103 protein-coding genes and 1 pseudogene (2 of these 104 running past the window's edge) are annotated in these 114,252 nt (G+C 74.7%); 31 read left to right on the top strand and 73 right to left on the bottom strand.

The features are described 5' to 3' along the window. From pyk to ACSDG8_RS26560, 3 genes are all read right to left on the bottom strand, one after another. Positions 1-408, bottom strand: the beginning of a protein-coding gene (gene pyk, locus ACSDG8_RS26570; protein ID WP_210897438.1) for a pyruvate kinase. The gene continues 1,041 nt to the left of window position 1, outside the view; only the first 408 of its 1,449 coding nucleotides appear in the window; the start codon lies at positions 406-408; its stop codon lies beyond the left edge, outside the window. Positions 409-577: 169 nt separating this feature from the next. Continuing rightward, the gene (locus ACSDG8_RS26565; RefSeq protein ID WP_210897436.1) at positions 578-2,005 is read right to left on the bottom strand and encodes an FAD-binding oxidoreductase; all 1,428 of its coding nucleotides are present in this window, start codon (positions 2,003-2,005) and stop codon (positions 578-580) included. Positions 2,006-2,125: 120 nt separating this feature from the next. Next, positions 2,126-2,491: a YciI family protein gene (locus ACSDG8_RS26560; protein ID WP_184686859.1), complete on the bottom strand. Its 366-nt coding sequence runs from the start codon at positions 2,489-2,491 to the stop codon at positions 2,126-2,128. 160 nt (positions 2,492-2,651) lie between these two features. On the opposite strand from ACSDG8_RS26560, the gene ACSDG8_RS26555 reads away from it, so the two are divergent. Both ACSDG8_RS26555 and ACSDG8_RS26550 read left to right on the top strand, forming a co-directional pair. Continuing rightward, complete coding sequence (locus ACSDG8_RS26555) at positions 2,652-3,518, top strand: aldo/keto reductase (RefSeq protein ID WP_210943224.1); 867 nt, start codon at positions 2,652-2,654, stop codon at positions 3,516-3,518. Positions 3,519-3,607: 89 nt separating this feature from the next. Further along, entirely contained in the window at positions 3,608-5,200 is a 1,593-nt protein-coding gene (locus ACSDG8_RS26550) for a GMC family oxidoreductase (protein WP_210943223.1), read from the top strand. A gap of 42 nt (positions 5,201-5,242) precedes the next feature. Here ACSDG8_RS26550 and ACSDG8_RS26545 read toward each other — a convergent pair whose 3' ends face one another. From ACSDG8_RS26545 to ACSDG8_RS26530, 4 genes are all read right to left on the bottom strand, one after another. Then, positions 5,243-6,046, bottom strand: a complete 804-nt coding sequence (locus ACSDG8_RS26545; RefSeq protein WP_210943222.1) for a lipase family alpha/beta hydrolase — start codon at positions 6,044-6,046, stop codon at positions 5,243-5,245. A gap of 171 nt (positions 6,047-6,217) precedes the next feature. Beyond that, entirely contained in the window at positions 6,218-6,481 is a 264-nt protein-coding gene (locus ACSDG8_RS26540) for a DUF6244 family protein (protein WP_013287536.1), read from the bottom strand. A gap of 152 nt (positions 6,482-6,633) precedes the next feature. Continuing rightward, positions 6,634-7,440 (bottom strand): hypothetical protein, encoded by an 807-nt coding sequence (locus ACSDG8_RS26535; RefSeq protein WP_439427307.1) that lies wholly within the window; start codon positions 7,438-7,440, stop codon positions 6,634-6,636. Positions 7,441-7,555: 115 nt separating this feature from the next. Further along, on the bottom strand, positions 7,556-10,075 hold the full coding sequence (locus ACSDG8_RS26530) for an FtsK/SpoIIIE domain-containing protein (protein WP_210897426.1): 2,520 nt from the start codon (positions 10,073-10,075) through the stop codon (positions 7,556-7,558). A 183-nt stretch (positions 10,076-10,258) separates the two neighbouring features. Between ACSDG8_RS26530 and ACSDG8_RS26525 the strand changes: the two genes are divergently transcribed. After that, positions 10,259-11,671, top strand: a complete 1,413-nt coding sequence (locus tag ACSDG8_RS26525) for an alkaline phosphatase PhoX (protein ID WP_439427306.1) — start codon at positions 10,259-10,261, stop codon at positions 11,669-11,671. A gap of 79 nt (positions 11,672-11,750) precedes the next feature. Here the strand turns inward: ACSDG8_RS26525 and ACSDG8_RS26520 are convergent, their stop codons facing one another. Further along, positions 11,751-12,323, bottom strand: a complete 573-nt coding sequence (locus ACSDG8_RS26520; RefSeq protein ID WP_247679199.1) for a TetR/AcrR family transcriptional regulator — start codon at positions 12,321-12,323, stop codon at positions 11,751-11,753. Positions 12,324-12,506: 183 nt separating this feature from the next. On the opposite strand from ACSDG8_RS26520, the gene ACSDG8_RS26515 reads away from it, so the two are divergent. Further along, positions 12,507-13,961: an MFS transporter gene (locus tag ACSDG8_RS26515; RefSeq protein WP_210897420.1), complete on the top strand. Its 1,455-nt coding sequence runs from the start codon at positions 12,507-12,509 to the stop codon at positions 13,959-13,961. Positions 13,962-14,027: 66 nt separating this feature from the next. Here the strand turns inward: ACSDG8_RS26515 and ACSDG8_RS26510 are convergent, their stop codons facing one another. Continuing rightward, positions 14,028-14,813, bottom strand: a complete 786-nt coding sequence (locus ACSDG8_RS26510) for an SGNH/GDSL hydrolase family protein (protein ID WP_210897418.1) — start codon at positions 14,811-14,813, stop codon at positions 14,028-14,030. 195 nt (positions 14,814-15,008) lie between these two features. On the opposite strand from ACSDG8_RS26510, the gene ACSDG8_RS26505 reads away from it, so the two are divergent. Next, positions 15,009-16,544, top strand: coding sequence for a M1 family metallopeptidase (locus ACSDG8_RS26505; protein ID WP_210897417.1), 1,536 nt, complete (start codon positions 15,009-15,011; stop codon positions 16,542-16,544). A gap of 78 nt (positions 16,545-16,622) precedes the next feature. Here the strand turns inward: ACSDG8_RS26505 and ACSDG8_RS26500 are convergent, their stop codons facing one another. After that, complete coding sequence (locus tag ACSDG8_RS26500) at positions 16,623-18,128, bottom strand: glutamate synthase subunit beta (protein ID WP_210897415.1); 1,506 nt, start codon at positions 18,126-18,128, stop codon at positions 16,623-16,625. Then, positions 18,121-22,788, bottom strand: a complete 4,668-nt coding sequence (gene gltB, locus ACSDG8_RS26495) for a glutamate synthase large subunit (protein WP_210897413.1) — start codon at positions 22,786-22,788, stop codon at positions 18,121-18,123. The genes ACSDG8_RS26500 and gltB overlap by 8 nt, the downstream gene beginning before the upstream one ends. A gap of 145 nt (positions 22,789-22,933) precedes the next feature. On the opposite strand from gltB, the gene ACSDG8_RS26490 reads away from it, so the two are divergent. Next, positions 22,934-23,776, top strand: a complete 843-nt coding sequence (locus ACSDG8_RS26490) for a GNAT family N-acetyltransferase (RefSeq protein WP_210897411.1) — start codon at positions 22,934-22,936, stop codon at positions 23,774-23,776. Between the two features lie 183 nt (positions 23,777-23,959). Here ACSDG8_RS26490 and ACSDG8_RS26485 read toward each other — a convergent pair whose 3' ends face one another. Together ACSDG8_RS26485 and lgt are read right to left on the bottom strand one after the other, a co-directional pair. After that, positions 23,960-25,147, bottom strand: a complete 1,188-nt coding sequence (locus ACSDG8_RS26485; protein ID WP_210897409.1) for an FAD-dependent oxidoreductase — start codon at positions 25,145-25,147, stop codon at positions 23,960-23,962. A gap of 11 nt (positions 25,148-25,158) precedes the next feature. After that, on the bottom strand, positions 25,159-26,409 hold the full coding sequence (gene lgt / locus ACSDG8_RS26480) for a prolipoprotein diacylglyceryl transferase (RefSeq protein ID WP_439427305.1): 1,251 nt from the start codon (positions 26,407-26,409) through the stop codon (positions 25,159-25,161). Between the two features lie 102 nt (positions 26,410-26,511). Between lgt and ACSDG8_RS26475 the strand changes: the two genes are divergently transcribed. Then, positions 26,512-27,045, top strand: coding sequence for an NUDIX hydrolase (locus ACSDG8_RS26475; RefSeq protein WP_439427304.1), 534 nt, complete (start codon positions 26,512-26,514; stop codon positions 27,043-27,045). Between the two features lie 283 nt (positions 27,046-27,328). Here the strand turns inward: ACSDG8_RS26475 and trpA are convergent, their stop codons facing one another. Genes trpA through trpC form a run of 3 tightly spaced genes read right to left on the bottom strand, consistent with a single transcriptional unit; the run spans position 27,329 to position 30,201 of the window. After that, positions 27,329-28,132 carry a tryptophan synthase subunit alpha gene (trpA, locus tag ACSDG8_RS26470; RefSeq protein WP_210897404.1) on the bottom strand — a complete coding sequence of 268 codons (804 nt, stop codon included), beginning with the start codon at positions 28,130-28,132 and terminating at the stop codon, positions 27,329-27,331. A gap of 4 nt (positions 28,133-28,136) precedes the next feature. Then, positions 28,137-29,363 carry a tryptophan synthase subunit beta gene (trpB, locus tag ACSDG8_RS26465; RefSeq protein WP_210943219.1) on the bottom strand — a complete coding sequence of 409 codons (1,227 nt, stop codon included), beginning with the start codon at positions 29,361-29,363 and terminating at the stop codon, positions 28,137-28,139. A gap of 34 nt (positions 29,364-29,397) precedes the next feature. Beyond that, entirely contained in the window at positions 29,398-30,201 is an 804-nt protein-coding gene (trpC, locus tag ACSDG8_RS26460) for an indole-3-glycerol phosphate synthase TrpC (protein WP_210897505.1), read from the bottom strand. Between the two features lie 442 nt (positions 30,202-30,643). On the opposite strand from trpC, the gene ACSDG8_RS26455 reads away from it, so the two are divergent. Next, positions 30,644-30,919: a hypothetical protein gene (locus ACSDG8_RS26455; protein WP_069089043.1), complete on the top strand. Its 276-nt coding sequence runs from the start codon at positions 30,644-30,646 to the stop codon at positions 30,917-30,919. Here the strand turns inward: ACSDG8_RS26455 and ACSDG8_RS26450 are convergent. From ACSDG8_RS26450 to ACSDG8_RS26430, 5 genes and pseudogenes are all read right to left on the bottom strand, one after another. Next, entirely contained in the window at positions 30,912-31,469 is a 558-nt protein-coding gene (locus tag ACSDG8_RS26450) for a Trp biosynthesis-associated membrane protein (protein WP_210897400.1), read from the bottom strand. The two genes, ACSDG8_RS26455 and ACSDG8_RS26450, sit on opposite strands and share 8 nt — an antisense overlap. Continuing rightward, positions 31,466-33,019, bottom strand: a complete 1,554-nt coding sequence (locus ACSDG8_RS26445) for an anthranilate synthase component I (RefSeq protein ID WP_210897398.1) — start codon at positions 33,017-33,019, stop codon at positions 31,466-31,468. The genes ACSDG8_RS26450 and ACSDG8_RS26445 overlap by 4 nt, the downstream gene beginning before the upstream one ends. Continuing rightward, positions 33,016-33,429, bottom strand: coding sequence for a phosphoribosyl-AMP cyclohydrolase (gene hisI / locus ACSDG8_RS26440; protein ID WP_307856288.1), 414 nt, complete (start codon positions 33,427-33,429; stop codon positions 33,016-33,018). Before hisI ends, ACSDG8_RS26445 begins: the two co-directional genes overlap by 4 nt. Positions 33,430-33,657: 228 nt before the next feature. Next, positions 33,658-34,260, bottom strand: a pseudogene (locus tag ACSDG8_RS26435) (phosphoribosyl-AMP cyclohydrolase); the annotation flags it as partial. A 151-nt stretch (positions 34,261-34,411) separates the two neighbouring features. Continuing rightward, positions 34,412-34,801 carry a MerR family transcriptional regulator gene (locus ACSDG8_RS26430; protein ID WP_210897394.1) on the bottom strand — a complete coding sequence of 130 codons (390 nt, stop codon included), beginning with the start codon at positions 34,799-34,801 and terminating at the stop codon, positions 34,412-34,414. Positions 34,802-34,911: 110 nt separating this feature from the next. Here ACSDG8_RS26430 and ACSDG8_RS26425 point away from each other — a divergent pair, with 110 nt between their 5' ends. From ACSDG8_RS26425 to ACSDG8_RS26415, 3 genes are read left to right on the top strand one after another with little or no spacing between them, the layout of a single operon-like run. Further along, the gene (locus tag ACSDG8_RS26425) at positions 34,912-35,634 is read left to right on the top strand and encodes an ABC transporter ATP-binding protein (RefSeq protein ID WP_210897392.1); all 723 of its coding nucleotides are present in this window, start codon (positions 34,912-34,914) and stop codon (positions 35,632-35,634) included. After that, on the top strand, positions 35,631-36,386 hold the full coding sequence (locus ACSDG8_RS26420) for an ABC transporter permease (RefSeq protein ID WP_210897390.1): 756 nt from the start codon (positions 35,631-35,633) through the stop codon (positions 36,384-36,386). The genes ACSDG8_RS26425 and ACSDG8_RS26420 overlap by 4 nt, the downstream gene beginning before the upstream one ends. Further along, positions 36,383-36,979: a TetR/AcrR family transcriptional regulator gene (locus ACSDG8_RS26415; protein WP_210897388.1), complete on the top strand. Its 597-nt coding sequence runs from the start codon at positions 36,383-36,385 to the stop codon at positions 36,977-36,979. Before ACSDG8_RS26420 ends, ACSDG8_RS26415 begins: the two co-directional genes overlap by 4 nt. 34 nt (positions 36,980-37,013) lie before the next feature. Here the strand turns inward: ACSDG8_RS26415 and ACSDG8_RS26410 are convergent, their stop codons facing one another. Continuing rightward, entirely contained in the window at positions 37,014-37,745 is a 732-nt protein-coding gene (locus ACSDG8_RS26410) for a DUF2470 domain-containing protein (RefSeq protein WP_210897386.1), read from the bottom strand. Between the two features lie 66 nt (positions 37,746-37,811). Here ACSDG8_RS26410 and rpsD point away from each other — a divergent pair, with 66 nt between their 5' ends. After that, positions 37,812-38,420, top strand: a complete 609-nt coding sequence (gene rpsD, locus ACSDG8_RS26405; RefSeq protein ID WP_210897384.1) for a 30S ribosomal protein S4 — start codon at positions 37,812-37,814, stop codon at positions 38,418-38,420. Between the two features lie 24 nt (positions 38,421-38,444). Here the strand turns inward: rpsD and ACSDG8_RS26400 are convergent, their stop codons facing one another. Both ACSDG8_RS26400 and ACSDG8_RS26395 read right to left on the bottom strand, forming a co-directional pair. Next, positions 38,445-40,226, bottom strand: coding sequence for an ABC transporter ATP-binding protein (locus ACSDG8_RS26400; RefSeq protein ID WP_210897382.1), 1,782 nt, complete (start codon positions 40,224-40,226; stop codon positions 38,445-38,447). After that, a complete protein-coding gene (locus tag ACSDG8_RS26395) occupies positions 40,223-42,073 on the bottom strand; it encodes an ABC transporter ATP-binding protein (protein WP_439427303.1) in 1,851 nt (616 codons plus the stop codon). Before ACSDG8_RS26395 ends, ACSDG8_RS26400 begins: the two co-directional genes overlap by 4 nt. Before the next feature lie 216 nt (positions 42,074-42,289). Between ACSDG8_RS26395 and ACSDG8_RS26390 the strand changes: the two genes are divergently transcribed. From ACSDG8_RS26390 to ACSDG8_RS26380, 3 genes are all read left to right on the top strand, one after another. Beyond that, positions 42,290-42,919, top strand: coding sequence for a TIGR03085 family metal-binding protein (locus ACSDG8_RS26390; protein WP_210897378.1), 630 nt, complete (start codon positions 42,290-42,292; stop codon positions 42,917-42,919). A gap of 126 nt (positions 42,920-43,045) precedes the next feature. Beyond that, entirely contained in the window at positions 43,046-43,996 is a 951-nt protein-coding gene (locus ACSDG8_RS26385; protein WP_439427302.1) for a terpene synthase family protein, read from the top strand. 139 nt (positions 43,997-44,135) lie between these two features. Further along, on the top strand, positions 44,136-45,962 hold the full coding sequence (locus ACSDG8_RS26380; RefSeq protein WP_210897374.1) for an AMP-dependent synthetase/ligase: 1,827 nt from the start codon (positions 44,136-44,138) through the stop codon (positions 45,960-45,962). A 70-nt stretch (positions 45,963-46,032) separates the two neighbouring features. Here the strand turns inward: ACSDG8_RS26380 and ACSDG8_RS26375 are convergent, their stop codons facing one another. Together ACSDG8_RS26375 and ACSDG8_RS26370 are read right to left on the bottom strand one after the other, a co-directional pair. Beyond that, complete coding sequence (locus tag ACSDG8_RS26375) at positions 46,033-47,304, bottom strand: low temperature requirement protein A (protein WP_210897503.1); 1,272 nt, start codon at positions 47,302-47,304, stop codon at positions 46,033-46,035. A 114-nt stretch (positions 47,305-47,418) separates the two neighbouring features. Then, a complete protein-coding gene (locus ACSDG8_RS26370; RefSeq protein ID WP_210897372.1) occupies positions 47,419-48,870 on the bottom strand; it encodes a PLP-dependent aminotransferase family protein in 1,452 nt (483 codons plus the stop codon). A 59-nt stretch (positions 48,871-48,929) separates the two neighbouring features. Here ACSDG8_RS26370 and ACSDG8_RS26365 point away from each other — a divergent pair, with 59 nt between their 5' ends. Together ACSDG8_RS26365 and ACSDG8_RS26360 are read left to right on the top strand one after the other, a co-directional pair. Continuing rightward, on the top strand, positions 48,930-49,565 hold the full coding sequence (locus tag ACSDG8_RS26365; protein ID WP_210897370.1) for a YczE/YyaS/YitT family protein: 636 nt from the start codon (positions 48,930-48,932) through the stop codon (positions 49,563-49,565). 116 nt (positions 49,566-49,681) lie between these two features. After that, complete coding sequence (locus ACSDG8_RS26360) at positions 49,682-50,143, top strand: hypothetical protein (protein WP_116507423.1); 462 nt, start codon at positions 49,682-49,684, stop codon at positions 50,141-50,143. 15 nt (positions 50,144-50,158) lie between these two features. Here the strand turns inward: ACSDG8_RS26360 and hisF are convergent, their stop codons facing one another. The 12 genes from hisF to hisD all read right to left on the bottom strand — a co-directional run bounded on the left by hisF (position 50,159) and on the right by hisD (position 58,264). Beyond that, on the bottom strand, positions 50,159-50,926 hold the full coding sequence (gene hisF, locus ACSDG8_RS26355) for an imidazole glycerol phosphate synthase subunit HisF (RefSeq protein ID WP_210897368.1): 768 nt from the start codon (positions 50,924-50,926) through the stop codon (positions 50,159-50,161). Positions 50,927-51,011: 85 nt separating this feature from the next. Continuing rightward, positions 51,012-52,019, bottom strand: coding sequence for an NADP-dependent oxidoreductase (locus ACSDG8_RS26350; RefSeq protein ID WP_210897366.1), 1,008 nt, complete (start codon positions 52,017-52,019; stop codon positions 51,012-51,014). Beyond that, positions 52,016-52,441 (bottom strand): organic hydroperoxide resistance protein, encoded by a 426-nt coding sequence (locus tag ACSDG8_RS26345; protein WP_210897364.1) that lies wholly within the window; start codon positions 52,439-52,441, stop codon positions 52,016-52,018. The genes ACSDG8_RS26350 and ACSDG8_RS26345 overlap by 4 nt, the downstream gene beginning before the upstream one ends. A 1-nt stretch (position 52,442) precedes the next feature. Continuing rightward, entirely contained in the window at positions 52,443-52,889 is a 447-nt protein-coding gene (locus tag ACSDG8_RS26340) for a MarR family winged helix-turn-helix transcriptional regulator (protein ID WP_210897362.1), read from the bottom strand. 80 nt (positions 52,890-52,969) lie between these two features. Further along, the gene (locus tag ACSDG8_RS26335) at positions 52,970-53,386 is read right to left on the bottom strand and encodes a RidA family protein (RefSeq protein ID WP_210897360.1); all 417 of its coding nucleotides are present in this window, start codon (positions 53,384-53,386) and stop codon (positions 52,970-52,972) included. Beyond that, positions 53,383-54,111, bottom strand: a complete 729-nt coding sequence (gene priA, locus ACSDG8_RS26330; protein WP_210897358.1) for a bifunctional 1-(5-phosphoribosyl)-5-((5-phosphoribosylamino)methylideneamino)imidazole-4-carboxamide isomerase/phosphoribosylanthranilate isomerase PriA — start codon at positions 54,109-54,111, stop codon at positions 53,383-53,385. The genes ACSDG8_RS26335 and priA overlap by 4 nt, the downstream gene beginning before the upstream one ends. Positions 54,112-54,130: 19 nt before the next feature. Continuing rightward, a complete protein-coding gene (locus ACSDG8_RS26325; RefSeq protein WP_210897356.1) occupies positions 54,131-54,451 on the bottom strand; it encodes a hypothetical protein in 321 nt (106 codons plus the stop codon). A 19-nt stretch (positions 54,452-54,470) separates the two neighbouring features. Continuing rightward, complete coding sequence (hisH, locus tag ACSDG8_RS26320; RefSeq protein WP_210897354.1) at positions 54,471-55,094, bottom strand: imidazole glycerol phosphate synthase subunit HisH; 624 nt, start codon at positions 55,092-55,094, stop codon at positions 54,471-54,473. Next, a complete protein-coding gene (locus tag ACSDG8_RS26315) occupies positions 55,094-55,261 on the bottom strand; it encodes a hypothetical protein (protein ID WP_210897352.1) in 168 nt (55 codons plus the stop codon). Before ACSDG8_RS26315 ends, hisH begins: the two co-directional genes overlap by 1 nt. Then, on the bottom strand, positions 55,261-55,872 hold the full coding sequence (gene hisB / locus ACSDG8_RS26310; protein ID WP_030500263.1) for an imidazoleglycerol-phosphate dehydratase HisB: 612 nt from the start codon (positions 55,870-55,872) through the stop codon (positions 55,261-55,263). Before hisB ends, ACSDG8_RS26315 begins: the two co-directional genes overlap by 1 nt. After that, on the bottom strand, positions 55,869-56,942 hold the full coding sequence (locus ACSDG8_RS26305) for a histidinol-phosphate transaminase (RefSeq protein WP_210897350.1): 1,074 nt from the start codon (positions 56,940-56,942) through the stop codon (positions 55,869-55,871). The genes hisB and ACSDG8_RS26305 overlap by 4 nt, the downstream gene beginning before the upstream one ends. Next, entirely contained in the window at positions 56,939-58,264 is a 1,326-nt protein-coding gene (gene hisD / locus ACSDG8_RS26300; RefSeq protein ID WP_116507438.1) for a histidinol dehydrogenase, read from the bottom strand. The genes ACSDG8_RS26305 and hisD overlap by 4 nt, the downstream gene beginning before the upstream one ends. Positions 58,265-58,372: 108 nt before the next feature. On the opposite strand from hisD, the gene ACSDG8_RS26295 reads away from it, so the two are divergent. Then, the gene (locus ACSDG8_RS26295) at positions 58,373-59,077 is read left to right on the top strand and encodes an LON peptidase substrate-binding domain-containing protein (RefSeq protein WP_073830991.1); all 705 of its coding nucleotides are present in this window, start codon (positions 58,373-58,375) and stop codon (positions 59,075-59,077) included. Here the strand turns inward: ACSDG8_RS26295 and ACSDG8_RS26290 are convergent. The 25 genes from ACSDG8_RS26290 to mraZ all read right to left on the bottom strand — a co-directional run bounded on the left by ACSDG8_RS26290 (position 59,043) and on the right by mraZ (position 85,493). After that, complete coding sequence (locus ACSDG8_RS26290; RefSeq protein WP_210897348.1) at positions 59,043-59,876, bottom strand: DUF2567 domain-containing protein; 834 nt, start codon at positions 59,874-59,876, stop codon at positions 59,043-59,045. The genes ACSDG8_RS26295 and ACSDG8_RS26290 overlap by 35 nt on opposite strands. 49 nt (positions 59,877-59,925) lie before the next feature. Continuing rightward, positions 59,926-61,482 carry an ATPase gene (locus ACSDG8_RS26285; RefSeq protein ID WP_210897346.1) on the bottom strand — a complete coding sequence of 519 codons (1,557 nt, stop codon included), beginning with the start codon at positions 61,480-61,482 and terminating at the stop codon, positions 59,926-59,928. A 141-nt stretch (positions 61,483-61,623) separates the two neighbouring features. Continuing rightward, the gene (locus ACSDG8_RS26280; protein ID WP_210897344.1) at positions 61,624-62,478 is read right to left on the bottom strand and encodes a hypothetical protein; all 855 of its coding nucleotides are present in this window, start codon (positions 62,476-62,478) and stop codon (positions 61,624-61,626) included. A 2-nt stretch (positions 62,479-62,480) separates the two neighbouring features. After that, positions 62,481-63,425 (bottom strand): RluA family pseudouridine synthase, encoded by a 945-nt coding sequence (locus ACSDG8_RS26275; RefSeq protein WP_210897342.1) that lies wholly within the window; start codon positions 63,423-63,425, stop codon positions 62,481-62,483. Continuing rightward, positions 63,422-64,021 (bottom strand): signal peptidase II, encoded by a 600-nt coding sequence (lspA, locus tag ACSDG8_RS26270; protein WP_210897340.1) that lies wholly within the window; start codon positions 64,019-64,021, stop codon positions 63,422-63,424. The genes ACSDG8_RS26275 and lspA overlap by 4 nt, the downstream gene beginning before the upstream one ends. Positions 64,022-64,087: 66 nt before the next feature. Further along, the gene (locus ACSDG8_RS26265; protein ID WP_030500254.1) at positions 64,088-64,507 is read right to left on the bottom strand and encodes a TraR/DksA family transcriptional regulator; all 420 of its coding nucleotides are present in this window, start codon (positions 64,505-64,507) and stop codon (positions 64,088-64,090) included. A 223-nt stretch (positions 64,508-64,730) separates the two neighbouring features. Then, positions 64,731-66,236 (bottom strand): potassium/proton antiporter, encoded by a 1,506-nt coding sequence (locus ACSDG8_RS26260; protein WP_210897338.1) that lies wholly within the window; start codon positions 66,234-66,236, stop codon positions 64,731-64,733. 22 nt (positions 66,237-66,258) lie between these two features. Continuing rightward, on the bottom strand, positions 66,259-66,567 hold the full coding sequence (locus ACSDG8_RS26255) for a DUF167 domain-containing protein (RefSeq protein ID WP_210897336.1): 309 nt from the start codon (positions 66,565-66,567) through the stop codon (positions 66,259-66,261). A gap of 2 nt (positions 66,568-66,569) precedes the next feature. Next, positions 66,570-67,466, bottom strand: coding sequence for a hypothetical protein (locus tag ACSDG8_RS26250; RefSeq protein WP_439427301.1), 897 nt, complete (start codon positions 67,464-67,466; stop codon positions 66,570-66,572). A gap of 72 nt (positions 67,467-67,538) precedes the next feature. Next, positions 67,539-68,342 carry a DivIVA domain-containing protein gene (locus ACSDG8_RS26245; RefSeq protein WP_013287595.1) on the bottom strand — a complete coding sequence of 268 codons (804 nt, stop codon included), beginning with the start codon at positions 68,340-68,342 and terminating at the stop codon, positions 67,539-67,541. Between the two features lie 41 nt (positions 68,343-68,383). Next, positions 68,384-68,689 carry a YggT family protein gene (locus tag ACSDG8_RS26240; RefSeq protein WP_030500249.1) on the bottom strand — a complete coding sequence of 102 codons (306 nt, stop codon included), beginning with the start codon at positions 68,687-68,689 and terminating at the stop codon, positions 68,384-68,386. Between the two features lie 28 nt (positions 68,690-68,717). Beyond that, entirely contained in the window at positions 68,718-69,416 is a 699-nt protein-coding gene (locus ACSDG8_RS26235) for a cell division protein SepF (RefSeq protein WP_210897332.1), read from the bottom strand. Positions 69,417-69,609: 193 nt separating this feature from the next. Further along, positions 69,610-70,356, bottom strand: a complete 747-nt coding sequence (locus tag ACSDG8_RS26230; protein WP_210897329.1) for a YggS family pyridoxal phosphate-dependent enzyme — start codon at positions 70,354-70,356, stop codon at positions 69,610-69,612. Between the two features lie 9 nt (positions 70,357-70,365). Then, entirely contained in the window at positions 70,366-71,481 is a 1,116-nt protein-coding gene (ftsZ, locus tag ACSDG8_RS26225; RefSeq protein WP_210897327.1) for a cell division protein FtsZ, read from the bottom strand. A gap of 247 nt (positions 71,482-71,728) precedes the next feature. Beyond that, a complete protein-coding gene (locus tag ACSDG8_RS26220) occupies positions 71,729-72,547 on the bottom strand; it encodes a cell division protein FtsQ/DivIB (protein ID WP_210897325.1) in 819 nt (272 codons plus the stop codon). Beyond that, the gene (gene murC, locus ACSDG8_RS26215; protein ID WP_210943217.1) at positions 72,544-74,025 is read right to left on the bottom strand and encodes a UDP-N-acetylmuramate--L-alanine ligase; all 1,482 of its coding nucleotides are present in this window, start codon (positions 74,023-74,025) and stop codon (positions 72,544-72,546) included. Before murC ends, ACSDG8_RS26220 begins: the two co-directional genes overlap by 4 nt. Before the next feature lie 31 nt (positions 74,026-74,056). After that, the gene (murG, locus tag ACSDG8_RS26210) at positions 74,057-75,163 is read right to left on the bottom strand and encodes an undecaprenyldiphospho-muramoylpentapeptide beta-N-acetylglucosaminyltransferase (RefSeq protein WP_013475787.1); all 1,107 of its coding nucleotides are present in this window, start codon (positions 75,161-75,163) and stop codon (positions 74,057-74,059) included. Continuing rightward, positions 75,163-76,578 (bottom strand): FtsW/RodA/SpoVE family cell cycle protein, encoded by a 1,416-nt coding sequence (locus ACSDG8_RS26205; RefSeq protein ID WP_210897501.1) that lies wholly within the window; start codon positions 76,576-76,578, stop codon positions 75,163-75,165. Before ACSDG8_RS26205 ends, murG begins: the two co-directional genes overlap by 1 nt. Before the next feature lie 241 nt (positions 76,579-76,819). Beyond that, on the bottom strand, positions 76,820-77,944 hold the full coding sequence (gene mraY / locus ACSDG8_RS26200) for a phospho-N-acetylmuramoyl-pentapeptide-transferase (protein WP_210897321.1): 1,125 nt from the start codon (positions 77,942-77,944) through the stop codon (positions 76,820-76,822). Then, positions 77,941-79,350, bottom strand: coding sequence for a UDP-N-acetylmuramoyl-tripeptide--D-alanyl-D-alanine ligase (locus tag ACSDG8_RS26195; protein WP_210897319.1), 1,410 nt, complete (start codon positions 79,348-79,350; stop codon positions 77,941-77,943). Before ACSDG8_RS26195 ends, mraY begins: the two co-directional genes overlap by 4 nt. After that, positions 79,347-80,909 (bottom strand): UDP-N-acetylmuramoyl-L-alanyl-D-glutamate--2,6-diaminopimelate ligase, encoded by a 1,563-nt coding sequence (locus ACSDG8_RS26190; protein ID WP_210897317.1) that lies wholly within the window; start codon positions 80,907-80,909, stop codon positions 79,347-79,349. Before ACSDG8_RS26190 ends, ACSDG8_RS26195 begins: the two co-directional genes overlap by 4 nt. A gap of 52 nt (positions 80,910-80,961) precedes the next feature. Further along, complete coding sequence (locus ACSDG8_RS26185) at positions 80,962-83,166, bottom strand: peptidoglycan D,D-transpeptidase FtsI family protein (protein ID WP_210897315.1); 2,205 nt, start codon at positions 83,164-83,166, stop codon at positions 80,962-80,964. A gap of 3 nt (positions 83,167-83,169) precedes the next feature. After that, positions 83,170-83,751: a hypothetical protein gene (locus ACSDG8_RS26180; RefSeq protein ID WP_210897313.1), complete on the bottom strand. Its 582-nt coding sequence runs from the start codon at positions 83,749-83,751 to the stop codon at positions 83,170-83,172. Next, positions 83,748-84,857 (bottom strand): 16S rRNA (cytosine(1402)-N(4))-methyltransferase RsmH, encoded by a 1,110-nt coding sequence (gene rsmH, locus ACSDG8_RS26175; RefSeq protein WP_210897499.1) that lies wholly within the window; start codon positions 84,855-84,857, stop codon positions 83,748-83,750. Before rsmH ends, ACSDG8_RS26180 begins: the two co-directional genes overlap by 4 nt. Before the next feature lie 204 nt (positions 84,858-85,061). Beyond that, positions 85,062-85,493: a division/cell wall cluster transcriptional repressor MraZ gene (mraZ, locus tag ACSDG8_RS26170; protein ID WP_073831045.1), complete on the bottom strand. Its 432-nt coding sequence runs from the start codon at positions 85,491-85,493 to the stop codon at positions 85,062-85,064. 355 nt (positions 85,494-85,848) lie between these two features. Between mraZ and ACSDG8_RS26165 the strand changes: the two genes are divergently transcribed. From ACSDG8_RS26165 to ACSDG8_RS26150, 4 genes are read left to right on the top strand one after another with little or no spacing between them, the layout of a single operon-like run. Then, the gene (locus tag ACSDG8_RS26165) at positions 85,849-87,096 is read left to right on the top strand and encodes a MurT ligase domain-containing protein (RefSeq protein WP_210897497.1); all 1,248 of its coding nucleotides are present in this window, start codon (positions 85,849-85,851) and stop codon (positions 87,094-87,096) included. After that, entirely contained in the window at positions 87,086-87,808 is a 723-nt protein-coding gene (locus tag ACSDG8_RS26160; protein WP_210897311.1) for a type 1 glutamine amidotransferase, read from the top strand. Before ACSDG8_RS26165 ends, ACSDG8_RS26160 begins: the two co-directional genes overlap by 11 nt. A gap of 29 nt (positions 87,809-87,837) precedes the next feature. Then, positions 87,838-88,515, top strand: coding sequence for a TVP38/TMEM64 family protein (locus tag ACSDG8_RS26155; protein WP_374223575.1), 678 nt, complete (start codon positions 87,838-87,840; stop codon positions 88,513-88,515). A gap of 50 nt (positions 88,516-88,565) precedes the next feature. After that, positions 88,566-89,780, top strand: coding sequence for a TolB family protein (locus ACSDG8_RS26150; RefSeq protein ID WP_439427300.1), 1,215 nt, complete (start codon positions 88,566-88,568; stop codon positions 89,778-89,780). 25 nt (positions 89,781-89,805) lie between these two features. Here ACSDG8_RS26150 and leuS read toward each other — a convergent pair whose 3' ends face one another. Continuing rightward, positions 89,806-92,646: a leucine--tRNA ligase gene (gene leuS / locus ACSDG8_RS26145; protein WP_210897307.1), complete on the bottom strand. Its 2,841-nt coding sequence runs from the start codon at positions 92,644-92,646 to the stop codon at positions 89,806-89,808. Positions 92,647-93,043: 397 nt separating this feature from the next. Between leuS and ACSDG8_RS26140 the strand changes: the two genes are divergently transcribed. Genes ACSDG8_RS26140 through ACSDG8_RS26130 form a run of 3 tightly spaced genes read left to right on the top strand, consistent with a single transcriptional unit; the run spans position 93,044 to position 97,881 of the window. Further along, entirely contained in the window at positions 93,044-94,096 is a 1,053-nt protein-coding gene (locus ACSDG8_RS26140; protein ID WP_210897306.1) for an AAA family ATPase, read from the top strand. Position 94,097: 1 nt separating this feature from the next. Then, complete coding sequence (locus ACSDG8_RS26135; protein ID WP_210897304.1) at positions 94,098-95,396, top strand: DUF58 domain-containing protein; 1,299 nt, start codon at positions 94,098-94,100, stop codon at positions 95,394-95,396. A gap of 16 nt (positions 95,397-95,412) precedes the next feature. Next, entirely contained in the window at positions 95,413-97,881 is a 2,469-nt protein-coding gene (locus tag ACSDG8_RS26130) for a transglutaminase TgpA family protein (RefSeq protein ID WP_210943287.1), read from the top strand. 1,045 nt (positions 97,882-98,926) lie between these two features. Here the strand turns inward: ACSDG8_RS26130 and ACSDG8_RS26125 are convergent. From ACSDG8_RS26125 to ACSDG8_RS26085, 9 genes are all read right to left on the bottom strand, one after another. Further along, positions 98,927-99,325, bottom strand: coding sequence for a DUF3040 domain-containing protein (locus ACSDG8_RS26125; protein ID WP_030500228.1), 399 nt, complete (start codon positions 99,323-99,325; stop codon positions 98,927-98,929). 115 nt (positions 99,326-99,440) lie between these two features. Beyond that, entirely contained in the window at positions 99,441-100,700 is a 1,260-nt protein-coding gene (locus ACSDG8_RS26120; RefSeq protein ID WP_210942819.1) for a DNA polymerase IV, read from the bottom strand. 47 nt (positions 100,701-100,747) lie between these two features. Then, positions 100,748-101,935, bottom strand: a complete 1,188-nt coding sequence (locus ACSDG8_RS26115) for an alkaline phosphatase family protein (protein WP_210897297.1) — start codon at positions 101,933-101,935, stop codon at positions 100,748-100,750. Next, positions 101,932-102,663: a methyltransferase domain-containing protein gene (locus tag ACSDG8_RS26110; RefSeq protein ID WP_210897295.1), complete on the bottom strand. Its 732-nt coding sequence runs from the start codon at positions 102,661-102,663 to the stop codon at positions 101,932-101,934. Before ACSDG8_RS26110 ends, ACSDG8_RS26115 begins: the two co-directional genes overlap by 4 nt. 31 nt (positions 102,664-102,694) lie before the next feature. Beyond that, complete coding sequence (locus ACSDG8_RS26105) at positions 102,695-102,874, bottom strand: hypothetical protein (protein ID WP_030500224.1); 180 nt, start codon at positions 102,872-102,874, stop codon at positions 102,695-102,697. 96 nt (positions 102,875-102,970) lie between these two features. After that, positions 102,971-106,321 carry an error-prone DNA polymerase gene (locus tag ACSDG8_RS26100; RefSeq protein ID WP_210897293.1) on the bottom strand — a complete coding sequence of 1,117 codons (3,351 nt, stop codon included), beginning with the start codon at positions 106,319-106,321 and terminating at the stop codon, positions 102,971-102,973. 18 nt (positions 106,322-106,339) lie between these two features. After that, on the bottom strand, positions 106,340-108,007 hold the full coding sequence (locus ACSDG8_RS26095; RefSeq protein ID WP_210897291.1) for a DNA polymerase Y family protein: 1,668 nt from the start codon (positions 108,005-108,007) through the stop codon (positions 106,340-106,342). Continuing rightward, the gene (locus ACSDG8_RS26090) at positions 108,004-108,765 is read right to left on the bottom strand and encodes a hypothetical protein (RefSeq protein ID WP_210897289.1); all 762 of its coding nucleotides are present in this window, start codon (positions 108,763-108,765) and stop codon (positions 108,004-108,006) included. The genes ACSDG8_RS26095 and ACSDG8_RS26090 overlap by 4 nt, the downstream gene beginning before the upstream one ends. A 156-nt stretch (positions 108,766-108,921) precedes the next feature. Continuing rightward, positions 108,922-109,428: an SAV_6107 family HEPN domain-containing protein gene (locus ACSDG8_RS26085; protein WP_069089017.1), complete on the bottom strand. Its 507-nt coding sequence runs from the start codon at positions 109,426-109,428 to the stop codon at positions 108,922-108,924. A gap of 533 nt (positions 109,429-109,961) precedes the next feature. On the opposite strand from ACSDG8_RS26085, the gene ACSDG8_RS26080 reads away from it, so the two are divergent. The 6 genes in view from ACSDG8_RS26080 to ACSDG8_RS26055 are tightly spaced (at most 53 nt apart) and all read left to right on the top strand, a layout consistent with a single transcriptional unit that may run on beyond the window. Continuing rightward, positions 109,962-110,450, top strand: coding sequence for a YbaK/EbsC family protein (locus ACSDG8_RS26080; protein WP_043329446.1), 489 nt, complete (start codon positions 109,962-109,964; stop codon positions 110,448-110,450). Beyond that, complete coding sequence (locus ACSDG8_RS26075; RefSeq protein ID WP_210897288.1) at positions 110,447-111,175, top strand: monooxygenase; 729 nt, start codon at positions 110,447-110,449, stop codon at positions 111,173-111,175. The genes ACSDG8_RS26080 and ACSDG8_RS26075 overlap by 4 nt, the downstream gene beginning before the upstream one ends. Further along, on the top strand, positions 111,172-111,726 hold the full coding sequence (locus ACSDG8_RS26070) for a GNAT family N-acetyltransferase (RefSeq protein WP_135241303.1): 555 nt from the start codon (positions 111,172-111,174) through the stop codon (positions 111,724-111,726). The genes ACSDG8_RS26075 and ACSDG8_RS26070 overlap by 4 nt, the downstream gene beginning before the upstream one ends. A gap of 53 nt (positions 111,727-111,779) precedes the next feature. Next, positions 111,780-112,583, top strand: coding sequence for a carotenoid biosynthesis protein (locus tag ACSDG8_RS26065; protein ID WP_210897286.1), 804 nt, complete (start codon positions 111,780-111,782; stop codon positions 112,581-112,583). Continuing rightward, positions 112,580-113,707 carry a glycosyltransferase gene (locus ACSDG8_RS26060; RefSeq protein ID WP_210897284.1) on the top strand — a complete coding sequence of 376 codons (1,128 nt, stop codon included), beginning with the start codon at positions 112,580-112,582 and terminating at the stop codon, positions 113,705-113,707. Before ACSDG8_RS26065 ends, ACSDG8_RS26060 begins: the two co-directional genes overlap by 4 nt. Before the next feature lie 12 nt (positions 113,708-113,719). Beyond that, positions 113,720-114,252, top strand: the 5' end (the start) of a protein-coding gene (locus ACSDG8_RS26055; RefSeq protein ID WP_210897282.1) for a phytoene desaturase family protein. The gene runs 955 nt beyond the window's last position; 533 of the gene's 1,488 nt are visible here — the first part of the coding sequence; it begins with the start codon at positions 113,720-113,722; its stop codon lies off the right edge, out of view.

Below are 114,252 nucleotides of genomic sequence, written 5' to 3'. Positions count from 1 at the left end.
GCTGACCTCGACCGCGACGCGACCGTCGTCGATCAGCAGCCGGTCGCCCGGCTTCACCTCCTGCGGCAGCTTGCGGTAGGTGCAGGAGACCCGCTCCTTCGAGCCGAGGACGTCGTCACCGGTGATCACGACCGAGTCGCCGGTGCGCCACTCGTGCGGGCCGTCGGCGAACCGGCCCAGCCGGATCTTGGGCCCCTGGAGGTCGGCGAGCACCGCGACCGGCTTGCCGGACGCCTCGGCGGCCTCCCGGACCAGCCGGTAGACCGCTTCGTGGTCGGCGTGACTGCCGTGGCTGAAGTTGAGCCTCGCCACGTTCATGCCCGCCTCGACAAGCCCTCGGATACGCTCCGGGGACGAGGTGGCGGGGCCGAGAGTACAGACGATCTTCGCGCGGCGTGTCACGCCCATCAGGCTAGTCTCTCCTCCGGATCGGCCTCCCGGCCGACCCCTTGCGGACAGCGGAACAGTTGTCCAACGACGCGCGTCTACCGCGCGGGCGGGCGGTTGGCGTACCGCACCGGAACGTCGTGTGTGGCGGGCATCGGCGACCGCGCGGCGGAAATGGTACCCCTCGCTGTCACGTGCCGGCCGGGTGCTCCCGTGGATGCCGTCCGCCCTCGCCGCGGCGCGGCCCCGGCGGACCGGCCGGGGGCAGCGTGGGCACGGCCGAGAACGTCCCGCGCGGGTCGTAGCGGCGCTTGGCCCGGCGCAGCCGCTCCCAGTTCGATCCGTACGCCAGGCGCACCCGGTCGGTCTCCTCGGGCGCGAGCAGGTTCGGGTAGCCGCCGGGCAGCGCGTGCGGGGCCAGGGCGGCGCTCGTGTGCTCGGCCCACGCCCGGTGCGGCGCCGGGTCGCCGCCGGGCGGCCAGACCGCGATGATCTCGGCGAGCAGGTGGTCGGCGCGCAGCCCGAACGCGGTCCGCTGCACCGGGACCCGGCTCGCGGCGCCGTGGAAGTGGTGCAGCGCGATCGCCGAGAACGGCGACGAGACCACGCCGGCCGCCGCGGTCAGCGCCGCCACCACCGGCTCGTCGACGCGGGCCAGCCATCGGGTACGCAGCAGGTAGTGGTTGCCGTCGGCCATGCCGCCGTCGAACAGGCGCAGCACGTCCTCGTACGCCAGCGGGGCGACCTGGTCGACGATCGGGGTGCCGAGCGCGCGCAGCCGGTCCACCGCGGCCCGGCCCGCCGCCGCGTCGTCGCCGATGAAGACCGGGGCGAGGAACACCACCGGTTCCCCGGCCGGGCCGGGCAGGAACCCGGCCATCACGGTCAGCTCGTCCGGGGCGTCCCGCACGGCCTGCCCGTAGCCGCGCAGCACCGCCGTCGCCTGGGCCGCCGGGAACAGCAGCATCCCGGCGAACGCGGCGGCCAGCGGATGGGTACGCAGGCGCAGCGCGGTGACCACGCCGAAGTTGCCGCCCCCGCCGCGCAGCGCCCAGTACAGCTCGGGCTCGTGCTCCGCGTCGGCGGTGACCCGCCGGCCGTCGGCGAGCACGACCTCGGCGCCGAGCAGGTTGTCCAGCGCCAGCCCGTGCCGGCCGCAGAGCGGGCCGTACCCGCCGGCCATTGTCAGCCCGGCCAGCCCGACCGCGCGCACCACGCCGGTGACCACGACCCGGTCGTACGGCCGCAGCGCGGCGAGCGCGTCGGCTGCCGTCGCCCCGCCGCCCACCGTGACAGTCGACGCGCCGGGGCCGATGTCGACCTGGCGCATCCCGGTGAGGTCGACGACCAGGCCGCCGTCGCGCAGCGCCCGGCCGGCCCAGTCGTGGCCGCCGCCGCGCACGGACAGCGGCAGCCGGCAGCGCCCGGCGACGCGGACCGCGAGCGCGACCTCGTCGGCGTCCTGGCATCGGGCGACGAGCGCGGGCGTGCCGGCCGGGGCGCCGTTCCAGAGCCGGACGGCGGCCGGGAAGCCCGGGTCGGCGGGGGTGAGCAGGCGGGCGCCGAGCGCCTCGCGGAGCAGGCCGGTGGCGCGGGGCAGGTCCGGGGCGGAGGTCATGGCGACTCCTCGGCCGACCCGGGCCGGCGGCGCCGGACGCGCCGGGATCGGCTCACTGCGCCGGACGCTAGCACCGGCGCACCGGCCCCGCCGTCGCCCGCGCGACAGTGCTTCCGGCCGTCAGCTCTCCGTCTTGACCAGCGGGAACTCCAGCGAGCCGGCTGGGCAGAGGAAGGTCAGCACCTCGACCCGGTAGAGCCCGGCCTGCACCGCCGGGTCGGCCTCCATGACGCTGCGCACGTCGTCCACCGAGCCGGTGCGCGCGAGGCCGAAACCGATCGGCGGGTCCGGTTCCCGGGCCGGGCCGTCCACCGAGCCGTCGACGAGCACGATGCCGCGCCGTTGCAGCGCCCGCATGTGCTGCAGGTGCTCGGCCTGCAGCCGCTGCACGGTCTCGTCCGGCAGGGCCCGGCCGGAGGGCCCCGGGTAGAGCACGATGCACTCGTACGTGTCCAGCGCGAAGTCGAGCTGTGGCGTCGCGCCCATGCGCACCTCCTGACCGGCGTTGCGCTCAGCCTCGCACGACGGTCCGGTGCGCCGGGGCCGCTCGCCGCAACTGCCAGTGCTTCGCCGCCGCGATTCGGGGAATGTCCAGGGGTCGGGGCGCGCGCCGCCCGCGACCGCGTACGAGCACAGGAGGACCGCGATGGCCACCAGCACCCAGCCCGCCAAGGCGTCGGGCAGTTACCGGATCGGTGGTGACCTGCGGGTCGACCGCCTCGGCTACGGGGCGATGCAGCTCACCGGCCCCGGCGTGTGGGGCGACCCGAAGGACCCGGCCGAGGCGGTACGGGTGCTGCGCCGCGCGTACGAGCTGGGCGTCACGTTCATCGACACCGCCGACTCGTACGGGCCGTTCGTCAGTGAGCTGCTGATCCGCGAGGCGCTGCACCCGTACGCCGACGACCTGGTCATTGCGACCAAGGCCGGGCTGACCCGCTCCGGCCCGGACGACTGGCGGCCGGTGGGGCGCCCGGAGTACCTGCGCCAGCAGTGCGAGCTGAGCCTGCGCCACCTGGGCCTGGACTGCATCCCGCTCTACCAGCTGCACCGCATCGACGCGAAGGTCCCGCTGGCCGACCAGCTCGGCGAGCTGGCGCTGCTGCGGCAGGAGGGCAAGATCCGGCACATCGGGCTGTCGCAGGTCAGCGTCGAGGAGATCGAGGCGGCCCGGGAGATCGTGCCGATCGTGTCGGTGCAGAACCTCTACAACCTGGCCGACCGCAGCGCGGAGGACGTGCTGGAGCACTGCGAGCGTCACGACCTGGCGTTCATCCCCTGGTTCCCGATCGCCACCGGCGGCCTGGCCCGCCCCGGCGGCCCGCTGGACGCGATCTCGACCGGCCACGGCGCCAGCCCGGCGCAGCTCGCGCTGGCCTGGCTGCTGCGCCGGTCGCCGGTGATGCTGCCGATTCCGGGTACGTCGTCGGTGGCGCACCTGGAGGAGAACGTCGCGGCGGCCGAGGTGGAGCTGACCAACGACGAGTTCGAGGCGCTGGCCAAGGCGGCCTGAGTCGGCGGTCACACCCACCCGAGCGGCCCTTTCGCGGACAGTGATCGGACAACTACCGTCAGAAGGATTCTCACGAGTGGGGGTCCGCTGTGGAGGAGTTCGACTACGTCATCGTGGGGGCCGGCGCGGCGGGATGCGTGCTGGCCAACCGGCTCACCGAGGATCCGGGGACGCGGGTGCTGCTGCTGGAGGCGGGCGGCTGGGACCGCAGCCCGTACGTGCGGGTGCCGAAGGCGTTCTCCCGGCTGATGGACGACGAGCGCACCGCCTGGCACTACCCGGCCGGCACCGGGCCGGGCCGGCAGGAGATCTGGCAGCGCGGCCGGATGATCGGCGGCTCGACGTCGGTGAACGGCATGATCTGGAGTCGCGGCGCGGCCCACGACTGGGACGCCCTCGACCCGCTGGGCTGGGGCTGGTCGGCCATGCGGCAGGTGTTCACGCGGCTGGAGGACCACCCGCTGGGCGCCGCGCCGCACCGGGGCGCGGGCGGCCCGGTGCGGCTGTCGATCGCCACCGGCACCGATCCCCTCGCCGAGGAGATGGTGGCCACCGGCGTCGAGCTGGGCTGGCGCCGGGCCGACGACCTGGACGCCGACGACGACGAGCGGATCGGCTACCCCACCGCGACCATCCACGACGGACGGCGGGTCAGCGCCGCCGACGCATTCCTGCACCCGGTACGGCGCCGGCCCAACCTGGCCGTCGAGGTCGGCGCCGTCGTGCTGCGGGTGCTGGTCGAGGGCGGCCGGGCGGTCGGCGTACGGGTGGCACGCGACGGCCGGGAGGTCGAGCGCCGGGCGGCCGGGGAGGTGATCCTCGCGGCGGGCGCCCTCGCCACCCCGCACCTGTTGCAGGTCTCCGGCATCGGGCCGGCGGACACGCTGCGCGCCGCGGGCGTGCCGGTGCTGCTCGACCGGCCCCGGGTCGGCGCGGGGCTGCGCGAGCACCGGTCGATGGTGCTCCAGTACCGCCTCGCCGAACCCGGCGGCCACAACATGACCCTCGGCAGCCCGCTCGGGCAGGCCCGGGCGGCGCTGCGCTGGCTGCTCACCCGAGGCGGCCCGCTCGCCCTGCCGGTGCTGGACGTGGCGGCCCACGTCAAGTCCCGGCCCGACCTGGACCGCCCGGACGCGCACCTGCTGATGGCGCCGTTCTCCGCCGCGCCGCCGCGCCCCGGCAAGGCCCTCGAACTGGAACGGGAGCCGGGCCTGATGTGCCTGGGCACCGTCACCCGGCCGGACAGTGAGGGCCGCCTGGCGATCACCGACGCGGACCCGCGTACGCCGCCGGCGATCGTGGCGAACTACCTCACCACCGGGCACGACCGGCGGGTGGCGGCGGACCTGTTCCGCCGGATGCGGGAGTTCTTCGGCGCCGGGCCGATCGCGAAGCGGATCCGGGCCGAGACGGTGCCCGGCCCGGCGGTGCGGACCGACGCGGAGATCGTCGAGGCGGCGGTGGCGCGCGGCTACTGCGGTTACCACGCCGTCGGCACCTGCGCGATGGGCGACGGCGACGACCACGTGGTCGACACGCGGTTGCGGGTACGCGGCGTCGACAGGCTGCGGGTGGTCGACGCGTCGGTGCTGCCGGTGATGGTGGCCGGCTGGACCAGCGCCCCGGTGAGCGCGCTGGCCTGGCGGGCCGCGGACGTGATCCGCGGGCGGGACGCGAGCTGAAACGTGCCCGGGCCCGCGCGACGGCGGGCCCGGGCACCCGCGTCAGACCGCGAAGCAGTTCGGCTGGACCGGGGCGCCGGCGAGCACCTGGCGCACCACCGTGTACGTGGTGCCGTCCAGCACCAGCCCGAGGTGGCCGACGACCCGCAGCGGGCACCACGCCTGCACCAGGACGTTCGTGGCGCCGTCGGCGAGCAGCGCGTTGTCGACCGGCCGGACCAGCTCGTCCTGCCAGGTCCGCACTGTGGCCCAGCGCACCGGCCCGGGGGTGTCGTCGCCGGCGTTTAGGTCGGCCAGGAAGCTCGACCCGATCGTCATCTGCTGGCAGGCGATCACTCCGGCGCAGCTGCCCAGCCCGAGGAAGGCGACCAGGTTCGCGACGTAGGTGCCGTACTGCGGGCTGCCGAGGCTGACGTACTGGTCGACGGTGGCGGCGCCGCCGAGGTACTTGACGTACCAGCGGCTGACCAGGCCGCCCTCGGAGTGGCCGACCAGGTCGACCCGGGCCGCCCCGGTGGCGGCGCGGACCCGGTCCACGTAGGACGACAGCGCCCGGGCGGACTCGCGGATGTCGCCGAGGCCGAGGTTCGGCAGCTGGTAGATCGAGACCCGGTAGCCGTCGGCGCGCAGCCGGGCGGCGAGCGGCTCGTACGCGATGGAGATTCCACTCAGGCCGCCGACCACGATCACCGGGTCGACCGCAGCGGCGGCGGCGCGTTGCGCGGCGGTGGTGACGGTGGCCGTCTTCGACGGGGCGGCGGGTTCGGCGGCGGCCGCCTGGGCGGCGGCCGGGACGAGCAGGACGGTGGCGGCGGTGGTGGCGGCCAGGATCGTTCGGAGCAGCATGGGCTGCACCTCCGAGGGGGAGGCACCCGGGCGGGCCGGGAGGGGACGGGTGGGATCCGATCGATCGTGGACACGATGATGCGTGTCCGATTTCACACACGTCAATGAAAAGTTACGCAGCGGTAACCCTTGTCGCGCCCTCCGCGCAAACCGGCAAGCCGGGCCGGGCCGTCAGTTGCCCAGCGCCTGGACCTTCGCGATGGTCTCCTGGACGTGCTGCCGGGCCGGCTCCCCGCCCTGCGCGGCCTGCGCCAGCGCCTGCCGGTAGGAGTCGATGACGCCGATCAGCGGCCCGGCCGTGGCCCCCTCCAAAGCGCCCGCCACCAGCGCCCGCGCCTCCGCCGCGTCCTGCGCCGCGGCAGCCGTGCGTGCCTTGGCCTCGTCCAGCTTCTGCGCCGCCGCCGCCAGCCTTGCGATGATCTCCGCCGCGCTCACAGACCCTCCCCCAGCTCACCCACCCTCGGGAACCCTACCGCCCTCCCCCACCCCCACACCTCCGCGATCTTGCAGTTTCCGCCCCGGCAAAAGCCACATCGAGCCCACCCCGGGGGCCACAAGTCCATGATCGACGGCGCGACGCCGCGGGGTCAGCGGAGGAGGCGGAACAGGAGCAGGTAGACGCAGAACAGGGACGGGGAGACCAGGGCGCAGATCACGAAGCCCAGCGGCACGTAGCGCCCCGTCGTGGCCTCGGCGCCGGCCAGCGCCGGGCGGCCCCAGCGGGCCAGCACGACCTGACCGGCCACGAAGGACAGCAGCGGCACCCCGGCGCAGGACAGCGCCGCCACCAGGTCCAGCCCGGCCACCGGCACCGGCGACCCCACGAGCGCGACCAGCATCAGCAGCGAGCCGACGAGCGCGCAGCCGCCGTACACGGCGACCGCCCGGGCCGGCGCCGACCAGGTCGGCAGCAGCACCGGGGTGCGGGCCAGCGCGTCGGCCTGCTGCCCGAACCCGTCGGCCTCCCCGGCGAGCCGCTCCGCCGCCGCCAGCTCCGCCGCCGGGTCACCCGCCCGCGGCGCGGGCACACCCGGAGAGGGGTACGCCCCGACACCCGCCTGCCCCGGCGCGGCGGCTGCGCCGCCGGTCGCGCCGTCCCCCGGTCCGGCGCCCGTCCGCCCGCCCGCATCCGGCGCCTCCGGCGCACCCGGTCCGGCGGCCACCGCGACCGCCGCTGCCGGCGCCTCCGCGGGGACCGAGGTCATCGGCGTGCCGATCGCCTGCCCCAGCCGGTCCAGGTGCTGTCCCTGGGCGACGAGCCGCTGCCCCAGCTTGTCGACGGCGGCCTGCAGGCCACGGCGGCGCTCCGCCTCGGCCGCGATCTCCCGCTCCCCGCCCCGCTGCCGGGTGGACAGCTCCCGCAGCAGCGCCGCGTACTCGTCGAATCCACTCATGTGACGTCTTTCGTTCGCGACTGCGGGGCTCGCAAACCCGGCTCACTCCTCGCGCTCACGGGGCCGTCTTTCGTTCGCGACTGCGGGGCTCGCAAACCCGGCTCACTCCTCGCGCTCACGGGGTGACCTCACTCCCGGCCGCGAACGGCACGATCAGCGCGGTGCGGTGCTCGTGCCGGTCGACGAGCAGGGCGCGGCCCTCGCGCGGCACGTACGCGAGGTCGTGCACGCCGAGGTGCAGGCCCAGGTCGGCGGCGGGCACGTTGAGCGCGACCAGCCCGGTGACGTCGTCGCGCTGCCCGCTGCCGCCGAGGTCGTCGGCGAGCCGGCGCAGCCCGCGCCACCAGCCGAGCACGTGCACGCCGCGCGCGGGCCCCTGGCGCAGCACGGCGCGCAGGTCGTCGTACCCGGAGCGGAACGTCGCCGGGTCGGAGGCGGCGAGCGTCGTTGCGGCGGCGTCCATCCCGAACACCACCAAATAGGTGCGCCCGGGCGCCGGGGCGTCTCCGGTGGCGGCCTCGGCGAGCTGGGCGCGCAGCGCGTCGGCGTCCAGGCGGCGGACCGGGTGCCCGGCGGCGGCGAGCGTCATGGCCAGGTCGTCGGCGGCATCGGTGGTGCCCGGCGCCAGCGGCGCGAACAGGAACCGGGCGGTGCCGGGCGCGTGCTGCCGGGCCAGGGAGAGCGCGGCCGACCGGAGCACCTCCGCGCCGACCGCGGCGGTGCCGACCACTGCCAGGTGCCGGCCCGGGCTGGCGTCGAGCGCGAATCCGGCCGGGCTGCCGGCGACGTCGACCACGCGGCCGACGAGCGCGTACGGCGGGTCGGCGCCGGGCGCCAGCGCGGCCCAGGCGGGGTCGTCGGCGAGCCGGGGTGTCTCGTGCCCCCGGAACACCGACGGCGGGCGCGATCCGGCCGGGCGGGCCGCGTGCAGCTCGTGGCGCAGCGCCGCCAGGTCGGCCGAGGCGGCGTGCGCGTCCGGGAACCGCACCTCCACGTCCGCGCCGGGCGCCCCGGCGGCGGTGTTGACCACTGCCGTGCCGACGGTGAGCCCGCGCGCGGCGTCGTTGCGCGGGTCCAGCACGGCGTCGCCGCCGGGCAGCGCGATCCGCAGCGGGAACTGGCCGAAGATGGCCTCGGCCCGGCCGTAGAGCGCCTCGATGCCGCTGGTGCTCTGGCTGGCCAGCACCAGGTGCAGGCCGTACGAGCGGCCCTTGCGGGCCAGCTCCTCGATCAGGTCGACGGCCTGCCGGGCCAGCGCGTCGTTGCCGGCGAACAGCACGTGGAACTCGTCGATCACGGTGACGATCCGGGGCGGCCGGGCGTTGGGCGGCAGGTCGGCGAGCCGGCTGACCCCGTGCCGCTTGAGCAGGTCGGCGCGGCGGCCCAGCTCGGCGCGCAGCTCGCGCAGCACCGCCACGCCGTACTCGCGGTCGGACTCGATGCCCACCGCGTCGGCGTGCGGCAGCCAGGACGGGTCCCGGCCGGTGGGCACGAACTCGGTGAAGCTCACGCCCTCCTTGAAGTCGAGCAGCATCAGCCGCAACTCGGCCGGGGAGTAGCGGGCCGCCAGCCCGTAGAGCACGTCGAGCAGCAGCACCGTCTTGCCGGCGCCGGTACGCCCGCCGATCAGCCAGTGCGGGGTTGCGTCGTCGAACGCCACCGCGAGCGGGCGGCGTCCGGCCCGGCCGAGCACGGTACGCAGGCCGGAGGCGGCGGACCCGGCCCAGCGCTGCGCCGGCAGCAGGTCGGCGAACGTGACGCCGTCCTGGTCGGCGGCCTCGGCGTACCGGCGGGCCAGCGCGGTCACCGTGGCGTGCGACGGGTCGCCGTCGAGCACCACCGGCGCGGCCAGCCCGCTGCCGTCGGCGCTGAACGGACGGCCGGGCGGGTCACCGACGAGCGTGTACCGCTCGGTGATCCGCAGCTGGGTGGTGGCGCCGAGCGGCGGCGCGGCGCTCGGCCCGGCGGGCGGGTGACCGGCCAGCAGCACGCAGACCCCGGCGGCCGGGCCGGCGTGGGTGAGCGCTGCGAGCCGGGCCAGTTCCCGGGGCGGCGGCGCGGACGCGGCGACCACCACCAGCAGCTCCCGGTCCTCCGGCGCGGACCGCTGGGCGGTACGCGCGTGCCGCTCGGCCGCGTCGAGCAGCGCGGTCGTCTCCGCCTCGGTGGTCGCCGCCGCGGCGAGCACCCCGGCGTCGTGCAGCGGGCGCAGCGGCAGGAACGCCGCGCCGAACGCGGCCTGGTCGATGCCGGCGACCCGGATCGCGCCGGCCGGAGCGGCGGTCAGCAGCCGCACCACCACCGCCCGCAGCAGCTCGCCGACGCGCGGGTCCCGGGCGTCCTGATCGAGCGCCAGGTGCGCGCCCGCGCCCACCGGCACGAGCACCGGGAACGCGCCGTCGACAGTGGTCGCGGCGCCGAGGCGTACCGGAACGGGGTGGGTGGCGATCCGGGCGGTGCCGGGCACCGCGGCGGCCAGCTCACCGCCGAGGCGGGCCAGCCGCGCGACCAGTTCCGGGCTGCCGACCGGCGCCGGACCGGCGGCGCCGAGCAGTTGCCGGGCCGCCTCCCAGTGGCGCAGCGCCTGCCGGTGCCGATCGACCGCCTGCCGGTACGCCGCCGCGAGTCTGCCCACCGTCCGCCCTCCGACGTCATGCGATCGAGGGAACCCTAACCGACGCGCGCCACAGCGGCACGTGGCGCTCCGCACCGGGGATTCGTCCACTGTTCACCCGGCGGCGGACGGGCGCGCCGCCCGCCGTTCCCCCGGCCCGGCTTGCCTTCCTCCAGGCAACCGTGCGCACAGGAAGGCGACGACGTGACCACCTCACCTCTTCCCCGGCGGTCCCTGCTGCGCGGCGGCGTGGCCGGCGGGCTCGGCATCGTGGTGGCCGGCAGCCTGGAGGCGATCGCCGGTCCGGCCGCGGCCCGGCCCGCGTGCCGCCCCGCCGTCGGCTACGGCGATCTGGTGCCGGACCCGGCCGGTCTGCTGGCCCTGCCGCCGGGCTTCTCGTACACGGTCGTCGCGCAGGCGGGCGCGACGCTGCTGGAGTCCGGGCAGCCCACCCCGAGCGACGCCGACGGCACCGGCTGCTTCCGCGGCCCGCACGGCTCGGTGCTGGTGAACAACCACGAGATCGGCGGCGACGAGCCGTACCCGGTGCCGGCGCTGCCCGGCCCCACCTACGACCCGGGCGCCCGCGGTGGCACCACCACCATCGAGGTGGACCGGCACGGGCGGCGGCTGCGCGAGTACGTCAGCGTGGCCGGCACGCACAACAACTGCGCCGGTGGCATCACCCCGTGGGGTACGTGGTTGACCTGCGAGGAGACCGAGCAGCGGGCCGGTGGGCGGTATCTGAAGGACCACGGGTACGTCTTCGAGGTGGACCCGCACGACCGGTCCGCCAACACCGACCCGGTCCCGCTGACGTTCCTCGGGCGGTACTCGCACGAGGCGGTCGCGGTCGACCCGTACACCCACTCGATCTACCTGACCGAGGACGCGAGCGGGCCCAACGGCCTGTACTTCCGGTGGACGCCGCCGCCCGGCTTCCGGGCCGGCAAGGGCGCGCTGCGGGCGCTCGCCCAGCGACCCGACGGCGACACCGCCGGCAGCCTCGCCGCGATGCGCTGCCTGCGCGGCGACGACCACGTGGCCGACCTGTCCGAGGCCACCACGCCGGGCACCCGCTACCGGGTCCAGTGGGTCGAGGTGCCCGACCGCGACGCCCGCACCGTGTCCGTGCGCAAGCAGTTCACCGACGCGGAGGTGACCCGCAGCCGCAAGCTGGAGGGCGCCTGGTGGGGCGACGGCGGCGCGTACTTCGTGGCCAGCTACGCCCGCCACGACGACGGCAGCGCCAACGAGCACGACGGGCAGGTGTGGTTCTACGACCCGCGCCGGCAGACCGTCACGCTGAAGACCATCTTCGGGGTGAACACCGACCCGGAGGCCGACAACGGCAACTACGACGGGCCGGACAACATCACCGTCTCGCCGTACGGCGGGGTGATCCTGGCCGAGGACGGCGAGGGCGTGTCGCACCTTATCGGCGTCACCGAGCAGGGCAGGGCGTACCCGCTGGCGCGCAACGAGCGCAACGACAGCGAGTTCACCGGGCCGACGTTCAGCGCGGACGGGAAGACGCTGTTCGCCAACATCCAGTCGCCGGGGTACGTGTTCGCGATCACCGGCCCGTGGGGGCGGCCGGACAACGGGCACCGCTGAGAAAGGGCGCCGGGCCGGCGGTTCGCCAGGGGGCGGGAACCGCCGGCCCGGCCTCGTTCTGCCCAGGCGGACCGGCGCGTCAGGCGCGCGGGCGCAGGCCGTCCAGCGCGATGGCCAGGACGCGGTCGCGCTGCGCCGGGTCCGGGAACTGGTACGCGGCCAGCCCGCTGATCAGCCGGATCACATCGTCGAAGCCGGCGTCGGGCCGGGCCGCCCCGGCCTCCTGGGCGCGGCGCAGCAGCGGCTCGCCGGTCGCGTAGATCTCGGTGCGGCAGCTGCGGAACACCTCGGAGTCGTGCACCAGTTCCTCGGCCAGCGCCCGCTTGGTGGCCACGTAGGCGACGAACCGGTGCAGCCAGCCGACCAGGGCGTCCCACGGCGGATCGTCGGCCAGGTCGGCGGCGGAGGCGCTGAGCGCCCGCACCTCCTCGACGTAGACCGCCTCGAACAGGTCCCGCCGGTGGGGGAAGTTGCGGTAGAGCGTGCCGATGCCGACGCCGGCCCGGCGGGCGATCTCCTCCAGCGACGCGCCCGCGCCGTGCTCGCCGAAGACCTCGCGGGCGGCGGTGATCAGCGCGTCGTAGTTGCGGCGGGCGTCGGCCCGCTTGGGGCGGCGGGAGAAGACCTCACCGGGCACGGCGGCGTCGGTCATGACGCGCGTCACCCCTTCCGTCTTGCAACCGGAGGCAACCCTCCGCTAAGTTAATGGAGGCACGCCTCCGGTTACTGACCGGAGCCACCCCTCCGGATAGCGTACTCCGGACTTCGGCCGCCACCGCCGCAGGACCGCGCGAGCGGCCACCACTCTCGTACCGAGAACGGGGAGTCGTCCCACATGATCCACTCAACCCGGCGCGGTTCGCGCCGGATCACGTTCCTCGTGCTGGCCGCCGGCGCCGGATTCTTCGCGATGCTCCAGTCGCTGATCACGCCGGTGCTGCCCACGATCCAGCACGACCTGCACACCTCGCCCAGCACGGTGACCTGGGTGCTCACCGCGTACCTGCTCTCCGCGTCCGTCTTCACGCCGATCGTCGGTCGCATCGGCGACATGGTCGGCAAGGAGAAGACGCTCGTCTTCTCGCTCGCCGCGCTCGCGCTGGGCTGCCTGCTGGCGGCAGTGGCCCCGACCATCGGCGTGCTGATCGCCGCCCGCGTGGTGCAGGGCATCGGCGGCGCCGTCTTCCCGCTGTCGTTCGGCATCATCCGCGACGAGTTCCCGGCCGCCCGGGTCAGCTCGGCGGTGGCCTCGATCTCCGCGGTCGTGGCCGTCGGCGGCGGGCTGGGCGTGGTGCTGGCCGGGCCGATCGTGGCCACCCTGGGCTACCGGTGGCTGTTCTGGATCCCGCTGGTCGTGGTCGGGCTGACCGCGGTCGCCGCGCACCGGTTCGTGCCGCGCTCGCCGGTACGCACCCCGGGCCGGATCAACTGGCTCAGCGCCGTACTCCTGTCCGGCTGGCTGGTGGCGCTGCTGCTGCCGGTCAGCAAGGGCGCCGCGTGGGGTTGGAACTCCGTCCCGGTGATCGGGCTGCTGGCGCTGGCCGCGGTGCTCGCGGCCGCCTGGCTGGCGACCGAGGCCCGCGCCGCGAACCCGCTGATCGACCTGCGGATGATGCGCCTGCCGGCGGTCTGGACCACGAACCTCGTCGGGTTGCTCTACGGCGCCTCGATGTTCGCCGTCTACGCGTTCCTGCCGCAGTTCACGCAGATCCCGACGAGCGCCGGGTACGGCTTCGGCGCCAGCATCACCCAGGCCGGGCTGCTGATGCTGCCGATGCTCGTCGGCATGTTCGTGGCCGGCCTGCTGGCCGGGCGGCTGGAGTCCCGGTTCAGCGCCAAGGCGCAGCTGAGCACCGGCGCGGTGTTCAACGTGGCGGCCGCCGCCATGCTGACCGTCGCGCACGACACCCGCTGGCAGGTCGGACTCGCCGGTGGCCTGGTCGGCCTCGGCATCGGGCTGGCGTTCGCCTCGATGGCCAACCTGATCGTGGCGAACGTGCCGGCCGGGCAGACCGGCGCGGCGACCGGCATGAACGCCAACATCCGTACCATCGGCGGCGCGATCGGCGCGGCGCTCGCCAGCGCCGTGATCACCGCGAACCCGCAGCCGAGCGGGCTGCCCCGGGAAGCCGGATTCACGGCGGGCTTCCTGCTGCTCACCGGCATCTCGGTGGCCGCGGCGCTGGCCGCGCTCGCCGTACCCTCCGGCCGCCGCCGGTGGCCCCGGCGGCGCATCGGGCCGGCGGCGCCGGACCTGGCGCCGGCGCCGGAGCTGGTCCCGGCCCGCTGACCTGATGGGGTACGCAGACAGAAGCCCCGCCCGGCGCTTGTGCCGGGCGGGGCTTCGCCGTTGTTGTCAGCCGATCGCGGCGGTCAGCGCGGCCAGGTAGCCGTAGCGGTAGCCGCTGGCGTTCGGGTGGTACGCCTCGATGACGCCGCTGACGTCACGGATCCACGGATCGGCGGCGCACACGCCGTGCCCGGCGAAGAACGGCCGCGCGTCGACGAACGTGCCCCCGGCGGCGGCGGCCCGGCCGGAGATGACGCCGTTGAGCGTGTCGGCGGCCTGGTTGAGGATGGTGCGCTTGTAGCTGCTCATGGCGAGCAGTCCACAGGAGCCGGTCTCGAACAGCCGCGGGTAGCCGAGCACCACCAGCCGGGCGTTCGGTGCCCGGTTGCGGATCGCGGTGTACGTGGCGTCGAGCCGGCCCGGCAGCGTCGCGGTGGCGAACGCCTTCGACTCGTTCACAGCGCTCTCGCAGCTGGAGGTGCTGCCGAAGCGGCAACTGGTCATCACGTCGGCGAACCCGGCGTCGTTGCCGCCGATGGTGATGGTGACCAGCGTGGTGCTGCTGCTGAGCTGGCCGACCTGGTTGGCCAGCACGTCGGCGGTGACCGCGCCGCCGCAGGCCGGGAACTTGAAGCTGGTGACCGAGTGGGCGGCGGCCCAGAGCGGGGCGTACGACTTCTGGCTGCGCAGGCAGGTGGACAGGTCGTACGGGCCGGCGCCGACCCCGGAGGAGTAGGAGTCGCCGAGGGCGACGTAGTTGACTGTGGCCGCCCGGGCGGCGCCGGGCAGGAGCACGGCGCCGAGGACGGCCGCCAGGACGGCGGCGAGCGCGGTACGGACGCGACGGGACATGGCAGAGCCTCCACGGGGCAGGGTGGTGGAGCCCGTTGACCGCGCGCGTGGCCGAGGGATCGGTGCTGTTACTGGTCGGTAATGCTATCGAAACATTTGCCGAAATTGAATAGCCGAGATCGACCGGACGGGACAGATACGTTCACATGTGTCGATTAGCTTGGCGGTGACGACACCCGACGGAGGGAGTCCCCCGTGCGACGCACACTCACGGCGGCCATCGCCGCCCTGACCCTCACCGCGGCCGGCACCACAGTGACCGGCGCGCCCGGCCAGGCCGCCCCGGCCGGATGGGGGCGACCGCAACCCGCGGCGGCCACCCCGACGCCCGGCAGCCCCGGCCTCGGCGACAGCTACTTCCCCGACTACGGCAACGGTGGCTACGACGTCGGGCACTACGACATCCGGCTGCGCTACGAGCCGGCCACCGACCGGCTCAGCGGCACCACCACGATCCTGGCCACCGCCACCAAGGACCTGTCCCGGTTCAACCTGGACTTCCTCCTCGACGTCGAGTCCGTGCGCGTCAACGGCTGGGTCGCCGGCTTCGCCCGAGCCGGCGACCACGAGCTGGTGATCACCCCGGCCCGGCCGCTGACCAAGGGGCAGCAGCTCACCGTCGTGGTGAAGTACGCCGGCGTGCCGTCGCAGACCACGGTGCAGGGCTACACCGCGTGGACCCGTACCGCCGACGGGGCGCTCGCCGTCAACGAACCCGAGTCGGCCTGGTGGTGGTACCCGAGCAACGACCACCCGAAGGACAAGGCCACCTGGGACATCTCCGTGTCGGTGCCCACCGGCGTCGAGGTGATCAGCAACGGCGTGCAGCCACGCGACCCGCTCCCCGAGGCCGGCAACCGCACCCGGTGGAGCTGGCGCAGCGTCAAACCCGGCGCCACGTACCAGGCGTTCCTGGCCATCGGGCAGTACGAGATCGTCACCGACGTCGCGCCGAACGGGCAGCCGGTGGTGAACGCGTACAGCACCACGCTGGGCGAGCGCCTGCCCGCCGCGCGGGCCAGCATCGAACGCACCGCCGAGATCGTCGACTGGGAGAGCGGGCTGTTCGGCCCGTACCCGTTCGAGGCGCAGGGCGGCGTGGCCGGGCCCGTCGACGGCATCGGCTTCGCGCTGGAGACGCAGACCCGCCCGGTGTACGGCCCCGGCTTCTGGCGGCGCGGCGCCAACCCGTACGTCGTGGTGCACGAGAACGCCCACCAGTGGTTCGGCGACTCGGTGTCGGTGGCGGACTGGCGGCACATCTGGCTCAACGAGGGCTTCGCCTCGTACGCCGAGTGGCTCTGGTCCGAGGAGCAGGGCGAGGGCACCGCGCAGGAGTTGTTCGACTTCACCTACGACAGCTACCCGGCCGACTCCGAGTTCTGGCAGGTGCGCCCCGGCGACCCGGGCCCGAGCGGGATCTTCGACGACGCCGTCTACGACCGGGGCGCGATGGCGCTGCACCAGATCCGCCTCACCGTCGGCGACGCCGCGTTCTTCCGGATCCTGCGCACGTGGACCGCCAAGCGGCAGTACGGCAACGGCACCGTCGCGCAGTTCCAGGCGCTCGCCGAGCGGATCTCCGGACGGGACCTCGACGCGGTGTTCACCACCTGGCTGTTCACGCCCGGCCGACCCGACGTGGCCGCCGCCGCGCGGACGAGCGCCGCACCGGCGCAGCCGGCCTCGTGGACGAAGATCCGCGCCGCGCACGACCTCCTCGGCCGCTGACCGGGTGCCGCCGCGCGGCGGCGAGTGTTAAGAAGGGCCCCCTCCTCTACCTGAGGCGTTAAAAGGGGGCCCTTCCTTTCACCTGGCGGCGAGCGGCTGGCGGGCCGGGTCGACCGGGGCGGGCAGGTCGCCCACCCCACCCAGGTACGTGTGGATCGCCGCCGCGGCGGCACGCCCCTCGGCGATCGCCCAGACGATCAGCGACGCGCCCCGATGCATGTCACCGGCGACGAAGACGCCGTCGGCGGCCTGCCAGTCGGGGCCGGAGTCGATCGCGCCCCGGCGGTTGCGGGTCACCCCGAACTGCGCCAGCAGCGGCTGCTGCTCGGTGCCCTCGAAGCCGATGGCGAGCAGCACCAGGTCGGCCGGGATCTCCCGCTCCGAGCCGGGCAGCGCGGTGACGATGCGACGACCGTCCACCTTCTCCACGGTCACCTCGGCGATCCGGACCGCGCGGACCTGGCCGGTGCCGTCGTCCACGAACTCCTGCACGGCGACCGCGAAGACCCGGTCGCCGCCCTCCTCGTGCGCCGGGTAGTTGCGCAGCACCCACGGCCAGGTCGGCCACGGGTCGCGCTCCGCGTCCCGCTCCGACGGCGGCTGCGGGTAGAGGTCGAGCTGGTGTACGCCGGCCGCGCCCTGCCGGTGCGCCACGCCGAGGCAGTCCGCGGCGGTGTCGCCACCACCGATGATCACCACGTGCTTGCCGGCGGCGTCGATCGGCGTGCCGTCGGGCAGCGTGGCCAGGGCCGGCTTCCCCTCCCCGGCGGCGGCCACGACCCGGTTCGCGGCGACCAGGTGCGACATCGCCTGATGCACGCCGCGCAGCGCCCGGCCGGGCGTCTCCGGGGTGTCGCGGCCCTGCAACGCGCCGCAGGCCAGCAGCACCGCGTCGTGCTCGGCGCGCAACTGCTCGGCGGTCACGTCGACGCCGACCTCGACGCCGGTACGGAACCGCACGCCCTCGGCGGTGAGCTGGGCCAGCCGCTTGTCGATGTGCTGCTTTTCCAGCTTGAAGTCGGGGATGCCGTAGCGGAGCAGGCCGCCGATCGCGTCGTCGCGCTCGTACACGGTGACCGTGTGACCGGCGCGGGCGAGCTGCTGCGCGGCGGCAAGCCCGGCCGGGCCGGAGCCGACCACCGCCACCGACCGGCCGGTGGACACGGACGCGGGCCGGGGCCGCAGGCCGTCGCGGGCCACCGCGGCGTCGGCGATCTCCACCTCGACCTGCTTGATGGTGACCGGCTGCTGGCCGCCCAGGCCGAGCACGCAGGCCGCCTCGCACGGCGCCGGGCAGAGCCGGCCGGTGAACTCGGGGAAGTTGTTCGTGGCGTGCAGCGAATCCACCGCCGCGTCCCAGTTGCCGGTGCGGACCAGGTCGTTCCAGTCCGGGATGCGGTTGCCCAGCGGGCAGCCGTCGTGGCAGAACGGGATGCCGCAGTCCATGCACCGGGTGGCCTGCTCGCGGATCAGCTCCTCACCGGCCGGCGGGTAGACCTCCCGCCAGTCGGAGATGCGCACCGGCACCGGACGGCGGGCCGGCAGCCGCCGGTCGTAGCGCAGGAAACCGTTCGGGTCAGGCACGAGCCACCTCCTGGGCGACCGCCCGGGGCGCGGGCGGTACCGGCGCGGCCGGCGGCACGCTGAGCGCGCTCATCACCGCGTCGTCGACGTCTCGGCCGGCGGCTTCGGCGGCCCGCATGATCTCCATGACCCGGCGGTAGTCCCGGGGCACCACTGCGGTGAACTCCTCCACCGCCTGCGGCCAGCGCTTGAGCAGGTCCTCGGCGACCGCCGAGTCCGTCTCGGCGAAGTGCCGCTGGACCAGCTCGTGCAGCCGGTCACGCTCCTCGTCGCGCAGCGGCGACAGGTCGACCAGCTCAGCGTTCACCAGCCGCCGGTCGAGCCGGTGCACGAACGCGGTGCCGCCGGACATGCCGGCGGCGAAGTTGCGCCCGGTCGGCCCGAGCACCACGACAGTGCCGCCGGTCATGTACTCGCAGCCGTGGTCGCCGAGGCCCTCGACCACCGCGACCGCGCCGGAGTTGCGCACCGCGAACCGCTCCCCGACCCGGCCGCGCAGGTAGACCTCGCCACCGGTCGCGCCGTACAGGATGGTGTTGCCGGCGATGATCTGGTCCTCGGCCCGGCGGCCGGGCGCGGCGTCCACGCCGACGAACGGCGCGTCGGCGTCCGGCCGGACCACGATGCGCCCGCCGGACAGTCCCTTGCCGACGTAGTCGTTGGCGTCGCCGTACAGGCGCAGCGTGACCCCGCGCGGCAGGAACGCGCCGAACGACTGGCCGGCGGTGCCTCGCAGCAGGAACTCGACGGTGTCGTCGGGCAGCCCGGCGCCGCCGAAGCGGCGGGTCACCTCGCCGCCGAGCATCGCGCCGACGCTGCGGTGCTCGTTACGCACCTCGACCTCGACCCGGACCGGGGTCTTGTCGCGCAGCGCCGGCCCGGCCAGCTCGATGAGCCGGTTGTCCAGCGCCGCGTCGAGGCCGTGGTCCTGGGCGCGGACACCGCGCCGGGCCGCGCCCTCGGGCAGTTCGGGCAGGTGCAGCACGCGGCTCAGGTCGAGCCCGTGGCCCTTCCAGTGGTCGATCGCCCCGACCACGTCGAGCAGCTCGGTGTGGCCGATCGCCTCTTCGATGCTGCGGAAGCCCAGCTCGGCAAGGTAGCCGCGGACCTCCTCGGCGAGGAAGAGGAAGAAGTTCTCCACGAACTCGGGCCGGCCGGTGAAGCGCTCGCGCAGCACCGGGTTCTGGGTGGCGATGCCGACCGGACAGGTGTCCAGGTGGCACACGCGCATCATCACGCAGCCCTCGACGATGAGCGGCGCGGTGGCGAACCCGAACTCCTCGGCGCCGAGCAGCGCCGCGATCAGCACGTCCCGGCCGGTCTTGAGCTGGCCGTCGACCTGCACGGTGACCCGGTCGCGCAGCTTGTTGAGCAGCAGCGTCTGCTGCGCCTCGGCCAGACCCAGCTCCCACGGGGTGCCGGCGTGCTTGAGCGAGTTCAGCGGGGACGCGCCGGTGCCGCCGTCGTGCCCGGAGATCAGGATGACGTCGGCCTTGAGCTTGGCCACGCCGGCCGCGACCGTGCCCACGCCCACCTCGCTGACCAGCTTCACGTGCACCCGGGCGGCCGGGTTGACGCACTTCAGGTCGTGGACGAGCTGGGCCAGGTCCTCGATGGAGTAGATGTCGTGGTGCGGCGGCGGGGAGATCAGGCCGACACCGGGGGTGGCGTGCCGGGTCCGGGCGATCCACGGCCAGACCTTGTTGCCTGGCAGCTGCCCGCCCTCGCCGGGCTTCGCGCCCTGCGCCATCTTGATCTGGAGGTCGTCGGCGTTGACCAGGTATTCGCTTGTCACGCCGAAGCGGCCGCTGGCGATCTGCTTGACCGCGGAGCGGCGCGCCGGGTCGTGCAGCCGCTCGACGTCCTCGCCGCCCTCGCCGGTGTTGGACTTGCCGCCGAGCCGGTTCATCGCGATGGCGAGCGTCTCGTGCGCCTCCGCCGAAATCGACCCGTACGACATGGCGCCGGTGGCGAAACGCTTCACGATCTCGGAGGCCGGCTCGACCTCGTCCAGCGGCACCGCCGGGCGTACGCCGGTGCGCAGCGTGAACAGCCCGCGCAGCGAGCCCGCCTTCGCGGCCAGCTCGTCGACCTTGGCGGTGTACTGCCGGAACACGTCGTACTGGCGGCTGCGGGTGGCGTGCTGAAGCAGGAAGACGGTCTCCGGGTTGAACAGGTGCAGCTCGCCCTCGCGGCGCCACTGGTACTCGCCGCCGACCTCCAGCCGGTCGTCGGCCTGCGCGCCCGGCGCCGGCCAGCCCCGCGCGTGCCGGGCCGCCACCTCGGCGTGGATCTCGGCCAGCCCGATGCCGCCGATGGTGCTCGGCGTGCCCCGGAAGTACCTGTCGACCAGGCGGGTCTCCAGGCCGACCGCCTCGAAGACCTGCGCGCCGCAGTACGAGGACACGGTCGAGATGCCCATCTTGGACATGATCTTCAGGACGCCCTTGCCGAGCGCCTTGACGTAGTTGCGGACGGCCTTGACCCGGTCCACGCCGGCCAGCACGCCGGTGGAGATCATGTCTTCGACCGACTCGAAGGCCAGGTACGGGTTGACCGCCGCCGCGCCGTACCCGATCAGCACCGCCGCGTGGTGCACCTCGCGGCAGTCGCCGGACTCGACGACCAGCGCGACCTGGGTGCGGGTCTGCTCGCGGACCAGGTGCTGGTGCACCGCGGCGGTGAGCAGCAGCGACGGGATCGGGGCCAGGTCGGCGTTGGAGTCCCGGTCGGAGAGCACCAGGATGCGTACGCCGTCCTCGATCGCCTCGGAGACGTGCCGGCAGATCTCGGTCAGCCGGGCCTTGATGCCGGCGCCGCCGTCGCGCAGGCGGTAGAGCCCGGAGACCCGGACCGCCTTGAAGCCGGGCAGGTCGCCGTCCTCGTCGATGGAGAGGATCTTGGCCAGCTCGTCGTTGTCGATCACCGGGTACGGCAGCACGATCTGCCGGCAGCTCGCCGGGCCCGGGTCCAGCAGGTTGCCCTCCGGCCCGATGGTGGACGCCAGGCTGGTGACCAGCTCCTCCCGGATGGCGTCCAGCGGCGGGTTGGTGACCTGCGCGAAGAGCTGATGGAAGTAGTCGTAGAGCAGCCGCGGCCGGGTGGACAGCGGGGCGATGGGCGTGTCGGTGCCCATCGAGCCGATCGGCTCCGCGCCGCTGCGGGCCATCGGGCCGAGCAGGATCTTCAGCTCCTCCTCGGTGTAGCCGAACACCTGCTGGCGGCGGCGTACCGAGTCGTGGGTGTAGACGGTGTGCTCGCGGGCGGGCAGGTCGTCCAGCTCGATCAGGCCGGCGTGCAGCCACTCCTGGTACGGCTGCTCGGCGGCCAGCTCGGTCTTGATCTCGTCGTCGGAGACGATCCGGCCGTTGACGGTGTCGACCAGGAACATCCGGCCCGGCTGGAGCCGGCCCTTGGCGATGACCGTGGACGGGTCCAGGTCGAGCACGCCCGCCTCGCTGCCAAGCACCACCAGCCCGTCGGCGGTGTGCCACCAGCGGCCCGGGCGCAGCCCGTTGCGGTCGAGCACCGCGCCGACGACCTCGCCGTCGGTGAAGGCCACCGAGGCCGGGCCGTCCCACGGCTCCATCAGGCTGGCGTGGAAGCGGTAGAACGCGCGCTTGTCGGCGCGCATGTCCGGGTCGTTCTCCCACGCCTCGGGGATCATCATGAGCACCGCGTGCGGCAGGCTCCGCCCGGCCAGGTGCAGCAGCTCCAGCACCTCGTCGAAGTTCGCCGAGTCGGACGCCGCCGGGGTGCACACCGGGAAGACCCGGCGGATGTTGCCGGGCAGGTTCGGGCTGCGCAGCAGCGCCTCGCGGGCCTGCATCCAGTTGCGGTTGCCGCGGATCGTGTTGATCTCGCCGTTGTGCGCGATGAACCGGTACGGGTGCGCCAGCGGCCAGGACGGGAACGTGTTCGTGGAGAAGCGGGAGTGCACCAGCGCGATGGCGCTGACCACCCGCTCGTCGGTCAGCTCCGGGTAGAACTCCGGGAGCTGGTCCGGCGTGAGCATGCCCTTCCACACCATCGTGCGGCCGGACAGCGACGGGAAGTACGCCGGCACGCCCCGCTCGGCGGTCTCCCGCTCGACCTGCTTGCGCAGGCAGAACGCCACCCGGTCCAGGTCCAGCCCGGTCAGCGGGGAGCCGGCCGGGCCGGCGGGCGAGTCGGTCAGCCGGTGCGCGGCCAGGAAGAGCTGCCGGACCCGGGGCATCGCCGCGAGCGCCGTCTCCCCCAGGCCGGACGGGTCGGTCGGCACCTCGCGCCAGCCGAGCACGTCGGCGCCCTCGACCAGCGCGTACTTGTCGACCACCTGGCGGGCGCGGATCTCGGCCGCGTCGTCGTCGGGCAGGAACACCAGACCGGTGGCGTACTGGCCGGCCGGGGGCAGCGGGAAGTCGACGGTGGCGCGCAGGAACGCGTCCGGCACCTGGATCATGATGCCGGCGCCGTCCCCGGTGTTGTGCTCCGCGCCCCGGGCGCCCCGGTGGTCCAGCCGGCACAGCGCCCCGAGGCCGTTCGCGACGACCTGGTGCGAGCGCCGCCCGTGCAGGTCGGCCACGAAGGCCACGCCGCAGGCGTCGTGCTCGTACGCGGGGTCGTAGAGCCCGGTCGCCTGTGGGGCCGACTGCAGGCTGTGAGGGTACGGAAAGGCCACCGGGCCTCCTGTCGTCACTCAGGATGGATCATGATGGGGACGACGTCGGCCCTCTGCGGTTTATTGAGTCTACGTTAGGGCTTCCGGCGCAAGGCCAGTTCAGATTGATCACACTTCCAGATGCTGGGACGTGTAGTCTCGCGCGGTGGATCTCGCACGCGCTGACGTACTCGCCCGGTTGGAGCGGTTCTACGACGCGGTGCCCCGCGACGTGGCCCGCACGGAGGAGTACGGCGCTCTGGTGCTCTTCGTCCGGGAAGGCGCCGGATGGCCGTTCTACGCCCGGCCCCGGCTCGACGCCACCGAGCACCCCACGCTCGCCGACGTCACGGCGGTCCGCGCCCGCCAGCGGGAGCTGGGCCTGCCGGAGGCGTTCGAATGGGTGCACGAGCATCAGCCGGATCTGCTGGCGGTGGCCCGCTCGGCCGGGCTGGGCGTGCTGGAGGCGCCGCTGATGCTGCTGGAACCGGAGCGGCTGCCCGAACCGGGGACGTTCAGCGACGTACCGGTGCGGGTGCTGGACCCCGCCGTCCCCGGCTTCGCCGCGGACATCGCGCTGCGACGGGCCGTCGCCGCGGTCGGCTTCGCCAACGGCGGCACCGCGCGCGGCGAGGCCGGACCGGCCGAGCGGGACGCCGCCGTCGACGGGCTGGACGTCGCAGCGCTGGAGGAGGAGGCGGCCCGGGTCGCCGACGGCCGGCGCGTCTCCGTGCTCGCCGGGACGCCCGGGGAAGGGGCGCTCGCCAGCGGCATGGCCATGCGGGTGGGCGACGTCGCGGAAATCGCCGGGGTGGCCACGCTGCCGTCCGCGCGGCGGCGCGGCCTCGCCGCGGCGGTGACCGCCACCCTCGCGCGGGAACTGCGTGCCGCCGGCACCGACCTGATCTTCCTCAGCGCCGGCAGCGAGGACATCGCCCGGGTCTACCTGCGGGTCGGGTTCCGCCGGATCGGCACCGCCTGCATCGCCGAGCCCGCCGCCGTCATCTGAGCACCGGCCCGGCTACCGGGTCGGGCCGGTCGCCCGGGTACCGCGCCGGTTGAGCGCCCGGCCGCCGGGGACCGCGCCGGTCGAGGGCCCGGCCGCCAGGGACCGCGCCGGTCGAGAGCCCGGCCGCCGGGACCGTGCCGTCGAGGGACGGCCACGCGCGGACAGGCCGCATGCGCGGGACGGTCAGGCCGGCGGCTGCCAGGCGGCGGCCGCCGCGGCGGCCGTGTTGCGCATCCGGGGACTGATCGTGCCGAGGGCGGCGTCGCGGGCACGCAGCGCCAGCCGGCCCCGGGCCTGCAGGACCGCCGACATCCGCCGGGTCTGCCGGACCATCGTGGCCGCGCGGGGGCGGCGCAGCCGGTCGTACGCGGTCACCGCGTCCGGCAGCCGCGAATCCCGCAGCAGCCCGGCCAGCGTCGCCGCGTCCTCGAACGCCAGACAGGCGCCCTGACCGAGGTGCGGCGGCATGGCGTGCGCGGCGTCGCCGAGCAGCACCACCCCGCCCGGCCCGGCCGGGAAGCCGTACGCCTTCGGCAGCGGGCGAAGCTCGCGGATCTCCTGCTGCACCACGTCGTCCGGGTCGGTCGCCTCCAGCAGCGTGCCGATCGGCGCGGGCCAGCCGGCGAACCAGCGCTTGAGCAGGGCGAGCTGGACCTCCGGCGGTTCCGGGCGGGGCGCGCCCGCCGCGGTGGCCACCCAGTAGACGCCGCCCCGGCGCGACGCCCCGGCGTTGCCCCGCTCGCCGAGCGAGGCGGCCAGGAACCGGTAACCAGCGCCCAGCGTCTCCCCGTGCAGCGGCTGGTCGTCGGGCAGCTGCGGGGCCCGGTACCAGGGGATGACCGCCCGCCACGCGGCACACCCGGAGCTGACCACCGAGCTCTCCGGCGCCAGTTGCCTGCGGATCTCGCTCTCGGCGCCGTCGGCGGCCACCACCAGGTCCGCCTCGTAGGTGTGCCGGCCGTCGCCCACCGCCGGGCGCTCACCGGAGGCCGCGCGCACCGTCCGCACTGTCACGCCGGTACGCAGCTCGACCCGGTCGCCGAGGCCGGCGATGAGCGCGTCGTGCAGGTCCTCCCGGTGCACCACCACCGGCATCCGCTCCGCCGGGGTGGGCCGGGGCTGCACCAGCCAGTGCCCGTCCGGGCGGCGTACGCCGCCGTCGGGCAGCGGGGTGGCGATGGCGTCCAGCCCGTCGCCCAGCCCGAGGGCGCGCAGCGCGCGTACCCCGTTGGGCCAGAGCACCACGGCGGTCGCCTCCGGCCGGACCCGGTCGGCGCGTTCCAGCAGCGTGACCTGCCAGCCCGAGCGGGCCAGCACGCCGGCCACCGCCATCCCGCCGAGGCCGGCGCCGACCACCACCGCGCTGCGCATGACTCCCCCGCTCAGCTGTCCCGGTCGGTGGGGCGCGCGCCGGCGTCGGCCCGGCCCGCGTTCGTGCGCTCGGCGTCTGTCCGCTCCGGGCCGGCGTCGGCACCGTCGGCGTCCGCGCGGTCGGCGTCGGCCGTGGTGGCGTCGTCCGCGTCGGCCGTGGTGGCGTCCGCTCCGGCCGTGGCGGCGTCGGCCGCGTCGTCCGTGGTGGTGGCGTCGTCCGAGGATTCGGTCCGCTCGTCGTCGGCCGGGGGCAGCACGCCGGTCTTGCGGTACGTGTCGAACTGCTCCTCGCTCACCACCCGGTAGCCCTCCGGCACCGCCGGGCGAGCAGCGGCCTCCCGGGCGGAGAGGTCGACCTGGGACAGGTCCCCGGACGGGGTCGGCGCGGGGGCCGGCTCGCCCACCGGCACGAGGTACTCGCGAGGGCCCCGGACCCGGACGAAGTAGGCCAGCGCGCCGAGGAAGACGAGCACGGCGGTCCAGACGTTGAGCCGTACGCCGAGGATGAGGTTGGCCTCGTCGGTGCGCATCAGCTCGATCCAGAACCGGCCCACCGTGTAGCCCATCACGTAGAGCGCGAACGCCCGGCCGCGCCCGAGCCGCAGCTTGCGGTCGAGGTAGAGCACCAGCGCGGCGACGCCGACGTTCCAGAGCGCCTCGTAGAGGAACGCCGGGTGGTAGAGCCCGGGCTGGAGCACCGGGTTGCCGGCGTCGTCGCGCAACGCGTGGCCCGGGTTGTCCGGGTCCATCACGTGCACCTCGAGACCCCAGGGCAGCGTGGTCCGGCCGCCGTAGAGCTCGTTGTTGAACCAGTTGCCCAGCCGGCCGACGGCCTGCGCCAGCGGCAGCCCGGGCGCCAGCGCGTCGGCGATCACCGTGAACGGGATGCCGAGCTGCCGGGCGGCGAGCCACGCGCCGACCGCGCCACCGGCCACCGCGCCCCAGATGCCGAGCCCGCCCTCCCAGATGTAGAGCGCCTTGATCGGCTCACCGCCGGCGCCGAAGTATTTCTCCGGCGACGTGATCACGTGGTAGATCCGCGCGCCGATGATGCCCGCCGGCACCGCCCAGACGGCGATGTCGAGCACCGCGCCCGGAGCGACGCCGCGGCGGCGCAGCCGGTACTCGGTGACCACGCAGGCCACCACGATGCCGAGGATGATGCAGAGCGCGTACGCCCGGATCGGAACCGGACCGAGCTGCCAGACGGCGGTGCTGGGGCTGGGCATGGCCGCCAGTGGGGTCATCGGGGCGAGGGTCACGGGTCCACACGGTACCTGTGCGGACTGTGTGTGCGGCACCCCGGTCGGCCTGCCGCGCGGGTCGGATGACTTCTGGTTTGCACGGTCGTAGGCTCTTTGTCCATGAGCCCGCTCACATGGGCGGTCGCCGCGGTCGTCATCGACGGTTCGGGCCGGCTGCTGCTCTGCCGCCGCTCCGACGCCGCGCGTCGCTGGGCGCTGCCGGGCGGGCGGCTGCGCCACGACGAGAGCCCGGCGGACGCCGTCGTCCGGGCGGTCCGCGCGGAGACCGGCTGGGCGGTGGAACCGGTCGACCTGGTCGGCCTCTACCGGGTGATCGGCCCGCGGGCGCCCGCGCCACCGGCCGGGCGGTGCGGCGCGCGCCCCGATGTGCTGGTGCACGTGTTCCGCGCCGGGCCGGCCGGCGCCGAGCCGCTGGGCGAGCCGGCGGCCGGGTGCCTGCCGCGGTGGTGGCCGCCGCAGGAACTGCCCGACGTACTGACCCCGGCCACGCGCGCGGCGATCGCGGACGCGCTGGCCGGCCGCTCCGGCGTGCTGCGCCATACAAGTACGGGTGACGCGCTCACGCCGCCCGGCGACGGGCCGCCCGCCGCACCCGGTCAGCGCGCGTCCGAGCAGGCCGACAGCAAACGCTGACCACCCTCCCACTCGACGCGGGACACCTTCAAGATCTTGGTAGGTTTCGGCCCTTCCGGGGGCCGTTTCGTACCAGGATCCCGGGCGGCCGGGTTTGCGCTCGCGCGTGATCGACACCAGATCGGCGAGGTGGCGGGGTCCCGGCGTCTACGACCACGCCAGATCGGCGTTATGGAGTCGATCAAGGGCATGGCGCGGGCTGGACAGCGCACCTCGGCGAGCTGGCGGTCACCCACGCCGGACGAGGCCCTCACCGGGACCGGGCGGAGCGGACCCCCGGCCGTCAGCGGGCCGGGTTGCGGACGCCCTCGGCCAGTTCGGCGCTGAGCTTGCGCAGCGCGGTCAGGCCGGCGGCCTGGTCCGGGGCGTCCAGCACGCAGCGGACCAGCGCGCTGCCCACGATCACCGCGTCGGCGTACCCGGCGACGGTGGCGGCCTGCGCGCCGGTGCCCACGCCCAGCCCGACGCCGACCGGGATGTCGGTGACCTCGCGCAGCCGGGAGACCAGCACCGGGGCCGCCTCGGAGGTCTGCGCCCGGGCGCCGGTGACGCCCATGATCGCGGTGCCGTAGACGAAGCCGCGGCAGTGCTCGGCGGTCATCCGCAGCCGCGCGTCGGTCGAGGACGGGGAGACCAGGAACGTCCGGTCCAGGCCGTGCGCGTCCGAGGCGGCCAGCCACTCGGCGGCCTCGTCGGGGATCAGGTCCGGCGTGACCAGGCCGGTGCCACCGGCGGCGGCCATATCGCGGGCGAACGCGTCCACGCCGTACTGCTCGATCGGGTTCCAGTAGGTCATGGTGACGACGCTGGCCCCGGTCGCGGCGACCGCCTCGACGGCGCGCAGCGTGTCCGCGACGCGGACGCCACCGGCGAGCGCGATGTCGCTGGCCTTCTGGATGACCGGGCCGTCCATCACCGGGTCGGAGTACGGGATCTCCACCTCGATGACGTCCACGCCCGCCTCGACCATTGCCTTCATGGCGGCGATGCTGCCCTCGACGGTCGGGAAGCCCGCCGGCATGCAGCCGACCAGCACGGCCCGTCCGTCCGCGCGCGCCTTGTCGAAGGCGACCCCGATGCGGCTCACGCTGTCACTCCTTGTCGAGGATGCCGAAGTACGCGCCGGCGGTGTGCACGTCCTTGTCGCCCCGGCCGGACAGGTTGACCACGATCAACGGCTCCCGGCCCAGCTCCTCGGCGAGCCGGGGGGCGATCGCGCGGGCGCCGGCGAGCGCGTGCGCGCTCTCGATCGCCGGGATCACGCCCTCGGTGCGGCAGAGCAGCTCGAACGCGGCCATCGCGTCGGCGTCGTCGACCGGCAGGTACGTGGCCCGGCCGGTGTCGTGCAGCCAGGCGTGCTCCGGCCCGACGCCCGGGTAGTCCAGGCCGGCCGAGATCGAGTGCGACTCGATGGTCTGCCCGTCGGCGTCCTGCAGGACGTACGTGCGGGTGCCGTGCAGCACGCCCGACGAGCCGCCGGTGATGCTGGCGGCGTGCCGGCCGGAGTCGACGCCCTCGCCGCCGGCCTCGAAGCCGTAGAGGCGCACCCCGGCGTCCGGCACGAACGCGTGGAAGATGCCGAGCGCGTTGGAGCCGCCGCCGACGCAGGCCGCGACCGCGTCCGGCAGCGTGCCGGTCAGGTCCAGGCACTGCTGGCGGGCCTCCACGCCGATGCCGCGCACGAAGTCGCGGACCATCTCCGGGAACGGGTGCGGCCCGGCGGCGGTGCCGATCAGGTAGTGGGTGCTGTCGACGTTGGCGACCCAGTCCCGCATCGCCTCGTTCATCGCGTCCTTGAGCGTCCGCGAGCCGGCGGTCACCGGGACGACGGTGGCGCCGAGCATCCGCATCCGGGCCACGTTGAGCGCCTGCCGCTCGGTGTCCACCTGGCCCATGTAGACGACGCATTCCAGGTCGAACAGCGCGGCGGCGGTGGCGGTGGCCACGCCGTGCTGCCCGGCGCCGGTCTCCGCGATGACCCGCCGCTTGCCCATCCGCTTGGTGAGCAGCGCCTGGCCCAGCACGTTGCGGACCTTGTGCGCGCCGGTGTGGTTCAGGTCCTCCCGCTTGAGCAGGACCCGCGCGCCGACCTGCGCGGAGAAGCGCCGGGCCTCGTAGAGCATCGAGGGCGTGCCGGCGTAGTCACGCAGCAGCCCGTCGAACTCGGCGAGGAAGTCCTCGTCGCCCATCGCCTTGCGGTACGCCGCGTCCAGCTCGTCCAGCGCGGCGACGAGCGCCTCGGGGACGAACCGGCCGCCGAACCGGCCGAAGTGACCGGCGGCGTCGGGAACCTGACCGGCTGCGGGTACGGCGCTCATCGCGGGCGTCCTCTCGGATCGGGTGGCCGGCGGCTCAGCGCACCGGGCGGGGCGTGGCCGGGTGGTTGCCGGCGTTGACCAGCTCGGCGACCGCTTCGCGCGGGCTCTTCTGGGTGACCAGGCCCTCGCCCACGAGGACGGCGTCGGCGCCGGCCGAGGCGTACCGGATCAGGTCGTGCGGCCCGCGCACGCCGGACTCGGCGATCTTGACGACGCTGCTCGGCAGGCCGGGCGCGATCCGCTCGAACACCGAGCGGTCGACCTCCAGCGTACGCAGGTCACGGGCGTTGACGCCGATGACCTGGGCGCCGGCCTCCAGGGCGCGGTCCGCCTCCTCCTCGGTGTGCACCTCGACGAGCGCGGTCATGCCCAGCGACTCGATCCGCTCCAGCAGGCCGACCAGCACGTTCTGCTCCAGCGCGGCGACGATCAGCAGCACCAGGTCGGCGCCGTGCGCGCGGGCCTCGTGCACCTGGTAGCTGGAGACGACGAAGTCCTTGCGCAGGACCGGCACGTTCACCGCGGCCCGCACCGCCGCCAGGTCGTCGAGCGACCCGCCGAACCAGCGGCCCTCGGTGAGCACGCTGATCGCCCGCGCTCCCCCGGCCGCGTAGTCGCTGGCCAGGTCCGCCGGGTCGGCGATCTCGGCCAGCCGCCCCTTGGACGGCGACGAGCGCTTCACCTCGGCGATCACGGCCACGCCGGGGCGACGCAGGGCCGCGTACGCGTCCAGCGGTGGCGGCGCGGCCGCGGCCAGCTCACGGATCCGCTCCAGCGGAACCTGCTCCTGGCGCCGGGCCACGTCCTCACGTACGCCGGCCAGGATCTCGTCGAGCACCCCTGCGGACGGCGCCGCTCCGGCGTCGTCCCCCTCCGCGTGCGCATGCTCAGCAGTCACAGACGGACTCCCCTCTCCGGGCGTCATGGGCCGATGCTAGGGGGCGCCACCTGGCGACGAGTGCCCGGGGGTATGGCGCACCTCACGACATGGGCTGTGGCATGATGGCCGACTTCCGGTGAACGCCATGTCACGCAGCGCCACGCTGGCATCGACCGTCACCCATCCCCTATCTCACCACGATCGTTCCGGGCCCGCAGGACGGGTTCCGGCGACGTCTGTGACCAAGGTCAAGGACCTCCGGCCCTGCCCAGGTCGGGCCCGCTGCAGGACCGTTGACCTGTGCTTCATGAGGGCGAAACGTGAGCCCGGCAGCATCGTCCTCGGGCAGACTCGACACCGGCGGCTGCGACCGCCGACAACCATCTCGTGCGGGGTGACCATGAGCGCCAACGGGCCGAACCAGACCATCGGCTTGACCACCATCTCCCGGACCGTCGCATCCCTCGCCTTCGGCGTGGTGCACACGCTGGAGCGCGCGGTGGCCGGTGACGGCCGGACGCGCACCGCCCAGGGCAACGCCTGGGAGGCCGTCTGCGCGGACCGGGCCCGCGCCGCCCAGCGCCGCGAGCTGGAGCGGCTGGTGGCCGAGCTGACCGCCGCACGGGCCGCGGCCCGACGGCGGCGCGACGCGCGCGAGGCGCAGCCGGTCAGCTGACCGTCGGGTCCTCGCCCCGGTCCAGCGCGTCCCACGCGTCCCGGGTGCCCCGCTCGACCGCCGGCCGGCCGGGCTCGTCCGCCGGCGCGGCCCGTCGCTCGTACCGCGCGCCCATCGCCGGCCAGCCTTCGCCGCGCAGCGCGGTGAACGCGCCGCCTGCGGCGAGGGCCAGGCCACCGGCCAGCACCAGCGCGGGCCACTGCCGGCTCACCCCGGCCTCGGCGAGGCCGATCCCGCCGCCGACCGCCACGGCCAGGCCGACCGCGCCCAGCAGCAGGCCCAGCAGCCGGCGCAGGCGGCCCCGGGTGGCGAGCACCGCGCCGCCGCCGGCCAGCCCCACGTAGGTCAGCGCCAGCACCCAGGGCAGCAGGTCCGCGCCGGTGCGGTCGGCGCGGCCGGGCGGCAGCGAGCCGCGGGCGGTCACCTCCGCCGACCAGGTCCGGGTCACCGCCCAGCAGGCCAGGCCCGCGCCGGCCAGGCAGAGCAGCACCGCGTACGCGAGTTCGCGCCGGCCGCGGGCCGCCGGCGCGGTGGTGCCGGGCGCGCTCACCGGGCTGCCCGCAGCGTCTCGGCGGCGGCGATCGCGGCGAGGACGGCGGCGGCTTTGCTCCGCGTCTCCTGGTCCTCGGCGGCCGGATCTGAATCGGCCACGATTCCGGCGCCGGCCTGCACGTAGGCGCGGCCGTCGCGGATCAGCGCGGTACGGATCGCGATGGCCATGTCCAGGTCGCCGCCGAAGGCGAAGTAGCCGACGGTGCCGCCGTAGACGCCGCGCCGGACCGGCTCCAGCTCCTCGATGATCTCCATGGCGCGCACCTTCGGCGCGCCGCTGAGCGTGCCGGCCGGGAACGTCGCGGCGAGCGCGTCGAACGCGGTGCGGTCGGCGCGCAGCTCGCCGACGACTGTCGAGACGATGTGCATGACGTGGCTGTAGCGCTCGATGGTGGCGAACTCGGGCACCTCCACGGTGCCCGGCCGGCAGACCCGCCCCAGGTCGTTGCGGCCCAGGTCGACGAGCATGACGTGCTCGGCGCGCTCCTTGGGGTCGGCGAGCAGCTCGGCGGCGAGCCGGGCGTCGGCCTCCGGGGAGCCGCCACGCGGCCGGGTGCCGGCGATCGGGTGCAGCAGGGCCCGCCGCCGCCCGTCCGGGCCGGCGCTGACCTTGAGGTGCGCCTCCGGGGACGACCCGACGATGTCGAAGCCGTCGAAGCGCAGCAGGTACATGTACGGGCTGGGGTTGGTGGTGCGCAGCACCCGGTACACGTCGAGCGGGTCGGCGTCGGTGGGGCGCTCGAAGCGCTGGCTGAGCACGATCTGGAAGCACTCGCCGGCCCGGATCGCCTCCTTGGCCGCCGCCACCGCCTTCGGGTACCCGCCCTCCGGGGTGCGGCTGACCACCTCGCCGACGCCCGGCCGGTCGACGGTGGACACCATGGGCGGAATCGGTCGGGACAACGCGGTGGTCATGGCGTCCAGGCGACCCACGGCGTGGTGGTACGCGGCGTCGACCCGCTCCGCCCGCCCGGGCGTGTCGAGCGGGGGCAGCACCGCGTTGGCGACGAGGATCGCCGAGCCCTCGTAGTGGTCGAGCACCACCAGGTCGGTGGCGAGCATCATGCCCAGCTCGGGCACGTCCAGCTCGTCCTCGGTCAGCTCGGGCAGCCGCTCGAAGCGGCGGACCAGGTCGTAGGCGAGGAAGCCGACCAGCCCGCCGGTCAGCGGCGGCATGCCGCCGGCCGGGTCCCAGGCCGGGCCGGCGAGCGCGTCGACCGACTCGCGGAGCACGGTGACCGGGTCGCCGCTGGTCGGTACGCCCGCGGGCGGTGTGCCGGTCCAGTGCGCCTCGCCGTCGCGCTCGGTGAGCGTGGCGCTGCTGCGCACGCCGATGAACGAGTACCGCGACCAGGCCGTGCCGGCCGAGCCGACGCCCTGCTCGGCGGATTCCAGCAGGAACGTGCCGGGACCGCCGGCCAGCTTGCGGTAGACCCCGACCGGGGTCTCGGCGTCGGCGAGCAGCCGCCGCGTCACCGGCACGACCCGCCAGCGGGCGGCCAGGTCGGCGAACGTGGACCGGTCCGGGCTGACCCTGCCGTCGGTCACGGGGTCACCTCTGGGGAGCTGACCGGCAGGTCGGTGAAGAAGCAGGTGCGCTGCCCGGTGTGGCAGGCCGCGCCGACCTGCTCCACGCTGACCAGCAGCGCGTCGCCGTCGCAGTCCAGCGCCACCGAGCGCACGTACTGGTGGTTGCCGGAGGTGGCGCCCTTGACCCAGTACTCGCCGCGGCTGCGCGACCAGTAGGTGGCCCGGCCGGTGGTGAGCGTGCGGTGCAGCGCCTCGTCGTCCATCCAGGCGACCATCAGCACCTCGCCCGAGTCGTGGGCGCGGACCACGGCGGCGACCAGGCCGTCCGGGGTGCGGCGGAGCCGGGCCGCGATGGCCGGGTCGAGCCGGGACGGCCGGGCCGGGCCGGGAGTGGGGGCGCCGTTCAGCGGCGCGTCAGGGGCGGGCACGGTTGACCATTCTCCCGCACGCGGCCCGGGTACCGCCGACGTGTCCCGGGAGGCGGGCGTCATCGTCGCCAGCGCCCGGCCCAGCTGCCGCAGGTAACGGTCCACCCGGCCGTCGGTGAGCGCCTCGGCCAGGTCGGTGCCGGCGACCCGGGCGATCTCCGCCGCGTAAGGGCGCACCAGCGGGAGGATGCCGGTGACCAGCCGTCCGGCGGCGGCGCCGACCTCGGCCGGGTCGCCGTGGCGCAGCCCGAGGCAGAGCAGCATGTCGTCGCGGTAGCCGGGCGGGGCGACCGGCAGGTCCAGCGCGGCGGTCAGGGCGGCCCGGCGGGACACCACGCGCACCGACGGGTTGGCCGGCCGCAGCACCGAGGGGCAGAGCCGGGCCAGGTCGGCCGCGGCGAGCCGGACCCCGACCGGGTCGCCGGCCAGGCGGGCGGCGGCAACCTTGCCCAACGTGGCGATCAACTCCTCCAGGCGCGGCTCGTCGGCGGGCTGGCAGAGCACCGGCAGGTCGATCCGGCGGCGCCATTCCGGCACCGCCCAGAGCAGCCGGGCCGGCGCGGTCACCGGCAGCCCGAACGCCCAGTCGGCGGGCTGGCCGAGCCGGCGCACCCAGGACCGGACGTCGCGGGCGGCCACCGAGACGTGCACGAGGCGACCCCCGAAATCGGTCAGGTACGCCCGCCGGGCGGCGTAGTGACCGCCGCGCCGGGCAGCGGCACGGGCCGGCGCGCCGGTGGCGGTACGCCCTTCGTCGGCGACCACGAGCACGTCCACGTCCACGTCGCTGTGCTCGGTGGCGGCCCGCCGGGCGTGGCTGCCCCGCAGCATGATCCCGACGACCGGCCGGTCGGCGGTCTGCCGCAGGCGGGCGGCCCAGTCGTCGAGGAATCCGGTGTCGGGCAACTGCGCTGGACCCACGGCGTCATGGTGCCGAGATCCGATCTTCCGGTGCCGGACTCCCTGTCCGCCACCGAGGCGTTCAGCCGGACTCCTCCTCCGCCCGCCGGTACGCGTCGATCTTGTATTCGAGAACCTTCAGGTCCTCCTCCAGCTCGGCCATCCGGGTCAGCACCCGGGCGCGGTGCGCCTCGAACAGCGCCCGCCGCGCGCCGAGCGTGCTGTCGCCGTGCCGGGCCAGCTCGGCGTAGCGGCGCATGTCGCGCACCGGCATCCCGGTGCGCCGCAGCCGGGTGAGCAGGAACAGCCAGTTGACGTCGGACTCGGTGTAGCGCCGGCGGCCGGACGAGTCGCGTCCGACGCGGCCCACCAGGCCCTCCTGCTCGTACCAGCGCAGCGTGTAGGTGGTCAGGCCGACCCGTTCCGCCGCCTCACCCACGGTGAGGCTCATCTCCCGCGTGCTGATGTCCACGCCCTCCAGGCTTCCAGTTCGAGCGCACTCGAAGTCAAGTCCCTCATTGCCTTGCCGACGGAATTCATCTAGCGTTGATTTCAACGAGCGATGAATTGACGGAGGCGAGCATGGACGACGCAGTGTCGGTCCGCGACCTGGTGGTCGACCGGGGCGGACGGCGGGTGCTGCACGGCATCAGCTGCCAGGTGCCGCGGGGCACCGTGACCGGGCTGCTCGGGCCCAGTGGCAGCGGCAAGACCACGCTGATGCGCGCGGTGGTCGGGGTGCAGACGGTCGGTTCCGGCGCTGTCGACGTGCTCGGCCGCCCCGCCGGCTCGGCCGAGCTGCGCCGCCGGGTGGGCTACCTGACCCAGGCGCCGAGCGTCTACGCCGACCTGACGGTCCGGGAGAACGCCCGTTACTTCGCGACGCTCCAGGGCCGGGGCCGCGCCGAGGCCGACCGCGCGGTGGCCGACGTCGGCCTGGCGAACGCCGCCGGCCAGCTCGTCGGCACGCTCTCCGGCGGGCAGCGCAGCCGGGCCTCGCTCGCCTGCGCCCTGGTCGGCGAGCCGGAGCTGGTGGTGCTGGACGAACCCACAGTCGGCCAGGACCCGGTGCTGCGCGCCGACCTGTGGGCCCGGTTCCACGCCATGGCCGCGAACGGCACCACGCTGCTGGTCTCCAGCCACGTGATGGACGAGGCGGCCCGCTGCGACCGGCTGCTGCTGATCCGCGAGGGCCGGCTGGTCGCCGACGACACCCCGGCCGCGGTCCGCGCCGCCACCGGGACCGACGACCTGGAGGAGGCGTTCCTGCGCCTGATCCGCGACGCCGAGGGAGAGGCGCGATGAACGCACGGATCCTGGCCGCCACCACCGGGCGCATCCTGCGCCAGCTGCGGCACGACCGGCGGACCGTGGCGCTGCTGGTGGTGGTGCCGTCGGTGCTGCTCACGCTCGTCTACTTCATGTACGTCGACCAGCCCGCCCCGCCCGGCGCGCCCAGCACGTTCGACCGGGTGGCCCTGATCATGCTCGGCTTCTTCCCGTTCATCATCATGTTCCTCGTGACCAGCATCGCCATGCTCCGCGAGCGCACCACCGGCACGCTGGAACGCCTGCTCACCACGCCGCTGGGAAAGCTCGACCTGCTGTTCGGGTACGGCATCGCGTTCGGCCTGGCCGGGGTGCTCCAGTCCACAGTCGCCTCGGTCGTCGCGTACCGGGTGTTCGGGCTGGAGACCGCCGGCAGCGCGTGGCTGGTCGTGCTGATCGCCGGGGTGAACGCGGTGCTGGCGGTGGCGCTCGGGCTGTTCTGCTCGGCGTTCGCCCGCACCGAGTTCCAGGCGGTCCAGTTCATGCCGGTGGTGGTGGCCCCGCAACTGCTGCTCTGCGGCCTGTTCGTGCCGCGTGACCAGATGGCCGGCTGGCTCCAGGCGGTCAGCGACGCGCTGCCGCTGTCGTACGCGGTCGAGGCGCTGCAGGAGGTTGGCGCGCACGCCGAGCCGACCGCGACGATGTGGCGGGACGTGGCGATCGTGGCCGGGGCGGCGGTGGCGGCGCTGGTGCTGGCCGCCGCGACGCTGCGCCGGCGCAGCGGGTGAACGCGCGGCGCACCGGGCGGCGGCCCGGCGCTCCGGACACCCGGGAGACCATCCTCGCCGCGGCCCGGGAGGCGTTCGCCGAGCGGGGCTTCGACGCCGCGTCGATCCGGGCCATCGCCGCCGCGGCCGGTGTGGACCCGGCGCTCGTGCACCACTACTTCGGTGGCAAGGAGGAGCTGTTCCGGGCCGCGACGGCGTTCCCGGCCGACCCGGGACGCCTGCTGCCGGCGGTGCTCACCGGCGGTCCGGAGGGGGTCGGCGAGCGGATGGTCCGGGTGTTCCTGGAGGTCTGGGACTCCCCCACCGGCACGGCGGCGGTGGCGCTGCTGCGGTCGGCGGTCAGCAACGACTGGAGCGCGCGCCTGCTGCGCGAGTTCCTGGTCACGCAGGTGCTGCGCCGGGTGCTCGACCAGCTCGACGTCGACCCGGCGCAGCGCGCGCTGCGCGGCGGGCTGGTCGCCACCCAGCTCGCCGGGCTGGCCATGATGCGGTACGTGCTCCGCCTCGACGCGGTGGCCACCGCCGAGCCGGCGACGCTGGTGGCCGCCGTCGGTCCGACGGTCCAGCGGTACCTCACCGGCGACATCACCTGAGCCGCCCGCGCCCCGCGCGTCGACGGCGGTCCGCTCAGGCCGCCGCCCGGGGGCACAGCATCGGGTGCAGCAGGCGGGACAGCTCCGCCACGTCGGCCACGGGCCGCGCGAAGGCGATCCGGGCCCGCCGGGTCGCGCCGGGCCGCCCGTGCGCGACCAGCAGGCCGTACCTGTCGATCCGGACCACCCGCGGCGTCCGGTCGACGGGCAGGTCCAGCCGCCGCCGCAGGTAGTCGCCGACCTGTTCGGCGTGGTGGTCGGCCAGGTCGGCCAGCAGCGCGGCCTCGACCGGGTGCAGCGGGTCCGGCTCGGCCTCGGCGAACGCCTCCGGGTCGATGCGCCGCACCCGCCCGGCGCGCTCCCAGCGGGCCTCGGCCACCTCGAAGCGGTGCAGGTGGAACCGGCGGCCCACGTCGAGCAGGTCGCCGGTGGGTTCGGTGGCGGCGAAGTCGACAGCGGCCCGGCGCGCCTCGTCCCCGTCGAGGCGGGCCGCCCAGCCGGACACCCAGGCCCGGCCGAGCGAGGGTGCGCCGGCGGTCGGCGGCAGGTCCAGCACGTCGAGCACGGTGGCCACGTCGGTGTCGCCGGGCGGCGGCACGAGCGCCGCGGCCAGGTCGCTGACCACCGGTACGAGCAGCAGCACCCGCCCGTCCGGGTCGACGGCGTGCCGGACCTGATGCGGACCGGGATGCCGGGCCAGGTGGACGAGGGCGGGCAACCGGCCCGCGACCAGGGTACGCACGATCTCCGCCGGGCTGGGCCGCATGATCCGCCTCCTCAAAGGTAGGTTAGGCTTACCTAAGAAGCAGGCTAGACGATCGGAGACGTCGACGTGAACCACCCCCGGCCCAAGGCCCGGCTCTCCCGGGCCCTCGGCATCCCGCTCACCCGCAAATGCGTGCGGTACTTCGAGCGGCGCCCCTATCCCCCGGGCGTGCACGGCCGGTCCCGCCGCACCACCTCCGACTACCAGGTACGGCTGCTGGAGAAGCAGCGGCTGCGCCACCAGTACAACGTCAGCGAGGCCCAGCTACGCCGACTGTTCGACGAGGCCGCCCGGTCCGCCGGCAAGACCGGCGACACGCTCGTCGCACTCCTGGAACGACGCCTCGACGCGGTGGTCCTGCGAGCCGGGCTGGCCCGCAGCATCTACCAGGCCCGCCAGCTCGTCGGGCACGGCCACGTCACCGTCGACGGGCGCAAGGTCGACCGGCCGTCGTACCGGCTGCGGCCCGGCCAGGTGGTCGGCGTACGCGAGCGCAGCCGCGCGCTGCCACCGTTCCAGCTCGCCGCCGCGGGCGCGCACGCCGACGCGCAGCCCCGGCCGTACCTGTCGGTGCAGCAGGCCGAGCTGCGCGCCACGCTGCTGCGCGAACCGGCCCGGCACGAGGTGCCGGTGGTCTGCGACGAGCAGCTGGTGGTGGAGTTCTACTCCCGCTGAGACCTTCGAGCGGACCCGCCAGGATCAGCGGGTCTGCTCCAGCCAGGACGCGTACAGCAGCGCGTAGACCGAGTCGGTGTCGCGGACCAGCTCCTCGTGCGGGCCGCGCTGCACGATCCGGCCCCGGTCCACCACGATCACCTCGTCGGCCGCCTGCGCGGTGGACAGCCGGTGCGCGATGGCGAGCGTGGTCCGCCCCCGGGTCACCGCGTCGAGCGTCCGTTGCAGGCGTACCTCGGTGGCCGGGTCGACAGCGCTCGTCGCCTCGTCGAGCACCAGCAGGTCCGGGTCGGCGACGTACGCGCGGGCCAGCGCCACGAGCTGCCGCTCGCCGACGCTGAGCGCCTCCCCGCGCTCCCCCACCGGCGTGTCCAGCCCGGACGGCAGCCCGTCCAGCCAGTCGGCCAGGCCCAGCTCGCCGAAGGCGGCGGTGAGCTGCCCGTCGGTCAGGTCGGGACGGGCGAAGCGGACGTTCTCCCCGACCGTGGCGTCGAACAGGAAGCCGTCCTGCGGCACCATCACCACCCGGGCGCGCAGCGAGTCGAACCGCACCTGCCGCAGGTCGACGCCGGAGAGCAGCACCGCACCCTCGCTCGGGTCCATCAGCCGGGTGAGCAGCTTGGCGAACGTCGTCTTGCCGCTGCCGGTCTCGCCCACCACCGCCACCCGGCTCTTCGCCGGGATGTCGAGCGTGACGTCGTGCAGCACCGGCGGGCCGCCCGGATAGGCGAACGTCACACCGGCGAACCGGACGTCGAGCGGGCCGGCGGGCAGGTCCCGCCCCTGCTCGCCCGGATCGGCCACGTCCGGCTCGACGTCCAGCACGTCCAGCACCCGGCGCCAGCCGGCGATCGCGTTCTGCGCCTCGTTGAGCACCTCGGTGGCGATCTGCACCGGCTGGATGAAGAGCGTGACCAGGAACAGGAACGCGGTGAGCTGGCCGACCGACAGCGTGCCGTCGACGCCGAGGCTCACCCCGACCACGACCACGCCGGCCAGCGCCAGCCCGGCCGCCAGTTCCCCCACCGAGCTGCCCATGATGCTGATCCGGATCGCCCGCTGCTGGGCCACCCGCTGGCTGTCGATCGCCGTGTCCAGCCGCCGCGCGGTCCGCCCGGCGATCCCGTACGCCCGGATCACCGGCGCGCCCACCACGCTCTCGCCGATCGCGCCGAGCAGCGTGCCGGTGCGCTGCCGTACCAGCCCGTACGCCCCGGCGAGGCGGCGCTGCAACTGCCGGATCACCAGCACCGCAGGCGCGAACGCGACGAGCACCACGAGCGTCAACTGCCAGGAGTACGCGAGCATCACCGCCGTGGTCACCAGCAGCTGGCCCAGGTTGACGATGAGGATCACGCCGCCCCACTGGAGGAACTGGGTGATCTGGTCGACGTCGCTGGTGACCCGGGAGACCAGCGAGCCACGCCGCTCGGACTGCTGGTGCAGCATCGACAGGTCGTGCACGTGCCGGAACGCCCGGGTACGCACGCCGGCCAGCGCGGTCTCGCTCACCGTGAACAGCCGGCGCATCATCAGGTACCCGCAGGCGGTGGTGATCACCAGCACGCCTGCGGTGATCGCCACGGTCAGCGAGATGACGTTCAGGTCGAGCCCGCCGACGATGCCGTGGTCGATGCCGCGCTGCACCGCCACCGGCACCGCGACCCGGCCGATCATGTAGACCAGCGCCAGCGCCAGCGTGCCGGCGAGGCCGGTGCGCAGCTCCGGGGAGAGCGCCAGCCCGCGCCGCAACGTCTGCCAGGTGGTCTCGGTGCTCTCGGTGTTCTCCCCCGTGGTCGTACTCACCGGTCCACCTCGATCTCCAGGCCCGACGGCAACGGCGTGACCTCGTCGTACGTCTGCTTCTGCTCGCGTTCCTGCTCGGCCTGCTCGTACGCGGTGACCAGGTCGGCGTAGCCGGGCACGGTGGCCAGCAGCTCGGTGTGGGTGCCGCGGGCGATCACCCGGCCCTGCTCCACGTAGATCACCTCGTCGGCGAGCGCGATGGTGGCCCGGCGGTACGCGACCACCAGGATCGACGCCGGGGCGCCGCCGTCGGCGGGGGCGCGCAGCCCGGCCAGGATGGCCGCCTCGACGCGCGGGTCGACAGCGCTCGTGGCGTCGTCGAGCACCAGCAGCCGGGGGCGGCCGGCGAGCGCCCGGGCCAGCGTCAGCCGCTGGCGCTGCCCGCCGGACAGCGAGGTGCCCCGCTCGCCGACCATGGTGTCCAGCCCGTCCGGCAGCGCGGCCACGAAGCCGTCCGCCTCGGCCAGGCGCAGCGCCGCCCACACCTCGTCGTCGCCGATGCCGGCGCGGTCCAGCGCGATGTTGGCCCGGACCGTGTCGTCGAAGACGAACGGCACCTGCGCCACGAGCGCCACCGTGCCGGCGAGCGAGGCGGCGGTCACCTCCCGCACGTCCACGCCGTCCAGTGTCACCCGGCCGGCGCCCGGGTCGACCAGCCGCACCGCCAGCGAGGCGATCGTGGACTTGCCCGCACCGGTGGGCCCGACCAGGGCGACCGTCTTTCCGGCCGGCACGGTGAACGTCACCTCGCCGAGCACCTGGGCGCCGGGCAGGTGCGCCTCGGCCGGCTCGTACGCGAAATGCACGTCGTGGAAGGCGAGCGTGGCCGGCGTGCGGGTGGCCGGGTCGAGCGTCACGTCGCCGTACGGCATCTCGCCGGTCGCGTCGAGCACGCGGCGGACCCGGTCCCAGCCGGCGACGCTGCGCGGCAGTTCGGCCAGCACCCAGCCGATGGCGCGCACCGGGAAGGCCAGCACGGTGAACAGGAACGCGACGCTGACCAGCTCGGTCACTGTGATCGCGCCCTGCCGCAGCCGGATCGCGCCGACCACCAGCACGGCGAGCGTGCCGAGGCTGGGCAGCGTCTCCAGCATCGGGTCGAAGACGCCGCGCAGCCGGCCGACCGAGATCAGCGCATCCCGCAGGTCACCGGCGCGGGCCGCGAAGCGGGCGGTCTCCTGGGCCTCGCGGCCCATCGTCTTGACCACCAGCGCGCCGTCGAAGCTCTCGTGCGCGATGCCGCTGACCTCGGCGCGCAGCCGCTGCGCCCGGGCCTGCCGCGGCGCCATCCGGCGGGAGTAGACCACGTTGAGCGCGAACAGCGCGGGGAACACGGCGAGGCCGACCAGGGCCAGCGCCCAGTCGGTGAAGAACAGCGACGCCACCGCGCCGACCAGCATCACCAGCGTGCCGACCGCGAACGGCATGGGCGCGATCGGGTACCAGGCGGCCTCGACGTCGGAGTTGGCGTTCGACAGCAGCGTGCCGGTGGAGTTGCGGTGGTGCCAGGCCAGCGGCAGCTCCAGGTAGCGGCGGGTGACCCGGCGGCGGTAGGCGGCCTGGAGCCGGTACTGCATGTAGCCGGCGCCGAGCCGCCGGCCGAAGATGCCGACGACGCGCAGCACGCTGATGCCGAACAGCGCCGTCGCGGCCAGCGCCAGGGCTCCCCGGGCCACCTCGCCGCGCTCGACCGCCGGCACGACGACATTGCCGACCACCCCGCCGACCACGTACGCGCTGGCGATCACCAGGAGGCCGAAGAGCACGCTGCCGCTGACCGCCACCGCGAAGATCCGCGGCTGTTCCCGGATGGCCCGGCCGAGGACCCGTAGCCCTCTGCCGAGCACGTCCCGACTTGTCCCGCTCGCCACGCTCGCCCCCGCCGTAAGCCGCAATTTTCTCCCCCATCCTTACCGCTCATCGCCAGCTCCGCCGACCCGGCCGGCATATGTCCGCCGTCACGTTCCGCTCGACCTGGGCGGACAACGGCCACTGGCGCGCCCGGCCCGTCCTCACGCCGGGCGTGGCGCGCCGAATTGCCCGCGCGGGCCTACGATCGGGCCATGCCGCGGTACGCCCGAGCGGAGCGCGAGGCGCTCGCCGACCTGATGCTGGAACTGGGACCGGACGCGCCGACCGTCAACGAGGGGTGGACCACCCGCGACCTGGCCGCGCACCTGCTGGTGCGGGAACGCCGGCCGGACGCGGCGGGCGGCATCCTGCTGCCGCCGCTGCGCGGCTACGGCGAGTCGGTGCGCCGGCGGATCGCCGCCGGGCCGTACGCCGATCTGATCGCCCGGGTCCGCCGTCCCCCGGTGTGGAGCCCGGTGAGCAACCCGCTCACCGACGAGCTGGCGAACGGGATGGAGTTCTTCATCCACCACGAGGACGTCCGCCGGGCCCGGCCGGGCTGGCAGCCGCGTGACCTGCCGGCCGGGCAGCAGGCGGTGCTCTGGAAGCGGGTCGCCCTGCTGGCCCGGATGGCGCTGCGGCGCTTCCCGGCCGAGGTGCTGGTGCAGGCGCCGGGGCACGGCGAGCTGCGGGCCGGTGGCGGCGGCGAGCGGCTGCGGCTCGTCGGCGCGCCGGGGGAACTCGTGCTGTTCCTCACCGGACGGCAGCGGGTGGCCCGGGTCCAGGTGGACGGCCCGGCCGAACGCGCCGAGCGCCTGCGTAACGCCGAACTGGGCCTGTGAGCGACGTTTCCGCCCGTTCACAAGCGATCGTAGAATGTGGACACCCGGTCGTCGATAACGGTCACCGGCTGCCGTACGCTCCTGCGAACCGTCCCGACCCCGCGGGGCGGCGGACAGGGGACGACGATGCGGGACTTCGCGCTCTCGGCGCTGCACGAGCCGCCCTTTCCCTCCCGATGTCACCCGGCCACCGACGAGGTGGCCGCGCAGAGCGTCGCCTGGGTGCGCGGGTTCGGCCTGATCAAGGACCGGGCCGGCCTGCTCCGGCTGACCGGGGCCCACGCCTCCGAGCTGGCCGGACGGGCCTGCCCCGAGGCCTCCCCGGAGGGCCTGCGGCTGCTCACCGACCTGATCAACTGGCTGTTCGTGGTGGACGACGCCTGCGACGACGACGGGCTGGGCGCCGCGCCGACACTGCTCGCGCCCACCCTGGCGGCGCTGCTGGCGGTGCTCGACCGGCACGGTGACCCGGACGCGCCCGCGCCCGCCGACGCCGGCCCGATGGGCCTGGCGTTGCACGACCTGTGCCGGCGGGCCCGCGGCCGGGGCCGGCCGGCGCACCTGATGCGACTGGTGAGCCAGTTGCGGGAGTACCTGCTGGCGCTGCTCTGGGAGGCCGCGAACCGGGAGCGCCGGCGCGTGCCCGGGGTCGCCGAGTACGTGCAGATGCGCCGCCACACCGGAGGCGTACGCCCCAGCTTCACGGTGACCGACCTGGCCCGCCCGTCCCTGCCCCGGCCCGACCAGCGGGCCAACCCGGCGCTCACCGCGCTGGACGCGCTCGCGACCGACCTGGTTTGCTGGTGCAACGACATGTTCTCCTACGGCAAGGAGCGGGGCGTCGCCCCGGAGGCGCACAACCTGGTGACCACGATCGCGGGCGAGACCGGGAAGGACGAGTCGGCGGCGCTGAACGCGGCGGCGAGCTGCTTCAACACGGCCCTCGCCTCGTACGCGGAGCGGGACGCGGCGTTGAGCGCCGGGGCCGACGCGGGGATGCGGGCGTTCCTGGACACCCGCCGGGACTGGGTCCGGGCCACCTACGACTGGTCCCGCGCCGCCAGCCGGTACGCCTGATCCGGTTCCCAGCAGTCGGGACGGCAGCGACTCGGCCGATCAGGGCTAGCCGCTGGCCGGGTGCAGGCAATACCCTTCGGTAACCGCAGATCGACGTGACCCCCGTCACGTCCCTCCACCCCTGAAGGCGGCTACAGCGATGGCTCTCGATGTACCGTACCGTTCCGTACCCGACATGTTCCTCAAGCGCGTGGCGGATTCCCCCGACCGGCAGGCGTTCGCTCACCCCGCACCCGACGACTCGGGCCCGGTCTGGCTGACGTGGGAGCAGGTCGGGCAGCGCGCGAAGGCGATCGCCGCCGGGTTGCACGGGCTCGGTGTCGGCCTGGAGAACCCGGTGGCGATCCTGGCGAACACCCGGCTGGACTGGGTGCTGGCCGACTTCGGCATCATGTGCGCCGGCGGGGCCACGACCACCGTCTACCCGACCACCGAGCCCGACGACGCGGTCTACATCATCGCCGACTCCGGCTCGAAGGTGCTGTTCGCGGAGAACCCGGCCCAGGCGGCGAAGATCGCCGGGGCGGACCTGCCCGCGCTGACCCACGTGGTGCTCTTCGACGGCTCGCCCGATCCGGCCGCCGCCGTCCCGCAGCTCACCCTGGCCGAGCTGGAGGAGCGCGGCGCCGCCGCGCTGAGCGCCGAGCCCGACCTGATCGACATGCTCGTCGGCGGCATCGGCCCGGACCACCTGGCGACGCTCATCTACACCTCGGGCACCACCGGCCGCCCGAAGGGCGTGGAGCTGCTGCACGGCGGCTGGTGCTGGGAGGGCGTGGCGCAGGCCGAGCTCGGCCTGCTCCGGACCGACGACCTGCAGTACCTGTGGCTGCCGCTGTCGCACTCGTTCGGCAAGACGCTGCTCTGCGGCGCCACCCACGTCGGCCTGCCCACGTACGTCGACGGCCGGGTGGACAAGCTGGTCGACCTGCTCGGCGTGGTCCGGCCGACGCTGATGTGCGGCGCGCCCCGGGTCTTCGAGAAGGTCTACAACAAGGCGGTCACCACCGCGCAGGGCGCGGGCGGCGCGAAGGCCAAGATCTTCGCCTGGGGCGTCGCGGTGGGCAAGGAGAAGGTGGCGCTGGAGCAGGCCGGCAAGCCGGTGCCGGCCGGGCTGCGGATGAAGTACGCGCTGGCCGAGAAGCTGGTGTTCAGCAAGCTGCAGGCCCGGCTCGGCGGCCGGATGCGGGTGCTGGTCTCCGGCGCGGCGCCGCTGAGCAAGGAGATCGCGACCTTCTTCGCCGCCGCCAACCTGCCGATCTCCGAGGGCTACGGCCTGACCGAGACCAGCGCCGGCGCGTTCGTCAACCCGCCCGACGGGCTGAAGATCGGCAGCGTGGGCCGGGCCATGGGTGACCTGGAGTGCCGGATCGACAGCGACGGCGAGGTCCTGCTGCGCGGCAAGCCGGTCATGCGGGGTTACCACAACCTGCCGGAGGAGACCGCCGCCGCGTTCACCGAGGACGGCTTCTTCCGCACCGGTGACATCGGCACGCTCGACTCCGACGGCTACCTGCGCATCACCGACCGCAAGAAGGACCTGGTCAAGACGTCCGGCGGCAAGTACGTCGCGCCGTCGCACATCGAGGGCATGTTCAAGGCGGTCTGCCCGTACACCTCGCAGGCTGTGGTGATCGGGCAGGCGCGCAACTACTGCACCATGCTCATCACGCTGGACCCGGACGCGATCAAGGGCTGGGCCGCCGGCACCCCGCTGGAGGGCAGCGACTACACCACGATCGTCACCTCGCCGCAGGCGCGGGAGATGGTCGAGGGCTACGTTGCCGAGCTGAACGCCAAGCTCAACCGCTGGGAGACGATCAAGAAGGTGACGATCCTCCCCCGGGATCTCACCATCGAGGACGGCGAGGTCACGCCGTCGCTGAAGATCAAGCGCCGGAGCGTGGAGACGAACTTCGCCTCCGAGATCGACAAGATGTACGAGGGCACGCTCGCCGAGCTGTAGTCCGCGCCGTCAGGCGGTCGACCGGCCGTGCCCCACCGTCCCGGGGCACGGTCGGTCGCGTCCGCGCCGGTCAGAGGTGCTGCTCCCGCCAGCGGCTCTGCTCGGCCTCGGCGGCGATCTGCTCCTCCAGCGCGAGCTGGCGTACCCGGCGCCGGTCACCGTCCTCGGCCCGGGTCTCCCAGATCACGCCCGCGACGGTGAGCACCGCCAGCACGACGAGCGCGTTCAGCTCGTGCAGCCGGGCCACGGCCGGTACGGCGGCGACCAGCAGCAGCACCGTCACCAGCAGCGGCCGCCGCACCCGGCGCTCCGCCAGCCACCAGCACCCGGCGATGCTGAGCAGGTAGAGCCCGACCCCGCCGAACAGGATCCCGGCCCAGAAGGCGCCCAGCGGCGGGCCCCACGCGGGCGTCGCCGGTGAGGTCGCCTCGGCCAGCAGGTCCTTGAGGCCGAGGGCGAAGAGGATGATCCCGGCGACCATCGGCAGGTGCAGGAACGTGTAGACGGTACGGGCCAGCCGCAGCCGCACGGCCCGGTCCCGGGCCTGGTGCAGCGCCTGTTCCAGCGCGAAGGACAGCGTGTCGAAGTACGCCCACCACAGCGTCGCCACGATCACCACGCCGAGCAGCGCGGCGACCGCCACCGGGCCGGTGAGCGGCAGCCCGCGCTTCGGGCCGAGCCCGAGCGCGATGATCGACTCGCCGAGCGCGACGAGCACGATCAGCGCGTGCCGTTCCGCCCAGTGTCCGGCCGAGACCACCACCCACCACTGCTGGCCCAGGATCGCCCCGCTGAGGTACTCGACGAGCAGCGCCAGCGTCCAGAGCGCCAGTTGCAGCCCCACCGCGAACCGCTCCTGCGGCAGCCGGCCGGGGAGGATGCCGGCGACGACCAGCAGCGCCGTGGCCACCGTCGGGGCCAGGAAGCGGATCCGCAGTCCCCGGCGCCGGGCCGGGTCGGCGCGGTCGGCCCAGGCGAAGACGGTGAGCTGGGCGGTCCGGATCACGAAGTAGCACCCGGCGAAGACCAGCGGCCCGGGCAGCCAGCCGTCACGGTTGGCGAACGCGCTGGGCGTGCTGAGCACGAGCAGGAACGTCGCCGCCACGGTGACGATGCCGACCAGCGGCAGCACCCCCTGGTCGGCGCGGAACGCGTTGCCGAGGCGGGCGAACCCGGTCCACGACCACCAGAGCAACGCCAGCACCAGCAGGAACCGGTAGAGGTTGACCGGCGTGAGCACCGAGGCGGTGAGCGTGGTGACGCTCAGGAACGCGAAGACGAAGACCAGGTCGTAGAAGAGCTCCACCGGAGTGGTCCGGGAGCCCGGCGCGCTGCGCCGCATGGCCCACGACCACCGGACCCCGCCCCCGTTTCCCACTCGGGCAGTCTGCGGTCACCGTCCCGCCCGGGGCCGGGGTTCGGAGCTTTCACCACCGGATCGGGCGGGCGCGCCGGGTCAGGCGATGACGCCGGCCTCGCGCCACTGCGGGCGGCCGGCCCGGTCCAGGTCGTAGCGCACCGCCGCGAGCCGACCCACCGCCTCCACCAGCTCCTCGGCGGCCAGCGTGAACGGCAGGCGCAGGAAGCGCTCGAGCGTCCCGTCCAGACCGAACCGGGGTCCGGGCGCCAGCCGTACGCCGACCTCCTCGGCGGCCCGGGCCAGCGCGCTGGAGATCGGGCCGTCCAGCTCGGCCCAGAGCGTCACGCCGCCGCGCGGCACCGTGACCCGCCAGTCGGGCAGCTGCTCCGCGAGCGCCGCGACGAGGGCGTCCCGCTGGGCGGCGAGCTGGGCGCGGCGGGCGGCCACGATGGCCGGCGCCTCGGCGAGCAGGTGCACGGCGACGAGCTGGTCGAGCACCGGGCTGGCCATGTCCACCCCGACCCGGGCCGCGGCCAGCCGCTGCACCTGGGGCGCCGAGGCGCGGACCCAGCCGATCCGCAGCCCGCCCCAGTAGGGCTTGCTCATCCCGCCGATGCTGATCACCCGGGAGTGCCTGTCGAAGACCGCCACGGGCGGCGGCAGCGGGGTGTCGTCCAGCGGCAGGTCGACGAAGGACTCGTCGACGACGAGGTCGGTGCCGGCCGCGTGGGCCGCGCCGACCAGCCGTTCGCGCAGGTCAGCCGCCATCAGATGACCGGTCGGGTTGTGGAACTCCGGGATCACGTACGCGAGCTTCGGCCGGGTCTGCCGGATGCTGCCGAGCAGCAGCTCGGCGTCCCAGCCCTCGTCGGACAGGCCGTGCGTGGCGATCCGGGCCCGCCGGGCGGACAGCGCCGCCAGGGCGTTGGGGTAGGTGGGTGACTCGACGAGCACCGCGCCGCCGGGCGACAGGGCCAGCCGCAGCACCAGGTCCAGCGCGTGCTGGGTGCCGCTGGTGACCATGATCTGCTCCGGGCTGGTGGGCAGCCCGCGCTCGGTGTACCCGCGGGCGACCGCCTCGCGCAGCTCGATGATGCCGGTCGGGTGGTAGCCGGCGCCGCCGAGGTAGCGGGGCAGGTCCTCGGCGGCCGCGCGGGCGGCCGGGACGAGCTGCGGCGGCGCGGACAGCGCGGCCACGCCGAGGTCGATCATGTCGCGGTCGTCCAGCGGGGTCCACAGCCCGGTGCTGGCGACCCGGTGGCCGCCGGGCAGCATGGTCCAGCTCCCGGCGCCCCGGCGGCTGGCCAGGTGGCCACTCTCCCGCAGTTCCCGGTACGCGGCGGTGACGGTGGTCCGGCTGATCCGCAGCGCCTCGGCCAGTTCCCGCTCGGCCGGCAGGCGTACCCCCAGCGGCAGCCGGCCGTCGGCGAGCAGGCCCCGGACGGCGCCGGCGAGCGCGGCGTAGTCGGGGCTGCGCCGGCGGCCCGGCAAGGCGTGCCACTGGCCGAGGAGTCGCGCCAATTGGACGCCGCGCACCTGGCTGGTCATGGCCACACCTCCAGAATTGGCCCCCTTGCGGCCTGCAATTGGCCCCTAGGGTGGCATGCATGGCACCACTTGGCAATCTCGGGCACCGCTCGGCGCGACGACTCACCCAGCTCTACGCCGGGCTCGTCCTGTACGGCCTCAGCATGGCGCTGATGATCCGGTCGGAGCTGGGACTGGACCCGTGGGACGTGTTCCACCAGGGCCTCTCCCGGCAGACCGACCTCTCCTTCGGCACTGTCACCATCGCCGTCGGCGCTCTCGTCCTGCTGCTCTGGATCCCGCTGCGGCAGCGGCCCGGCCTCGGCACGGTCAGCAACGTCGTGGTGATCGGGCTGGTCGTCGACGCCACACTGGCCGTGCTGCCGCCCGGCGACGGCATGCCGGCGCGCGTCGCGATGCTGGTGGCCGGGATCGTCGCCAACGGCGCCGCCACCGGGCTCTACCTCGGCGCCGGGCTCGGCCCCGGGCCCCGCGACGGTCTGATGACCGGATTCGTCGCCCGCCATCCCCGCTTCTCGGTCCGGCTGGTCCGCACGAGCATCGAGATCACCGTGCTGGGCCTCGGCTGGCTGCTCGGCGGAACCGTCGGTCTCGGCACCGTGGCGTACGCGCTGACCATCGGCCCGCTCGCCCAGTTCTTCATCCCGGTCTTCGCGCTGCCCGCACGGCCGACGAGCGGCGCTTACGCTACGTGATCAGCGCCGGGCCGACCGCCACGGCGCGAGGCGGACCGCAACGCGCTGAGCTGCGGTGACACAGAACAGCGAAACCAGGTGTTTCCTCCGCCGTCGCGGCCGGGCATCATTCCTGCATGGGGGAGAACGGATGGCGTTGGAGCGACGCCTGGATCTTCGTCGCGCTTGTCATCGCCAGTGGCGCCGGCCGGCACCGGCGGTCCGCGTCGACACGCCGCCCCGAAGGCGTCCGGCTGGCCGACGTGCTCTCCACAGCCGACCACCTCAACCAGGCCATCCCCGAGCGGCACGAGGTGGAGGGCGCGGTCCGGCGGCTCGTCGGCGCGGGCCTGGTCAGCGTCTCCGACGGCTGGTTCCGGGTCACCCCGGACGGTGAGCAGCTGTGGCGCACCCGTCCCAGCGCCGGGCTCGGCACCACTGTGGACACCGTGCAGGGCGTGCTGACCCGCCGGCACCCGCCGGGCGAGTCCGAGTGGCAGCTCGACGAGGACGACCACGCCGCCGCCGTGCAGGAGTACGTGGTCCGCTCGATCCCGATGCCGCGCCGCTCCCCCGAGGGGCGCTCCGGCCGGCAGTGACGCCGGCCGCCTGCCTCAGCGCACCGGGTGCCCGGCCCCGCGCAGCGCGTCCTTGACCTGGCCGACGGTCAGCTCGCCGAAGTGGAAGACGCTCGCGGCGAGCACCGCGTCCGCCCCCGCGCCGACGGCCGGCGGGAAGTGCGCCACCTCGCCCGCGCCGCCGCTGGCGATCACCGGCACGTCGACCACCTCCCGGACCGCCTGGATCAGCGGCAGGTCGAACCCGGCCTTGGTGCCGTCGGCGTCCATCGAGTTGAGCAGGATCTCACCCGCGCCCAGCTCGGCGCCGCGCTCCGCCCACTCGACCGCGTCCAAGCCGGTGCCGCGCCGCCCGCCGTGCGTGGTCACCTCGAAGCCGCTCGGCGTCGCGCCGTCCGGGGCGCGGCGCACGTCCAGCGAGAGCACGAGCACCTGGCGGCCGAACCGGTCGGCGATCTCGGCGATCAGCTCCGGGCGGGCGATGGCGGCGGTGTTCACGCCCACCTTGTCCGCCCCGGCCCGCAGCAGCGTGTCGACGTCGGCGACCTGACGGACGCCGCCGCCCACCGTCAGCGGGATGAAGACCGACTCGGCGGTGCGCCGCACCACGTCGAGCATGGTGCCCCGGTCACTGGACGAGGCGGTGACGTCGAGGAAGGTCAGCTCGTCCGCGCCGGCCCGGTCGTACGCCGCCGCCAGCTCCACCGGGTCGCCCGCGTCGCGCAGGTCGAGGAAGTTGACCCCCTTGACCACGCGCCCGGCGTCCACGTCCAGACAAGGGATGACCCGTACCGCCACCGTCATGCCCCGAGCCTAGCCAACGCGCGGGCGGTGGTGACCGCCGGTGAGGCCGGTCACCACCGCCCGTGGTGGTGCGCGTTCGCGCCGGTCAGAGACGAACCAGCATCTTGCCGAGGTTCTCCCCGCGCAGCAGGCCGAGGAACGCCTCGGGGGCCTGCTCGATGCCGTCGATCACCGTCTCGTCGTACGACAGCCGGCCCTCGCGCAGCCAGCCGGCCACCTCCTGCACGAACTGCTCCCGCAGGTGACCGTGGTCGCTGACGAGGAAGCCGCGCAGCGTCAGGCGCTTGCCGATCACCAGCGCCAGGTTGCGCGGGGCGGCCGGCGGCTCGGTGGCGTTGTACTGCGCGATCATGCCGCAGATGGCGGCCCGGCCGTGCAGGTTCATCGCCCCGATCGCGGCCTCCAGGTGATCGCCGCCGACGTTGTCGAAGTACACGTCGACGCCGTCCGGGGCGGCCGCCCTGAGCTGCTTGGACACCGGGCCGTCGTGGTAGTCGAACGCGGCGTCGAAGCCGAGCGCGGTGAGCCGCTCGACCTTGGCCCGGGAACCGGCGCTGCCGATCACCCGGCCGGCGCCGCGCAGCTTCGCGATCTGGCCGACCATGCTGCCCACCGCGCCGGCCGCGCCGGAGACGAAGACCGTCTCCCCCGGCTTCATGGCGGCCACGTCCAGCAGCCCGGCGTACGCGGTCAGCCCGGTCATGCCGAGCACGCCCAGGTACGCGGTGACCGGCGCCAGATCGGGGTCGATCTTGCGCGCGCCCCGGGCGTCCACGAGCGCGTACTCGCGCCAGCCGAGCCCGTGCAGCACGACGTCGCCGGGCTTGACGCCCCCGGCCTCGCCGGCCACCACCTCACCGATCGCGCCCCCGTCGAGCGGGGCGTCGAGCGCGAACGGCGGCACGTACGACTTGACGTCGTTCATCCGCCCGCGCATGTACGGGTCGACGGACATGAACCGGTTGCGGACCACGACCTGCCCCGGGCCCGGCGTCGGCACCTCGGTGGTGACCAGCCGGAAGTTCTCCGGGGTCGGCCAGCCGTCCGGCCGGGACGCCAGATGGATCTCCCGGTTCACCCGCACCTCGCTCATCGGGCCTCGCGGACCGTGCGGGTGACCTCGATGTTGCCCCGGGTCGCGTTGGAGTAGGGGCAGACCTGGTGGGCCGCGTCAACCAGCTGCTCGGCGGCGGCGCGCTCGACAGCGGGCAGGTCCACCACGAGCGTCACGGCCAGGCCGAAGCCGCCGCTGCCGTTCGGGCCGATGCCCACCTCGGCCTCGACGACCGAGCCGGAGACGTCCGCCTTGGCCTTGCGGGCGACCACGCGCAGCGCGGAGTGGAAGCAGGCCGCGTAGCCGGCCGCGAAGAGCTGCTCCGGGTTGGCCGCGTCGCCGGCGCCGCCCATCTCCTTCGGCACGGCGAGGTCCAGCTCGACGGTGCCGTCGGAGGTGCGGACGTGACCGTCGCGGCCGTCGCCGGTGGCGCGGGCGGAGGCGGTGTAGAGCACCTGCATGTCACTGCTCCTTCTGTCGGTGGATCGTCTCGGTGACCCGGGTGAGGATGCCGTGGAGGAAGACCAGTTCGGCCTCGGTGAGCCCGGTGGCAATGGCCACCTGCCGCGGCACCTCGCACATCCGCTCCCGCAGGGCCCGGCCCTGGCCGGTGAGGCCCACCTCGACCCGGCGCTCGTCGGCGGCCGAGCGGGTACGCACCACCAGGCCGGCCGCCTCCAGCCGCTTGAGCAGCGGGGAGAGCGTGCCGGAGTCGAGCCGGAGCGCGGCGCCGAGCTCGGAGACCGTGGGGGCGTCGTCGTCGCGCTCCCAGAGCACCAGCAGCACCAGGTACTGCGGGTAGGTCAGACCGTGCTCGTCGAGGATGGGCCGGTAGACGTCGGTCATGGCGCGCGACGCCGCGTAGAGCGCGAAGCACACCTGCCGGCGCAGCACCAGATCATCGGTCACCGTGAAACCGTAACGCACAATTAAGTTGTGCACAACCGATCGGCGCATGGTCCGGAGCGCGCGACGCGCCCCGGACACCGTCAGCCGACGGGGAGATACGCCTCCAGCTCGACCTCGACCAGCAGGTCCGGGTCGATCAGCCCGGCCACCACCACCATCGTCGCCACCGGGCGCACCGGCCCGAACACGGCGTTGTGGGCCCGGCCCACCTCGTCGGCGTAGATCCGGTCCGTCACGTACATCCGGGTCCGCACCACGTCGCCCGGCCCCGCGCCGACCTCGGCCAGCGCGTCCAGGCCGATCCGGATCGCCTGCGCGGTCTGCGCCGCCGCGTCGCCCGCGTGCGCCACCCGGCCGTCCACAGTGGAGGTGCAGCCGGCCGTGATCGCCAGCGAGCCCGCCCGGACCACCCGGGAGTAGCCGTACAGCGCCTCCCACGGGCCGCCCGAGCCGAGCCGGGTCACCACCCCGGCGTCCACGGGCGGCTCGGCCGTCACGCGCCGGCCCGCAATGTGGCCAGCGCCTCGGCGACGGTGAACGCGCCCGCGTAGAGCGCCTTCCCGGCGATCACGCCCTCCACGCCCACCGGCTCCAGCGCGGCCAGCGCCCGCAGATCCTCCAGCGTGGACACGCCGCCGGAGGCGATCACCGGGGCGTCGGTACGCCCGCACACCTCGCGCAGCAGGTCCAGGTTCGGCCCGCGCATGGTGCCGTCCTTGGTGATGTCGGTGACCACGTACCGCGCCGCGCCCGCCGCGTCGAGCCGGGCCAGCACCTCGTAGAGGTCGCCGCCGTCGCGGGTCCAGCCGCGCGCCGACAGGGTACGGCCGCGCACGTCCAGCCCGATCGCCACCCGGTCGCCGTACTCGCCGCAGATCCGGTCGCACCACTGCGGGTCCTCCAGCGCGGCGGTGCCGATGTTGACCCGGGCCGCCCCGGTGCCCAGCGCCGCCCGCAGCGACTCGTCGTCCCGGATGCCGCCGGACAACTCCACCTTCACGTCCAGCTTGCCGACCACCTCGGCCAGCAGCGCGGCGTTGGAGCCCCGCCCGAACGCGGCGTCCAGATCCACCAGGTGGATCCACTCCGCGCCGTCGGACTGCCAGGCCAGCGCCGCGTCCAGCGGGTCGCCGTACGTGGTCTCGCTACCGGCGGCGCCCTGCACGAGCCGGACGGCCTGGCCGTCGGCGACGTCCACGGCGGGCAACAGGGTGAGGCTCAACGCTTCTCTCCTCGGGTCCTCAACGACGGTCCAGCGCGATCACCACGACCGCGGGCAGGACCAGCAACAACAACGCGACCAGCACCAGCCGCAGCGCCAGGTCGTCCACCAGGCTCCAGATGGCGACCACCGCCACGGCGGTGAGCACCAGGATCGTCGCCCGCTCACGCCGGGTGTGCCGGCGCAGCCGGCCGGTACGCCCCCGCCGCGGCGACGACGTCAGCCGGCGTACCAGAGAACGACGCCGCTCCCGGCGAGCCACCCGGCGGGCACGGACGGCGCGCTCCCGCTCCTGCTCGGCCTCGCGCTCCGCCCGGCGGCGGGCCCGCTCCTTGCTCACCCGGACGCCCGCGCGCCGGTCACAGCGTGCCGAGCCAGTTGCGCAGCAGCGCGGCCCCGGCGTCGGCCGACTTCTCCGGGTGGAACTGCGCGGCCGACAGCGCGCCCCGCTCCACCGCCGCCACGAAGTCCGTGCCGTGGTGCGCGGTGGTCACCGTGGCGCCCGCCTCGGCCAGCGCCGCCGGCTCGGTCACCCCGTAGGAGTGCACGAAGTAGAACCGGGTGTCGGCCGGCAGGCCGGCGAACAGCGTCGAGCCGGCCGGCGGGCGCACGGTGTTCCAGCCCATGTGCGGCAGCCGTCGCGCGGGCAGCCGGGTCACCCCGCCGGGCAGCAGCCCCAGCCCCTTGGTCACCACGCCGTGCTCCTCGCCGTGGCCGAAGAGGATCTGCATGCCGACGCAGATGCCCAGCACCGGCCGCCCGGCGGCGACCCGCTCGGCGATGACCGGCCCGGCGCCCAGCGCCTCGATCCCGGCCATGCAGGCGGCGAACGCGCCGACGCCCGGCACCACCAGGCCGTCGGCCGACGCGGCGGCGGCCAGGTCGTCGGTCACAGTCACCTCGGCGCCGGCCCGCGCCACCGCGCGCTCGGCCGAGCGCAGGTTGCCCGAGCCGTAGTCGAGCACCACCACCCGCCGCGCCATCAGCTCTCCCCCGGCAGCAGCCAGAGCAACCCGGCGGCGGTGGCCAGCACGGCCAGCAGGCCGGTGATCACCACGGCGGCGCGGGGCGCGCCCTGCTTGATCAGCGACCACGTGCCGCCGACCAGCAGCCCGGCCAGGATCAACACCAGAGTGGGCAGCACCTTCATCAGAGCGCGCCCTTCGTGGACGGCACCACACCCGCGTTACGCGGGTCAAGCGCGGTGGCCTCGCGCAGCGCGCGGGAGACGGCCTTGAACTGCGCCTCGACCACGTGGTGCGCGTCCGGGTGGCCGCCGGGACGGGCCGCGCGCAGCACGTCCACGTGCAGCGTGATCCGGGCCGACTGGCCGAACGACTCCCAGATGTGCCGGGTCATGCTCGTCGGGTAGACCGGCCCGATGTACGGGGCCAGCGCCGGCTCGTCGTGCACCACGTACGGGCGGCCGGACAGGTCGACGGCGGCCCGGACCAGCACCTCGTCCATCGGGACGGTGGCCGAGCCGTACCGCCGGATGCCGGCCTTGTCGCCGAGCGCCCGGTCGAACGCGGCGCCCAGCGCCAGCGCGGTGTCCTCCATCGTGTGGTGCGCGTCGATCTCCAGGTCGCCGACGGTGTGCACGGTCAGGTCGAAGCCGCCGTGCCGGGCGATCTGGTTGAGCATGTGGTCGTAGAAGCCGACGCCGGTCTCGATGTCGGCCTTGCCGGTGCCGTCGAGGTCGATCTCGACGAGCACCTTGGTCTCGTTGGTGACCCGCTCGATCCGGGCGATCCGGCTCATGAAACGTTCTCCATCGCGGTGAGGAAGGCGTCGGTCTCGGTCGGGGTGCCGGCGGTGACGCGCAGCCAGCCGGGCAGGCCGACGTCGCGCACCAGCACGCCGGCATCGAGCAGGGTACGCCAGGCCACCGCCTGGTCCCCGTCGACGGCGAACAGCACGAAGTTGGCGTCGCTGTCGGCCACCCGGTGGCCCCGCTCGCGCAGCTCGGCGACGATCCGGTCGCGCTGGCGCATGATCGCGGCCACGGTGCCGAGCAGGGCGTCCCGGTGCGCCAGCGCCGCGCGGGCGGCGGCCTGGGTGAGCGCGGACAGGTGATAGGGCAGCCGGACCAGCTGCACCGCGTCCACCACCGCCGGGTCGGCGGCCAGGTAGCCGAGCCGGCCGCCGGCGAAGCCGAACGCCTTGCTCATGGTGCGGGTCACCACCAGCCGCGGGTGACCGGGCAGCACCGCGAGCGCGCTGACCGTGCCGGGCCGGGCGAACTCGGCGTACGCCTCGTCCACGACCACCATGCCGGGCGCCTCGTCCAGCACGGCGGCGACCACCGCCGGGTCGAGCGCGGTGCCGGTCGGGTTGTTCGGCGAGCAGAGGAACACCACGTCGGGCCGGTGCTCACGGACCTGGGCCACCGCCTCGTCGGCGGTGAGCCCGAAGTCCGCGCCGCGGCGGGCGGGCACCCACCGGGTGCCGGTGCCGAGCGCCAGCAGCGGGTGCATCGAGTACGCCGGGGTGAAGCCGAGCGCAGTGCGCCCCGGACCGGCGAACGCCTGGAGCAGCTGCTGCTGGATCTCGTTGGAGCCGTTCGCCGCCCACACGTGGTCGGCGGTGAGCCCGTGCCCCAGGTAGGCGGCCAGGTCGGCGCGCAGCGCCACGGCGTCCCGGTCCGGGTAGCGGTTGAGGTCACGCAGCTCGGCGGCGACCGCCTTGCCGATCGCCTCGACCACCGGCTCCGGCACCGGGTAGGAGTTCTCGTTGGTGTTCAGCCGCACCGGCACGTCGAGCTGCGGCGCGCCGTACGGTGTGCGCCCGCGCAGGTCGTCGCGGATCGGCAGGTCGTCGAGCGTGGTCACGACGCGCCGCCGTCGGGGAACCGGACGCTGACCGCCTGGCCGTGCGCCGGCAGGTCCTCCACCGTCGCCAGCGTGACCACGTGCGGGGCCACGTCGCGCAGCGCGTCCTGCGTGTATTCGATCAGGTGGACGCCGCGCAGGAAGGACTGCACGGACAGCCCGGAGGAGTGCCGGGCGCAGCCGCCGGTGGGCAGCACGTGGTTGGAGCCGGCGCAGTAGTCGCCGAGCGACACCGGCGACCAGGCGCCCACGAACACCGCTCCGGCGTTGCGGACCCGCAGCGCCCACTCTCGCGCGTTCTCGGTCTGGATCTCCAGGTGCTCGGCCGCGTACGCGTCGACCACCCGCAGCCCCGCCTCCAGGTCGTCGACCAGGACCACGCCGCTCTGCTCGCCGCGCAGCGCGGTGCCGATCCGCTCGGCGTGCTTGGCCGCGGGCGCCTGCCGGGCCAGCTCGGCGTCGACCGCGTCGGCCAGCGCGGTGGACGGGGTGACCAGCACGCTGGCCGCGAGGGGGTCGTGCTCGGCCTGGCTGATCAGGTCGGCGGCGACGTGCGCCGGGTCGGCGGTGTCGTCGGCCAGGATCGCGATCTCGGTCGGGCCGGCTTCGGCGTCGATGCCGACCACGCCGCGCAGCAGCCGCTTCGCGGCGGTGACCCAGATGTTGCCCGGGCCGGTGATCATGTCGACCGGCTCGCAGCGCTCGTCCCCGGCCGGGTCGACGCCCGCGCCGTACGCGAGCATGGCGACCGCCTGGGCGCCGCCGACGGCGTACACCTCGTCCACGCCGAGCAGCGCGCACGCGGCGAGGACCCGCCGGTCGGGCAGGCCGTCGTTGTCCTTCTGCGGCGGGCTCACCACCACCAGCGAGCGCACCCCGGCCGCCTGGGCCGGCACCACGTTCATCACCACAGTCGACGGGTACATGGCCAGGCCGCCGGGGACGTAGAGCCCGACCCGGTCGACCGGCACCCACCGCTCGGTCACCGTGCCGCCGGGCACCACGGTCGTGGTGTGATCGGTGCGGCGCTGGTCGTCGTGCACCTTGCGGGCCCGGGTGATCGATTCCAGCAGCGCGGCGCGGACCTGCGGGTCCAGCTCGCCCTCGGCGGCGCGGATCGTCTCGACCGGCACCCGCAGCCGCTCCGGGGAGACACCGTCGAACCGTTCGCTGGCCTCCCGGATCGCCGGGTACCCATGCTCGCGGACCGCCTCGACGAGCGGGCGGATCCGCTCGACCGCCACGGAGACGTCGAGCTGGGCACGGGGCAGCAGGCGGCGCGGGTCACGTGCCCCGCCGCGCAGGTCGATCCGATTCAGCACGCCTGCGAGTCTAGGCCGCCGCCCCGGCGACCGGCCCGGGCCGCCCGCACGCCGGGACGGTGAGCCGGGACACGCGCGGGCGGGCGGGTTGGGGATACGCTCGATCGCGTGAGCGCACGGCTGCCGGTGTTCCCGCTCGGGACCGTCCTCTTCCCGGGGCTGGTCCTTCCGCTGCACATCTTCGAGGAGCGCTACCGGGCGCTTGTGCGCCACCTGGTGGCGCTGCCCGAGGGCGCGCCGCGCGAGTTCGGCGTGGTGGCGATCCGGGCTGGCTGGGAGGTGGCGCCGGCCGGGCCGCCGGGGCGTTTCGGGCTGACCGCCGGCGAGGTCACGCTGCACGAGGTGGGCTGCACCGCCGAGCTGCGGCAGGTCACCGAGCTGGCCGACGGCGGGTTCGACATCGTCACAGTGGGCCGGCGCCGGTTCCGCCTCGCCGAGGTCGACCACGCCGCCGAGCCCTACCTCACCGCGGAGGTGCGGTGGCTGCCCGAGCCGGGCGGCCCGGACGAGGTCGCCGACCTGCTGGCGGCCCGCGTGATCTCGGTGTTCCGGCAGTATCTCGGCCTGATCCGCCCGGACCAGCAGGAGATCTCCGAGCAGTTGCCGGAGGACCCGACGGTGCTGTCGCACCTGGTCGCCGCGACCGCCGCGCTGACCGTGGACGACCGGCAGCGGCTGCTCGCGATCGACGACACGGCCGCCCGCCTGCGGGCCGAGCTGCGCCTGCTCAACCGGGAGACGGCGTTGCTGCGGCAGGTCCGGGCGGTGCCGGTGCCGCTCAGCGAGCTGGCTGGTCTCCCGGCGCCGAACTGAACCCCGGCGGAGGCGGCGGCCACCCGCCGTCGAACTCCGGCTCCGGCCGCAGCGACGGCCACCGCGACCAGCCCGCGAGCAGCGTGTACGTCACGGCCGCGCCGAACGCGGCGAGCAGCAGGTTGCCGTGCGGCAGCGGGAGCGGGCCGAACCAGTCGACGCCACCGGCGCGCAGGTCGACGGGTTTGGTGAAGGCGGTGCCCGGCGGCGCGGTCTCCACCAGCCGCTGGAACGTGGACAGGCCGATCCGGCGGCCGACCTGCCAGGCCACCACCGCCGCGCCGAGACCGCCCAGGGTGACCGCTAGCAGGCCCGCCGGGCCGCGCCGGCGGCGCAGCACCACCCACAGGGCGATCGCGGCGAGCACGCCGAAGCCGAGGGTCAGGAGGCTGAACCAGCCGTCCGCGGCGATCGGCTGCTCCGGCTGCGTGGTGGCGTAGACCGCGCCGGCCGGTGTCTGCCGTACCGGGGTGGCGGGCGCCGCCCACACCCAGAGCAGCCCGAGCGGCGCGCCGAGCGCGGTGAGCAGCGCGGCAACGCCGAGGGTGGTCGCCACGACCCGGCCGGCGGACCGCCGGGCCGCGGGCGACGCTCCGGGCAGCTGCGCCACGACGCCCGGATGCCCGGCCAGCGGGTCGGCGCCGGGCGCGGTGACCGGGGTGCCGGCCGGCACCGGCAGTCCGCCGGGCCAGCCGGGCGGTCCGCCGGGCCAGGCGGGCGGCTGCTCGCGCTCGGGCCGCGCCTCGCCGCCGTCGGTACGCTCGCGCGTCCGCTCGGGATCAGGGGTGTCCGGAGTCACCCGTTGATCCTCTCAGGCCGGGGCACGGCGCGGGGCGGTGGTCGCCGCCTCAGCGCGCGAACGGTTCCACCATCACCGCGGCGGCCTTGAGCCACGCGTTGCGGGTCTCGGCCTGGAGCTGGTGGTACTCGATCGAGGAGCCGGTCTCCAGCGCCGGGTCGTAGGGCACCACCGCCACCGCCCGGGTACGGGTGGCGAAGTGCCGTTCCAGGTCGTCCTGCAGGGAGGTGCGGCCCGGCGTCGGGCAGGAGATCAGCGTGACCGCGTTGTCGGCCAGCTCGCCCATGCCCTCCTCGTGCAGCAGGTCGAGCATCCAGTCCGCGCTGAACGCCGCGTCCTCGCGCGGCACGGTGGTCACCACGAGCTGGTCGGCGGCCTGCATCACGGTGCGCCAGTTCGGGCTCTCCACGTTGTTGCCGGTGTCCACGCAGACCACCTCGTGGGTGCGGCGCAGCAGCTCCAGCACCCGCTTGACGGTGAACTGGTCGAGCCGCTGGGCGAAGCGCGGGCTCTCCTCGCCGGCCAGCACGTCGTACGAGCCGTCGGAGGCGTGCCGCAGGTAGTCGTCGAGGTGGGACAGGAGCGTGTTGCCCTCGAGGATCTCGATCTGCGCCAGGTCGTGGATCAGGTGGCGGATGGTGCGGGCGTGCCGGGCGCTGCCGGCCCGCAGGCCGAGCGTGCCGCGCAGCTCGTTGTCGTCCCAGGCGAGCACGCCGCGCCCGCGGACGCTGCCCACTGTCGCCGCGGCGAGCACGGTGGCGGTGGTCTTGTGCACCCCGCCCTTGGGGTTGGCGAACGCGAGCACCCGGGGTGTGCCCAGCTCGCGGCGCAGCACACTGGTGGCGCGTTCCAGCTCGGCGTCCGGCTCGGGGGCACGCCACTTCGCCTGGGCCGGCGTGGCCCGGCCCGTCCGGCCGGAGCGGCCCTCCAGCGGGCTGCGCGGCGCGGGCACCACCGGTTCCGGCGCGGGCGGTACGTCCGGCCGGTAGCGGCCCCGGTCGAGCAGGGCGTACCGGGACTCGGCGGGCGGCGGCGCGGGCCGGTAGCCACCGTCGAGAAGGGAGTACCGGGACTCGGCCGGCGCCTCGGCCCGGCCGTGCGGCTCCGGTCGTGCCGGTTCGGGGCGCCAGGACGGCTCCGGCCGTGGCTCGGCGGCGAAGGGCGGGTCCGGCGCGATCGACGGCTCGGCACGCCAGGACGGCTCGGCGGGATAGGACGGCTCGGCCGGATAGGGCTGCCCGGTGCGCCAGGACGGCTCCGGGTCGGTGCGGTACGCCGGCTCGGCCCGGTAGGCCGGTTCGCCCTCGTGGCGCGGGTCGGCGCGGAAGGCGGGGTCGACCCGGAACGTGGCCTCGGCCCGGTAGCCGGGCTCGGCGCCGTACGACCCGTCGGGAGCGCGGCCGACGGCGGCGGCGCGCCCGGTCCATCCGGTGCCGGCGCCGCGGCGCGGCAGCGGGTCGGGCGGCGGCGCGTGGTGCTCCTCGCCGTGCCGGTCGGCGTCGGCGTGCTCCGCGCCGCGACCGCCGAGGCGGGCCCGGTCGAGCAGCGCCCGCCACCGCGGTGCCGGCTCGCCCTGCCGACCCCAGCCGGTCTCGCTGCCGTCCAAGGATTCGCCCTCCCCCAGCCCATCGATCTCCGCCTGACAGGCTACGAACGAAACCCTATTCGGACCACTCCCCGCGCCGCACATCGCCCGGTGTCCCGCCGCACCGTGGGATCGACCGGGTTGGCCGCGCCCGCCGATGTCTCAGGAGGTGGGAGCGGGATTGGGTGACCCGGATCCGGGAATCGGCGCGGGGGCGGTCGGTGAAGGTTCGCTCACCGTCCGTGCGGCTTCCGACGAATCGCCCATTCCGCCACCCTCGTCGGGTCCGGTGTCCGCCGGCGGCCGGGCCACGTCACGCTGCTCGGGCAGCGGCGGGGTGAACACCGTCCGGTCCAGCCGGGCGACCTCCGGCGCCGGGTCCACCACCCGCACACCCGGGCGCCCGGCGAGCGCGCGCAGCGCGTCCGGCGCGGCACGGACCACCGCGGCGTACACGCAGGCGCATCCGGTCCGGTAGGCGGCCGCCTCCCGGGTCGCGACCACGGCCCCGCTCTCGTACACCCGGCGCAGCTCCGGATCGGCGGTGGCCGCCGGGGCGGCGGCGCGCGCCCGGTAGTCGGCGGCCTCCCGGTCCTTGCGCGCGGCGACGTCGGCCATCCCGGCGACCACGTCGTCGGGCAGCCGCAGCGCCGCGATCCGGACGATCTCGGTCTGCCGGCCGGGCAGCGGCACCCGCGCCACCACCGCCGACACCGGCGCGCCGTCCAGCGCGGCGGCCGCCCGCGCCGGGGTCAGGTAGTCGGCGAACGAGACGAGCGCGTAGGCGTCGGGCGCGTCGAGCCGGGCCAGTTCCTCCCCGGCGGCGCGCAGGTACGCCGGGACGCTCGCGCCGCCGGCCACCCCGACCCGGGTCACCTCGCCGACCGTGCGGTCGCTCACCGGACGGTCCCGCCGCTGCGCCACCGCGACCACCAGCACCACCAGCGCGCAGGCCAGCGCGAGCCAGGTCAGCGCGGCGAAGCGGGACCGGCGCGGCGGCGCGGCGTCGTCGCTCATGGTCAGTCGCGCAGGATCTCCAGCGCCCGGGTGAGATCCTCCGGGTACTCGCTGACGAACGTCACCTCGTCGCCGGTGCCCGGGTGCGCGAAGCTCAGCGAACGGGCGTGCAGCCACTGCCGGGCCAGCCCGAGCCGGGCCGACAGCGTCGGGTCCGCGCCGTAGGTCAGGTCGCCCACGCAGGGGTGCCGCATGCTGGAGAAGTGCACCCGGATCTGGTGCGTGCGCCCGGTCTCCAGCCGTACGTCGAGCAGGCTGGCGGAGGGGAACGCCTCGATCGTGTCGTAGTGGGTGATGCTCGGCTTGCCGCCGGAGACCACGGCCCAGCGGTAGTCGTGGTGCGGGTGCCTGTCGATCGGCGCGTCGATGGTGCCGCGCAGCGGGTCCGGGTGGCCCTGCACCACGGCGTGGTAGCGCTTCTCCACCTCGCGGTACTTGAACGCCCGCTTCAGCGCGGTGTACGCGCGCTCGCTCTTGGCCACCGCCATGATCCCGGTGGTGCCCACGTCGAGCCGGTGCACCACGCCCTGGCGCTCGGCCGCGCCGCTGGTGGAGATGCGGTGGCCGATGCCGGCCAGCCCGCCGATCACCGTCGGGCCGGACCAGCCGGGGCTCGGGTGCGCCGCCACCCCGACCGGCTTGTCGACCACCACGATGTCGTCGTCGGCGTAGACCACTGTCAGGCCGGGCACCGCCTGCGGCACCACCGTCGGCGGGGCGGGCGGCGCGGGCAGCGTGACCTCCAGCCACGAGCCGGCCTTGACCTTGTGCGAGTTGGGCCGGGCCACGCCGTCGACGAGCGCGTCGCCGGCGTCGATCAGACCGGCGGCGGTGGTGCGGGAGAGCCCGAACAGCCGGGCCACGGCCTGGTCCAGGCGCATGCCGTCGAGCCCGTCCGGGACGGGCAGGGAGCGGGTGTCGCCGCCGGCGGCGAATGCGGAGGTCATGCGCTCTCCCGCTGCTCGGTCGCGGCGGCGTCGCGCTTCTCGTCGCGCAGCCGGGAGCCGTCGCGCTGCCGGCCGGTCAGCTCCAGGAAGACCGCCAGCACCACGCCGCAGACCAGCGAGCTGTCGGCCAGGTTGAACACCGGCCAGACCTGGCCGTACGGGTCGCAGAGGCTGATCATGTCGACCACGTGGCCGACGAAGTGCCCGGGCGCGCGGAAGATCCGGTCGATCAGGTTGCCCAGAGCGCCGCCCAGCACCAGGCCGAGCGACACCGCCCACGGCAGCGAGCGCAGCCGCAGCGCCATCCAGGCGATCCACCCGATCACCACGAACGTGATGATCGGGAAGACCCAGGTGTGGTCGGAGCCGATGCTCCAGGCGGCGCCGCTGTTGCGGGTCAGGCTGAAGTAGACCGCGCCGCCGAGCACCGACACCGGCTCCCGGCCGGTCAGCTCGGCCAGCGCGAGCTGTTTGGTGCCCAGATCCGCCAGCAGCGAGAACAGGGACACGCCGAGCAGCAGGCCGACGGCCTTGCGGCGGGGCGCGCCGGCACCCGACTCGGTGGTGCCGGAACCGGCGGGCGGTGCTGCGGTCATCTGCTCCCCATCGACGCTTGCGACGGTGTGGTCACCGTCTGCCGTACGGCCGCCGGGGAGCGGTGATCAGCGCCGCTCCTCCAGCTGCTTGCAGGTCACGCAGAGGGTGGCCGACGGGAACGCGGCGAGCCGCTCCACCGGGATCGGGTTGCCGCACCGCTCGCACCAGCCGTAGCCACCCTCGTCGAGGCGCTCCAGCGCGCGCTCGACCTGCGTGATCCGCTCCTTGATGCTGTTGGCGAGAGAGATCTCCTGCTCCCGCTCGAACGTCTTGGTGCCGGTGTCGGCCTGGTCGTCCCCGGCCGAGTCGGTCAGCCGGTCGCGCTGCAGCTCGGTGATCTCGCTCAGCGTCTGATCGTACTCGGCGTTCAGCTCGTCCCGCCGCGCCGCCAGGGCGGCCCGGATCTTCTCGGTCTCCGCCGCGCTGCGGGTGGCCTTCGGCGCGGGCTTGCGGCCGGCGGTCCTGGTGTCGGCTGGCTTCGCCATGTCAGCTCCCTCAGCCGCGTGGCGCGGCGGTCAGCGGTACGTGGGCGGGGACGCCGTCGTCGGCGTCTCCGCGTACGGAAGGGTGCACGGCGAGCGGGCCCGCCGTGCACTCCGGAGGTTGGCAAGAATACGGAACGTACAGGCGTCCGACAACGTGCCGCACCGTCGTCCCACGTATCCGCCCCGGACTGCCATCAATCGGGGCAAAAGGAACCGTAGCAGATCAGCGGGCCGTCTCCTCGCCGTACTCCCCGAACCACCGCGCCAGCCGGCCCCGGCGGCTCACCGCCCGCAACCGCCGCTCGGTCTCGTCCCGTACCCCCGCGGTGGCCACGATCAGCAGGCTGTCGCCGACCTTGAGCCGGGTGTCCGGGCCGGGCACGAAACCGACGCCGTCGCGCAGCACCAGCGTGACCGCGGCGCCCACCGGCAGCCGCAGCTCGTCCACGTGCACCCCGGCCAGCCGGGACCCGCCGGGCACCTCCAGCTGGAGCAGGTCCGCGCGCATCCGCTCCAGCGGGGCGGTCTCCAGCATGATCTCGTTCGGCTCGGCCGGGGCGATCACGCCCAGCCGGCGGGCCGCCGACGCCAGCGTGCCGGCCTGGAGCAGCGTGAAGATCACCACCAGCACGAAGACCGCGTCGAAGAGGCGGTCCGCGCCCGGCACGTGCAACGACAGCGGGATGGTGGCCAGCACCACCGGCACCGCGCCGCGCAACCCGGCCCAGGACAGGAAGAGCTGCTCGCGCAGATTGACCCGGAACGCCAGCGCGGAGACCGCCACCGACAACGGCCGGGCGAGCAGCAGCAGGGCCAGCCCGGTGATCACGGCGGGCAGCACCGCGGTGTCCAGCCGGCTCGGCGAGACCAGCAGGCCGAGCAGCACGAACAGGCCGATCTGGGCCAGCCAGGCCAGCCCGTCGGCGAAGCCGAGGATGGCCTGCCGGTGCGGCAGGCGGGAGTTGCCGAGCAGCACGCCGGCCACGTACACGGCGAGGAAACCGGAGGCGTGAATCACCGAGCCGGCCGCGTACGCCAGCACGGTGAAGCCGACCACCGCGATCGGGTACAGGCCGGCCGACGGGAGCGCGGCCCGGCGCAGCGCGTACCGCCCGGTCAGCCCGGCGCCCACCCCGACCGCCGCGCCGACGCCCAGCTCGTAGCCGAGCAGCAGCGCCTCGTACCACCACGGGTGGGCCACCTCGGCCCCGGCGCGGGAGAGCAGCAGCACCACGAGCACGACGGGCGCGTCGTTCACCCCGGACTCGGCCTCCAGCGCGGCCACCAGCCGGGGCGGCAGGCGCAACCGGCGCAGCGTGGCGAACACGGCCGCGGCGTCGGTCGAGGAGAGCACTGCGCCGTAGAGCAGCGCCAGCCGCCAGTCCAGGTCGAGCAGCAGGTGCACCACCACGCCGACGACCACGATGCTGACCACCACGCCGACGGTGGACAGCGTGGCCGCGAGCCCGAGCACCGGCCGCAGCGTGCTCCACCGGGCGGTCAGTCCGCCCTCCGCGATGATCACGATGAGCGCGCAGAAGCCGAGCACCCGGGTCAGCTCGACGTCGTCGAAGCGGATACCCAGCCCGGCCTCGCCGAGCAGCACCCCGAGCGCCAGGTAGACCAGCAGGCTCGGCACGCCGAGCCGGGTGGAGAACCGCACCGCACCCACCGCGACCAGCAGCACGGCGGCGCCCACCAGCAACGCGACGTCGAGCCCGGGGGTCATCGCCGACCGGCCCGGGCGGATCTCACGGCGTGCTGCCGTCGCGCAGGCGCAGCAGCACCTCGGGCAGCCCGTCGTGCGCGCGTTCCACCTGGAAGAGCTTGTCCCGGCTGGCCGCGCCGGAGCGCAGCGACACGGTCGCCGGCCGGACGCCGAGCGCGTCGGCGAGCGCCCGCCGGGCCGCCTCGGTCGCGCGGCCGTCGACCGCCGGCGCGTGCACCGCGACGACGAGCGCGGGGCCGTACGGCCCGTCGTACCGGCCGCCGACCCGGGCCCGGGCCGCGCCGGGCTTGACCCGCACCGCGACGGTGAGCGTGTCGTCCGCGATCGTCATGGTCAGCGGGGCCGGGCCTCGGCCAGCAGGGTGGTGGCGGCGGCGCACTGCGCGCACGGGGTGAAACCCAGCCCGACCGCCTCGGCGACCGGGATCGGCTCGTCCTCCCGGCCCACCAGATGCGGGCAGCCGGGCAGGTGGAAGCGGGGGTGGCCGTCGACCACCAGGACCTCGCCGGGCAGCCGCACCAGCCGGGCCACCTGCCCCGGCGAGAGGAACTCGGCCGGCGGGTCACCGTCGAACGCCTCTCCCGGCGCGGGCGAGGTTGGCCGCGTGGTCTCCGCGGCGCGCTGGCCGGGGGGCGAGTAGGGCGCCGCGAACAGGGGCTCCGCGTCGGACGGCGGCTCCACGTCCGCCGACGCGGACGGCCCGTCGGCGGTCCCGGACGTGGGCGGGTACGGCTCGCTGTCGAAGCCCGTCGCGTACGGCCCGGCGGACGGCTCGCCGTCGAACGGCGGCGCGTACGGCCCGGCGGACGGCTCGCCGTCGAACGGCGGCGCGTACGGCCCGGCGGACGGGGGTGTGGACAGCTCGGCGTCGAACGGGTCGGCCGGTGGTGAGTACGCGGCCGGCGGCGGGGCGTCCGGCTCGGTCACCGGCGATCCGGGCGGTTGCCGCCACCCGGATCCGCCGGCGCCGACCGTGGACGTGTGGTGCGGGACCGGGCTCACCGGGTCGTCCGGAGACGGGACGGTGTGCGCGGTCCGGGTACGCGAACCGGTCGCCCGGCCGGCCGTGGCCCGCGTCGCGGCCGCCTGGCGGGCGAACGCGACGAAGACGACGGCGGACAGGACGCTGGCCGCGATCGAGACGATGAGCAGGAGGCTGGATCCGCCGGCGAGACCGGCGATCAGCAGCACGACCGCGACGAGGATGAGCAGGATGCTGGCGGCTACCACGGCTCACCCCCGGCCGCGTCGTGTCGGTCTGGGCGGTCGGTGGCCGTCACGGGGACGGCCACCGACGCGGGATCAGCGGCCGGACTCGAGCGAGCCCGCGCGGCCACCGCCGTAGGAGCCGGCGAGGCCGGCCGCGGCGAGACCGTTGCTGCCGGCGGCACGGGTGCCCTCGGCGCGGTTCATCTCGACCTCGAGGCCCTGGCCGCGACCGTCGAGGTCACGCAGCTGGCTCTCCAGGTACGCCTTGAGCCGGGTGCGGTACTCGCGCTCGAACTGCTTGAGCTCCTCGATGTGCTTCTGCAGCGCGGTGCGCTTGGCGTCCAGGCCGCCCATGGCCTCCTGGTGCCGCTGGCGGGCGTCCCGCTCCAGGGCGTCAGCCTTGGCGCGCGCCTCCCGGGTGACCTCCTCGGCCTTGGAACGGGCCTCGGAGAGCAGCTGGTCGGCCTCGCGACGGGCGTCGGAGACGTGGTCGTCGGCGGTGCGCTGGGCCATCATGAGCACCCGCAGCGCCTGCTGCTCGCCGTCCCCGGTCACCCCGGCCGGGCCGCCCTGCGTGCGTACCTGCTCCAGCTCGGCCTGCATCGCGCGGGCCGCCTGCTCGGCGGCCGCCTTGTCGCGCTGCACCCGGTCGAGCTGGGCCTTGACGTCGTTGAGCTCCGCCGCGAGGCGGGCGTCACCGCCGGGGCCGGCGGGAGCGCCACCCCGACCGCCGCGCTCCACCTGGGCGCGCAGCTCGTTGTTCTCCTCGATCAGACGGGCCAGCTCGCGCTCGACCTCGTCCAGGAAGGCGTCGACCTCCTCCTCGTCATACCCCCGCTTGCCGATCGGCGGCTTTTTGAAGGCGACGTTGTGAACGTCGGCCGGGGTCAGCGGCATCGAAACTCCTCGGGTCAGTTGCGGCCGCGAAAGCGCTCTGGTCAGGCAAACGCGAAGATCAGGCGCCTAAACACGAACTCCATCAGCACGAACAGGATAACCAGGAGCACAAGGGAGGCCAGGTCGATGCTCACGGTACCAATTCGCAGTGGCGGGATCACACGCCTCAACGCTCGCAGGGGCGGATCAGTGACGCTCCACACGACTTCCAGTCCCGCCGACGCTCCCCGGCCCGGTTGCCAGCGGCGACCATAGGCCAGCACCGCCCCCATAACAAATCGCGCCAAAAGGACAATTAGGAAGATGTACAGCAGCAGGTAGAGCACCTGGAACAGGATCGACAACACGGCAGGCGACGTCCCTCGGTCATGTGGATCAGCTCAGGCTGAAGAAGCCGCCCTCAGCGATCTTGGCCTTGTCCTCCGCGGTGACCTGGACGTTGGCCGGTGAGAGCAGGAACACCCGGTTGGTCACGCGCTCGATCGTACCGCGCAGGCCGAACGCGAGCCCGGCGGCGAAGTCGACAAGACGACGGGCGTCCGCCTCGTCCATCTCGGTGAGATTGATGATGACCGGTACGCCGTCGCGGAAATGCTCGCCGATGGTCCGTGCCTCGCGGTACGTGGTCGGGTGCAGCGTGGTGATCTGGTAGCGCTGCTCGTCCTCCGGAGCCACCGCCCGCTCGCGCGGCTGGGCCTGCGGCGCGAGCGCGAGATTGTCCCGCGTGTGGTAGGTCAGCGCGCCCGAGGTCTCGCCGGAGGAGGACCGGGTGATCGACCGGACGCTGGACCGCTCGGCCCGCTCCGGGCGCTCCACGTCGCCCCGGTCGGTGTCGACCGACCGGCTGGAGGCGCGCTCGGACAGCCGGCCCCGGTCGCTGAGGCGGGACCGCGTCGCCGGCGGCTCCTCGGCCTCGTCGTCGTCCTCGTCGGCGAACTCCTCGGCGTACCGGCTCGACCGGTAGCGCGACGAGTCCCGGTAGCCACCCTTGTCGTAGCCACCGTCCTCGTACGCCCGCTCGTCGTCCTCTTCGACCAGACCGAGCCAGACCCCCGCCTTGCGCAGTGCACCCATCCCCGCGCCCTTCCGTCCGCCGTGCGGCACGCGCCCCCGTGCCGTGTCGCTTGATCACGAGTGGACGATCATGCCCACCGGACCGGATCGGCAATCCCCTGACGTGCGGTTCGCGGTCCGCCCGTCACGGCCCCCGGCTACGGGAACGCCGTCCTGAACAACACTGATGTAATTTGCTTCCGTCGTGCTGAGGCTACCGCAGCGCAGGGCGCATTCCGAGCAACGCGCTGCCGACACGGACATGTGTCGCGCCGTGCCCGATCGCGCTTTCCAGATCCCCGCTCATCCCCGCCGACAGCACCGTGGCGCCCGGATGGTCGGCCCGCAGACGCGCCGCCACCTCCGCCAGCCGGGCGAACGCCCGGTCCGGTTCCCAGCCCAGCGGCGCCACCGCCATCAGGCCGGCCAGCCGCAGCGCGTCCGCGCCGGCCACCGCCGCGGCCACCGGGTCGAGCCCCCGCTGCGGATCGGCATCGCCCGGCAGCGCCCCGCCCCGGGCCGGATCGCCGTCGATGCTCACCTGCACCAGCACGTCCAGCGGCCGGTCCCGGACCGCGCCCCCGGCGGCGTCCAGCGCGGCGGCCAGCCGCACGCTGTCCACCGACTGGACCACGTCGGCGTACCGGACCACCGACCGGGCCTTGTTGCGCTGCAACTGGCCGATGAAGTGCCAGCGCGGCGACTCCCCGGCCCCGGCCACCGCCGCCGCCTTGCCGGCCGCCTCCTGGTCCCGGTTCTCCCCCACGTCGGTCACGCCCAGCCCGGCCAGCGCGACCACGTCCGACGCCGGGTACGTCTTGGTCACCGCGACCAGGGTGACCTCGTCCCGCTGCCGCCCGGCCGCCGCGCAGGCGTCGGCGATGCGGGCCCGGACCCGGGCCAGGCCGGCCGCGAGTTCGGCGCGGCGCTCGGGCCGCACCGCCGTTGCTGACTCCGTCATCGGCGCGACTCAGGACCCGTTCTTGAGGAAGTCGGGCACGTCGACGTCGTCGAAGAGCACCCGCCGCGACGGCTGCTGCGGGGCCGGCATGGTGGCCGGCGGGCTCACCGGCGCGTTCTGCTGCGCCGGCGGGTTCTGGTTGCTCTTGCGCGGCGGCTCGACCGCCTTGTACGCGGGCGTGCCGCCGTCGAAGCCCGCCGCGATCACGGTGACCCGCACCTCGTCGCCGAGCGCGTCGTCGATGACCGCGCCGAAGATGATGTTCGCGTCCGGGTGGGCCGCGTCGGTGACCAGCTGCGCCGCGTCGTTGATCTCGAACAGGCCGAGATCCGACCCGCCGGCGATGGAGAGCAGCACGCCGCGCGCGCCGTCCATGCTCTGCTCCAGCAGCGGGCTGGAGATGGCCGCCTCGGCCGCCTCGACGGCGCGGTTCTCGCCCCGGGCGCTGCCGATGCCCATGAGCGCGCTGCCGGCGCCGCTCATCACGCTCTTCACGTCGGCGAAGTCCAGGTTGATCAGACCCGGCGTGGTGATCAGATCGGTGATGCCCTGGACGCCGGAGAGGAGCACCTGGTCCGCGGTGCGGAACGCGTCCATCATGGAGATGTTGCGGTCGCCGAGCGCGAGCAGCCGGTCGTTCGGGATCACGATGAGCGTGTCGCACTGGTTGCGCAGCTCCTCGATGCCCACCTCGGCCTGGACCTGCCGGCGCTTGCCCTCGAACGAGAACGGCCGGGTGACCACGCCGATGGTGAGCGCGCCGAGCTTACGGGCGATGTTCGCCACGACCGGGGCGCCGCCGGTGCCGGTGCCGCCGCCCTCGCCGCAGGTCACGAACACCATGTCGGCGCCCTTGAGGACCTCTTCGATCTCGTCGCGGTGGTCCTCGGCGGCGTTCTTGCCGACGTCCGGGTTGGCGCCCGCGCCAAGTCCCCGGGTCAGCTCCCGGCCCACGTCGAGCTTGACGTCGGCGTCGCTCATCAGCAACGCCTGCGCGTCGGTGTTGATCGCGATGAACTCGACGCCCTTGAGCCCAACCTCGATCATCCGGTTGACGGCGTTGACGCCGCCGCCCCCGATGCCGACGACCTTGATGACCGCCAGGTAGTTGTGCGGAGGTGTCATCTCCGGTCCTTTCCCTTCGAGATTGGCATGGGCCGACCCCACACGGCTTGGCCGGATCAGCGGCCGGACACGTCCCTCGCGGCCTCCGACGGCTGAACCCTCACCCTCTACTAGAGGCTTAAGGTTATGTCAACCACTGATCTCTTCGGGGCAACGTATGCGCCGCCGCGCCAGGAGCCAAGGACCTGTTCCGGCGTGTCGCCGACCGAGCGATCGGGGACACAGCGCCCGGTCGCTGAGCCGCGGGTCACTCGAACGTGACCACGTCCGGCGCGCTGACGTCGATCCGGTCCGCCTTACGGCTCAGCAACGCGGTCGCCACGGTGGACTTGTCCGCCCCCCGGGAGGCGTCGCCCCAGAAGACCTGACGCTCGCCGCGCAGCTGCAACGTGATCCGGGCCAGCCCGGCCACGTCCACCGCGACCAGCTCCGCGCGCAGCTTCTCCCCCAGCGCGGCGAGCACCGCCAGGCCGGCCCGCGTACCCGGGTCGTCGGGGCCGGGCCGGGCCACCTTGACCAGCGGCAGCCTGTCCGGCGCCCGGTCCAGGCGCTGGAAGACCACACCCGAGCCGTCCACCACCACGAAGCCGTCGCCCTGCGGCACCGCCGCCACCGGCGTGCGCTCCTGCACCCGGATCACCAGCGTGCCCGGCCACTCCCGCTCCACAGTGGCGCTCTCCACCGGCGGCAGCGTGCCCACCCGGCGCGCGGTGGCGGCCAGGTCCACCCGGGCCAGCGGCTCGTCGTCCCGCACCGCCGCCGCGTCGCGGATCTGCACCGGGGTGACCAGCCGCGCGCCGACCACCCGCACCTCGCGCACGCCGAACAGGCCGGTGCCCAGCACCGTCCACGCCACCAGGCCCGCGACGGTCAGCACCGCGGCCGCCACCGCCCAGGGCAGCGCGGCGCGCATCCGCCGCTGCCGGGCCCGGGCCATGAACCGGCGGGTGGACGGCGGCACGGCGTCCGTATTGGCCCGCACGAGCTGCCAGCGCCGCGCCGGGCTGCGCCGGCCACCCCCGCCGTCCGGGCCGGGGGTACGGCCGCGGGCCGGGCCGGGACTCATCCGGCGGTGGCCGCCGCGCCGTCCGGGCCGACGCCGGCGCCGAGCTGCGTGGCGCCGCCGGAGCGGGCCAGCAGGGCGTCGAGCAACTGGTCGCCCATCAGCGAGATCGGCGGCGCGCCCATGGTCACCACCACGTCGCCGGCCCGGGCCCGGCGGGCCACCTCGGCCGGCACGTCGTCCCACGCCTCGACGAACACCTTGCGCTCGGCCGGCAGCGGCACGTCCTGGATCAGCGCGGCCGAGCCCTCACCGGGGCGGCGCTCCTCGCCGGGGCCGAACACCTCCAGCAGCACCACCTCGTCGGCGATGCCGAGCGCGGCGGCGATCTCCGCATGGTTGTCGCGGGTGCGGTAGAGCCGGTACGGCTGGAACACCACGATCAGGCGGCCGTCGCCGGCCACCTCACGCAGCGTCTGCAGGGCCAGCGTCATCGAGGTCGGGTGGTAGGCGTACTCGTCGTAGACCAGCACGCCGTCGGCCACGCCCTTGCGCTCGAAGCGCCGCCGCACGCCGGGGAACGCGCCGAGCGCGGCCTCCGCCGCCGGGACCGGCAGCTCCAGCAGGTACGCGGCGAGCACCGCGGCGGCGCTGTTGAGCGCCATGTGCCGCCCCGGTACGGGCAGCCGGAACTCGCCGAACGCCCGGCCCTCGATCTCGGCCTGGTAGCGCACGCCGTGCGCGGAGGAGACCACCTCGCTCATCCGCAGGTCCGCGTCGGCGGACTCGCCGTACGTCCAGACCCGGCGGCCCTCGGCGCGCAGCGTGTCGGCCAGCCGCCGCCCGCCCGGGTCGTCGGCGCAGGTGACCACGAAGCCGGCCGGGTCGGTGAGCCGCGCGAACTCGGCGAACGCCGCCTCCAGCGTGGCCAGGTCGCCGTAGGTGTTGAGGTGGTCCGCCTCGATGTTCGTGATGATCGACACGAACGGGCGGTAGATGAGGAAGGAGCGGTCGCTCTCGTCCGCCTCGACCACGAAGTGCTCGCCGGTGCCGTGGTGCGCGCCGGAGCCGACCTCGGAGATCTCACCGCCGATCACGAAGGACGGATCGGTGCCGGCCTGCTGGAGCACCATGGTGACCATCGAGGTGGTGGAGGTCTTGCCGTGGGTGCCCGCCACCGCCACCGTGCGGCGGCCGGTCATCGCCGCGGCGAGCGCCTCGGACCGGTGCAGCACCCGCAGGCCCCGCCGGCGCGCCTCCACCATCTCCAGGTGGTCCTGCGGGATCGCCGAGGAGTAGACGACGGTGTCCACCCCGTCGAGGTTGGACGCCTCGTGGGTGGAGTGGATGGTGCCACCGAGCGCCCGCAGGCCCGCCAGCGACGGCCACTCCCGCAGCTCGCTGCCGGAGACCGGCAGGCCACGGGTGAGGAACAGCCGGGCCAGCCCGGCCATCCCGACCCCACCCACGCCGATCAGGTGGATCCGGCCCAGGTCCTCCGCGGTCATGGTGCCGGCGGGGGTGAACTGCGCGGTGTTCATCAGACGTACCTTCCCGTCACGGCGCCCCGCATCAGCGGGCCACCGCCTCGTAGACGAAGTTCAGCAGCGCCACGTCGCCGTCCCGGCGGCCGTAACCGGCCGCGGCGGCGCCCATCGCGTACAGCCGCTGCGGGTCCCGGATCAGCGGGATCACCGTGCGCTCCAGCCACGCCGGGGTCATCTCGGCGTCGTCGACCAGCAGGCCGCCGCCCGCCTCCACCACCGGCAGCGCGTTGCGCTTCTGCTCCTGGTTGCTGTGCGGGTAGGGCACGTAGATGGTGGGCAGGCCGATCGCGGCCACCTCGGCGCAGGTCATCGCGCCGCCCCGGGCCAGCATCAGGTCGGCGGCGGCGTACCCCAGCTCCATCTCGGACAGGTAGGGCAGCGTGACGTACGGCACCGGCAGGTCGGTGGGCACCGAGACCGGCTCGTTGCGGGCGCCGATGACGTGCAGCACCTGCACGCCGTTGCGGGCCAGCTCCTTCGCCGCGCCGGAGACGGCCAGGTTGATCGAGCGGGCGCCCTGCGAGCCGCCGGCGACGAAGAGCACCGGCAGGTCGGGACGGAGTCCGAAGTGGGCGCGGGCGGCGTCACGCAGGGCCGCCCGGTCCAGCCCGGCGATGCCCCGGCGCAGCGGCACCCCGACCACCCGGGCGTCGCGCAGCGCCTCGGCCTGGGCCGGCTGGTGCGGGAAGCCCACCGCGACGTTCTTGGTGAACTTCATCCCGAGCCGGTTCGCCACGCCCGGCGGCACGTTCACCTCGTGGATGACGATCGGCAGCTCCCGCCGCCACGCGGCCAGGTAACCGGGCACCGAGACGTACCCGCCGAAGCCGACCACGGCGTCGGCCTGGACCTCGTCGATCACCTTGCCCGCGGCGCGGGCCGCCTTCCACATCCGGTCCGGGGTACGCACCAGGCTCATGTTCACCGACCGGGGCAGCTGGTACGCCGGGATCTGCCGCAGGTCGTAGCCGGCCGGCGGGATCAGCTCGTTCTCCAGCCCCTTGGGTGTGCCCAGACAGGTGATCCGGACGCTCGGGTCGTGTCGGCGCAGGCAGTCGGCGAAGGCGAGCAGCGGGTAGATGTGCCCGCCCGTACCCCCTCCGCAGAGCACCACCGAACGCAGCGGACCCATCAGCGTCTCCTCTCGCTCGCCGCGCCGGCGCGCGCCCGGTCGGACCGGGCGCCGCGGGGCGCGGCCTGGTCGTCCTGCCGCCGCTGCCGGGACCGGGGCACGGACCCTCGGTCGGCCGGAGGCGGCGCCGGTCGGCGGCGCCGGCCGGGAAGCGGCGGCAACGGGGCCCACACTAGTCGGACCCATCGGGCGGGCGGACGGGCATGCAGCGCTCGCGCCGCGTCCGGCTCGGCGCGGGCGAACGAGGCGAGCATGCCGATCGCGGCCAGCGTCACCACGAGGGCGCTGCCGCCGTCGGAGATGAACGGCAGCGGTACGCCGGTCAGCGGCAGCAGCCCGGTCACGCCACCGATGTTGATGACGGCCTGGCCGACCAGCCAGGCGGTCACGCCCGCGGCGGCGAGCCGGCGGAACGGGTCCTCGACCCGGCGGGCGATGCGCATGCCGGTGTACGCGAGCACGGCGAACAGCACCAGGATCACGGTGCAGCCGACCACGCCCAGTTCCTCGGCGACGATGGCGAAGATGAAGTCGTTGTGTGCCTCGGGCAGCCAGTTCCACTTCAGTGAGCTCTGGCCCAGGCCGACGCCGAACCAGCCGCCGTTGCCGATCGCGTAGCGGGCCTGCACGAGCTGGTAGCAGTTCGGCAGCTCCTGCTCGAAGCAGGTCCGCGGCGACGGCGGGTCGAGCCACATGGTGAGGCGGCCGAGCCGGTAGTTGTCGGCGCCCCGGGAGCCGGAGCCGGCGCCGAGCGAGGCCGCGGCCACCAGCAGGCCGATGCCGGCCAGACCGATCGCGGTGAGCGCGGCGAAGACCCGGGTCCGCACGCCGGCCGCCCAGAGCAGCCCGACCACGAGCGCGAGCAGGCACAGCATGCTGCCCAGGTCGTTGAAGCCGACCAGGACGAACAGCAGGCCGACCACCGGGAACAGCGGCGTGGCCAGTTCCTTCCACCAGCCCAGCGCCGCGCCCTTGCGGGCCAGCACGTGCGCCGCCCACAGCACCAGCGCGAACTTCGCCACCTCGACCGGTTGCAGCGAGATCGGGCCGAGGGACAGCGAGAGGAGTTCGGCCCGCAGCGGCCCGATCGACGTCACCCCGAACAGCGAGTTCAGCGCGACGAACAGGTTGAGCGTGAGCAGCAGCGCCACCGCCACGCCGAGCGCGGGGCGGCTCACCGCCCGGAAGGTGCGCGCGGGCAGCCGCTGGCAGGCCCAGAACGCGCCGATGCCGATCACCGCGAACACGGCCTGCTTGGTCAGCGACGCGGACGCGTCGCCGCCCTCGGCGAAGTCCTTCACGCTCGTGGCGGAGAAGACCATGGTGAGGCCGATCAGCAGCAGCAGGCCGGCGCTGGACAGCAGCAGGTAGTACGACGCAAGCGGCCGCGCCAGCAGGCCGCGCAGCGCGGCCAGGCCACCGGCCGGATCCCAGCGCGCCGCGGGCGGGTCGGCCGGAGGCGTGGCCGCCGGGGCACGGCGGGCCGGCGGGTCGGTGGTCACCTGGTTGTCTCGTCCCTCCCCCACAGGCCCATCATTGCCGCTCGGCCCGCCCGCCCGTGGCGCAACCGCCCGGTCGGCGTGTCGGATCTGAAGGAAGGGCCCCTTATTAACAGACGTCTGTTAATAAGGGGCCCTTCCTTACACCGCGGGGGCGTCAGCTCACCGCGGCGAGGAACTCGCTGTAGAACAGGCCCAGCGCGATGGCCACGCCGATGCCGGCGATGATCCAGAACCGGACCACGATGTTGACCTCGCTCCAGCCGGCCAGCTCGAAGTGGTGCTGCAACGGCGACATCCGGAACACGCGCTTGCCGGTGGTGCGGAACGAGATGATCTGGATGACCACGGACATGGTGACGATCACGAACAGGCCGCCCAGGATCGGCAGCAGCAGGATCGTGCGGGTGGACATCGCCATGCCGGCGATCAGCCCGCCGAGCCCGAGCGCGCCGGTGTCGCCCATGAAGATCCGCGCCGGGGAGGTGTTCCACCACAGGAAGCCCACGCACGCGCCGGCCGCCGCGCCGGCGATCAGCGCGATCTCCAGCGGGTCGCGCACCGTGTAGCAGTACGCCTCGGTGTAGTTCGGGTCGGCGCACCAGTGCCGGTACTGCCAGAACGCGATCAGCGCGTACGCCGCGAGCACCATCACCGAGGCGCCGGTGGCCAGGCCGTCCAGGCCGTCGGTGAGGTTGACGCCGTTGGTGGCCGCCATCACCACCATGATGATGACGATCACCGAGCCGATCTTGCCGATCTCCAGCGCCGGGATGTCCCGGATGAAGCTCAGCGTGGTGCTGGCCACCGTCTCGGTGTTCGTCGCGTTTCCGCCGGCGTCGGTCATGCTCGACGGGAAGTAGAGCGCGACCACGCCGAAGACCGCGCCGACCAGGATCTGCCCGGCCAGCTTGCCCCGCTTGTTGAGGCCGCCGCTGTGCCGCTTGCGCACCTTCAGGAAGTCGTCGATGAAGCCGACCGCGCCGGAGAACACCATCAGCCCCAGCAGCACCAGCGCCGTGATGGTCGGCTCGACCTGCGCGATCTGCGCGTCCGGCAGCGTGGTCAGGGCCAGGTGCCCGGCGACGTACGCGATGACTGTGGCCAGGATGAAGACCACGCCGCCCATCGTCGGCGTGCCCTTCTTGCCCTGGTGCATGGCCGGGCCCTCGGCCCGGATCGGCTGCCCGGCCTTGAGCCGGGTGAACACCTTGATCGCGATCGGGGTGCCGAACAGCGAGATCAGGAACGCGACGCCGATGGCGACGATGACCGCCCTCATGCGGCGCCGCCCTCCGTCGCACCCTCCCGGGCGTCCGCGCGCAGCGCGTCGGCCACCTCCCAGGTCCGGTACCGGGAGCCCTTCACCAGCACCACGTCTCCCGGACGCAGCTCGCTCCGCAGCACCTCGACGGCCGCCGCCTGATCGGTGAGCAGCACCGACTCTCCTCCCCAATTGCCTACCGCTGTCGCGCCCTCGTGGATCGGCGCCGCCGGCTCGCCCACCACGAGCAGCCGGTCCACTCCCAGTTCGGCCGCGAGCCGGCCGACCTGCTGATGCCCCTCCCGTTCGAAGTCGCCCAGCTCTGCCATGTAGCCGAGCACCGCGACCGTACGCCCCTCGCCGCGCATGCTGGCCAACGCCCGCAGCGCCACGCCGGTGGAGGCCGGGTTCGCGTTGTACGAGTCGTCGATCACGGTCACCCCGTCGGGACGCTCGAAGACGTCCATCCGCCGGGTGGAGACCAGGCCCAGCTCGTTCAGCGCCGCCGCCAGGTCGGGCAGCGCGAGGCCCAGCTCCCGGCCGACCGCCGCCGCGGCGAGCGAGTTGGAGACCTGGTGCCGGCCGGTCAGCCCGAGCCGCACCAGCGCGCTCCCCTCCGGGGTGACCAGGGTGTACGACGGCCGGCCCCGGCCGTCGAGCGTCACGTCCACGGCGCGCACGTCGGCGCGCTCCGACTCGCCGTAGCGCACCACCCGGGCCCGGGTACGCGCCGACATCGCGTCGACCCGCGGGTCGTCGGCGTTGAGCACCGCCAGCCCGTCGGAGGGCAGCGCCTCGACCAGTTCCCCCTTGGCGAGCGCGATGGTCTCCACCGAGCCGAACTCGCCCAGGTGCGCCACGCCGACGTTGAGCACCACCGAGATCCGGGGCGGCACGACCTCGCACAGGTAGCGGACGTGCCCCACCCCGCGGGCGCCCTTCTCCATCACCAGGTAACGGGTCTCCGGGGTGGCCTGCAGCGCCGTGTACGGGTGTCCCAGCTCGTTGTTGAACGAGCCGGGCGGGGCCACTGTCGGGCCGAGCCGCACCGCGAGCTGAGCGATCAGGTCCTTGGTGGTGGTCTTGCCGGACGAGCCGGTCAGCCCGATCACGGTGAGCCCGGGCAGCCGGTCGACCACGGCGCGGGCCAGCCGGCCCATCGCGTCGAGCGCGTCGCCGACGAGCACCATCGGCACGCCCGGCACCTCCCGGGTGCCGAGCACCGCCACCGCGCCCGAGGAGATCGCGCCGGCCGCGTAGTCGTGGCCGTCCACCCGCTCGCCCGGGAACGCCACGAAGAGCCCGCCCGGGGTGACCTTGCGGGAGTCGAACTCCACGGTCCCGGTGACCCGGGCGTCCGGGTCGGCGCCGGCCAGCCGGCCGTCGACGGCGTCGGCCACCTCGGCCAGCGTCAGCGGGATCACCGCTGACCCACCGGGTCGCCGAAGCGGGCGCGCAGCGCCGCCGCCAACTCCACCCGGTCGTCGAACGGCAGCACCTCGCCGCCGATCTCCTGGCCGCGTTCCTGGCCCTTGCCCAGCACCGCCACCACGTCACCCGGTTCGGCCACCCGGACCGCCTCCTCGATCGCCGCCCGCCGCCCGGGCACCTCGATGACGCGGGCCGGGGTCGCGGCGGCGTACGCGCCGGCCAGCACCTCGGCCCGGATCGCGGCCGGCTCCTCGGTCCGCGGGTTGTCGTCGGTCACCAGCACCACGTCGGCGCCGCGCGCGGCCACGCCGCCCATCACCGGCCGCTTGCCCCGGTCCCGGTCGCCGCCGGCGCCGAGCACGCAGATCAGCCGGCCGCCGGTCAGGTCGCGCAGCGCGGTCAGCACCGCCTCGATCGCGTTGGCCTTGTGCGCGTAGTCGACCACCCCGCGTACCGGGGCGTCGCCGCTGACCAGTTCCAGCCGGCCGGGCACGCCACCGCAGGCGGCCACGCCTCGCGCCGCGGTCTGCGCGTCTACCCCGACGGCGACCAGGAGCGCGACGGCCAGCAGCGCGTTCGCCACGTTGTGCCGGCCGGGCAGCGCCACGCCGGTGGGCAGCGTGAGCCCGTCCGGCCCGTGCAGCGTGAAGCGCTGCGCGTACCCCTCGCCGTCGACCCCGTCGGCCCACCAGGTCGCGGCCGGGTCGCCGGCCGCCGAGTAGGTGACGGTGCCCGGCTTGTGCAGCGGGCGCAGCGCCGGGTCGTCGTGGTTGAGCACCTCGACCCGGCAGCGGCCGTCGAACAGCTTCGCCTTGGCCGCGAAGTAGTCGGCCTCGTCGGCGTGGAAGTCCAGGTGGTCGGAGCCGAAGTTGGTGTAGCCGCCGACGTCGAACCGGACCCCGCCGACCCGGCCCATGGCGAGGGCGTGGCTGGACACCTCCATGACCACGGTGTCCACCCCGTGCTCGCGGGCCACCGCGAGCATGGCGTGCAGGTCGGTGGCCTCCGGGGTGGTCCGGACGCTGTCGATCACCAGGTCGCCGAGGCGGGTCTCCACGGTGCCGATCAGGCCGGTGACGCGCCCGGCGGCGCGCAGCCCGGACTCGACCAGGTAGCTGGTGGACGTCTTGCCGGCGGTGCCGGTCACGCCGATCACGGTCAGCCCGGCGGTCGGGTCGCCGTAGACCGTCGCGGCCACCTCGCCGAGCGCCTCGCGCGGGTCGTCGACGACGAGCACGGGCAGGTCCGTGCCGGCGGCCAGCGCCACGCCGGCCGGGTCGGTGAGCAGCGCCACCGCGCCCGCCTCGGCGGCGGCGGCGGCGAACTCCGCGCCGTGGCGCCGGGCGCCGGGCAGGGCCGCGTACAGGTCGCCGGGGCGGACCTCCTGGCTGGCGTGGGTCACGCCGGTGACAGCCACCTCGGCGGCCCCCTCCGGCGGGGTCACCGCCACGCGGGCGGCGAGGTCGCCGAGCCGTACGGGAAGCACGGTGGCGGGACGTGGATTGCCGGGCACGGCGTCAGACCCTACCCGGTCGTCCGGTTCCGACCGCACAGCCGCCCCGGTGGTTCGTCGCCACTCACCGATGATGTCCCGCCGTCCCCGCTCAGCGCGGAAAGACCTCGAACTTCGGGGACTTGTTGGTCAGCGACGGCGGCACCCGGTAGTGGCGGAGAGTGAAGCCCATCATCTCCCGGAACGCGGGCGCGGCCACCGCGCCACCACCGCCGCCGGGGCTCCAGACGAAGACCGCCACCACGTACCGGGGGTTCTCCGCCGGGGCCATGCCGATGAACGAGCCGACCTCGCCGGGCTGCTGCTTGCCGTTGTCGTAGCGCAGCCCGGTGCCGGTCTTTCCGGCCACCCGGTAGCCGGGCACGGCGGCGGCCAGCCCAGTGGCCTGCCCGTCCGGGCCGTCGACGGTGGTGACCGCCTCCATCATCCGGCGCAGCGCGGCCGCGTTGGCCGGGCTGAGCACGGACCGGGTGGTCGGCTTCGCGGCGGGGCTGCGATCGCCGTCCGCGCCGACGGTCTCCTTGACCAGGTGCGGCTGCACGTACGTGCCGTTGTTGGCGATCGCGGCGTACGCGGCAGCCATCTGCAGCGGCGTGGCGTCCACGCTGTGCCCGATCGGCACCGACCCGTACGCCGAGCCGCTCCACTGGTCGGGCGGGAGCAGCCGGCCGGGCGCCTCACCCGGCATGCCCTCACCTGTCGCCTGGCCCAGCCCGAACCGCTTCTGGTAGTCGAACAGCCGTTCCTTGCCCAGCCGCTCGCCGATCTCGATGGTGCCGACGTTCGACGAGAAGGCGAGCATGCCGGGGATGCTCAGGGTGCGTCCGCCGACCGGGTGGGTGTCGCGGAAGGTGACCCCGCCCCGTTCGATGGTGTTGGCGACCGGGAACGCGGTGTCCGGGGTGATCACGCCTTCCTGGAGCGCCGCGCCGAAGGTGATCGCCTTGTGGATCGAGCCCGGGTCGACCACGAACGTGGTGGCCGCGTCGTCCCGGTCCGACGGCGAGGTGACCTTGGTGGGGTTGGCCGCGTCGTACGTCGGCTGGCTGGCCTGGGCCAGCACCTCACCGCTGGGGATCTCGATGATCACCGCCGCGCCGACGCTGCCCTTCACCTTCTCCGTCTGCTTCGCCAGGATCCGCTGCGTCATGAACTGCAGGTCCCGGTCGACTGTGAGTTGCAGCGAGCTGCCCGGCTTCGGCTGGGTGGTCCGGCTGTAGCCGCCCGGGATGGGCGCGGCCAGGTCGCCCTGGCCCACCTCGTAGGTCCGTTTGCCGGCCTGTCCCCGCAGCACCTCGTCGTACCTGGCCTCCAGCCCTTCCAGGCCGTTCATGTCCTGGCTGACGAAGCCGAGCAGGTTGGCGGCCAGGTCGCCGCCGGGCACCTCGCGCCGCTCGTCGCGGTGCACGTTGATGCCGGCCAGGTCGAGCGCCATGATCTTCTTCGCGGTGCTGATCTCGACGCCCCGGGCCAGGTAGACGAACTGCAACGGGGTGTCGGTGCCGGGCAGGGTGCGCTCGCGCATCTTCTCGGCCAGATCCGAGACGGGCACGCCGAGCAGCGGGGACAGCTGGCGCGCGGTGGCGAACCGGTCCTTGACCCGGGTCGGGTCGGCGAACACGTACCGGGCCTCGACGCTGTGCGCCAGCGGCTCGCCGTTGCGGTCGAGGATCGCCCCGCGCGGGGCCGGCAGCTCGACCACGGCGAGCCGGTTGGGCAGGCCGCCGTCGGCGTACGCCGGGGTGTCGACGGCCTGGAGGTAGACCAGCCGCACGCCGATGCTGGCGAACAACGTCAGCGCCAGCAGCGTGCCGAGGCGCAGCCGCCGGCGCGGGTCGCCGAGTCGCGGCGGCCGGCGCGGCTTGCGGACCGGGCGGCGCGGCTGGGCGGCCGGTCGGCGCGGCTGGGACCGGCGGCGCGGCGGCGGCGGCGCGTCGTCCTCGTCGTCGAACGGCTCCCGCACCGGGCGGGACGAGACGGTCCGCACCACGCCCGCGCGGGTGGCCCGGCGGCCGGTCCGGCCGCCGTCACCCGCGGCCTCGCGTGTGCCGCCGCGCCCGGTCCGGCCGCCGTCGAGCACCTGCAACGCGGGCCGGAACGGGTCGCCGGACCGGGTGCTGCGGGGGGTACGCCGTTGCTCGGCGCCGCCGCCCTCGCGCACGGTCCGCCCGCGTGGGGTGTACGCCCGGGCGTCGGAGATCCCGCCGAGGCCCGGCTCGCGCGGCTCCGACCCCCGCGACGATCCGCGCCGGGAGCCCGTGGCGTCCCGGCGCGGATCCTCCGATCTCGGCGGCACCGCTCAGCCTCCGTTGCCCTGCTGACTGGTGACGGACGGGGCGCCCTGGGCGGGGTGCGGCACCCCGATGGTCTGCCCGTCCGGCAGCCGGATGTAGGCCGGGTCCTCGGACTCGACCAGGCCCAGCTTGCGGGCGTTGGCGGTCAGGTTGCCCGGCGCCTTCTGCTCCGCGATCTCCTTCTTCAGCTCCTGCTCGTCCACGTCGAGCTTGGCCTGCTGCTGCTGGAGCTTCTCCAGCTTGAAGGCGTTCTCGTTGATCTTGGTGTTGACGGCCAGGATGCCCAGCACCCCACCGACCACGAGCACCAGGATCAGTGCGACGAAGGGCGCCCGGGGCACCCGGATCGGCGCCGGCGGGGCGACCCGCAGGCGCGGCGCCGGCGTGCCGGTGACCCGGGTCCGCTCGGCCGGACGCAGGGCGGCGCTGCCCTGCGTCGGGAACTCGCGCGCCCCCCGGGCGCGAGTGTCCTCCCGGCGGTCGGTCGAAGTCGTGTCCCGCGTGGTGCGCTGCGCCGCGGTCCGGCCCCCCGACCGCGGTGCGCGCTGCCCGACGGCTCCCCGGCCGTCGCGCTTCTCGACGTTCATGTCCCCTCCCCCTCCTCGTCCGTCCCGATCCCGTCCCCCGGGGCCGACGCGGGGTCCGCCACGGACCCCGGTGACCCCGTCCCCGGTTGGTGCATCGCCTTCACCCGGCGGCGGTACCGTTCGCGGTCGGTACACCCCTGCTGGGCCGCCTCCGGGTCGAGCCTTTCCGCGGCCCGCAGCCGCACCGAGGCGGCGCGCGGGTTCGCGGCCACCTCCGCCTCCCCGGGCAGCTCGGCGCCCCGGCTCAACAGCCGGAACGTCGGGCCCGACCCGGGCAGTTCGACCGGGAGGTCGACCGGGCCCTTACTGCGGACCCGGTCGGCGAGCGCGTGCTTGGTGAGCCGGTCCTCCAGCGAGTGGTAGGACAGGACCACCATGCGGCCGCCCACTGTGAGCTTGTCCAGAGCGGCCGGCAGCGCTGTCTCCAGCGCTGCCAGCTCTCTGTTTACCTCGATCCTCAAAGCCTGAAACGTTCTCTTTGCCGGGTGTCCACCGGTTCGTCGCGCCGGTGCCGGAATGCTCTCCCGGACCAGCTCGGCCAGCCGGGCCGACGACGTGATCCGGGCCCGCTCCCGTTCGCGGATGATCGCCGAGGCGATCTTCCCGGCGAACTTCTCCTCGCCGTACACCCGCAGCAGGCGGGCCAGGTCCGGGTGGGAGTAGGTGTTGACGACCTCCTCGGCGGTCACTCCCCGGGTCTGGTCCATCCGCATGTCCAGCGGCGCGTCCTGCGCGTACGCGAACCCGCGGTCGGGCGCGTCGAGTTGCAGGGACGAGACGCCGAGGTCGAACAGCACCCCGTCGATCGCCGGGTAACCGAGCCGGTCGAGCACCTCGGGCAGCTCGTCGTAGACGGCGTGCTCCAGGTGGATCCGGTCGGCGAACCGGGCCAGGCGGACCCGCGCGTGGGCGAGCGCCTCGGTGTCCCGGTCCAGGCCGATCAGCACCGTGTCCGGATGCGCCGTGAGCACCGCCTCGGCGTGCCCGGCCAGGCCGAGCGTGGCGTCGACGTGGACGGTGCGACCGGGCCGGCCCAGTGCGGGGGCCAGCAGCTCGAGACACCGCTCGAGCAGCACCGGCACGTGCGTGCCGCGTAGCTCCCCCATCTCGACCCCCACCCCGTTCGCCAACCGTTCCCTCACGTGTCCGTCGTCGCCACGACGCCTCGCCATACCGCCAGATCCCCATCCGCTCCCGCCCGCCGGAGGCCGCGGCCCTCCGTGTCGGATCGTGCGCCTGGCACCGGGGAAGGGGTGCCAGGAACTCGAAAGCGGCTGGAGATCTCGCAGTACGTCGGGCGCCGTCACGCCCTACAGACCGCCGGGCAGCACCCCCTCCTCGATGTCGGCGAAGTCGTCTTCGCTCTCCGCGAGGTAGGCCTCCCAGGCCGCCCTGTCCCAGATCTCCACCCGGGTGCTCGCCCCGATCACGACCAGATCCCGGTCCAGTGCCGCGTACGACCGCAGGTGGCCGGGAATGGTGACCCGCCCCTGCTTGTCCGGCACCTCGTCGTGCGCGCTGGCGAAGAAGACCCGGCTGTAGGCCCGGGCCGCCTTGCTCGTCATCGGCTGCGCGCGCAACTGGTCGGCGATCCGCTGGAACTCGGGCATCGGGAAGACGTAGAGACAGCGCTCCTGCCCTTTGGTGATCACGACACCCCCCGCCAGTTCGTCCCGGAACTTCGCCGGCAGGATCAACCGGCCTTTGTCGTCCAGGCGCGGAGTGTGGGTGCCGAGGAACATCGGCCCAACCCCCTCGCCCTGAGCGGCGTTCGCGGCGCCGCTGACCCCCCGGGCCGGTGTGGCCCTCCCGGCCTCACCATCGCGCCCCACTCTACTCCACTTCCCTCCACCTGCAACCAGAATCGCCCGCGTGGCGTGGCGTTTCCGCGCGCAAAACCGCACGTCAACGTGGGTGGGGCGCGGTGGAGGAGGTGGGGAGCGCCCGGCACCGTCCGCTACCCGACATCGACCGACGCCGTCCGGCCCAGCGCGCTCCGGCCGTCCGCCGGGCCGTCCCCGGCCGAACGGTTCGCCGTCGGCGGCGATCTGGTGGGGGTGGCGGTCCGGTAACCTCGCTCGCGTGACGGACGCGAAGATGCCCTTGCGGGCAAAGGTGGCCAGCTCCGTGTCGCGCACCGCCGCGGCGCTGTCGCGGGCCGCGGGCCGTGGCGACGGATCGGTGATCGGCGGCTGGATCGGCCTCAAGATCGACCCGGACCTGCTCGCCCACCTCTCGGCCGGGCGGGCCATCGCCCTGGTGTCCGGCACCAACGGCAAGACCACCACCACCCGGCTCACCACCGCCGCAGTCGGCGTGCTGGGGCGGGTCGCCACCAACTCCTTCGGCGCGAACATGCCCACCGGCCACACCTCGGCGCTGGCAAAGGCCGGCAGCACGCCGTACGCGGTGCTGGAGGTGGACGAGCACTACCTCGCCCAGGTGCTGGAGGCGACCGAGCCGCACGTGGTGGCGCTGCTCAACCTCTCCCGCGACCAGCTCGACCGGGCCAAGGAGGTCGCCATGATGGCGCAGCTCTGGCGCGCCGCCCTGGTCCGGCACCCGCGGGTACGGGTGGTCGCCAACGCCGACGACCCGATGGTGGTGTGGGCCGCCTGCCCGCCGGCCGACCCGGCCCAGGGCCACGTGCCGCCGCACGTCACCTGGTTCAGCGCCGGGCAGCGCTGGCACGACGACTCCTGGGTCTGCCCCGAGTGCGGCTCCACCATCCAGCGCTCCGGTGAGCAGTGGTGGTGCACCGGCTGCCCGCTGCGCCGCCCCGAGCCGAACTGGACGGTCGAGGACGACGGCGTGCTCGACCCCACCGGCGCCTGGCACAAGATCCAGCTCCAGCTTCCCGGCAAGGTCAACCTCGGCAACGCGGCCACCGCCCTCGCGGTCGCCGCCGAGTTCGGCGTACGCCCGGTGGACGCGGTCTCCCGGCTCGGCAGCGTCACCTCGGTGGCCGGCCGCTACGCCCAGGTGGACCGCGACGGGCGCAACATCCGGCTGCTGCTGGCGAAGAACCCGGCGAGCTGGCTGGAGGCGTTCGACATGGCCGACGTCGCGCCGACACTGCTGTCCATCAACGCGCGCGACCCCGACGGGCTGGACACGTCCTGGCTGTTCGACGTGGACTTCTCCCCGCTGACCGGCCGGCAGGTGCTGATCACCGGCGACCGGGCGTACGACCTGGCGGTGCGGCTGGAGGTCAACGGCGTGCCGTTCCAGCACGTCCGCAGCTTCGACGACGCCGTCCGCGCGGTGCCGCCGGGCCGGCTGGAGGTCATCGCCAACTACACCGCCTTCCAGGACATCCGAGCGGAGCTGGACCGTGTCAACTGAGAGCCTGCGCATCGTCTGGATCTATCCCGACCTGCTGTCCACCTACGGCGACCGGGGCAACGCGCTGATCCTGGCCCGCCGGGCCCAGCTGCGCGGCATGCCGGTCGAGGTGCTGGAGGTCCGCTCCGACCAGCGGCTGCCCGCCACCGCCGACATCTACCTGATCGGCGGCGGCGAGGACGGCCCGCAGGCGCTGGGCGCCCAGCGCCTGATCGCCGACGGCGGCCTGCACCGGGCGGTGGCCCAGGGCTCGGTGGTCTTCGGCGTCTGCGCCGGCTACCAGCTGCTCGGCACCTCCTTCTTCGCCAAGGGCACCCGCTGCGCCGGCCTGGAACTGCTCGACCTCTCCTCCGACCGCGGTCCCACCCGGGCCGTCGGCGAGCTGGCCGGCGAGGTCGACCCGCGGCTGGGCATCCCGCACCTGTCCGGGTTCGAGAACCACGGCGGCCGTACCCACCTCGGCCCGGGCGTGTCCCCGCTGGCCCGGGTCACCGCGGGCGTCGGCAACGACGGCGCCACCGAGGGCGCGTGGCGGGGCAAGCTGCTCGGCACCTACTCGCACGGCCCGGCGCTGGCGCGCAACCCCGACCTGGCGGACCTGCTGCTGCGCTGGGCCACCGGCATCCACCAGCTTCCCCCGCTCGACGACACCTGGGCCGACCGGCTCCGCTCCGAGCGCCGCGCCGCGGTGGCCGCCGCCCCGAGGCCGTGACCGACGCCGCCCGGCCGGGGCGGCGACCGGTGGCCCGCCGGCTCGCCGGGTTGCTGCGGCAGCCCTCGGCGCGCCGGTTCGGGCTGCTTCTGCTGCTGCTCGCCGGGTTCGGCGTGACGCTGCTGCTGGTGCCCCGGCCGGACCCGGCCGACCTGCCCCGGCTCGCCGACTCGCTCGGCGACTACGGCCCGCCCGCGGCGGTGATCGGCGGCGCGCTGCTGCTGGTGGCGCTGGTGCCGCGCACGTTCGTCACGCTGGCCGCCGGCGCGATCTTCGGCCCGGTGCAGGGCGCCGCGTACGCGCTCGGCGCGGCGCTGCTCGCGGCGGCCATCGGCTTCACGGTGGGCCGGGTGCTCGGGCGCGACTTCGTCGCCGAGCGGGTCCGCGGCCGGCTGGCCCGCCTCGACGGCTGGTTCGCCCGGCAGAGCGTCGTCGGCGTGATCACCGTACGGCTGCTGCCGATCGCCGGTTTCGGCCTGGTCAGCTACGGCTACGGCACCACCGCCGCCCGGGTGGCGCCGTTCCTGGCCGGCAGTGTGATCGCCTCCGCCCCCACCGCCATCGGGTACGCGGCGATCGGCGCCGCCGCGACCAGTCCCGGGTCGATCAACTGGTACGCCGCCGCGCCGGCCAGCCTCGGCCTGATCGCCAGCGTGCTGCTGGTCCACCGATGGTGGCGGGCGGAACGGCGACGCCGCGCGACCTGACCCGCGCGCCGGGCCCGGCCCGTTGCCCGCGCTGCCTACCATTCGCGGGCATGAGGCTCCCGCCCCGCGCCGCGACCCGCTCCCGGACCCCGGCCGTCCTCGCGGCGGCCCTCACGGCGACGCTGCTCACCGCGTGCGTCCCGGACAACGTGGCCCTCCCCTCGGGAACCGAGCACCTGCCCTCGTCGCAGGTGACCGCCGCGCCGGGTAGCGACTTCTGCCCGGTCGCCGTGCCGCAGAGCTGGCAGGACGCGTTCCGGGACGGTCGCCTGCCGCGGAAGCCCGGGGAACGGTGGGTGGCGCTCGCCCCGGCGCCGGACGGCCGCTCCGCGTTCGCCACGGTGCAGCGCGACGGCCTCCCGGCGCTGCTGGTCAAGCAGGAGCGCAACGGCGACCGGCGGATCGTGACCACCATGCCGGACCGGTTCACCCTCCCGCTGCTGGGGGAGTTCGACGGTCGTTGGCTGGTCTACGCGCGCACCGACCTCCGCCGGCCCGCGCCGCACGCGGGTGGTGACGCCGAGATCTTCGTCTGGGACGCGCAGACGGGGGGTGAGCCGCGGCAGGTCACCGGCGCCGTGCAGGGTGCCCGTCCGTTCCACCTGTACGACGGGAAACTCGCCGTGACCCGGGTCGTCGACCAGTACCGGACCGAGGTGGCCGTGCACGACCTGGCGGCCGGAACGGCCCGCAGGGTGGCCGTCGGCCGGGTGAGCGCCGTCGGGTTCCGCGGCGCCGACCTGCTCTGGCACAACTGGTCGGAGCGCCGTCTGAACACCTTCCGTCCGAGCGGGAGCACGGTCTCCCGGCACGGGGCCTTCCTCGGCCGGGTCGAAGCGCCGGACATGACGACCGACGGCCGTACCATGGCCTGGATCTCCCCGGGCGAGGGTGAGCTGAACGTCTGGCGGTGGGACTGGAACGGACCCGTCCGGGTCCTGTCGGCGGCGCTGTCCACCCCGGTACCGGCGTCCGGCGGGCCCGCTGTCCCGCCGAGCCCCGTGCCCCCGGCCGGCGGCGCCGTGAGCCGGGTCGCCAGACCCGCGGTCGTCGGCGACCTGGTGGTCTTCCAGTACAACCTGGGCTGGTACGTGGCCGACCTGCGGACCGGCTCGTACGCCCGGCTGACCGCGGACCACGCCGAGGCGGCGGTCTCGGGCTCGGCGCTGCTGATGAACCAGGACGACAACTCCGTCCCGGCGGAACGGCACGCGTACTCGCTGCTGCTCCTCGACCGGCTGCCGCCGCTGCCGGCATGCCCGTGACGCGTCGCGGGCATGCCGGCAGCGGTCAGGCGACGACCGAGACCATCCGGCCCTTCACCACGATCACCTTGCGCGGCTCCTTGCCGGCCAGCGCGCCGGCCACCGCCTCCAGCGCCACCGCGCGGACGGTCTCCTCGGTCGCGTCGGCCGGCACCTCGACCCGGCCGCGGACCTTGCCGTTGACCTGCACCGGATAGGTGACCGACTCGGCCACCAGCAGCGCCGGGTCGGCGACCGGGAAGTCCGCGTACGTCAGCGATTCCCCGTGGCCCAGCTTGTGCCACAGCTCCTCGGCCATGTGCGGGGCGAACGGGGCGACCATCAGCACCAGCGGCTCGGCCACCTCACGCGGGGTCTCCGCCAGCCGGATCAGGCCGTTGGTCAGCTCGATCAGCTTGGCGATGGCCGTGTTGAAGCGGATGCCGTCCATGTCGGCGCGGACCCCGTCGATCGCCTTGTGCAGCAGCCGTCGGGTCGCCTCGTCGGCCGGCGCGTCGGTGACCCGCAGCTGCCCGGTCTGCTCGTCGACGACGGTGCGCCAGACCCGCTGCAGGAACCGGTACGAGCCGACGACCGCCCGGGTCTCCCACGGGCGGGACACCTCCAGCGGGCCCATCGACATCTCGTACACCCGGAACGTGTCCGCGCCGTACGCCGCGCACATGTCGTCCGGGGTGACGACGTTCTTCAGCGACTTGCCCATCTTGCCGTACTCGCGCCGGACCTCGGTCTCGCCGTGGAACCAGCGGCCGTCGACCTCGACGACCTCCTCGGCGGGCACGTAGGCGCCGCGCGGGTCGACGAACGCGTACGCCTGGATCATGCCCTGGTTGAACAGGCGGCGGAACGGCTCGAACGACGAGACGTGGCCCAGGTCGTACAGCACCTTGTGCCAGAAGCGCGCGTACAGCAGGTGCAGCACGGCGTGCTCGGCGCCGCCGACGTACAGGTCGGTGCCGCCGCAGTCGCCGTCGCGGCGCGGCCCCATCCAGTACGCCTCGTTCTCCGGGTCGGCGAAGCGCTGCGAGTCGGTCGGGTCCAGGTAGCGCAGCTCGTACCAGCAGGAGCCGGCCCACTGCGGCATCACGTTGGTCTCGCGGGTGTAGCGCTTGGGCCCGTCACCCAGGTCCAGCTCCACCTCCACCCAGTCGCGGCGCCGCGACAGCGGGGTCTCCGGGTTGCTGTCGGCGTCGTCGGCGTCGAACGTCTTCGGCGAGAAGTCCTCCACCTCGGGCAGCTCGACCGGCAGCATCGAATCGGGCAGCGCGATCGGCGCGCCGGACTCGTCGTACACGATCGGGAAAGGCTCGCCCCAGTAGCGCTGCCGGGAGAACAGCCAGTCGCGCAGCCGCCAGGTGACCGCCCCGGCGCCGTGCCCGCCTGCCTCCAGCCACTCGATGATGCGGGCCTTGGCGTCGGCCACGCCCAGGCCGTTCAGGTCGATGCCGCGCTCCGGCGCGGCGCTGTTGATCGCCGGGCCGTCCCCGGTGTACGCCTTGCCGTCGAAGCCCTCCGGCGGCTGCACGGTCCGCACGATCGGCAGCTCGAAGACCTCGGCGAAGGCCCAGTCCCGCTCGTCCTGGGCGGGCACCGCCATGATCGCGCCGGTGCCGTACCCGGCCAGCACGTAGTCGGCGATGAAGATCGGGATCTGCCCGCCGGTCACCGGGTTGGTGGCGTAGGCGCCGACGAAGACGCCGGTCTTCTCCTTGCTGTCCGCCTGCCGCTCCACGTCCGTCTTGGCCGCGGCGGCCTTCCGGTACGCCTCGACGGCCTCACGCGGGCCGCCGTGCCCACCGGTCCAGGCGTCCCGGGTGCCCTCCGGCCAGGCCGCCGGCGTCAGCACGTCGACCAGCTCGTGCTCGGGCGCCAGCACCATGTAGGTGGCGCCGAAGACGGTGTCCGGCCGGGTCGTGAACACGCGCACCGGGGCCGCGTCGGTCGGGAAGTCGATGTGCGCGCCGGTCGACCGGCCGATCCAGTTGCGCTGCTGCAGCTTGATCGGCTCCGGCCAGTCCAGCGTGTCCAGGTCCTCCAGCAGCCGGTCGCCGTACGCGGTGATCCGCATCATCCACTGCTTCAGGTTGCGCTTGAAGACCGGGAAGTTGCCGCGCTCGGAACGGCCGTCGGCGGTGACCTCCTCGTTGGCCAGCACGGTGCCCAGCCCCGGGCACCAGTTCACCGGCGCCTCCGAGACGTACGCCAGGCGGTGGTCGTCGACGACGCGCCGCCGCTCCCCCACTGACAGCTCGACCCACGGGCGCCCGTCCGGGGTGGCGCGGGTGCCGCCCTCGAACTCGGCGATCAGCTCGGCGATCGGCCGGGCCCGCTTCGCGTCGGTGTCGTACCAGGAGTTGAAGACCTGCAGAAAGATCCACTGCGTCCAGCGGTAGAAGTCGGTGTCGATGGTCGCCACCGAACGCCGCTCGTCGTGGCCCAGCCCCAGCCGGCGCAGCTGCGCGCGGTACCGCTCGATGTTCGCCTCGGTGGTGGTCCGGGGGTGGGTGCCGGTCTGCACCGCGTACTGCTCGGCGGGCAGGCCGAACGCGTCGAAGCCCATCGCGTGCAGCACGTTGCGCCCGGCCATCCGCTGGTAGCGGGCGTAGCAGTCGGTGCCGATGTAGCCCAGCGGGTGGCCGACGTGCAGGCCGGCGCCGGAGGGGTACGGGAACATGTCCAGCACGTACAGCTTCTCGGCGCCCGCTCGCGGATGACCCGGATCGGCCAGCGGGCCGGTCGGGTTCGGCGCGTAGAAGGTGCCGTCCCGCTCCCAGGTGTCCTGCCAGCGGTGCTCGATCTCGTCGGCCAGGGCGGCGGTGTACCGGAACGGGGGAATGTCGGTCGCCGGTGCGGCTGCCTCACTCATGGCGTCTCCTCGGCGCGGATCAATTCGAAAAATATGGGAGGTCTCTGCTGCGGGCACAAAAAAGCCCCTCGCGCAGGAGGGGCGGCCGTGCTGTCGCGCATTCAGCGCATCAACACGGCTCGGTAAGAAGCAGGAAGAACCCGGCCATGCACGGCAGTGTACCTCGCCCGTCGGCCGGTCGGCGCGCCCGTTCCGGGTCGGCGGCCGGTCCCCCGGTCCGGCGAATATTCCGGGCGTAACCGACCGACCACCTGCGGGAGTCGGCGATAACGACAAACATGGTTAGCCTGAGAGGCCAGTGAGATTACTGCGGCAGACGAGGCTCGGCGTCGCGAACCCAACGGCGGGTCCAGGTGCTCTATACAGAGCTGCCGTCCAGGCGACGAGGAGGAGGCCCGTGACACAACAGACCTGGGACGAGGTGGGCGGTCTGCTGCCGCACGACGAGTTCCGTGCCGCCAGCGAGGCCATCGTGGCCAACATCGAGCAGGTCATCGAGGGCAAGACCGCCACCGTCCGGCTCGCCCTGGCGGTGCTGCTGGCCGAGGGCCATCTGCTCATCGAGGACGTGCCCGGCGTCGGCAAGACCAAACTCGCCAAGGCGATGGCGCGTTCCATCGACTGCTCGGTCCGGCGGATCCAGTTCACCCCCGATCTGCTTCCCAGCGACGTCACCGGCGTCAGCGTCTACAACCAGGAGACGCACGACTTCGAGTTCCGCCCCGGCGCGGTCTTCGCCAACCTGGTGGTCGGCGACGAGATCAACCGGGCCTCGCCGAAGACCCAGTCGGCGCTGCTGGAGTGCATGGAGGAGCGGCAGGTCACCGTCGACGGCGTCACCTACCAGCTGCAGACGCCGTTCATGGTGATCGCGACGCAGAACCCGATCGAGATGGAGGGGACGTACCCGCTCCCCGAGGCGCAGCGGGACCGGTTCACCGCCCGCATCGCGATGGGCTACCCCGACCCGCGGGCGGAGCTGGCCATGCTCGACGGGCACGGGGCCACCGACCCGCTGCCGGCGCTGCGACCGGTCTCCGACGCGGCCACCGTCCGCCGGCTGATCGGCCACGTCCGGCAGGTGCACGTCGCCGACGCGGTCAAGCAGTACGCGATCGACCTGGTCACCGCCACCCGGGAGGCGCCGGACCTGCGTCTGGGCGCGTCCCCGCGGGCCACGCTCCAGCTGCTGCGCACCGCCCGCGCGGTCGCCGCCCTGGAGGGCCGCGACTACGTGCTGCCGGACGACCTCCAGGTCCTCGCGGTGCCGGTGCTGGCGCACCGGATCATCCCGACCGCCGACGCCCAGCTGGCCCGGCGCACCACCGACGCGATCGTCGCCGAGCTGGTGCACCGCCTGCCGCTGCCGCACGACCGGCAGCGCTCGCCGTACGACACCCGGCCCGGCAGCGGCAACGGCCGCGGGCCGTACGAGCCGCGGAGGCCGTGACGTGCGCGACGGCCTGCGTGGGCTGACCACCCGCGGCCGCTCCTTCCTGGCGGCCGCGGTGGCCGCCGCGATCTCCGCCGGCATCCTGGGCGAGAAGGACCTGCTCCGGGTGGCGGTCCTGCTCGCCGTGCTGCCGCTGCTGGCCGCCGCGTACGTCGGGCGCAGCCGGTACAAGCTGGCCTGCAACCGGTCGCTGGAGCCGCACCGGGTGCCGGTCGGGGCCAGCTCCCGGGTGGTGCTGCGGCTGCAGAACCTGTCCCGGCTGCCCACCGGCACGCTGCTGCTGGAGGACCGGCTGCCGTACGCGCTCGGCAGCCGCCCCCGGGTGGTGCTGGAGCGGCTCGGCGCGCACCAGGCCAGCTCCGTGGCGTACACCGTCCGGGCGGACGTGCGCGGCCGCTACGAGGTGGGGCCGCTGGTGATCCGGCTGACCGACCCGTTCGGCCTGTGCGAGCTGACCCGGTCGTTCCCCAGCACCGACCACCTCACGGTGATCCCGCAGGTCACCCCGCTACCGTCGGTCCGGCTACCCGGTGAGTACGCCGGCAGCGGCGACAGCCGGGCCCGTTCGGTGGCGGTGCACGGCGAGGACGACGCCGCCACCCGGGAGTACCGGATGGGCGACGACCTGCGCCGGGTGCACTGGAAGTCCACCGCCCGCACCGGCGAGCTGATGGTGCGCCGCGAGGAGCAGCCGTGGGAGAGCCGCGCCACAGTGGTGCTCGACACCCGCGCCGGCGGGCACCGGGGCGAGGGGCCGACGGCGAGCTTCGAGTGGGCGGTCTCGGCGGCCGCCAGCATCGCCGTGCACCTGCGTCATGCCGGCTACAAACTGCGTCTGGTCACCGGCAACGGCGCCGACGTCGCGGCGACCGAGGCCGGTGGTGAGGGCCTGCTCCTGGACCAGCTCGCCGACGTGCACCTGGACCGGCGCGGCGAGATCACCACGCTGGTGCAGCAGGTCCGGCAGCGGGCCGACGGCGGTCTGATCATTGCGTTGCTCGGCACGCTCGGCGCCGCCGAGGCGGAGCTGCTGGCCGGGTTGCGCGGCAGCGGCGCGACCTGCGTGGCGTTCCTGCTCGACAGCAACACCTGGCTGAACCTGCCGCCGAAGGCCCGCACCGAGGCGGAACGGGCGCACGGCGCCGCCGCGCTCGCGCTGCTGCAGAGCGGCTGGCGGGTCATCGGGGTGGAGCACGGCAACCGTCTGCCGGCGCTGTGGCCGCAGGCCGGGCGCGGATCGCAGGGATTCGCGCTGCGGGCGGCCCTGGCCGAGACGGTCGCCGGAGGCATGCGATGACCGGAAGGAAGCTCCCGTGACCCCCCATCGCAACATCGGGTTCGTCGCTGCGGCGGCGACCCTGCTGGCGGCGGCGCCGCTGTCGGCGATCTTCGAACGCTGGACGTGGCTGATCCAGGCCACCATCGTGGTCGCCGTGGTGGCCGGCTCGGCCGCGTTGAGCCGGCTGGCCCGGGCGCCGCTGTGGGGTCAGGTGCTGGCGATGCTGGCGGGTTTGACCCTGGGCCTGACGTGGATCTTCCCGGGCGGCACCGAGCTGCTCGCGTTCATCCCGACCCCGGGCACGTTCGCTCACTTCGGCGAACTGCTCCAGACGTCGCTGGAGGACATGCGCTCGTACGGCGTGAAGGTGCCCGACGTCGACTCGCTGCTGTTCCTCGCGGTGCTCGGCATCGGCGCGGTCGCCGTGGTGGTGGACGTCCTCTCGGTCGGGCTGCGCCGGCCGGCGCTGGCCGGCCTGCCGATGCTCGCCATCTACTCGGTGCCGGTGGCGGTCTACCTGGACAGCGTCCCCGCCACCCCGTTCGTGGTGGGCGCCGCCGGCTACCTGTGGCTGCTGGTCACCGACAACGTCGACCGGGTACGCCGGTTCGGCCGCCGGTTCACCGGCGAGGGACGCGACGTCGACGTCTGGGAGGCGTCGCCGCTGGCCGCGGCGGGCCGCCGGCTGGCAGTGGTCGGCGTGGCGGTGGCGGTGGCGCTGCCACTGGCCGTGCCCGGGATGACCGGCGGGCTGATGAACAACGTCGGCGCCGGGCCCGGTGAGGGCAACGGCCGGCCCGGCCAGGGTGGCAGCCCGGGGCGGATCGACCTGTTCGCGGCGCTCAGCGGCCAGCTCAACCAGAGCGAGGAAACCGAGCTGGTCAAGGTCAGCACCAACGAGCCGAGCCCGTTCTACCTGCGCCTCGGCGTGGTCGACGACCTGCGGCCGAGCGGCTTCCAGGCGCGTGTGCCCACCGGACGGCCGGTCACCCGCGGCCTGCCCGACCCCGGCGAGCGCACCCCGCGTGGCGTCGAACGGCAGCGCTACCGGGCCACCGTCGAGGTGTCGAAGAACCTGAACATGCCGCTGCTGCCGGTCTACGCCGACCCGGTGAAGGCGGACGACCTCAACGGCAACTGGCTGTACGACTCCAGCCAGCAGATCGTCTTCTCCAACCGGGAGAACGCCCGCGGCAAGAACTACTCGTTCGAGTACGTGCGCTCGACGTTCAGCCCGTCGGCGCTGCGCGCCGCCCCGTCGCTGCCCTCGGACAGCCAGGTGATGCGGCAGCTGACCGACCGGCCGTCGGTCCCGGCCGTCGAGGAACTCGTCGACAAGCTGGTGGAGGGCAAGTCGAACGACTACGACAAGGTCCGCGCGATCTACGAGTACTTCTCGGTGGAGAACGGCTTCACCTACTCGCTGTCCACCCGCGACGGCAGCAGCGGCGAGGACATCACCGACTTCCTCGCCACCAAGGTCGGCTACTGCCAGCAGTACGCGGCGGCGATGGCCTGGCTGGTCCGGGCCGCCGGCATTCCGGCCCGGGTGGCGGTCGGCTTCACCAACGGCAGCAAGGCCGACGGCGGCACGTATGTGCTGACCAACCGCAACCTGCACGCGTGGACCGAGGTCAACTTCGGCAACGGAATCGGCTGGGTGCCGTTCGACGCCACCCCGGCGGCGAGCGTGCAGGGCTCGGTCCGCTCCGCCTGGGCGCCGGACACCGACGCCCCCGAAGAGGTCACCCCGTCGCCCGGCAGCACCGTCGCGCCCGGCGCGGCCGACCCGTCGGCCGGCCCGAACGAGGCGGACCGGCTCGACAAGGACACCGACCAGGGCCTGGCCCTGGGCGGGACCGACCCGGCCGAGCAGAACCGGATGTGGCCGTGGTGGCTGGCCGCGGCGCTGGCGCTGCTGGCGCTGTTCGCCGTACCGGGCCTGCGCCGCTCCACCCTGCGCCGCCGCCGGCGCGTCCGGGTCCGGGCGCCCTCGGCGACCGCGCTCGCGGTGCCCGGCCAGCGGGGCGAGGCACGGGAGGTCGTCGTCGGCGTGGACGCCGAGTCCGCCCGGGCCGACGCGCACGCCGCCTGGGACGAGCTGCTCGACACGCTCGTCGACTTCCACGTCCGGGTCGACCGCACGGAGACCCCCCGCGCCACCGCCGAGCGGCTGGCCCGGGAGGCGCTCACCGACAACGGCGACGCCGCGACCGGGGTACGGCTGCTGGGCCGCGCCGAGGAACGAGCCCGGTACGCACGGGATCCGCTCGCCGGCGCGGAGTTGCAGCCGGCGCTGCGGACGGTCCGGGGCGCGCTCGCGGCCGGGGCGGACCGCCGCACCCGCCTGCTGGCCGCGCTGCTGCCCCCGTCGGTGCTGCAACGCTGGCGCACCACGCTGGCCGAGCAGTCGGCGCGGATCGTCACCACGAGCGGGCAGGCCCGGACGCAGATGCTGCGCTGGAGCCCACGCCGCCTGTTGGCGGGCCGCACGGCCCGCTGACCCTTCCGCCCGCCGGCGCTCCCCCGCCGGCGGGCGGCCCCCTCCCCGCCCGCCGCCCGCCCTTCCCCGCTCTCCCCGCCCCCGCTCTCCCCCCGTTCCCGCTCTCCCCGTTGATCAAGGAGTTTGTGTCTCCGCGAGGCCGAATTCCGGCCGCAAACTCCTTGATCACCGACTGCTCAGCCCGCCGGGAGGGCGTGGAGCGCCAAGCGCTTTGAGATCTTGGTAGGAAACGGCCCCTATAGGGGCCCTTTCGTACCAAGATCTTCGTGGTTCCCGCGCTCCGGAAGATCCATCTCAAAGTTGTAGGCCCTGACGAGCCGGCAAGGTCGACTGGGCCAACCCTGGACCGTGGAGCCAACTGCAGCCGCTCACCCGGCACCCGGAACAGGCAGTGGGCCGTGCGGATCAAGCGAAAGTGCCGAGCTGATCAAGGGCGGGCATCGTCGCGGGCGCTGAGCAGCTGACTCCGAAACCGCGGCGGGGCGGGTGCCGAGCCGGCGCGGAGGGAGAACCGGGCTGGCCTGAGCCGTCGCGAGGCGAGGCGCGGAGATGATGGTCGGCCGACGAAACGCACGCGCAGGCCTGGTCAACCTGCGGCACGGCACGGCGCGGCGACCATGGACAGTGGCGGGAGCAGGGCGGCATCAGCGCCTCGAATTGTCACTCGCACACGGCGAGGACTGAGCCGGGGCCGGGACTCACGCCGCGGCCAGGAAGCCAAGGGCCACCGCCACACCGGGTGTCACCGACGACAGCAGCGGACCGGCCAAGATCAACACCGGCCAACGACAGCAGCGGACACGGCAAGATCAACCACCGGCTGGCGCCGACAACACCAGCAGGCACGGCAGGGTCAACCGGGGCGGCAACATCAGTCAGCCGCGGAGCGGGCACGAGAGTTCGACACCGGCCGCCACCAACGACGTCAGCGGGCACGGCGGAATCGACCGGGACGGCGACATCGGTCGGCCGTGGAGCGGGCACGACGAAGCGAGCGCCGACGGGCGTCGCCGCGACATCCGCCCCGGTCAGGGGCGGAGCGCGGTCAGCGGTGTCCCTCCGGACGCTGCCGCCAGCGGTCCTCCATCCGGTCGAGGAAGGAGCCCCGGCGGCCACTGCTGCGGCCACGGGGACGACGCCGGCTCGTTGTGCCGCCGACCACGTGCAGGTCGGGCGACTGGGATCGGCGGTGCGACTGCACCGCGTAGCCCAACGAGGCCAGCATGACGACGAAACCCGCCACGGCCACCGCGGGAATCTTGATCACGGCACCATAGATCAACAGGGCCAGACCAGCGACGACCACGCCGGCAGCGACGAGCACGCGACGCCGCGCGTGGAAACGCGGGTCGCTGGCGCGCACGGCCGAGGCGAACTTGGGGTCCTCGGCAAGCGACCGCTCGATCTGCTCGAACAGCCGCTGCTCGTGCTCCGAGAGCGGCACGGCACTCCTCCCCGGTCACGTTGGTCGGCCCGGGCGGGCCGACAGACCGTGGCAGCCAACCGGCTGCTTACCCGCAAGTCTACGAGGGCCCCCGCGCGTCGGAAAGCGGGACGACCTACGGCCGGGTCGGTTTTTCGACTTGCCGGGTATCACGACGGCTGAGCAGACTGGCCGGACCTATGACGGACCGCCCGAATCGGGCGGCCGCCGCGTCGGCCGCCGCCTCCGCCTCACGCCAGCCGCGCTCGGGCGCACCGAGGGTGAGCTGCTGCGGGGTCTCCCCCGCGGGGGCGAGACCTTCCATCCGGACACCGACCAGCCGAACCGGCTCGCCGGGGGCGAGGGCCTCCCACAGCGCCCACGCCGTGTCGAACATCTCCCGGGCGGTATCGGTGGGCACGGCGAGCGTGCGGGAGCGGCTGATCGTCCGGAAGTCGGCGAAACGGACTTTGAGCGACACGGTACGGCCCACCTGCCCGGCCGCCCGCAGCCGGGTGCCGGCCTTGTCGGCGAGCGCGAGCAGGGATCGCCGGATCTCGTCCGGGTCGCTCACGTCGATGTCGAACGTGACCTCCGCGCCGATCGACTTCTCCACGTGTTCCGGCGAGACCCCGCGCGGGTCGCGCCCCCACGCCAGCTCGTGCAGGTGGGCGGCGGACGCCTCGCCCACGGCCCGGCGCAGCAGGCCGGCCGGCGCCTCGGCCAGGTCGCGTACGGTGCGCAGGCCGAGCCGGCGCAGCGCGTCCGCGGAGCGCTCCCCCACGCCCCACAGGGCGGAGACCGGCAGCGGGTGCAGGAACTCCAGGACCCGGGCGGCCGGGACCACGAGCAGGCCGTCGGGCTTGGCCCGGGTGGAGCCGAGCTTGGCCACGAACTTGCTCGGCCCGACGCCCACCGAGCAGGTCAGCCGCTGTTCCTCGGCGACCCGCCGGCGGATCAGCCGGGCGATGGCGGCGGGCGGCCCGAACAGCCGGCGGGCGCCGGCCACGTCGAGGAACGCCTCGTCCAGCGACAGCGGCTCGACCAGCGGGGTGACGTCCCGGAAGATCCGCATGACCGCGCGCGACGCCTCGGTGTAGGCGGTGAAGTCGGGCGGCAGGTAGACCGCGCCGGGGCAGAGCGCCCGGGCGCGGGAGGTGGGCATGGCGCTGCGGACGCCGTACTGCCGGGCCTCGTAGCTGGCGGAGCTGACCACGCCGCGCGGGCCGACGCCGCCCACCACCACCGGCCGCCCGCGCAGCTCGGGGCGGCGACGCACCTCGACCGAGGCGTAGAACGCGTCCATGTCGACGTGCAGGATGGTGCAGCCGGTGTCGTCGGCGTCCGCCCCGAAGCGCGGGTCACCGCCTCGGGGCAACGACTGGCTGCGGCCCATGTCAGCAGGCTAGCCCGCCGGTCCGACAACCCCGCCGCGCCACCCGCTCAGCCCCGGATCACCAGCAGCGGGATGGTCATCTCGGCGGCGGTGTCCGCGCCGTGGTACGCCACCAGCCGCGACGCCATCGGCGGCTCGGAGCGGGTGGCGACCACCGCGTACGTGTCCCGGCAGACCACCACCACGTCGCCGATCCGGGTCAGGTGCGCCTCCGGCACCGGCCCGAACCAGCCGGTCGCCACCGCCTCGGCCCGCGTCAGCACGTGCGCGGCCGGGCCCAGCAGCTCGGTCCAGGCGGCCACCACGTCGGCCTCGGCGCCCGGCTCGGTGTGCAGGTAGCGGACCCGGGGCTCACCGGCGACCACCCGTACCCCGGCGCGCAGCCGGGGGTCGGCGTCCAGGTCGATCCGGTGCCCGGCGGGCACGTCGAGCTGGCCGTGGTCGGCGGTGACCAGCAGCGCGGCGTCCGGCGGCAGCCCGTCGACGAGCCGGGCCAGCAGCGTGTCCACATCGGCCGCGGCCAGCCGCCACGGCTCGGAGTCGACGCCGCTGAGGTGCCCGTGCCGGTCCAGGTCGGGGTGGTACCCGGAGACGAGCATGGGTCCGTCCCCGGCGGCCAGTGCCGCCAGCATCCGGGCGGCGAGCGCGTCGGCGCCGGCCGCGCCCCGGTAGTCGCCGCCCCGGTTGGCGGCGAGCGTGAGGCCGCTGCCGGCGAACTCGGGTCGGCTGACCACCGTCACGGCGACGCCGGCGGCGCGGGCCCGCTGGTACCAGGTGGGTACCGGCTGCCAGCTCGCCGGGTCGGGGTCGCCGGCCCAGTCGACGTGGTTGAGCACCCGGTCGGTGCCGGGCACCCGGACGGTGAAGCCGAGCACGCCGTGCGCGCCCGACGGGGTGCCGGTGCCGAGGCTGACCAGGCTGGTCGGGGTGGTGGACGGAAAGCCGGTGGTGAGCGGCCGGCCGGTGGTGGCGGCCAGTCCGGCGAGCGTCGGGGCGTACCGGGCGGCGGTGGGGATCTGATACCAGCCGAGGCCGTCGACGAGCAGCACCGCGACGCGGCGTACCCCGGCCAGCCGCGGGGCCAGGCCGAGCCGGTCGGCCGCGCCGGGCACGCCGAGCACTGACAGCGCGCTGGGCAGCACGTCGGCCAGGCTGCCGCCGTCGTAGCGCGGCGCCACCTGGTCCAGCGGGCCGGGAGCCGGGCCGGGCGTCGGATCGGGAGCCGGGCCGGTCATGCCGGGCGGCGGGCGAACAGGTGCAGCTGGGCGGCGAGATCACGGTACGGCGGCCGGGCCGCGAGCGCCCGTTCCAGCTCCACCAGGGCGGCCGGCTGTCCGTCGGCCACGGCGGCCGGAAGCAGGTCGGCGAGCACCCGTACCCCGTGGATCTCCTCCACGGCGAGGCCGGCGGCGGTGAGCAGCGCGCTCGCGTCGGCGGCGTCGTAGCGGCGGCGCAGCGTGTCCCGGCGGCCGGTGGTGCCCTGCGGGTCGGCGGCGAGCGCGGCGGCGGCGTCCAGTTGCCCGTTCATCGCCCGGCCGAACACGGCGGCGGCCCGGCCGGCGACGAGCACGCTCGCCGCGCCGCCCGGACGCAACGCGGTGACCAGCGAGGAGATCACCGGTTCCGGCTCGTCGACGACTTCGAGGACGGAGTGGCAGAGCACCAGGTCCACGGTGGCCGGTTCGACCAGCCCGGCGAGCGCGTCGGCGTCGCCCTGCGTCGCGCGTACCCGGTCGGCGACCCCGGCCTCGGCGGCCCGGCGGGTCAGCGCGGCGAGCGCGTCGGGGCTGGCGTCGACAACCGTGACCCGGTGACCGGCCTCGGCGAGCGGGACGGCGAAGCCGCCGGTCCCGCCGCCGACGTCGAGCACGGAGAGTCGTTCGCCGGCCCGCCGGTCCAGCTCGGCCCGGAGCACCGACCAGATGACGGCGGTGCGGGGGGTGAGGGTTCGGATCTGCTCCACGCGCCGAGCCTAGTCACCCCCCGGCCCGGGTTCAGGACTCGCCGCCGCCGGCGGGGTCGTCCTCGGCGCGGGAGCGCTGGTCGTTGGCCACCGGGCCGTCGGTCACCTGGTATTCCCGCGGCTCGGCCTCGTGGGTGGGCGCCCAGTCGGCGCCGAGGCGGGTCCGTCGGGCGTTGGCTACGCCACCGGCGTACGTGCGGTGAAAGGTCATCGGTTCATCCCCCATACCCCGGGTGAGCCACTCTGCCCACCCGCGTCGGGAGTCTCCCGCCTCCGGCTCCCGGAAACCGTAATGTGGATCACTCCATCAACGGAAATCCCTGGATGCCGGCGTGACGGGGGGCTCGATCGCGTCCAGCCGGTCCGCGGTGAGGTTCGTGACGCCCTCGTGCCGCTGCAACCGGCCCCGCACCACCAGTGCTCCACTGGTGCGGGCGATTCGACGGTAGCGCTGCCACAGCCCCGGGGAGCAAGTGACATTCAGCATTCCGGTCTCGTCCTCCAGGTTGAGGAACGTGACGCCGCCGGCGGTCGCCGGGCGCTGCCGGTGGGTGACGATCCCGCCGACCCGGATCCGCTGCCCGGGCGGCACCTGGCCGAGCCGGGCGATCGGCACCGCGCCCAGCGCGTCGAGGCGGTCCCGGATGAACCGGGCCGGGTGGCTCTCCGGGGACAGGCCGGTGGCCCAGACGTCGGCGACCAGGCGGTCCACCGCGGCCATGCCGGGCAGGGTGGGCGGGTCCGCGCCGGTCACCGTGCCGGGCAGCCGGCCGGGCCGGTCCTGGGCCGCCGCGCCGGCGGCCCAGAGCGCCTGCCGCCGGGTCAGCCCGAAACAGGCGAACGCGTCGGCGGTGGCCAGCGCCTCCAGCTGCGCGGCGGTGAGACCGACGCGGCGGGCCAGGTCCGGCATGTCCCGGTACGGCCCGTGCGCCGCCCGCTCCGCCTCGATCCGCTCGGCCACGTCCTCGCCGAGGGTACGGACGCTGCCCAGCCCGAGCCGTACCGCCGGGCCGCCCAGCCCCCACGCGTGCGGCGGCTCGCCCGGCACGCTGCCCCACCGGGTTTCCGGGGTGGACTCCAGCACCGCCTTGGCGCCGCTGGCGTTGATGTCCGGCCGGCGTACCTCCACGCCGTGCCGGCGGGCGTCGTCGGCGAGCGTCTGCGGCGAGTAGAAACCCATCGGCTGGGCGTTGAGCAACGCGGCCAGGAACGGGCCCGGGTGGTAGCGCTTGAGCCACGAGCTGGCGTACACCAGGTAGGCGAAGCTCATCGCGTGGCTCTCCGGGAAGCCGTAGCTGGCGAACGCGGTGAGCTTGCGGTAGACGTCGTCGGCCAGCTCGCCGGTGATGCCCCGCTCGGCCATCCCGGCGTAGAGCCGGTCGGCGATCTGCGCCATCCGTTCCACCGACCGTTTCGCCCCCATGGCCCGGCGCAGCTGGTCGGCCCCGGCCGCGTCGAACCCGGCCAGGTCGATGGCGAGCTGCATGAGCTGCTCCTGGAACAGCGGCACGCCGAGCGTCTTCTCCAGCGCGTTGCGCATCAGCGGGTGCGCGTACGTCACCGGCTCCTGGCCGTTCTTGCGCCGGATGTACGGGTGCACCGAGCCGCCCTGGATCGGGCCGGGCCGGATCAGCGCCACCTCCACCACCAGGTCGTAGAACTCGCGCGGCTTGAGCCGGGGCAGCGTGGCCATCTGGGCGCGGCTCTCCACCTGGAACACGCCCACCGAGTCGGCCCGGCAGAGCATGTCGTAGACCTCGGGGTCGTCCAGGTCCATGTCGCCGAGGTCGAGGCTGGAGCCGATCAGGTCGTAGCCGTAGTGCAGCGCCGACAGCATGCCGAGGCCGAGCAGGTCGAACTTGACCAGGCCGACGGCGGCGCAGTCGTCCTTGTCCCACTGGAGCACGCTGCGGCCGGGCATCCGGCCCCACTCCACCGGGCACACCTCGATCACCGGCCGGTCGCAGATCACCATGCCGCCGGAGTGGATGCCCAGGTGCCGGGGGAACGTCTGCAGCTCGTTGGCGTACGCGACCACCTGCTCGGGGATGTCCGCCACGTCGACCGCGGCGACCGAGCCCCACCTGTCGATCTGCTTGCTCCAGGCGTCCTGCTGGCCGGGCGAGAAGCCGAACGCCTTGGCGACGTCGCGCACCGCCGACCGGGGCCGGTACGAGATGACGTTGGCGACCTGGGCGGTGTGCTCCCGGCCGTAGCGGGCGTAGACGTGCTGGATCACCTCCTCCCGGCGGTCGGACTCGATGTCCACGTCGATGTCGGGCGGGCCGTCGCGTTCCGGGGCGAGGAACCGCTCGAACAGCAGCCGGTGCCGGACCGCGTCCACGTTGGTGATGCGCAGCGCGTAGCAGACCGCCGAGTTGGCCGCCGAGCCCCGGCCCTGGCAGTAGATGTCCTGCGCGCGGCAGAACGCGACGATGTCGTAGACCACCAGGAAGTAGCCGGGGAACCCGAGATCCTCGATCATCCGCAGCTCGTGTTCCAGCTGCGCGTACGCCTCCGGGTGCGCCTCGGGCGGGCCGTAGCGCTCGCGGGCGCCGTCCATGGTCAGCCGGCGCAGCCAGCTCATCTCGGTGTGCCCGGGCGGCACCGGGTACGCCGGCAGCCTCGGCGCCACGAGCTGAAGGTCGAAGGCGAGTTCCGCGCCGTACTCGGCGGCCCGCGCCACCGCGCCCGGGTACGCGGCGAAGCGCGCCGCCATCTCCGCGCCGCTGCGCAGGTGGGCGGTGGCCGCGGCGGGCAGCCAGCCGTCGATCTCGTCGAGGCTGCGCCGGGCCCGGACCGCCGCGACGGTGGTGGCCAGCCGCCGCCGGCCCGGGGTGGCGTAGTGCACGTTGTTCGTGGCCACCGTGGGCAGCCCGGCCGCGGCGGCCAGGTCGGCGAGCGCGTCGTTGCGGTCGGCGTCGACCGGGTGGCCGTGGTCGGTCAGCTCCACCGCCACCGTCTCCGCGCCGAACAGCGCGGTGAGCCGGTCCAGTTCCCGGGCCGCCGCGTCGACGCCCTCGGTGAGCAGCGCGGCGGGCACATGACCCTTGCGGCAGCCGGTGAGCACCAGCACGTGGTCGCGCAGCTCGGCGGCGATCTCCTCCAGCTCGCCGTAGACCGGGCGGCCCTTCTCCCCGCCGCGCAGCTGGGCCCGGGAGATGGTGGCGGCCAGGCGCGCGTACCCCTCGTGGCCGTGCGCCAGCACCAGCAGGTGCCGGCCGAGCGGGTCGGGTTCGCCGTTCTGCGGGCCGGGCAGCCCGAGGGACAGCTCCGCGCCGAAGATAGTCGGCAGCCGCAGCGCGCGGGCCGCCTCGGCGAAGCGCACCACGCCGTAGAAGCCGTCGTGGTCGGTGACGGCGAGCGCGGTGAGCCCGAGCCGGGCCGCCTCCTCGGCCAGCTCCTCCGGGTGGCTGGCGCCGTCGAGGAAGCTGAAGTTGGAGTGCGCGTGCAGCTCCGCGTAGGGCACCACGCCGTCCGGCCGGTCCAGCTCCGGCGGCCGGTACTCCTGGCGCTTGCGGCTCCACGCCGGTGAGTCGCCGCCGTCGGCGTCGACCGCGAGCGGGTCGACCACGTGCAGGTGCCGCTCACCCGTGGCCCGCCCGGAGAGCACCTGCTCCAGCTTCGACCAGGGCATCTTCGGGTTGTGGAAGCTCACCGCGCGCTGCCCCGGCGCTCAGTCATAGATCGCCTCCACCAGCCACATCCCGCCCTCGACCGCGAGCAGCAGGGCGGCGCCGTCGGCCAGGCACACCTGGAACCGGGCCCGGCGGCGCGCCTCGGCCGGCGCCCACCAGCGTTCGTCCACCGGCCACGGCCCGGCCCAGCCGGTGATCTCCGCCGGGCGCCCGTCGCCGACGGTGAGCCGGGCCGGCGCCGCGCTGACCGCCAGCCGCGCGTTCACCACGACCGGTTCCCCGGCCGCGTCGCGCACGTCGGCCGGCAGCGGGGTGGGCAGGACCACGGCCGGCGACGGTGGCGGAATCCGCCCCGGCCACGGCGGCTCGGCCACCGCCCGGCCCCGCCCGCCCCGTCGCCCCGCACGGCCCTCAGCGGGTACGACGACAGGGGCGGACGCGGCACCCGGAGCGGCGGGCGGCAGGGGTGGCGGGCCGGGGCGCGCGGGCGCCCGCTCGTCGCCCCACGGGACCAGGCGCACCTGGTCGGCCGGGGACCGCCCGCCGCCGAGCACCGCGGTGACCACCGCCTCGGGGCCGAGGATGCCCTGCACCCGGCTCAGCGCGCGGTGCGCCCGCTCCCGCTCCTCACCGGTCTCCCCCCACAGGCCGGGTTGCAGGCCCGCCTGGGCGAGCACCCCGTCGGGCACCAGTCGCAACCGGACGATCCCGGCGGTCGGGCGGGCCGGGCGTGCCCCGCCCCGGCCGTTGCTGCCGGAGAGCCAGCCGTCGAGCTGCCAGCGGACCCGGTCGGCGATGGCCGCGGCGGTCAGCAGGCCGTCGTGCCGCCAGACCCGGTGCAGTTCCTGGCCGTGCGCGGTGACCGCCTCGATGCCGAGCCGGGTGCAGGCCAGCCCGTACGCGGCCAGCCGCTCGTGCAGCCGTTCGGCGAGCGTCCGGGCGGCGAACGCGGCGGCGTCGACCCGGTCGACCGGCTCGTCGTAGTCGGCGGTGACGGCCAGGTCGGCGGGCGGCTGCCGGACCGCGAGCGGGCGGTCGTCCCGGCCACCGGCGAGCCGATGCGCCAGCGCGCCGTCGAAACCGAACCGGGCCAGCACGTCCCCGGCGGGCAGCGCCGCGAAGTCGCCGAGGGTACGGACGCCGAGCCGGCGCAGCAGGTCGGCCAGGGCGGGCCGGCCCAGCGCCTCGACCGGACGGCCGGCCAGGAACTCGCGGGTGCCGCCGGGTGCCACGATCCGCCCCTCCCGGGCGGCCAGCCCGGCCGCGAACACCCCGTCGGCGATGCCGGCCTGGCTCTCCACCGCGCAGCTCTGCGCGACGTGCTCGACGATCCGCTCGGCCGCCGCCTCCTCGCCGCCGAGGTAACGGCTCGGCCCCCGGGCCGCCGTGGCGCAGGCGCCGGGCCGGATCACCTCGACACCGGCGACCACCTCCTCCACGGCGGCCACCACCGGCTCGAACGCCCGCGCGTCCCGGGCGGGGTCGTGGTCGACCACAGTGAGCTGCGGGCAGCGCCCCTGCGCCTCCCGGCGGCGCAGCCCGCGCCGGATCCCCTCGGCGCGGGCCCGCTCGGAGCAGGCGACCACCCGGTTGGCGTGCAGCACCACGACCGGGTCGGTGGCGGGCACCCCGTCGACGATCTCGGCGGCGAGGACCGGCCAGTCCGGGCACCAGAGCAGCAGCGTCCGCTGCGGCGCGCCGCTCACGCCGGGCCGGCCGCGGCGAGCGTACGGGCGGGCGGGGCCACCACGCGCAGGCGGCGGGCCGGCGCGGCGGACGGTGCGCCGAGCCCGGCCGAGCGGGGGATCACCCGGGTCAGCTCGTCGCCGGGCAGCCACACCTTGATCTCCTTGGGGCGGGCGGCCGCGCCCCGGCCCCGGGCCGAGACTGTCACCTCGCGGCGGCGCAGCCGACCGCGACCGGGACCGAGCCCCTGCCAGACGCCCCGGACCACCTGGAGCGTCACGTCCGCGCCGTCCCACCGGCCGTACGGGACCAGCACGCTTCCGCGCTGCCGGGCGCGGGCGGCCAGCCGGGTGGCGACCGAGGCGGCGACGGTGGCCGGCACTGCGGTGACCACCACGTCGACCCCGTCGATGAGCGCGGCGACCACTGTGGGCCACTCCGGCCCGGGGTCGGGCACCAGGGCCAGCCGGTCCAGGGCGATGCCCGCCTCGGCCGCCGCGCCGGCCCCGAAGGTGGGTACGCCGACCACGGCGCACCACGAGCCGGCCCGGGACGCCTCGGCGAGCAGCGCGAGGATCAGCGAGGTGGCGCCGCTGCGGCGGGGCTGGCCGGCGCCGACCGCGACGGTGCTGCCGCGCCGCAGACCGCGGTTGGGCAGCAGCCCGGTCAGCTCGGCCCGGACGGGCAGCACCCGGTGGCCGCCGGCCGGGTCGGGGGCGCTCGCCGGACGGACCAGATCGGCCAGGGCGGCGGAGCCGACCACCATGCGGCCCGCCATCGGACCAACCCCCCGTCGTGTTTCGCCACGGGTCCCGCCCGTGGATGGTGCTGTGGATCGTGTGCTGTGGATCGTGTCGGTGCTGCGGCACACGCGTGCCGTTGGTGCGGCGTCCGGCCACCCGGGGTCCCGCCGGTGGTGGCCGGACGCCACGAATCAGGCGGCTGCGGCTCCGGGCCGCGACGGCGGGGAGTCGGAGGCGCCGCGCCGCAGGGGCCGGGGCAGGCCGTCGAGCGCCGGCTGGTGCGCCAGGCCGAGCGCGGTCTCCACCACCGTCACGAACTCCTCGGCGGCGCGCAGCAGGTCGTCGGCCTCCCGGGCGGTGACCACGCGGGGGATGCCGGCCTCGGCGGCGGCCCGCTTGCTCGCGCCGGCCGCGAAGTAGGCGGCCCACTCGTCCAGTTCGGGGGCGACGGTGGCGAGCAGCACCCAGACGCTGGTGATCCGGTTCCGCCGGGTGGGCGCGGGGCGGGCCCGGGCGGCGAGCACGGCGGCGGCGGCGCGCAGCGCCGCGAGGTGGGCGGCGGCGTACCGGAGGCCGTCGGGACGGGTGCGGGCGGCCTCGGCCAGCCCGTCGCGGGCCACCGCGAGCAACTGGGCGGGGGTGCGGTGCGGCAGCACGTGCGCGGGCACCGTGGGCGCCTGGGCCGGACTGGTCGGCATGGGTCTCTCCTCCGCGTGTGGCCGGGGCGGGCGGTCGCGCGACGTAGGAACCGTCGCCCGGTCGCCCGGAGCGGTCGGTGCGGAGGAAGACGCACCTTTCAGGTGGCTGGCCGGCCGGGTGTGGACGCTTCCCCACACCCACCCCCGGCCGGCGTACCGGCGGGTCCGTCGCCCGCCGCCCGGGGGTCGTGGGCGGCGGGCGACGACCTGCCTGACGGGCCCGGACTCGCGACTGTCCGAACCCGGTGCGGCCCGCGGTGCCGCACCTCCCGGAAACCGGTGCCGCGAAACACCGTCTCCGGAGCGTTCGACGGGTGCGCGACCCGGCTCGACCGGGGGCCGGCCCAGCCGGGGAGCTGAGCCGCTTGCCGTTCGGACCGAACCGAACTTCGAGCCGGAATCGAACACTCGTTCTAACTACCCTGACAGTACACCTCCCCCCCGACGAAAACGCAACGTGTGACGCGCCGGGGACACACGGGAGGGCCACGGCCCCCGGCGGGGCCGGACCGGGGTGAGGGAAGAATGGGGGCATGCAGCCACACCCGAACGTGCAGGCGGTGCAGCGCGCGCTCGACGAGGCGGGCGCGCGGGACGGATCGGGCGAGGCCAGCCTCGTCCGACTGCTGCCCGACGCGGTGCACACCGCCGCCGCCGCGGCCGAGGCGCTCGGCGTCGCCGTCGGCGCCATCGCCAACTCGCTGATCTTCGACGCGGACGGCGCGCCGCTGCTGGTGCTCACCTCCGGCGCGCACCGGGTGGACACCGCCGGGCTCGCCGCCACGCTGGGCGTGACCCGGCTGCGCCGGGCCACCCCGGAATTCGTCAAGCAGCACACCGGGCAGGTGATCGGCGGCGTCGCCCCGGTCGGCCACCCCGCGCCGCTGCGCACCGTCGTCGACACCGCCCTGACCGGGTACGACGAGGTGTGGGCCGCAGGCGGCGTACCCCGGGCGGTGTTCCCCACCACGTACGCGGAACTGCTGCGGATCACCGCCGGCGCGCCGGCCGAGGTGGCGTGAACCCCGAACTCGTCACGCTGCACGTGTGGCGTGTGCCCCGACGGGCCGTACCCGGTGTGCTGGGCCGGATGGCCACCCACCCGGCGCGGCTGCGCCGCCTGCCCGGCGTCCGCTTCGCCAAGCTGCTCGGCACCGGGACCGGCACCGGATTCGGCCCCGGCGACGCCGACCTGACCCGGTGGGCCGCGCTCGTGGTCTGGGACTCCCCCGCCGACGCGGCCGGCTTCGACGCCTCCCCGGTCGCCCGGTCCTGGGCCCGGATCGCCCGCGCCGCGGTACGGGTCGACCTGCGCCCGCTGACCAGCCGTGGCCGGTGGTCCGGGCGGGAGCCGTTCGGCGCGCCGTCGGGCGGACGGGTCACCGGGCCGGTGCTGGCGCTGACCCGGGCCCGGCTGCGGACCCGCCGGGCGGCCACGTTCTGGCGGGCGATCCCCCCGGTCGCCGGCGCCCTGCACGCCGCGCCCGGCCTGCTCGCCCGCTTCGGCGTCGGCGAGGCGCCGCTGGGCTGGCAGGGCACGGTGAGCGTGTGGCGCGACCCGGCGGACCTGGTCGCGTTCGCGTACCGTTCCCCCGAGCACCGCGCCGCGATCACCCGCACCCCCACCGAGGGCTGGTACGCGGAGGAACTGTTCGCGCGGTTCGCGGTGGGCGACGTGGTCGGCGACCGAACGGTGCTCGGCTGGGCCGCCGAGGGCGACCCGGAAACAGCGAGAGGGTACGCATGAGGCTGGTGCGGTGGACACCGGACGACCTGGTCCGGCGGCTGGACGACGTGGTGGCCGTCTACGGCGAGGCGATGGGCTACCGGCCCGACCTGCTGGAGGCCCGCCGCGGCTACATCGCCACCCACGTACGACGGCCCGGCTTCCGCGCCGTCGCCAGCCTGACCAGCGAGGGACACCTGGCCGGCTTCGGGTACGGCTACCGGGGCGCCACCGGGCAGTGGTGGCACGACCAGGTGCACCGGGCGCTGAACGCGCAGGCCCGGCAGCGCTGGCTGGCGCACCCGTTCGAGGTGGTGGAACTGCACGTGCGCCCGCCCGCGCAGGGGCACGGCCTGGGCGCCCGCCAGTTGCGCGCGCTGCTCGCCGTGGCCGAGGGCGACACCACGCTGCTGTCCACCCCCGAGGCCGACGAGGAGAAGTCCCGGGCCTGGCGGCTGTACCGCCGGTTCGGCTTCGTCGACGTCCTGCGCCACTTCCACTTCCCCGGCGACGAGCGGCCGTTCGGTGTGCTCGGCCGGGACCTGCCGCTGCCCCCGCCGGACGGGTCATGAGCACGAGGAGTGAGCCGGGCCTGCGAGCCCCGCAGTCGCGAACCGGAAGCGTCATGAGGGTCCGGCTGCCCTGGGCGCTGCTGGCCGCGCTGATCCTCGCCCAGATCTGCTACCCGCTCACCGGCGGCGCGACCCGGGCCGGGCTCACGGTGGCCACCGTGGTGCTCGGCTGGCTGCTGTCGGTCGGCCACGCGCTGCTCACCCGCGGCCCCCGTACCGCCGCCGCGCTGGTCGCTGTCGTCACCGGCGGCGGGTTCGCGGTGGAGGCGATCGGCGTGGCCACCAGGTTCCCGTTCGGCACCTACGACTACTCCGGCGAGCTGGGCCCGAAGCTGGCCGGGGTGCCGCTGATCATCCCGCTCGCCTGGACCTGGATGGCCTGGCCGGCGTGGCTCACCGCGGTCCGGCTGGTCCGCTCCCGCCTCGCCCGGATCGCGCTCTCGGCGGTCGGGCTGGCCGCCTGGGACCTGTTCCTCGACCCGCAGATGGTGGCCGAGGGCTACTGGACCTGGCGCGACGCCACCCCGGCGCTGCCCGGGCTGCCCGGCATCCCGGTCAGCAACTACCTGGGCTGGCTGGGCTTCGCGGTGCTGCTGGCCGTCGCGCTGCGCCCGCTCGCCGGGCCGTCCGTGGACCGGGTCGACGGCCGGGACGCGCCGATGTTCGCGCTCTACCTCTGGACGTACGCCTCCAGCGTGCTGGCGCACGCGGTGTTCCTGCGGCTGCCGGCGTCGGCGCTGTGGGGCGCGGCCGGGATGGCGGTGGCGGCGGTGCCGCTGGCGGTGACGCTGTGGCGGGCCCGCCGGGACCCGGCCGCCGAGCCGCAGCCGGTGCCGCGCGTCGACGCCCCGGCATGATCGCCGCCCTCGCGCTGGCCGTGGCGGTCGGCGCGCTCACCGGGCACACGATCGTCAACGCGCTCGCCTGGCTGCGCCGCCCGGCCGCCGGTCCGGCCGAGGTGACCGAGCCGGTGGCGGTGCTGCTGCCGCTGCGCGACGAGGCCGAGCGGGTCACCCCGTGCCTGCGCGCGCTGCTGGCTCAGCGCGGCGTGCCGGACCTGCGGATCGTGGTGCTCGACGACGGCTCGACCGACGGCACCGCCGACGTGGTCCGCGCGGTGGCCGGCGACGATCCCCGCCTCACGCTGCTCACCGGCGTCGCCCCGCCGCCCGGCTGGCTGGGCAAGCCGCACGCCTGCTGGCAGCTCGCCACCCGTACCGCCCCGGAGCCGACAGCGCTGGCCTTCGTCGACGCGGACGTGGTGCTCACCCCGTACGCGGTGGCGGCGGCCGTGACCGAGTTGCGCGCGGCGGACGCGGCGTTGCTGTCGCCGTACCCCCGGATCGTGGTGCGGACGGCGGGCGACCGGCTGGTGCAGCCGCTGCTGCAGTGGTTGTGGCTGACGTTCCTGCCGCTGCGCGCGATGGAACGCTCGCGGCGGCCCTCCCTCGCGGCGGCGGGCGGGCAGTTCCTGGTCGTGGACCGGGCCGGCTACCTGCGGGCCGGCGGGCACGCGGCGGTGGCCGACAAGGTGCTGGAGGACATCGAGCTGGCCCGGGCGGTGAAACGGGCCGGCGGGCGGATCGCGCTGGCCGACGGGTCCCGGCTGGCGTCCTGCCGGATGTACGACACCTGGCCGCAGCTGCGCGACGGCTACACCAAGTCGCTGTGGGCGACGTTCGGGCACCCTGCCGCAGCGGCGGCCGTGCTGGCGCTGCTTGTCGCGCTCTACGTCGCGCCGCCGCTGCTGGCCCTCGGAGGGCTGCTGGCCGGCGCGCCGGTGGTGGCCACGGTGGCGTTCCTGGCCTACCTGGCCGGGGTCGCCGGGCGGGTGGTCAGCGCCCGCGCCACCGGCGGACGGGCGTGGCCCGACGCGCTCGCACACCCCGTGTCGGTCGTGGTCCTCGGTTGGCTGACCGTCCGGTCGTACCATCTGCGGAAGCGACACCGGCTCACCTGGCGGGGTCGCCCGGTCACCTAGGAGGGGCACGCCATGGCGCGCATCGTGGTCATCGGCGCCGGCGTGGGCGGGCTCGCCGCCGCCGCCCGGCTCGCGGTCACCGGGCACGAGGTCACCGTCCTCGAACGGGCCGGCACGGTCGGCGGCAAACTCGGCCGGTACGCCCACCACACCCCGGAGGGGGTGTGGCACTTCGACACCGGGCCGAGCCTGCTCACCCTGCCGCAGGTCTTCCACGACCTGTTCGAGGCGACCGGCGCGAAGCTCGACGAATACCTCGACGTGGTCCCGCTGGACCCGATCGTGCGGCACGTCTTCCCCGGCGGCGGGCAGGCGCTCGACTCCTGCGCCGACCCGGACGAGTTCGCCGCCCGGATCGGCGCCGCGTTCGGCGACCGGTCCGCCGCCGACTGGCGCGGGCTGTGGCGGCGCGCCGGCCGGGTGTGGTCGGCCTCGCACCGGGACATCCTGCGCCGTACCGTCGACTCGCCCCGCGACCTGGCCGCGCTGGCCTGGCGGCTGGGCGACCTGGCCGCCATCGGCCCCGGCCGTACGCTGCGCGGGCT

This window comes from Micromonospora sp. LA-10, from assembly GCF_051853095.1.
Lineage (GTDB): Bacteria > Actinomycetota > Actinomycetes > Mycobacteriales > Micromonosporaceae > Micromonospora > Micromonospora echinospora_A.
The sequence above is the reverse complement of the archived record's forward strand: the minus strand, read 5'-3'. Positions and strand labels throughout refer to the sequence as shown.

Bases quoted from the DNA above. Each gene is read 5' to 3' on its own strand.
- ACSDG8_RS26565 (WP_210897436.1), bottom strand. From the start codon at position 2,005: ATGACCTCCGCCCCGGACCTGCCCCGCGCCACCGGCCTGCTCCGCGAG.
- ACSDG8_RS26560 (WP_184686859.1), bottom strand. From the start codon at position 2,491: ATGGGCGCGACGCCACAGCTCGACTTCGCGCTGGACACGTACGAGTGC.
- ACSDG8_RS26555 (WP_210943224.1), top strand. From the start codon at position 2,652: ATGGCCACCAGCACCCAGCCCGCCAAGGCGTCGGGCAGTTACCGGATC.
- ACSDG8_RS26545 (WP_210943222.1), bottom strand. From the start codon at position 6,046: ATGCTGCTCCGAACGATCCTGGCCGCCACCACCGCCGCCACCGTCCTG.
- ACSDG8_RS26535 (WP_439427307.1), bottom strand. From the start codon at position 7,440: ATGAGTGGATTCGACGAGTACGCGGCGCTGCTGCGGGAGCTGTCCACC.
- ACSDG8_RS26520 (WP_247679199.1), bottom strand. From the start codon at position 12,323: ATGACCGACGCCGCCGTGCCCGGTGAGGTCTTCTCCCGCCGCCCCAAG.
- ACSDG8_RS26515 (WP_210897420.1), top strand. From the start codon at position 12,507: ATGATCCACTCAACCCGGCGCGGTTCGCGCCGGATCACGTTCCTCGTG.
- ACSDG8_RS26510 (WP_210897418.1), bottom strand. From the start codon at position 14,813: ATGTCCCGTCGCGTCCGTACCGCGCTCGCCGCCGTCCTGGCGGCCGTC.
- ACSDG8_RS26485 (WP_210897409.1), bottom strand. From the start codon at position 25,147: ATGCGCAGCGCGGTGGTGGTCGGCGCCGGCCTCGGCGGGATGGCGGTG.
- ACSDG8_RS26475 (WP_439427304.1), top strand. From the start codon at position 26,512: ATGAGCCCGCTCACATGGGCGGTCGCCGCGGTCGTCATCGACGGTTCG.
- trpB (WP_210943219.1), bottom strand. From the start codon at position 29,363: ATGAGCGCCGTACCCGCAGCCGGTCAGGTTCCCGACGCCGCCGGTCAC.
- ACSDG8_RS26455 (WP_069089043.1), top strand. From the start codon at position 30,644: ATGAGCGCCAACGGGCCGAACCAGACCATCGGCTTGACCACCATCTCC.
- ACSDG8_RS26425 (WP_210897392.1), top strand. From the start codon at position 34,912: ATGGACGACGCAGTGTCGGTCCGCGACCTGGTGGTCGACCGGGGCGGA.
- ACSDG8_RS26420 (WP_210897390.1), top strand. From the start codon at position 35,631: ATGAACGCACGGATCCTGGCCGCCACCACCGGGCGCATCCTGCGCCAG.
- ACSDG8_RS26410 (WP_210897386.1), bottom strand. From the start codon at position 37,745: ATGCGGCCCAGCCCGGCGGAGATCGTGCGTACCCTGGTCGCGGGCCGG.
- ACSDG8_RS26390 (WP_210897378.1), top strand. From the start codon at position 42,290: ATGCCGCGGTACGCCCGAGCGGAGCGCGAGGCGCTCGCCGACCTGATG.
- ACSDG8_RS26385 (WP_439427302.1), top strand. From the start codon at position 43,046: ATGCGGGACTTCGCGCTCTCGGCGCTGCACGAGCCGCCCTTTCCCTCC.
- ACSDG8_RS26380 (WP_210897374.1), top strand. From the start codon at position 44,136: ATGGCTCTCGATGTACCGTACCGTTCCGTACCCGACATGTTCCTCAAG.
- ACSDG8_RS26375 (WP_210897503.1), bottom strand. From the start codon at position 47,304: ATGCGGCGCAGCGCGCCGGGCTCCCGGACCACTCCGGTGGAGCTCTTC.
- ACSDG8_RS26370 (WP_210897372.1), bottom strand. From the start codon at position 48,870: ATGACCAGCCAGGTGCGCGGCGTCCAATTGGCGCGACTCCTCGGCCAG.
- ACSDG8_RS26365 (WP_210897370.1), top strand. From the start codon at position 48,930: ATGGCACCACTTGGCAATCTCGGGCACCGCTCGGCGCGACGACTCACC.
- ACSDG8_RS26360 (WP_116507423.1), top strand. From the start codon at position 49,682: ATGGGGGAGAACGGATGGCGTTGGAGCGACGCCTGGATCTTCGTCGCG.
- hisF (WP_210897368.1), bottom strand. From the start codon at position 50,926: ATGACGGTGGCGGTACGGGTCATCCCTTGTCTGGACGTGGACGCCGGG.
- ACSDG8_RS26350 (WP_210897366.1), bottom strand. From the start codon at position 52,019: ATGAGCGAGGTGCGGGTGAACCGGGAGATCCATCTGGCGTCCCGGCCG.
- ACSDG8_RS26345 (WP_210897364.1), bottom strand. From the start codon at position 52,441: ATGCAGGTGCTCTACACCGCCTCCGCCCGCGCCACCGGCGACGGCCGC.
- hisH (WP_210897354.1), bottom strand. From the start codon at position 55,094: ATGGCGCGGCGGGTGGTGGTGCTCGACTACGGCTCGGGCAACCTGCGC.
- ACSDG8_RS26315 (WP_210897352.1), bottom strand. From the start codon at position 55,261: ATGAAGGTGCTGCCCACTCTGGTGTTGATCCTGGCCGGGCTGCTGGTC.
- hisB (WP_030500263.1), bottom strand. From the start codon at position 55,872: ATGAGCCGGATCGCCCGGATCGAGCGGGTCACCAACGAGACCAAGGTG.
- ACSDG8_RS26280 (WP_210897344.1), bottom strand. From the start codon at position 62,478: ATGAGCGACGACGCCGCGCCGCCGCGCCGGTCCCGCTTCGCCGCGCTG.
- ACSDG8_RS26275 (WP_210897342.1), bottom strand. From the start codon at position 63,425: ATGACCTCCGCATTCGCCGCCGGCGGCGACACCCGCTCCCTGCCCGTC.
- lspA (WP_210897340.1), bottom strand. From the start codon at position 64,021: ATGACCGCAGCACCGCCCGCCGGTTCCGGCACCACCGAGTCGGGTGCC.
- ACSDG8_RS26265 (WP_030500254.1), bottom strand. From the start codon at position 64,507: ATGGCGAAGCCAGCCGACACCAGGACCGCCGGCCGCAAGCCCGCGCCG.
- ACSDG8_RS26260 (WP_210897338.1), bottom strand. From the start codon at position 66,236: ATGACCCCCGGGCTCGACGTCGCGTTGCTGGTGGGCGCCGCCGTGCTG.
- ACSDG8_RS26255 (WP_210897336.1), bottom strand. From the start codon at position 66,567: ATGACGATCGCGGACGACACGCTCACCGTCGCGGTGCGGGTCAAGCCC.
- ACSDG8_RS26245 (WP_013287595.1), bottom strand. From the start codon at position 68,342: ATGCCGCTGACCCCGGCCGACGTTCACAACGTCGCCTTCAAAAAGCCG.
- ACSDG8_RS26235 (WP_210897332.1), bottom strand. From the start codon at position 69,416: ATGGGTGCACTGCGCAAGGCGGGGGTCTGGCTCGGTCTGGTCGAAGAG.
- ACSDG8_RS26230 (WP_210897329.1), bottom strand. From the start codon at position 70,356: ATGACGGAGTCAGCAACGGCGGTGCGGCCCGAGCGCCGCGCCGAACTC.
- ftsZ (WP_210897327.1), bottom strand. From the start codon at position 71,481: ATGACACCTCCGCACAACTACCTGGCGGTCATCAAGGTCGTCGGCATC.
- ACSDG8_RS26220 (WP_210897325.1), bottom strand. From the start codon at position 72,547: ATGAGTCCCGGCCCGGCCCGCGGCCGTACCCCCGGCCCGGACGGCGGG.
- murC (WP_210943217.1), bottom strand. From the start codon at position 74,025: ATGAACACCGCGCAGTTCACCCCCGCCGGCACCATGACCGCGGAGGAC.
- murG (WP_013475787.1), bottom strand. From the start codon at position 75,163: ATGGGTCCGCTGCGTTCGGTGGTGCTCTGCGGAGGGGGTACGGGCGGG.
- mraY (WP_210897321.1), bottom strand. From the start codon at position 77,944: ATGAGGGCGGTCATCGTCGCCATCGGCGTCGCGTTCCTGATCTCGCTG.
- ACSDG8_RS26180 (WP_210897313.1), bottom strand. From the start codon at position 83,751: ATGAACGTCGAGAAGCGCGACGGCCGGGGAGCCGTCGGGCAGCGCGCA.
- rsmH (WP_210897499.1), bottom strand. From the start codon at position 84,857: ATGGGGGAGCTACGCGGCACGCACGTGCCGGTGCTGCTCGAGCGGTGT.
- mraZ (WP_073831045.1), bottom strand. From the start codon at position 85,493: ATGTTCCTCGGCACCCACACTCCGCGCCTGGACGACAAAGGCCGGTTG.
- ACSDG8_RS26165 (WP_210897497.1), top strand. From the start codon at position 85,849: ATGCCCTTGCGGGCAAAGGTGGCCAGCTCCGTGTCGCGCACCGCCGCG.
- ACSDG8_RS26150 (WP_439427300.1), top strand. From the start codon at position 88,566: ATGAGGCTCCCGCCCCGCGCCGCGACCCGCTCCCGGACCCCGGCCGTC.
- leuS (WP_210897307.1), bottom strand. From the start codon at position 92,646: ATGAGTGAGGCAGCCGCACCGGCGACCGACATTCCCCCGTTCCGGTAC.
- ACSDG8_RS26120 (WP_210942819.1), bottom strand. From the start codon at position 100,700: ATGGGCCGCAGCCAGTCGTTGCCCCGAGGCGGTGACCCGCGCTTCGGG.
- ACSDG8_RS26115 (WP_210897297.1), bottom strand. From the start codon at position 101,935: ATGACCGGCCCGGCTCCCGATCCGACGCCCGGCCCGGCTCCCGGCCCG.
- ACSDG8_RS26105 (WP_030500224.1), bottom strand. From the start codon at position 102,874: ATGACCTTTCACCGCACGTACGCCGGTGGCGTAGCCAACGCCCGACGG.
- ACSDG8_RS26090 (WP_210897289.1), bottom strand. From the start codon at position 108,765: ATGGCGGGCCGCATGGTGGTCGGCTCCGCCGCCCTGGCCGATCTGGTC.
- ACSDG8_RS26085 (WP_069089017.1), bottom strand. From the start codon at position 109,428: ATGCCGACCAGTCCGGCCCAGGCGCCCACGGTGCCCGCGCACGTGCTG.
- ACSDG8_RS26080 (WP_043329446.1), top strand. From the start codon at position 109,962: ATGCAGCCACACCCGAACGTGCAGGCGGTGCAGCGCGCGCTCGACGAG.
- ACSDG8_RS26070 (WP_135241303.1), top strand. From the start codon at position 111,172: ATGAGGCTGGTGCGGTGGACACCGGACGACCTGGTCCGGCGGCTGGAC.
- ACSDG8_RS26065 (WP_210897286.1), top strand. From the start codon at position 111,780: ATGAGGGTCCGGCTGCCCTGGGCGCTGCTGGCCGCGCTGATCCTCGCC.
- ACSDG8_RS26060 (WP_210897284.1), top strand. From the start codon at position 112,580: ATGATCGCCGCCCTCGCGCTGGCCGTGGCGGTCGGCGCGCTCACCGGG.